We start from the raw sequence: 113732 nt of genomic DNA, 5'->3' as shown, positions 1-113732 counted from the left end.
CACTTCGAAAAGAGCCTGGCGATCCAGCAGCTTGAGGATTTCCGAAAAGAGTTTTCAGCACACTTCACGCAGCACGGCACGCTTCGAAAACACTATGACCATCCGCCATCACTGGCAGCCCTCTGGTTCTTTACCGCAGAGTTCATCGAGTGGATTCGCTCTGGTGTCGACCAAGAACTAAGTTACGCCGAAGCGCTCATCATGGCCGTTCTGCAAGATCTAAAGCTGGTCAGTATTTCACTGGAGGCCGAGGACGACGCCCAGGTAATCTTTGAGACCCTCAACGGCCGCGGGGCTGAGCTACACGCCACTGATTTGATCCGCAACTATATCTTCATGCGTGCAGACCACGACGGTGTGGATGCGGCAGCCCTTTACAATAGTCAATGGTTGCCATTCGAATCAGACTACTGGTCGACGAAGCAACGACGTGGCCGCATCAATAAGCCACGGCTTGAATGGCTGATCCATTCGACACTTCAAGCGGAGATGGGTAGCGAGATTGACCTGTCGCGCCTGTACAACGAGTACAGACGCTACGCTGCCGCTAGCCCCCTACCCAAAACAGCTGGCCGGCAACTGTTAACGTTAAACCAATACGCTGGGCACTATCGCGATTTGATCAGCATGTCTGGCTCATCACCTGTCGCCCGTCTTGGTCGTCGAATCGCGGCCTATGATGTCACCACGCTGCACCCACTGACGTTGCTGATTTCAGTGGCGGAGGTGGGTGATGCGGAAAAAACACAAATGTTCAATGACCTCGTGTCCTACATCGTGCGACGAGCGATATGTGGGCTTACTCCAAAGAACTACAACAACGTGTTTTTGAGCGCTCTACGCCACTTGACGAAGTCCGGCATATCGAGCGAGGAATTGAGAAGCTACCTTGGTACGCTCAAAGGAGATGCCTCCCGCTGGCCCGAAAACTCAGAGTTTCGCAATGCGTGTATCTGCGCCCCGCTTTATCCTGGCCGACTTGATGCAGCCAAAATGCGCTCTTTATTGACCGAGTTGGAAGGGGCGTTACGACTATCCGTCAAGAGTGAGGAGTGTGGGCTTCCAGATCTGACAAACCTCGATATTGATCACATAATGCCACGTAGCTGGCACACCAACTGGCCTCTAAATGACGGCAGTTCCGCAGCGAACATTGATGAGGCGGATATCGAAATTATCCTGCGTTCTGGAGGCTCACTGACCCCCAAGCAGCAATTGATTCGCGAACGGCACGATACCGTTCCAACCTTGGGCAACCTGACGCTACTGAATTTGAGCGTGAACCGGTCAGCGCAACACTGCGACTTTCTGTTGAAGCGGGACAAGCTGATTGCCAACACGAGTCTTCGTCTCAACATCCCATTGATAGCGAAACTGAAGTGGAACGAGCTAGAAATTGCAGCGCGAGGCGAATTGTTTGCAGGTGTGGCTCTGAGAGTTTGGCCAAAGGGAGAATGACACCTACATACCTAGCGCCTTTTCGCTCGTCAACAGCACGGAGTGAATGATGGACCAAAGCAAGGCTCTGCTGTCGGCATTGCTAACTAAACACGTGATCGAGTTCATTGATTTCCGGAAACTGGCGTTCTCGTCCGTGATGCGCGACTTAACGACACAAGCTGCTTTACATGCGATTCAGCACGGTGATATCAGCTATATCGATAAAATTCTGGATATCTTCAAAAACACTCGGTATGCCCTGCAAATGGCGAGTTGGTTCAGCTTCCGGACCGGATTGGACATTCAGGAGACACTGGGACAACGCTCCTATCGCCGTTCAGGTATGCCGCCCAAACCCCAGGTGCAACTCCATGACTTTCTTAACGCCAAGCCTGCTCGGCAGACCAACGTAGCGAAGCCCGCAAATAAAGCCTCCCAAACCACGATCACCACTAAGAAGGCAAAAAAATCCGCCAAGCGCGTCGACATGCTAGACAGCTGGGCCCGACTGCCGGGCAGTTTTGGATCGGGTAAAAGAGGTTAATCAGGTCTGACAGAAGCCACTAAACCCTCAAGTGCCTTACTTAAGCGGCGTGGTGCTCACCCACTGATTTACGGTATGAACCACACCTCGCCACGCGGAGGGAATCGAACCGCTTTGCGCATAACAGACATGTGGTCATAGTGTTAACAAAGTCGGAATTTTCCCAATGGGAGAATTTTCAGAAATAGAAGCGTTTCAGCACGTTCTCGTGAGTTTACCAGCAGCATATGTCATACCACAGTTCAGTTCACGGGGGCCGGCAGCTATTAAAGCGGGCCTGTATGTTTAAAATGCTCAGCCATAACGAATGTTGAAACCGCAAGATCAAACGGCACCACCCACAACCTCAACCCCTCCGAAAACTCAAAAACCGGCAACGCCTTCTGAAACGCCCCTCGCTTCGGATAGATCAGCACCAGATCCCCCTGCCCGTCTAAATACTTCTGCCCATACGCAAATAGCTGATAAAAATCAGCCTGGCTCAGACCATAGTTTTTGCTGCCAAGCTCGCTGTCCAGCCGCTTCCATTTGGTGTCCAGAACCCAGCTCTTCTCTCCCTGCGTAATCATCAGATCAGGCCGCAGCTGAAAAACCTTTTTGCCCTCATGAGTACACAGATACTCGCTGCTGCGCTGGGTATGCAGCGTAGCGTCTGGCGGCAGTGAATCCCTCAGGCATGCAGCCACGTAGCGTTCAAACAGTTTCTCCATCGGGAACAGCAGGCTCATGCCATGCCACTCGCCAGCAATCGCAAGTGGCGTTTGCTGTTGGATGATGAGTTCACACCACGGTTTTACCGGTTGGTAGTGAGCCATCAGCCGATCGCGACGCCACTGTTTAAAATCTTGAGTCGTGTCCCGGCTGCTTGGGATCTCCAGCAGCATTGAGCGCAGCTCATGAGACAAGCGCCAGTTACTAGGGTCTTGAGCGGTTTTGCAGACGATGTCTAACGCTGTTTTGAGCAGGCGATTCTCTGCCCGATCGGGTTGGAATATGTCGTGGCGCATTTGGAATTGGTGCTGTCGGCCAGGTGGTTGGCGCATCTGGCGGGCGGTGTTGAGTTGGCCGCGTAGATACCGCTGTTCTTCTTCCACGCGCTGGTAGTCGAAGCGAAGGCCGCGCTTTATGAGGTGGTCGAGCGCTTCCAAAAAACTGTTTATCACCCATTCAGTTAAAGGCGCGTCGAAGCGCTGCAACGCGGTTGCACCGACCTTGCGGGTCGGCAGGTCTAGTGACTTCTGAATCATGCGCCTGAGCAAAGCACGGCTCTGCTGGATGCAATCACCTTGTTCGAAATGCTTGGGCAGGATTTCGATTCGCGTGCCGCAGGGTGTTTCGAGCGCACCAACGTAATTGTCGAGTTTCAGCCAGCGGCGGCCTTCAACTTGCACCAGCGCTGCGCCGGCTTTGCTAAAGCGTGAGCTGGTTTCGCAGAGCCAGTCGAAGGCCGAGGGCGACACTTGGGCTACATCGAGCGTCGAGTTGGCAATGTTGACGGTTGTCAGTCGAGCATATTCTCGGACCGTAACAGTGGTTTTCACCCCTGCTGCTCGCTGAGAAACTTAATGATCTTGCGTCCGAGGCTTCGCGTATTCAGCTCGCTACCCGACGCGGACGTACTGGAGATGCCGTGCTTGCTCGCAAGTTCGCGCAACAGCGGCTTTGTGGGCTTAATGTGCTGACCTCCGCGATACACATCGATACAACCATCGGCAGACTGCCTTATATCTATCCCGTCTGTTCTAACGTTTTTTGCTTCCAGCGGCGCACCGACTTTCAGGTTGTGATCAATCACACCCAGGTACGATTCAATCTTCTGGAACGCTGGCAGATTCAACTCCCAACGCTCATTGCTCTGGCCAACCGTGACCGTATCCCCAAACAACGCAATGAGGTCTTGGCTCAGTTGAATCAGAAAACTATTTTCCGGAGCCTTGCGTTGATCGTTGAGAACCCACTGAATGCGCTGCCAATCTTCGAAGAAATACTCTTGAAGCAGCGGCAGGATTTGCTCGCGGAAGATGCCTTCCAACCGCTCCAACGTAGGCTCATCCTTGAGCGGCATGAAGTACGCGTGGCCAAGGCAGTGGTCTCGATCAAGCAGGGCCGCTATGCGTTGATTCATCAAGCTGAGCAATTCGTCGATGGCGATGCCATCAACTTCTACTTCATCAAGCAACTCTGGATTAGGCGGGACTTCGATGAAGGTGAAGCGACGACGCAGGGCGATATCCAGCGCGGCCAAGGATCGGTCAGCGGTGTTCATAGTGCCAATCAGGTGAATGTTGCCGGGGATGCTGAAACGTTCTTTTGAGTAAGGCAGCGTGACTTCTAAAGCCTCGTCTGCGCCTGCTCGCTTGGAAGGTTCAATGAGCGTAATCAGCTCGCCAAAGATGCGCGAGACATTGCCACGATTGATCTCATCAATGATCAGCACCTTGGCGTCGCTATGTTGAACGGGGGCAGGCTCAAATAAGCCCTCCTCGTTTTTGCCCAGCATGTGCTCGACCATTGATGGCAAGAAGTTCTTGTAGCCGTTCACCAAAAACGGATCAAGGACGGAGCCCGGCACTTTCTTGTCCCAGCGACCATTGCCCAGTTCTTCGATAGTGAACGTGCCGGCGTCTACATAAGAAGCGAGCGTATTCAGCAGGCTCATGCCGATGGGGAGATGTTTACCTTGAGGCTTCTCTATCTCAACGACGTCAGGCGTGGCGCGGGTCACTTTGTAGCCTGTGCCGTAGCGATCACCGACCTTGAATGCACGGTACTTTCCACTCAGTTCAGTCGCGACTGACTCGCACAGGCTCCTGAAGACGCCAGATACCACTTCGTAACGGATCTGACCTTGCTCGTCAGTTGTAGCGCGTAGCCCTTCCACGAAGTCTTCATAGCTGAAGCTCTGATGAAAAGTCACAAAGCGCACGTCGCCTGCTGCGAGCAGTTCGTCGAAACGAGCCTTCAGAGCTGATCGGCTACCAGCATTTTTAGCAAGAAAAGGCTGATCAAGGATCTGCAACGTCGCTTCGACTGTGGCGTAGGTTTTCCCCGTACCGGGCGGACCGAAGAAAATCTGATTGAGCGAAGGCATTGCCGAACGTCCTTGTAGGAAAAGTCCGACAACAGTATCTAGATTGCCAGCATGGGTAAAGCGAAGCGTCGGTGGCGTCGTGTTTATGTAGCAGCCTTGAGACTGAGACGCAGAGCGTCGCGAACTGCATTCCCACGCAGAGCGTTGGAACGATAGGGGTTGCTGAGATCCGATGTACGCCTGAAAAATCAGAAAACCCTGACAGCCTCACCCTCCCCGGTCCGATATCTACACGTTGCGACCCCCGGTATCGTATGCGCCGGTGCCTAAGAAACGCCCAACGTAGACACAGTGAGTTAAGCATTAGCTCCAGATTCTAGTCGTTCTGATTGAACGGGAATCTCGGCTTTGCTGAGCCACTCAGTTGGGATTTCTTACGCCCGCTCTGCGTTGGTCTTTAACGTTATTTCAGCTCATACGCAGAGGTCAGCATGTTAAGCAATCTATTCCGGGGCAGTGCTCGTCAGGCACACGAGGTTTTTGCCGGTTTTACCCCAACCCCCTTCCAACGCCACAACCGCCAGCTCCTCGCCCTCCTCCTCGAAAACCAACCTTGGTTCAGCGCCCGCGATCTGGGTCGCATGATCGGCTGGCCGTTGAACGAGCGGACGCTGCGCAAGCTGGACACAGACCAGCACCGAATGATCACGCTCGACCTGCACGGCGAAGCCGAGCCAGAGCTGATGGTCAGTGAGTCGGGCGCGTACGCGATGATGGTGCATCACTACCACGCGGAGAATCGCGGGTTGCGGCAGTGGATTACCAACGAGGTGGTGCCTGCCTTGCGAGATGGGCAAGTGCCGTTTGATGACTGTACGCCGAACCTGAGCATGCTGCAGTGGCCGGGGTTGTCGGTGAGTATGTTGCACTGGCACAGCGAGCCGTGGATACGGTTGCGGGATATGCCGATGCTGTTGGCGCACCCGCAGATGCAGGTTGATGCGCGGCCGCATCGCTTGGCGAAGTCGTGGTGGCGGGCGGTGTTGCCTGTTTCTCGGTTGGGTTGAATGCGGAGTTATGGCCGTGACGTTTGGATGACGGCCATTGTGTCTCGTCGGATCAGTTCTTCAGGCGGCGGCGGTAGTCGCTGATCATTTCTTTGGTGACGTCTTCCTTGAAGCAGGTGGGTGCCTCCCCTCCTTCACGGCTATACGCACTGCGCTTGCCGCATCGGCTGCCGTTGCGGGCAGCGTTGTAGGGGCAAGGGCAGTTGCCGGAGTAGCTGTCGATGGATTCCTGGATGATGGCGTTGACGATTGAGGCGTCTGTGACTTGGGTTTCTCTGGCGTGTGCGGAGAAGGCGCAGAGCAATGCGAGTATGGCGACGAAGCCTGTCCCTGTCTTTTTCATGGCTATTCCTTAGCGAGTACAGACGGGTGTCTGTTGCAAGGTTTTACCATGATGCTACTGGGCCATCAAACTTTGTTTATTGAGGTGATTTTGGGGGAAGCATGACTGGACAGAGTCTGAGGTTTGGTTGGCAAATGATGTACCGCATGCACCGGTTTTGCTGCCGGTTCCCGGCAGATCGCGAACAAGTTCGCTCCTACGCCCTCCGGGCAGAAGCTTGGATTCGTGGGTAATCTGATATTTGCCTGATGGCTTGGATGTGACGCGGAGCGTCACGAAATGCGTGCCAACGCGGAGCATTGGCCCGATAGGTATTACCTAGTGCCTGCGAGGCTACTACGCCCCGCAGGCATCCTCCATCAGAATTGCCAATCCAGCGACAAGCCCACGCCGTGGGTTTTATCCCGTGCACCCAGCACGCCGTTGTAGTCCAGGTTGATGCGCGCATCTTTGCCCAGTGCGAGGCTGGCGCGGGCGCCGACTGCGGCGGCGTCGCGGTCCATTGAGACGCTTTGGGTGTTGAAGCTGTTGCCTGCGCTGGCGAAAGCCAGGTGTTGTTCGGCCGAGGTGTCGCTCAGGTTGTGCTGCCAGCCGAGGGTGGCGGAGACGTCGAGTTTTTGGGTGTCGTTGAGGTTGAAGCGGTTGCCGGCGCGCATGCCCAGGGTCGAGAGCACGGTGTCGCGGGTGTCGTCACTGCCGTTGAGGGCCGTGGCGCCGCCTTTTTCGGTGAAGCTGTCGCTGTCGAAGTGCACGTAGGCCAGGTTGGCGAACGGTTCCAGTGTCAGCGGTTGCAGGTTGAGGCGGTAGGCGGCTTCGGTGAAGACCTGGCTCGACTGGGCATCACGTTTGACTTTCTGGCGGTCGGAAAACGCGCCGAACTGCAGGTCGCGTTTCACGTCGATGCGGTGCCAGCTGTGCGACGCGCCAGCGGTCAGGCGCAAAGGGCCCTGTTCGTGGCCGATATACGCGCCCAAGTGGTAGCTGTCTGCCGAGGCACGCGAGTGGGTGTCGTCGCCCAGGCTGAGCGAGGTGTCGCTGTAACCTGCCATTGCGCCCAGGCGGGTGTGATCGCTGATCAGGCCATCGACACCGGCGAGCAGGCCGCCCAGCGATGAGGTCGAGCTGGCAGCGTCGCTGCTGCCGGCGTTTTTGCCCCATGCGCCAAGTGCCTTGACCCACACCGAGTTGTCTTCGCTGCCCGGCGCTGGTTGGTCGTACAGCCCTGCGACGCGCAGGCGATCACCCACAGCGTCGCGCAGTTGGCGGCTGTCGTTGATCAGCTGCGTGGCGATGGCTGGATGCACTTCGCCCGACAGTTGGGTGAAGGCGCGGCGGGCGGTGGCGGTGTCCGGGCTGAGGATGACGCTCTCGTACACCGAATTGCCAACACTCAGTTGTTCGATGGCTTGGGCCACGCTGCGCTGGTTGTAGGTTTGCGCAGCGCTGGCGAAGCTGTCGCCGTTACGCTCAAGGGCCAGGGTTACGCCGCTGCCGGTGTAAGCCAGGTTGCCAGCGAGGAACGCGTAATCGTCGGTGACCGAACCGAACTGGCCCTGAATACCGCCAGCCGCTTGCAACACGTTGTATTGGCGGCCGATGACGCTGCTGGTCTGGTTGCTGCTGAGCAGAGCGGCGTTGTCGTTTTCCAGCGTCAGGGCCATGTTGGCGCCGCTTACGGTGGCGGTGCCGCCGACCACGATGCGGTCGCTGGCGGTGGGCGAAAGCTCTACGGCGTAGGTCGAACCTGGCTCAAGGAGGACGTTGCTGTTGACCTGCAAGGTGCCGATGGAGTTGCCCGGCGCGACGGTGCCGCCCTGGTTGGCGGTCAAGGACGCAACGCTGCCGGTGCCGCCCAATACGCCGCCGTTGTTGACGGTGACGGCCGAGGCCAGCGAGCCGTTGATGGCCAGGCGTCCTTGATTGACCAACGTCGGGCCGCTGTAGCTGTTGGCCCCGCTCAACACCAGCGTGCCGATGCCTTGTTTGGTCAGGCCACCGTGGCCCGCGATGGCGTTGCTCCACACGTCCAGCCCGCATTGCAACCCGGTGCAGGTGCGCTGGGTCGGTTTGCCGGCATCGACAATCGCGCCGACGCCGGGTAAATCCGCAACGAACTGACTGTCGCCATACGCGCCGTTGATGCGGAACTCAGCCGGAATGTCTGCCTCGGTGACGAACATGCTCGGGCCGTTGACGGCTTTGCCGAGGTTGATCATGCCCCAGCCGTACAGCGCATCGACACCCGGTGCGCCGAGGTCGGTGGCGGTGGTTTTCAGCACGTCGGCGACCTGCGCGCCGGTCATGTACGGGAAGCGCTCCATCAATACGGCCATGCTGCCTGCCACATGGGGCGCGGCCATCGAGGTGCCGTTTTTGTTGGCCCAGCCGACGGTCAGGTCTTCGAGGCTGGTGCCGTTGAGGACCGAGCTGTAGATGCGCGTGCCCGGTGCCGAAACGCAGAAGCTGGCGGTGTAGCCGCAGCGCGACGAGAAGGTGCTCAGCGTGTAAGGCGTGGTCGCGGCGGCAGCGTCGGGGTTCTGTTGCAGGGCTGCAACGGTCAGCCAGTTGGGGGCGATGCCCGGTACGAAGTAACCGAGCCCGGCCATTGCGTCGGGGTTGTTGAGGTTGTAGTCGTTGCCCGCGGCGAAAATGGTCACGACACCGCTGCGCGCTGCGTCAATCGCACCTTGATACGCGCCGCCCGGGCGGGTGCCGAGGATCTGGCGGATCTGGTCGAACTGCACTTGCGCGTCCTGCACGGTGAAGTGCGGGAACGCCGGGTCGCGACCGCCTTTATCGAAGCGATCAGTGATGCCGATGCCCCAGCTGTTGTTGATGACTCTTGCGCCGCTGTTGACCAATGCGTTCCAGCCCGCTTGATACACCGCGCCGTCGTTGCCCAGCACGATACCGTCTTCCGGGCCTGGGTCGCCGTTGTCGGCGCTGAGGATTTGCGCGTTGTAAGCCACGCCGTGCATCGGCCCGCCATCACGGTCGCCGCCGGCGATGCCGCCCACGTGGGTGCCGTGGTTGCCAAGTTTGCCACCGGAGTCCAGGGTCGGTGCGCCGTCGTAGCGGAAGGCGTCGCCCGCCTTCACCGGGATGTACGGGTCGGTGTATTCGCGAATGCCGCTGGTGACCAGATTGACCACTTTGTTGGCGCTGGAGAATTCCGGGTGCGGGGCGTAGACCGGCTGGTCGAAGATGCCCAGTTTGATGCCTTTGCCACTGTAGCCAGCGGCGTAAGCCTGATCGGCGTTGATCGCGCCCAGACCCCAGTCGGCATTGAATTCGGCGCTGCGCCAACTGGCGGCGTTGCCCGCCTGCCCTGCTTCCACGTAGGGCGCAGCATGTGCCACGCCCAAGGTCGCGAGGTAACAGGCCAGTGCGCCGCAAGAGGCGCGGTTGATGGCCCGAATGGCTTGGCGCAGGGGTGTGACAGAAGTGTGTCGGGTGGTGGATGCATCTTTCATGAAACTACCGTCCTTAGTTAACGCGCACGAATCCGCGCGCGCATGCATCTGCATGCGCGTCGTTCTTTTTGGTTGAGGGGTTGGGTTGGAGTTGGGTACTGCCTGGGTCAGAACTGCCAGTTAAGGCTCAGGCCAACACCATGACTTTTTTCACGGCTGGCCAGTTGGCCGCTGTAATCGAGGCTGATCCTCGCGTCCTTGCTCAGCGCAACGCTGGCGTGGGCGCCGACCAGTGCCGCATCGCGGACCAGCGGCGAGCTTTCGATGCCGAAACTGCCACCACCCGAGGCGAATGCCAGGTGCTGTTCGGAATCGGTGCTGCTCAGGTTGTGCTGCCAGCCGAGGCTGCCGGACAGGTCGACCTTTTGCCGTTCGGTGATTGCGATTGTTTTCAATGCGCGCAGGCCGAGGGTACTGAGCACGGCATCACGGTTATCGCTACCGGCAGACAGCGCCGCCGCATCGCCCTTCTCGGTGAAGCTGTCGGTGTTGAGGTGGACGTAGGCCAGATTGGCGAACGGCTCGAGGGTCGCGGGTTGCAAGCGGATGCGATACGCCGCTTCGGTGAACACTTGCGTGCTCTGGGCATCGTGTTTGGTTTTTTCCTTGCCTGCTGCACCGCCGACCTGCACGTCACGTTGTGCATCGATGCGGTGCCAGCTGTGTGCGCCGCCGAGGGTCAGGCTCAGTGCGCCGATTTCATGACCGACGTAAGCGCCCAGATGGTAGCTGTCCACCGAGGCCCGGGAATGTGTGCCCGAGCCCATGTTCAACGAGCTGTCGCTGTAACCCGCGACGGCGCCCAGACGCGTGTCGTCGGCAACGTTGCCATCGACGCCCGCCAGCAGGCCGCCGATCGAGGTGGTGTAACCGGTGGTGTCGTCGCGCGAATCAGTCTTGCCCCAGGCACCCAAGGCTTTAATCCAGACATTGTCTTGCGCGGCAGTGTTGCCCTCGCCGCCCAACACGCTGGCCCCGAGACGCTCGCCCACCGCATCACGAACCTGCCGGCTGTCGTTGATCAGCACGCTGCCAATGGCCGGGTAAATCTCGCCGGACAATTGCTGAAAGCTGTCGCGGGCAGAGGCCGGGTTTTGCGTGAGTAACAGGTTTTCGTACACCGCATTGCCTGCACCGAGTTGTTCGGCGGCTGTCGCCACGGCAGCTTGGTTAGGGGTTCGTGCAACGCTGTTGAAGGCGGCTGTTTGCTCGATGTTCAACGCAACGCCGGTGGCTGCGTAGTCGAGTCGGCCGCCCAGAAAAGCGTAGTTTGAAGTGACTGAGCCGAACTGGCCGTTGATGCCGTTGGCGGCCTGCAGCACGTTGTACTGAGGGCCTGCAACGCTTTGGGTGGGTACAGAATTCAAGGCAACCGGCGTGTTGTCCAGAAGCGCCAGGGTCATGTTGGCACCTGACACGGTGGCACTGCCGGTGGCGACGATGCGGTCGCTGGCGGCGGGCGAAAGCTCTACGGCGTAGGTCGAACCTGGCTCAAGGAGGACGTTGCCGTTGACCTGCAAGGTGCCGATGGAATTGCCCGGCGCGACCACGCCGCCGTTACGCGCAGTCAGCCCGCCGATCTGGCCATTGCCGCCCAGCGTGCCGCCCGCGTTGACCTGCACGGCGGACACCAGCGAGCCGTTGACCGACAGCACGCCGCCGTTGACCAGCGTTTCGCCACGATAAGTGTTGGCACCTTGCAGAATCAGCCGGCCCGCACCGGATTTGATCAGGCTGCCTTGGTACTGGCGCTGTGCAGCGGCGGCAGCACGGGCGCTGCCTGTTGCGTAGTCGGCCTGGTCCTGCTGGCTGGCAGTGCTGGCGACGCCGTTTTGCCAGCCTTTGCTGATCAGTGTTTGCTGCCATGTGGCGTGTTCGGCAGTGTCTTCGGCCTGACGCTGAATCAACGCCTGATCGGAGATATTGTTGCTCCATGTATCGGTCAAGCCTGTGCCGAGGTTGGCGTCGAAGGTGCCGAGCAATTGACCGGGACCGCGCATCGCCCGCTCCAGATTGGCCACGCCCCAACCGACGCTGGTGGTCGGCGCCTGAGTGACCGAGCCATCGAGCTGGGTGGCGGTGGTCAGCAGCACTTGCAGCGCCTGCTCGTTGTTCAGGTACGGGAAGCGTTCCATCACCAGCGCCAGTGCGCCGGTGGCATGCGGTGCAGACATTGAGGTGCCGGACTTGATGCCGTAACCGCCGCCGGGCACGGTGCTGTTGATCAGCCGGCCGGGCATGGTGATGCACCAGTATTTGGACAGGCCGCACTGGTTGTAGCGTTGACCGGTGGAGGCGTCGAGGCCCGACACGGCAAGCCAGTGGCCTTCGAGGTCTGGCTCGAAATACGGCAAAGAGGCGCGCACGCTGGCGTTGGCGTAGCCGGAGTTGCCAGCGCTGAACACGTTGATCACGCCCTTGCGCGAGACGTTGGCCGCTTCATCCAGCCAGGTGCCACGGTTGTAATGCTGGGCATAGGCGGCGCGCACGCCAGACTCGGTGGCGTAGGTCACGTCGGCCGGCTGGCTGCCCCAGCTGTTGTTGATGGCGCGCACGCCAGCATCAGCCAGTGCGCCGTACACCGCCTTGAAATACTGCGGGTCCGGGTTGGGGCCGAACAGGAAGCTGTCGTTCTGATTGGTGTTACCAACGTAGATTTGCGCGTTGTACGCCACGCCATGCATCTCCACGCCATCGCGCGCCGCGCCCATGGTGCCGGTGACGTGCGTTCCGTGGGTGTCGTTGTTGGGGTTGATCGCGCCGGTGACGCTGAACGGTGTGCCGTTGACGTAAGTGCCCGTGGCGGTTACTGCCTGAAAGCGGGACGGGCTGGCTTCTGGGTGAGACGGATCGAAACCCGAGTCCAGCGCACCGATCTTGACCCCTGCGCCCGTCATGCCAGCAGCGTAGGCCTGATCAGCCTGAATGCGGCCCAGGCCCCAGTCACTTTGGAACTCTGCTGAACGCCAACTGGCCGCATCACCCAACTTTCCCTGCTCGACATAATCAGCGTAGGCCGAACAGCCGAAAGTAAAAGACAGCGCGCACAGTGCGCCAGTTGCTACGGTTTTTGAAGAATAACGGGCAGCACTCACACACTTCGACTTTTGCATCCCTGCACACCTGCTAATGGTCGGCTCCTGATTGAGCGCAGCCAAAACATAGTCCGCAGTTACATACTTGGCAACCGTTTTATTTCAGTTTTGATACAGAGTGACGGGTATTCACGAGCGCCATCTTTGGGTATTTAATCCAGTGATATCTGCATGAATTTATTGAACTTATTTGGTCTATTAACGCAATCCACTCAAATCGATAGTGGCTATTTAATTGTACGCAAATGTATTCGGGCGCTGATTAAAACTTTCAAGGTCAACACTAACTTGATGGGCGACGATGGAATTGTCGGACAATATAAATTATTTATTAAAACTGTTATGCCTTGTCGCACAGCAAGGAATAGGCATTAAGGTAATTAGTGACACAAGTTAACTAAAGTAATAAGAGGACGCAGAGCGTCCGGAACGGCATGCGACGCGGAGCGGCGCACGATAGTTAACATCAATCATCGCTCCCTACGCTCCAGCGTGGCAATGCAGTTCGCGACGTTCTGCGTCGCAAAAGAGGACGCAGAGCGTCCGGAACGGCATGCGACGCGGAGCGGCGCAAGATAGTTGAGATCAATCATCGTTCCCTATGCTCCAGCGTGGGAATGCAGTTCGCGACGCTCTGCGTCGCAAAAGAGGACGCAGAGCGTCCGGAACGGCGTGCGACGCGGAGCGGCGCACGATAGTTGACATCAATCATCGTTCCCTACGCTCCAGCGTGGGATTGCAGTTCGCGACGCTCTGCGTCGCAATAAGAGGACGCAGAGCGTCCGGAAAGGGCATGCGACGCAGAGCATCGCACGATAGTTGACATCAATCATCGTTCCCTACGCTCCAGCGTGGGAATGCAGTTCGCGACGTTCTGCGTCGCAATAAGAGGACGCTGAGCGTCCGGAAAGGCATGCGACGCAGAGCATCGCACGATAGTTGACATCAATCATCGTTCCCTACGCTCCAGCGTGGGAATGCAGTTCGCGACGCTCTGCGTCGCACGATAGTGGTTGTTGAAATTACCGGCTGAAGCGCTCTGCCAGGCTGTGCAGGTATTGCGCCATTTCTTCCAGTTCGGTGCTGATCTGCGAGCCTTGCTGTGCCTGGCCGGCGCTTTGGTCGCAGAGTTGGGCGATGCGGGTGATTTGCTGGCTGATGTTTTCCGCGACGTGGCTTTGCTCTTCCGACGCCGAGGCCATTTGCTGGCTCATGCCCGTGATGCGCGTTACCGATTGGCTGATACCGTCCAGGGCTTTCTGCACGGCTTCGACACTGGCGACGCTTTCCTTGGAGATCTGCTCGCCTTTGTTGGCAGTCAGGACCGCACGGGCGGCGCCGTCGCGCAGGGAGGTGATGATTTGCTGGATCTGTTCGGTCGAGGTCTGGGTGCGTGAAGCCAGCGAACGAACTTCGTCGGCGACCACCGCAAAACCACGCCCTTGCTCACCGGCACGCGCCGCTTCGATGGCGGCGTTGAGCGCCAACAGGTTGGTTTGCTGGGCAATCGAGGTAATCACATCGACCACGCTGCCAATCGACTGCGTGGCATCGGCCAGTTCGCCCACGGCCTGACCGATGTCAGTAACCGAGTTGGCCATGTGCCGAATCGCCAACAGGCTGTCATCAGCCAGACCACGCCCCTGCTGCGCCAGCTTGTCGGCTTCTTCGGCAGCATGGGCAGTGCTCTGTACGTTGTGCGTCACTTCCTGAATGGTCGCCGCCATCTGGTTGATCGCCGTGGCCGACTGATCGGCCTCGCTGCGTTGCTGATCAAGCGACTCGGCCTGGCGCAGCGACAATTGCGCCGACCGACCGGCATGCTGGCGCACGCTCTCGCCAGTATCGGCCAGGCGCGTCAGGGCCGTTTGCAGGCGGGCTTCTTCGCTGAGCATGGCCAGATCGAGCTGCGCCTGCGGGCCACGGTTGTCGCTGTAGGTCAGCGCAACCAGTGAACTGGTGAACGCTTTGGGGTGTTCTTCAAGGGTGCTGCGAATGCTGCGGCGCTGGCGCATTTCCAGAAAGCCGCCCAGCACAACCATCACGATCGGAATCATGATGATCGAAGGCAGATCGTCCAGCAGGTAGACGCCGGCAGCCAGTGCCAGGGCGCAGAGGATCATCGGCAGTTGGCGAACCAGGTGATAGGCAGCGGTGCTGGTCGCCGAGACCGACGATTTACCGGCACGCAGCCGTGCATACAAGGCATCGGCGCGGCGCACTTGATCGCGGGTCGGCAGCGAGCGCATCGATTCGTAGCCGACGATCCGACCGTTTTCGTAGACAGCAGTGACGTAGGCGCTGACCCAATAATAATCGCCCTGTTTGGAGCGGTTCTTGACCACGCCCATCCAGGGTTTGCCCTGTTTTATGGTTTCCCACATATGAGCAAAGACCGCGGCGGGCATGTCCGGGTGGCGCACCAGGTTGTGCGGCTGGCCGATCAGCTCTTCGCGGGTGAAGCCACTCAACGTGACGAAGGCGTCGTTGCAATAGGTGATCTGGCTGTTGAGGTCGGTGGTGGAGATGAGGCGTTCAGATGCCGGAAAAGTCCGTTCAGTCTGGGTGATAGGCATGTTGACGCGCATTGAAAATCCACTCCCTGATAATACTCGATAGTCCGGGTAATCCCTGAAGGTTTAGCACAGTCGTTCAAAGTGGCAACCAACAGCCCGAGTGCAGAGTTTATCGCCCGCGCAGGGTCGGTCTTTAGCGGTGTCCGGGAATTAGCGTCATCGGCAGGTAACATTGAGGTACGCGTCACAGTGCAGGTGCGCGTCGACGGTTTGCTTCATGCCGCAGATGCCTGCACCATGCCGACCTTTAGCGAACACGGCTTCGAGCATTCCAATGGCAGGTCATACACCCTCAGCGCTGAAAGCCCTGATCAGCCAATTGCGCAGGCTGTTGAGCCGGGTTGCCGGTTCGACATCGAATCAGGAAAGGCCTTCGGCAGCGCCCGAGACACTATCATCCGAACCCACGCAACCTGCCAAAAGCAGCCCCGCCAAGCGCACGAAAAAGCCGCGCAAGCCCGCAGCTACAAAGCCACAGCCCAAGCCCGTCGTACCCGCCTGCCCGCACTGCAAGAAGCCGATGGTGATCAAGGTCGCCCGCACCGGCCAGAATGCCGGAGAGTTCTGGGGGTGCGCGGGGTATCCGAAATGCCGGGGGATTCGGCCGATCTTTCGTTAGGCGTCAGACCGGGCCAGGCCCCCCTCAATACTCGAAAACGCTGAATCAGCTGATGCCCGCCAACAGCTCGCGCGCCATGCGCCGATGCTCTTCGTCGGACTCGTCAATCACCTGTTGCAGGATTTCACGAGCCGACTCCAAGTCGCCCTCCTCGATCAGTACCTGAGCCTGATTGATCTGGCTGAGCGGCGGCTCTTCAAGATCCAGCAGGTCGAAATCCCCGTCATCGTTCATGAAGCTGTCGAGAAACTCGTCGCTCAGATCGTCGGCAGCGGCGGGTGCAACCACTTCGATTGGCTCGATCGGCTCAATGCCATCCGGCTCGGAGAAATCACTGAGAAATTGCTCATCCGACAGCTCGAAGACTTCCGGCAATCGAGTCAGGTCCGAAGAAAAGCCGGGGTCGACTTCAGCGGGCGCAGGCGCTGTCACGGTCTCTGGCTTGCTGCGCGGCGGCGGCGTGTCAAACGGATCGACCAGATCCCAGTCGGCGTCCATCGACAGGTCATCCAGGTTCAGCTGGAATTCATCGGTTTGCTGCGGGTTGAGGGACGCGGCGGCTGTTTCGTCCAGTTGCGCCGGGGGCTCAGGCTCCAGGTCCGGTTGCAGGTAGGCAGCTGGCTCTGGTTCGGCTTTGTCGAAAGACAGCGTGGACGCTGCTACGACCGCAGCAGCGGGGAGGAACGCAGCAGGGGCCGCCTCCGCCGCTTTGAGTTGTGGAAAGCGATCGCGAATGTCCTGAATGGTCTGCGGATCGACGCCGTGCTCAAGCGCTGAGCGCTCTTCGCGAACAAAGCCGCTGCCATCGCCCTGCTCGGCCAGTAACTCCAGCAACCTGATGCGAATGTCGCCGCGCTCCGGCTGGGTTTCCAGGGCGCTGCGCAGAATGCCCATTGCCTCGCTGAATCGCCCGTAGGCAATGTAAATGCTGACACCGTCCAGCGCATCGGGCACAGCGCCAGCCGGACGTTGCGGCGTCGCAGCCTTGACCAGCGTCGATGGCGATGCCTGGGCGGCAGGCTGCGGCGCAACGGCGGGCACCTCGAACACAGGGAGCATGGCGGCCTGGGCAGGCTTGATCAGCGGGTCATCCTGCGCAACGACAGGGGCCGTGGCATGACGACGCTGACGGCGTTTCGAGTAGGCATACACCAGCAACAGAAGCACCAGCGCCAGTATCGCGAGCAGTATTGGCAAGCTCACGAGAGGCTCGCTGCTCGATGCAACGGTCACCGCCGGCTGAGCCGGGGCCGCGGGCGGCGTGGCGGGTGCGGCAGGTCGGGCCGCGGACTGCGCCAGGGCAAGGTCGCTGCGCAACGCAGTGATCTGCTTGTCCTTGCCAATCATCTGCTCTTGCAGTTCCTGGGTCTGGGTCTTGAGCGCTTCCAGAGACTGCGCCAACTGCTGGTTTTCGATAGCAGCCGCCGACAGCTGCTCGGCGGTGCGCTGCAACTCGGCAGGCGGCGCTACAACTGCGCTTGCAGCGGGGGCTGTGGCAGCGGCGGGCATTACGGCGGAATCAGGCAGTAACAGGTCCTGACCGACTTTAAGCGCGGAACCTGCCCCTGCAGCAAATACCTGCGGGTTGAGCGCGCGAATGGCTTCGGCCATCTGGCTGGCCGATACTTTCCCGCCCGGCCCTTGCAGGCGGCTGGCGATGCCATTCAGCGTGTCGCCACTGGCGACCGTGTAATGTTTGCCTTGCAGCGCTGCCGGTGGCGCGACCGGCATGCGCGATTCCTGCGCAGCATTCAGCGAACGCTGCTGATTGCGGCTGCGCGTGGCAGCGAGCCCTTGCGGTGACGTGGCAGGGTCGAGCAGCACGGTGTATTCATGCAGCAGATCGCCGTTCGGGCGCGCCAACTGGACGAGGAAACTCAGGTAAGGTTCGGTGACCGGCTTGTTGGAAACCACCCTGATCACGCCACTGTTACCGCGCAGCACGGGGGTGAAACGAAGGTCATTGAGGAAGAACACCCGTTCGATGCCTGCCTTGGCGAAGGCTTCGGGCGATGCGAGCCTGGCAATAACGTCCTCATTGCTGAGACCGCCGGTCTCCAGCAACTCGATTTCAGCATTCAGCGGCTGGTTGAGCGCCGAGTGCAGCTTCATTTCGCCCAGCCCCAGCGCGGACGCCATCGTTGAACAGCTCAGCAACGCTGCCGCAATGGCGCCCTTGCAAAACAACTCGCGCGCCATACGGCCTGCACCTTCGACAGCAGCCAGAGAACTCTTGAGCATGCAAACCCTTATTGAAACCACAGCAGGCTTCTCACGTTAATCAGATGGACTTGAGTATCCGTTGCACGATTATGGTTGAGAACCCGCCGCTTCGTCTCAGGATCTTTCGAGATTGGCCAGAATCTGCGAGTGCACGCGCATGCTGACTCGCAAATCGTCCTCGCTGACCCCCTCCAACAGCTCGATGCGCAGGACATTGGCGATGGTTTCGATCTTTTCGATGAGGGGCAAGGCGGTGTCGCTGAGCAGAATCTTTTTCGCCCGGCGATCCTCGACCACTGCCTGGCGCTGAACCAGGCCCTGTTTTTCAAGGCTGTCGAGCAGACGCGCCAGGGTGGGGCCTTCTACTCCCACACTCTGCGCCAGCTCGCGCTGGGTGGGCGACTCGGTGAAACGGGCGAGGTGCAACAGTACCAGCCAGCGCGCCTGAGAAAGGCCGAGATCAGCCAGCCGACGATCCAGCTCGGCGCGCCAGCCCCGGGTGAGGTGTCCGAGTTGCATCCCGAAACGATGTTCGTCAGTCAATGGCATAAGGTAACTCGTGATTCAAACTAATTATTAGCGAGCTAAGCATGGTCCTTATGATCAGGCAAGCATGGGGCGGTGACGTTTCGTCGCACGCCGTTATACCTCAAATTCAGATTGCAGCGCCGCACGTACGCAATACAGCACGCCCTCCGGCACGCGACCGGCAAATTGCTCGGCAATCGCCGAGACCGGCGGCAGCTCACCTTCGCCGTCGAGAAAGGCATCCTGCACCTCGCCCAACAGGTCTTCCGGCAAATCGAGCGCCTGCTCGATGGACAACTGCTGCTTGCCGATGGCCTCGGCCAACAGGGTGTAGACATTCTTTTCCGAGCACTGCAACTGGCCGGCGATCTGTGTCGGGGTCATGCCCGCACGCGCCAGGCTGATCAGCTCATGGCGAATGTCGGCAACCACTTGCGGCGCCTCGGTCTTGCCGCTGAGCACTTCAAGGAAAGCCTCGCCGTAACGCTCCAGTTTGCGCGCACCCACGCCACTCACTTTGGCCATCTCGGCCATCGAACCCGGTTTGCTGCGCAGCATTTCCAGCAGGGTCGAGTCCGGGAAAATGACATAAGGCGGCACGCCGTGCTCTTCGGCCAGCTTGCGGCGCAGGGCACGCAGGGCTTCCCACTGCTCGCGCTCTTCGCCACGCACCAGTTGGCTGGCCGGGCTGCCGGAGCTGCTTCTTGAAGTTGTTTGTGGTTTGAGGTCGCGGCGCAGTTCCAGCGAAACCTCGCCACGCAGCAACGGGCGGCAGGTGTCGCTCAGGCGCAGGCCGCCGTAGCCTTCAAGGTCGATGTCGGCGAGGCCGCGCGCGACCAGTTGGCGGAACAGCGAACGCCACTCGGCTTCGGTGCGCGCCTTGCCGACACCGAACACCGACAGGTGCTGATGACCGAAGCTTTGGACCTTGTCGTTGGATTTGCCGAGCAGTACATCGACCAGATGACCGACGCCATAGCGCTGACCGGTGCGGTAGATGGCCGACAACGCCTGACGCGCGGGCTCGGTGGCGTCCCAGGTTTGCACGCCATCGACACAGTTGTCGCAATGCCCGCAGGGGTTGGGCATGTCTTCGTCGAAATAGGCCAGCAGGGTCTGACGGCGGCAGCGGGTTTCTTCGCAAAGGGCCAGCATGGCATCGAGCTTGTGCTGCTCCAGGCGCTTGTGGCGCTCGTCGCCTTCGGAGTTCTGCAACATCTGCTTGAGCATCAGCACGTCTTGCAGGCCGTAGGCCATCCATGCATCGGCGGGCAAGCCGTCGCGCCCTGCCCGGCCGGTTTCCTGATAGTAGGCTTCCAGCGATTTGGGCAGGTCCATGTGCGCAACGAAGCGCACGTTGGGTTTGTCGATGCCCATGCCGAACGCGATGGTCGCGACCATGATCAGGCCTTCCTCGTTAAGGAAGCGTTTCTGGTTGGCGGCGCGGGTTTCCGATGGCAAGCCGGCGTGATACGGCAACGCGGGATAACCGTTTTCACTGAGGAACACAGCCACTTCATCGACTTTCTTGCGCGACAGGCAGTAGACGATACCGGCATCGCTGCGCCGCTCGGACAGGAACGCCAGGAGCTGTTTGCGCGGCTGTTCCTTGGGCACGATGCGGTAAAAGATGTTTGGCCGGTCGAAGCTGGACAAGAAGCGTTCGGCGTTCTGCAGGTGCAGGCGCGTGACGATTTCTTCACGGGTACGCTTGTCTGCCGTGGCGGTCAGGGCGATGCGCGGCACATCCGGAAACAGTTCGGCCAATTGCCCCAATTGCAGGTATTCAGGGCGGAAGTCATGCCCCCATTGCGACACGCAATGCGCTTCGTCGATGGCAAACAGGGCGATTTTCAGGTTTTGCAGGAATGACAGCATGCGCGGCTGAACCAGGCGCTCCGGGGCGAGGTAAAGCATTTTCACTTCGCCCAGACGGATACGGTTGGCCAGTTCGCGCTGTTGCTCGGCATTGAGAGTGGAATTGAGCGCTGCGGCAGAAACGCCCAGCTCATCGAGGGTGGCAACCTGATCGTCCATCAGCGCGATAAGCGGCGAAACGACCACGCAGAGACCGTCCCGCAACAGCCCGGGCACCTGAAAACACAGGGACTTGCCGCCACCGGTCGGCATCAGCACAAGTGCATCGCCGCCGTTGGCTACACGCTCAATAATGGCACCCTGGCGACCACGAAAGCTGTCGTAACCAAAGATGTCTTTAAGTACGCGTTGTGCCTGCTCAAGCATAAAAACCCCGGAATATCCTGCTGCACTGCAAAACGCAGGAGTATACCCGAGCGCTCGGGAGCATTGGATGGCTCGGACATCAGCGGTCGAAATTAACTGCAATTGGCCTGCGCGCTGGCGCCACGGACGCTCAAGGCCTAGAATCCAGCATCGTTTATTTTCAAGGTAGCGCTTCCATGTCCTTCGCTGAGCAATTAACCCGCCTGCAAGTCTTCCTCGATGCAGATGAACTGCACGAAGAAGCACTGGACTACGTGGCCGCGCACGGCTACCTGACCGCCTTGTCCATCTGTGCCGAAGACGTGCCGGAGCGCGAGTGGATCGACGCGCTGTTCTCCGAGCCGCCACAGTATTCCGACATAGCACAACAAACCGAGGTCGAAGCGACACTGGTTGCACTCAAGGCGCACATTGCCCGCCAACTGGCATCGGACGAAGAGTTCGAACTGCCCTGCGACCTGGACCTGGGCGACGACCCGGATGATTCGGACTTGCGCGGCTGGTGCATCGGCTTCATGGAAGGCGTGTTCCTGCGTGAGAACGCCTGGTTCGAAAGCGCCGAAGAAGAAGTCAGCGAAATGCTCCTGCCGATCATGGTCGGTTCGGGGCTGTTCGACGAGCAACCTGAATTCGCCGACATCGCTCAGGACGCCAACCTGATGGACGACATGATCGTGCAGATCCCTGAAGCACTGACGGCCCTGTACCTGCTGTGCCAGGCGCCGGACGAAAAACCGGCGATCCTCAAACCCCGCCACCACTGAGTCAGCGCCTATGGCGCAAGACCCACCGCGCACCAGCCGTCACGGGTGGGTGCGCTACCTGCTCATGGCCGTTGGCTGGTTGAGCGTGGCATTGGGCGTCATCGGGATATTCCTGCCGGTGCTGCCCACCACGCCCTTTCTGCTGCTGGCCGCCGCCTGCTTCGCCCGCAGCTCTGCGCGCTTCTACCACTGGCTGATCAACCATCGGCAACTTGGCCCGTGGATTGGTGACTACCTCGAAGGCAACGGCATCCCGCTCAAGGGCAAGGTGTACGCAGTCGGCATGATGTGGCTGAGCATCGGCCTGTCGTGCTATCTGGTGCCCTCCAACTGGGCTCGCGGGTTCATGCTGACCAGCGCCGTGCTGGTGACGATTTACATCATCCGGCAAAAAACGCTGCAAAAGCGTTGAACGCAACAGCCGTGTATCCCCCCTGAAAGACCGTTTTTTCTGGCATAGCGCCTATGCGAAAACCGTCTGAGGTCGCGCAGAAACTCGCTTAGGCTTCAGTGAAACGCCTCGAACGGATTGAGGCGGATGATTGGCCATCCATCGGCTGCCGAAGCTGTTTTCAGGGAGAACAACATGCGAGATCTGAACCCTCTTTACAGCGCTGTCCTGCAAGCCGTGGAGCAGATGGCCCCTGCCGGACAGGCGCCAACACTGAAGGACATCGCGCCTGACGGGCATGCGACGCAGACGCGACACTACACCGAATCGCAATCACGCCTGCATCGACTGCTGAACGGCGACTTCAAGCCAACGACTGAAACAGCAGATGAAGACTCGATTGCAGAGCCTGCGCATGAACGGCATTGACCGTTCACGCTGCGCGCAATCAGACAGCGAGCCGAAGGCCCCTGAAAGCGATCACTTCTTCTTGTCTCTGGCAAAGGCTTTTTCCAGCGCCTCGTTGATGGTGCGCAACACCTTGACCCTGGCCCAGCGCTTATCATTGGCTTCGATCAGTGTCCACGGTGCAATCTCGGTGCTGGTGCGGTCCACCATGTCGCCGACAGCCTGACGATAATCGGGCCATTTCTTGCGGTTGCGCCAGTCGTCTTCGGTGATCTTGTAGCGCTTGAACGGGATCTTTTCGCGCTCCTGAAAACGCTCCAGCTGGGTTTGCTCGTCAATCGCCAGCCAGAACTTGACCACCACCACGCCGGCTTCGGTGAGCTGCTCTTCGAAATCGTTGATTTCGGCGTAGGCGCGTTTCCAGTCGGACTCGCTGCAAAAGCCTTCGACCCGCTCGACCAGCACCCGGCCGTACCACGAGCGGTCGAAGATGGTGAATTTGCCGCGTGCCGGTATCTGCCGCCAGAAACGCCACAGATAAGGCTGCGCACGCTCATCCTGAGTCGGCGCAGCAATCGGCACGATGGCGTACTGACGCGGGTCCAGCGCCGCCGCGACCCGGCGAATTGCCCCGCCTTTGCCAGCAGCGTCATTGCCTTCGAACACCGCCACCAGTGCGTGGCTTTTCATGCGTTTGTCACGCAGGTTGCCGGACAGGCGCGCCTGCTCGGCGATCAGTTCGTGCTGGTAGTCTTCTTTGCTCAGGTGCAGGCTCAGGTCGAGGCTGTCGAGCAACGTACGTTCATTGTTATGGATCGCCAGCGGCCCTATCGTCAGCGCGCTGGACTCGGGTTCGACCTTGTTGAGCGCGGCCTGCATGCCTTCCAGCAGCAGGCGGCCGACGGTCAGGCTGCGGTAATTGGCGTCCACACCCTCGATCACATGCCAGGGCGCGTAGTCACGGCTGGTACGGCGCAGGACTCGCTCGCCGAAGCGCACGAACTTGTCGTAGGTCTTGGATTGCTGCCAGTCCAGCGGGCTGATGCGCCAGCTGTGCAGCGGGTCATCCTTGAGGGTCTTGAGGCGCAGCTTCATCTGTTTTTTGGACAGGTGAAACCAGAATTTGAAGATCAGCGCGCCTTCATCGCAGAGCATCTTTTCTAGGCGTTCGGCGCCGCTGATGGCCTGATCGAGCACCGCATCCTTGTACTGCCCATGCACGCGACCCTGAAGCATCTGGCTGTACCAGTTGCCGAAGAAAATCCCCATGCGCCCTTTGGCAGGCAGTTGTCGCCAGTAGCGCCAGACAGGCGGATGGGCCAGCTCCTCATCGGTCTGCTGATCGAAGGTGCGTACTTCTATCAAGCGCGGGTCCATCCACTCGCTGAGCAATTTGACCGTCTCGCCCTTGCCCGCGCCTTCTATGCCGTTGATCAGCACGATGATCTGCCGTTTGGCCTGCTCGTGCAGGTCTATCTGCGCCTCCAGCAAAGCTTCGCGCAGCGAAGGCAAAGCGGCCTCGTAGGTGTCATCGTCAATGGCATGACCGATTTCAGCGGATTCAAACATGCACAGCTCCTGATGAGTGATGGCTCAATGACGCCCGATGAAGAGTGTGACCACCGATTACCGGCATCGGTCAATCCACGCAGTCTTGATAGCACTTTTATCTGCGCAGACGGCTAAAATGCTGCCACTGCCTAAGCCGAGCCCGACATGACTATTACCCGCCACGCCCGGATCGACTGGGACGAACAAGGCAACCCGCGTTCTCACGACTTTTCCGACGTGTACTTTTCCACTGAGTCCGGTCTGGATGAAACCCGCCATGTGTTTCTGGTGCAGAACGACCTGCGTCGGCGGTTTACCGAATTGCCGGTCGGCGGACGGCTGATCGTTGGCGAAACGGGCTTTGGCACCGGGCTGAATTTTCTCTGTGCCTGGCAGTTGTTCGATGAGTGCGCGCCGGTTGATGCGCGCCTGCATTTTGTCAGTGTCGAGAAGTACCCGCTGAGCCAGGGCGACCTGCAACGTGCTCTGGTGTTGTGGCCGGAGCTGTCGCGTTTTGCCGATCAACTGCTCGGGCAATACGTGGCGATACATGAAGGCTTTCAGCGCCTGGTATTCGATAACGGCCGGGTCACCCTGACCTTGCTGATCGGCGACGCCCTGCAGATGCTGCCGCAGTTGGACGGGCAGATTGACGCATGGTTTCTCGACGGCTTTGCGCCGGCGAAAAATCCGGACATGTGGACCCCGGAACTGTTCGCCGAACTGGCGCGACTGTCCACACCGAGCACCACGATTGGCACCTTCACCAGCACCGGCTGGGTGCGGCGCTCGCTGAATGCAGCAGGTTTCAAGATGAAGCGGGTGCCGGGTATCGGGCATAAATGGGAAGTGCTGCGCGGTGCTTTTATCGCCTGGCCGGAGGGCGTCACATCGGTGCCTGCCGCCAAGCCCTGGTTCGCCCGTCCCACTCCGCTTGCAGGCGAGCGCAAGGCGTTGGCGATCGGCGCTGGGCTGGCCGGTTGTGCCACGGCGCAGAGCCTTGCGCAACGGGGCTGGCAGGTCAGCCTGCTGGAGCGTCACGCGGCACCCGCGCAGGAGGCCTCGGGTAACCCGCAGGGCGTGCTGTACCTGAAACTTTCAGCGCACGGTACGGCGTTGTCACAGTTGATTCTCAGTGGGTTTGGCCACACGCGCAGGCAACTTGAACGCTTGCAACGGGGTGTCGAGTGGGACGCATGCGGCGTGCTGCAACTGACCTTCGACGACAAGGAGGCACAACGCCAGAAGCAACTCGCCGAGGCCTTCCCTGAATCGCTGCTGCACCTGCTGGATCGGCGCGCCGCCGAGGTGCAGAGCGGCATCGCGCTAAACAGCGGCGGGCTGTTTTACCCTGAGGGCGGCTGGGTGCATCCGCCAGCGTTGTGTCACGCGCAGATCCAGCACGCGAATATTCGCCTGATCGCCCATCATCAGGCGCTGGAGCTGCGACGCGTCGATGATCAGTGGCAGGTGTGGAGTGACGCGCAGCTGATCGACAGCGCGCCTGTCGTCGTACTGGCCGGGGCGGCGGACATCAAGCAGTTCTCGCAGAGTGCCGAGCTGCCGCTCAAACGCATTCGCGGGCAGATCACCAGCCTGCCGCAGACCGGGGCGAGTGCTGCGTTGCGCACGGTGGTGTGTGCGGAGGGTTATGTGGCTCCGGCGCGTCTGGGTGAACACACGTTGGGCGCCAGCTTTGATTTCAACAGTGTCGATTTGACCCCCAACGTGGCGGATCACCTTGGCAATCTGACGTTGTTGCAGGAAATCTCGGCAGACCTGGCGTCTCGCCTTGAGGCCGCTGACAGGCCGCCCGAGCAGTTACGGGGGCGCGCGGCGTTTCGTTGCACCAGTCCGGATTATTTGCCGATCGTCGGTCCGCTGGCAGACCGCGAGGCGTTCGTTCAGGCCTATGCTGCGCTGGGCAAGGATGCGCGTCAGGTGCCGGATATCGCCTGCCCGTGGCTGGACGGCCTGTACGTCAACAGCGGCCACGGCTCACGTGGGCTGATCACCGCGCCGCTGTGCGCCGAACTGATCGCCGCCTGGCTCGATAACGAACCCCTGCCCTTGCCGCGCAGCGTTGCCGAAGCCTGTCACCCTAACCGGTTTGCCCTGCGCGGGTTGATTCGCGGCGGCGGGAAGTAGCCTGAAAAGCAGGACCAACGTGGAGCATCGCACGATAGTTGAGATTATCGTTCCCTACGCTCCAGCGTGGGAATGCAGCTCTCGACGCTCTGCGTTGAAAAGAGGACGCAAAGCGTCCTGAGCGGCATACGGCGCGGAGAGTCGCACGATAGTGGGCATCTACCCGCGACGCGCTCGCGCTCAGGCGCTACTCTTTGAACTCAGTCAGGAATATTGAGCCGCTCATGCTGCAAGTGCGAAACGTATTCAAGCGCTACACCACGGCACAGGGGCCGCTGAATGTATTAAGGGGCGTGGACCTGCACCTGACACAGGGTGAAAGCCTGGCGTTGATGGGCGAATCCGGCAGTGGCAAGAGCACATTGCTGCATCTGGTCGCGGGCCTTGATCAGGTCGATGACGGCAGCATCGAGATTGCCGGCCAACGCCTGGACCTGATGAACGAAAGCCAACTGGCTAACTGGCGGCGCACCGAAATCGGTCTGGTGTTTCAGCAGTTCAACCTGATCGGCAGCCTTAAAATCGCCGACAATCTGGCGTTTCAGGCTCGGCTGGCCGGGCGTTTCGATGCGCTCTGGCAGACGCACTTGATCGAACGTCTGGGGCTGGGCACGCTGCTGGATCGTTATCCCGAGCAACTGTCCGGCGGACAACAGCAGCGGGTAGCGATAGGTCGCGCCCTCGCTTCACGGCCCAGCCTGCTGCTGGCTGACGAGCCCACCGGCAATCTCGACGAGACCACCAGTGACGAAGTGCTGCAATTGTTGCTGGATGTGCTCGCCGACAGCCCCACCAGCCTGTTGATGGTCACCCACAGCCCGCGGGTCGCTGACCGACTGGCGCGCAGAGTGGTGCTGCATCTCGGTCGTCTGGCAGTCGAAGGCGAGCGCTGATGCGAGTTTTCTACTGGACCCTGCGCGCATTACTGAGCCACTGGCGACGTCATCCCGTGCAATTTTTCAGCGTGCTGACCGGTTTGTGGTTGGCCACCGCACTGCTGACCGGCGTGCAGGCGCTCAATAGTCAGGCACGGGAAAGCTACCAGCGTGCCAGCCAGTTGATTGGCGGCGAGCCGCAGACCAGCATCGCAGCGCCCGACGGCGGGCTGTTTGCTCAGGAACTGTACATACAGCTGCGCCGTGAAGGCTGGCCGGTGTCGCCAGTCATACGCGGACGAATCACGCTCAAGGGGCTGGAAGGCCAGCGCTTGCAATTGCTCGGCATCGAGCCGCTGACGTTGCCGAACAGCACACTGGCCGGACAGACACTGGACTCTGATCAGGTCGTTGATTTTCTCACCCCGCCGGGAGCGACCTGGGTATCACCGCAGACCCTTGAGTCGCTCGGGCTTGAAGAAGGCCGGCAGCCACTGGGCGAAAATGGCGTTGCCTTGCCGCCGCTGCGCGCCAAACCCGATATGGCCCCCGGCGTGCTACTCACTGACATCGGCTTCGCTCAAGCATTGCTCGGCCAGCCCGATGAATTGTCCAGCCTGCTGCTGCACAAGGACTTCGCGGCGCGCAACCCGCAGTTGCCGCCAGCACTGAACGGTCAGTTGGTCATCAGCAAGACGGGCGAAGAAAACAATCTGCAGCGGCTGACAGAAAGCTTTCACCTGAACCTGAGCGCCTTGGGCGTTCTGTCGTTCGGAGTGGGCCTGTTTATCGTCCACGCGGCCATTGGCCTGGCACTGGAACAACGCCGCGGCCTGCTGCGTAACCTGCGTGCCTGTGGTGTCAGTGCGCGAATGCTGATCACGGCCCTGAGCGTCGAACTGGGCGCGATGGCCCTGCTCGGTGGTCTGCTGGGTGTGGTCAGCGGCTATTTTCTGGCCAGCTTGCTGCTGCCGGATGTAGTGGCCAGTTTGCGCGGTCTTTACGGTGCCGAAGTCGCTGGCCAACTGAACCTCAGCCTGTGGTGGTGGCTCAGCGGCATCGGGCTGAGCCTGCTTGGCGCTTTGCTGGCCGGTATCAACAGCCTGTTGCGTGCGGCACGTCTGCCTTTGCTTGCCTTGGCAGATGCCCAGGCATGGCAGCAGGCCCACGCACGCTGGCTGCGGCGACAAGCCTGGGTTGCAGCGGCCGGTGCGCTCGTCGCACTACTGGCTTTGCTGTTCGGCAACAGCCTGTTACTGGGTTTTGTGTTGATGTCCGCCGTGTTATTCAGTGCAGGGCTCGGGCTACCGGTGCTGCTGGATGCCATGCTCGGCGGCCTGCTGACACGCAGTCGTTCGGTGCTGGGGCAATGGTTTCTGGCTGATTGCAGGCAGCAGTTGCCCTCGTTGAGCCTGGCATTGATGGCCTTGCTGCTGGCGATGGCGGCCAATATCGGCGTGGGCAGCATGACCTCGGGCTTTCGCCAGACGTTCAATAGCTGGCTGAACCAGCGTCTGACTGCCGAGCTCTACGTCAGCCCGCAAGACCCGACGCAGGCTCAACCTTTACAAACCTGGCTGAGCCAGCAAGCGCACATCAGCGCAGTGATACCCAACTGGCAAGTAGCGGTACAGGTTCAGGGATGGCCCGCCGATCTGTTCGGCGTGGTCGATCACACCATCTACCGCCAGCACTGGGAGCTGCTTGAATCAGTAAAGGGTGATCCGTGGAACCTTTTGCGTGACGGCGATACGGTGATGCTCAGCGAACAACTGGCGCGCCGTCTCAAGCTCACGCTGAACGATACCTTGAACATCCCCGTGCCCAACGGCCAATGGACACCGCGCATCGTCGGGATCTACGCCGACTATGGAAACCCCAAGGGCCATCTGCTGGTCAACGAAAAACATCTGCTTGCCCACTGGCCGCAACTGAGCCCGTTCCGTTTCAACCTGAGGGTCGATCAGGCCGCGATTCCGCCTCTGGTCAAGCAACTGCAAGACCGCTTTGCGCTCGACGACAATCACATCATCGATCAGAGCCAGATCAAGCGTTGGTCAACCCAGATCTTCGAACGTACATTCTCAGCCACCGCCGCCCTCAATAGCCTGACGCTGGGCGTGGCTGGCGTGGCGCTATTCATCAGCCTGCTGACCCAGAGCCAGAGCCGCCTCGGGCAACTCGCCCCGTTGTGGGCGCTGGGTGTGACGCGACGGCAACTGATGTTGCTCAACCTGGGGCAAACCTGGCTGCTGGCCCTGTTGACGCTGGCATTCTCCATACCGCTGGGCCTGATGATCGCGTGGTGTCTGGATGCGGTGATCAATGTTCAGGCGTTTGGCTGGCGCCTGCCACTGCAAGTATTCCCACTGCAATTGCTGCAACTCATGTCACTGGCAATACTAGCCACCCTGCTGGCCTCGGCCTGGCCGCTGCTGAAGCTGTACCGCAGCCGCCCAGCGGATTTACTGAGGACCTTTGCCAGTGAACATTAAGTGGCTGATGCCGTTGGCTATCGCATTGCTGCTCGCGGCCTGCGATGACAAACCGCAGCCCGAAAGCGGCTTCGCCGGGCTGGGCAATGCCGCCGACGCCTACACTCAGGTGACGCCGGGCAAGGTCTTCTCATTTCCCGAGGACCACGGCCAGCACCCTGGCTTTCGCATCGAATGGTGGTACATCACCGCGACATTGAAAGATGACACCGGCCAACCCTTCGGCGTGCAATGGACGCTGTTCCGCAGCGCCCTGCGACCCGGCAAACAGCCGGGCAGCGGCTGGAACGAAGGCACAATCTGGCTGGGCCATGCGGCGGCCACATCCAGCAGCGGGCACTACGTGGCAGAGCGTTATGCCCGGGGTGGAATCGGCCAGGCGAACGTCACACTGGCGCCCTTCTCAGCCTGGATCGACGACTGGGTATTCACCAGTGATACGCAAAACAACGACCCGCTCGCCATGATGCAACTGAAAGCCAGCGGCAAGGATTTCCGTTACAACCTGCAACTTACCTCCAGCAAACCGCTGGTGTTACAGGGCGAACAAGGCTACAGCCAGAAATCGGAAGCGGGCCAGGCTTCCTATTATTACAGCCAGCCGTTTTTCGACGCCAAAGGCAGTGTCGTCATCGAGGGCAAAACCCATCAGGTCACCGGCAAAGCGTGGCTGGACCGGGAATGGAGCAGCCAGCCACTGACCGCCAACCAGAGCGGCTGGGACTGGTTCTCCCTGCAACTGGCCGACGGCGAGCGCCTGATGCTCTACCGCATCCGCTACAAGAACGGCACGCCCTACCTGACCGGCAACTGGATCAGCGCCGATGGTACGACCAAAATGCTTCACGCCAACGAACTCAGCCTCGAACCTGTCAATGAAACGTCAATCGGTGAGCACAAGGTGCCCACCCGCTGGGCAATCAAAATTCCCGGCAGAAACCTCGACATCACCACCCAGGCACTGAACCCCAAAGCCTGGATGGGCACCAGCATCCCCTACTGGGAAGGCCCGGTGAGTTTCACCGGGAGTCAGGAGGGGGTCGGGTATCTGGAGATGACGGGGTATTGAGCACCTCGACTGCCGTCACGCTCGACCGAGCTTTTCCAGCGCAGCATCAGCCAGGAAGGTCGAGCGACTTTTGATGCTGTGATCCCTTACGTAGCGGTCGATCTGTCTGATCACAAAGCCAGGCAAGGTGACGTTGACCTTTTCCGTCTTGCCTAGATAAGGCGTTACATCGATTTCCAGCATGCCCCAGCCCATTCCAGAAAAATCAGGGTTTTTGGCATGCTCGGCAACGGTCCCGACTTTCGGAATAGACCCGCCACTGGCTGCAATCTCCTGCAGCATGATATGAGCGATCTCAACGGCTGCCGCATGAGCCTCCTCAAAGGTATCGCCTGCGGTGATAGCACCAGGTATGTCCGGTATCTGAATGCCGAACGCTGTGGTCTCATCGCCCCACTCTATGCATATTGGATATTTCATTTTTTCTCCGAAAAGGTTGCAAGATAAAGGCTGAACTACGCCAATCCGGCAAGCTTTCTGATGGCCTTTACTGTTCCAAGCGGCAAGTCTTTCTTGGGATGCGGCACCGGAACTGTTTGAGACTTTTCTGGGTGTTTGAACATATGGTGACTGCCGGTGACACGATCAAGAACCCAACCATCTGCTTCAAGCTCCTTTACCAATTGCCTGCTTTGCACCTCCACCTCCTTGCCAATCGATACAAAAATATAACCCTGGACGCATATTAAAACAATGTAGAAAAGTGTTCCCAGGGTTATGTTTTTTATTTCGTTACACCACGCTTCACGAAAACCCATGGTTGTTCCTTACTGCTGGCTGTCGGGCCAGCTGATGCGAACTCGACAACTGTACTTGCCTGCTTATAACTTTTTGATCTAAAACTACCCTGTCCTCACTGGGTCAGTTTCTGGGTGACTGCACTTTCTCAGTCACCTCCCCAACGGAAACCCGGTAAGGACTTATGTGCGGATTAGCAGGTGAACTTCGTTTCGACCATCAACCAGCGGACCTCGCCGCAGTTGAGCGTATTACCCATGAGCTGGCGCCTCGCGGCCCGGATGCGTGGGGGTTTCATAGCCAGGGGCCGATTGCCCTTGGTCACCGCCGTCTGAAAATCATGGACCTGTCGGATGGCTCGGCGCAGCCGATGATCGACAGCAACCTTGGCCTGTCGATGGCCTTCAACGGTGCGATCTACAACTTCCCCGAATTGCGTGCCGAGTTGGAAAGCCTTGGCTATCAGTTCCATTCCGGTGGCGACACCGAGGTATTGCTCAAGGGCTACCACGCGTGGGGCGCAGAGATGCTGCCCAAGCTCAATGGCATGTTTGCCTTTGCCATCTGGGAGCGCGACAGCAAGCAGCTGTTCATTGCCCGTGACCGCCTCGGTGTAAAGCCGTTGTACCTGTCGAAAACCGATAAGCGCCTGCGCTTCGCGTCCTCGCTGCCTGCCCTGCTCAAGGGCGGTGATATCAGCGGGATGCTTGATCCGGTGGCGCTCAATCATTACCTCAACTTCCATGCTGTGGTGCCTGCACCGCGTACGCTGCTGGCCGGCGTCGAGAAGTTGCCGCCTGCCAGCTGGATGCGCATTGACGCCAGCGGCAAGGTCGAGCAGAAAGTCTGGTGGACCCTGCCTTATGGTCCCCACGAGGACGAGAAAAATCTCACTCTGGAAGACTGGCGCGACCGTGTACTGGACAGCACCCGCGAAGCGGTGGCCATTCGTCAGCGTGCTGCGGTAGACGTAGGCGTGCTGCTTTCGGGCGGTGTCGATTCGAGCATGCTGGTCGGCCTGCTACGCGAAGTGGGTGTCGAGGACCTGTCAACCTTCTCCATCGGCTTCCAGGATGCTGGCGGCGAACGTGGCGATGAATTTCAATATTCGGACCTGATCGCCAAGCATTACGGTACGCGTCACCATCAGTTGCGCATTCAGGAAAGCGAGATCATCGAGCAGTTGCCTGCGGCGTTCCGCGCCATGAGCGAACCAATGGTCAGCCACGACTGCATCGCCTTTTATCTGCTGTCGCGCGAAGTGGCCAAGCACTGCAAGGTCGTGCAGAGCGGCCAGGGCGCTGACGAGCTGTTTGCCGGTTATCACTGGTACCCGCAAGTCGATGGCGCAAGCGACCCGGTCGCGGCCTACCGTTACGCCTTTGTGGACCGCAGCTACGCCGAATACGCGGACACTGTTCAGCCAAAATGGCGCACCGCCAACGATGCAGCCGGTGACTTCGTTCGCGATCACTTCGCCCAGCCGGGTGCCAGCGCTGCGGTTGACAAGGCGCTGCGTCTGGACAGCACAGTGATGCTGGTCGATGACCCGGTCAAACGTGTCGACAACATGACCATGGCCTGGGGCCTGGAAGCGCGCACGCCGTTTCTCGACTATCGTCTGGTCGAGCTGTCGGCGCGTATTCCGGGCAAGTTCAAGCTGCCCGATGGCGGCAAGCAAGTGCTGAAAGAAGCGGCGCGGCTGGTCATTCCATCAGAAGTGATCGACCGCAAGAAGGGCTATTTCCCTGTGCCCGGCCTCAAGCATTTGCAGGGCGATACACTCAATTGGGTACGTGAACTGCTGACCGATCCGAGCCAGGACCGCGGCCTGTTCAACCCGACCATGGTCGACAAGCTGCTGACCAATCCCGAAGGCCAGCTCACGCCGCTGCGCGGCTCCAAGTTGTGGCAGTTGGCCGCGCTGAACCTGTGGCTCAGCGAACAAGGACTGTGATTGATGAAACAGAACGCGACGACTTATAGCCAACGCCTGTTGCGCGGACAGTCGCCCTCGTATGAACGCCTGCAAGCGCGCCTAGCCGAAGATGGCAGCCAGATCGATGCAGAGCCGTTGGCCCTGCATTGTGGCTGGGGTCGCCTGCTGATCGGTCATACGTATCCTGACCCGGCAGCGCTGGCGCAGGACCTGCTTAACGAGAAAGCCGGCGAACGCGACATTGCCTTGTATGTGGCCGCGCCACAGCAGGTGCTGGCGCAAGCGCCGCAACAGTTGTTTCTCGACCCGTCGGACACGTTGCGTCTGTGGTTCAGCGACTACCGTCCGGCGCAGCGCGTGTTCCGCGGTTATCGTATCCGCCGGGCGCACAACGAAACCGACTGGCAGGCCATCAATAACCTGTACCTGGCACGCGGCATGTTGCCCATCGACCCTGCCCTGCTCACCCCGCGTCATCAGGGCGGCCCGGTGTACTGGGTGGCCGAGGACGAAGGCAGCAACACGATCATCGGCAGTGTCATGGGCCTGAATCATCAAAAGGCGTTCAACGACCCGGAAAAAGGCAGCAGCCTGTGGTGCCTGGCGGTTGACCCGCAGTGCACACGCCCAGGTGTGGGTGAGGTGTTGGTTCGCCATCTGATCGAGCATTTCATGAGCCGTGGCCTGAGCTACCTTGATCTGTCGGTGCTGCATGACAACGAGCAGGCCAAGGCGCTGTACGCCAAGCTGAATTTTCGCAATCTGCCGACCTTCGCCATCAAACGCAAAAACGGCATCAACGAATCGCTGTTTCTAGGCCCTGGCCCGCAGGCGGACTTCAATCCGTATGCGCGGATCATCGTCGAAGAGGCGCATCGTCGCGGCATTGACGTGCAGGTAGACGATGCCGATGCCGGGCTGTTCACACTCTGCTATGGCGGCCGTCGTATTCGCTGCCGGGAATCGTTGAGCGACCTGACCAGCGCGGTCAGCATGACCCTGTGCCAGGACAAGAGCCTGACCCATCGCGCCCTGAAAGCGGCCGGGCTGCGCTTGCCAGCGCAGCAGCGGGCGGGCGATGAGGCCGACAATCGTGCGTTTCTCGAAGAGCACAAGCAAGTCGTGGTCAAGCCGCTCGATGGCGAGCAAGGCCAGGGCGTCGCGGTTGACCTGCGCACGCTTGAAGACGTGCAGAGCGCCATCGAACAGGCCCGTCAGTTCGACAGCCGGGTGATCCTGGAAAGCTTTCACGAGGGCCTGGACCTGCGCATCGTGGTGATCGGCTTTCAGGTGGTGGCCGCGGCGATACGCCGCCCTGCAGAAATCATTGGCGATGGCCGTCACACCATCAAGCAGTTGATCGAAGCGCAAAGCCGTCGCCGTGCTGCCGCGACCGATGGTGAAAGCCGTATCCCGATGGACCAGGAAACCGAGCGCACAGTGCGTGAGGCCGGTTTTGACTATGCCGATATCTTGCCGATGGATCAGCGTTTGGCCGTACGCCGCGCTGCCAACCTGCACACCGGAGGCTGTCTGGAAGATGTCACGGCCATCTTGCACCCGGTACTCAGTGACGCAGCGGTACGTGCTGCCCGAGCGCTGGATATTCCGGTGGTCGGCCTGGACCTGATGGTGCCCGCTGCCGATCAGCCCGACTATGTGTTCATTGAAGCCAACGAACGCGTCGGGCTGGCCAACCATGAACCGCAACCTACTGCCGAACGTTTCGTCGATCTGCTGTTTCCGCACAGCCTGCCTGTGCATATCTGATCGCAGCTGCGAGTAACAGGCTGCACACAGGGGTTTTGACCCTGGCAGCCTGTGGCTTGCAACTGCTCCATAAGGAGCATTCATGACCCCTGCAACCATTCCCGATCCGGATCTGAAATACCTGCAGAAAGTTCTGTTGGAAATGCTCGCGATCCCAAGCCCCACGGGCTTCACCGACACCATCGTGCGCTACGTGGCCGAGCGTCTGGAAGAACTGGGTATCCCGTTTGAATTGACCCGTCGCGGCACGATTCGCGCAACCCTCAAGGGTAAACAGAACAGCCCCGACCGCGCAGTATCCGCGCACCTGGACACCATTGGTGCCAGCGTTCGGGAGGTCAAAGACAATGGCCGTCTGGCGCTTGCCGCCGTCGGCTGCTGGTCCAGCCGGTTTGCCGAAGGCAGCCGGGTCAGCGTGTTCACGGACACCGGCGTGATCCGTGGCAGCGTGCTGCCGTTGATGGCGTCCGGGCATGCCTTCAATACCGCTGTGGATGAAATGCCGATCAGCTGGGACCACATCGAGCTGCGCCTGGATGCCTACTGCACCACCCGCGCTGATTGTGAATCACTGGGCATCGGCATTGGCGACTTCGTGGCATTCGACCCGCTGCCAGAGTTCACCGAGAGCGGCCACATCAGTGCCCGCCATCTGGACGACAAGGCCGGTGTTGCCGCGCTGCTGGCGGCGCTCAAGTCGATCGTCGAAAGCGGTGCCGAGCCGCTGATCGACTGCCATCCGCTGTTCACCATCACCGAAGAAACCGGCACCGGTGCAGCGGGCGTGCTGCCCTGGGACGTGAGCGAGTTCGTCGGTATCGACATCGCACCGGTCGCACCCGGCCAGCACTCCAGCGAGCACGCGGTGAGCGTGGCGATGCAGGACTCGGGCGGTCCTTATGATTACCACCTGTCTCGTCATTTGCTGCGTCTGGGCGTGGAAAACGAGCTGCCGGTCCGCCGCGACCTGTTCCGCTACTACTACAGCGATGCGCATTCTGCGGTGACGTCGGGGCACGATATTCGTACCGCCCTGCTGGCTTTTGGCTGCGACGCCACCCACGGCTACGAGCGCACCCATATCGACAGCCTGGCCGCGCTCAGCAAGCTGCTTGGCGCGTACATCCTCAGCCCGCCAGTGTTCGCCAGCGATGCCAAACCGGCGCAGAGTTCGCTGGAGCGGTTCAGTCATCAGATTGAACATGACGCGCAGATGGAGTCCGACACCCGCGTGCCGCCGGTAGACAGCCTGATCGGGCTGAATCGCGAGGAGAGTTGAGGCCCGGTGAATTGAATTGCGGTGCCTGGCACCGCAGTTCTATCATCGCCGCTCATCGACAAGAGAACCGCCATGCTTATCCCCTACGATCAACTGGAACCTGACACCCTCACCCGCCTGATCGAGGACTTTGTCACCCGCGAGGGCACTGACAACGGCGACGAAACGCCCCTGCAAACCCGTGTATTGCGCGTCAGACATGCGCTGACCAAAGGTCAGGCGGTGATCTTTTTCGACCTTGAGAGCCAACAATGTCAGTTGATGCTCAAACACGATGTGCCCAAAGAGTTTTTTGACTGAGGCTATGGCTGCGTCTGCGCGGCCTGCTGCGAAAGCTTGTTGGCGATTCGCTTGTACACCTCGGCCCGGTGAACCTTGATGTCCTTGGGCGCACTGATGCCCAGTCGGACCTGATTGCCGTTCACGCCCAGAATCTGCACGGTGATGTCATCACCAATGGAAAACGTTTCGCCAATGTCCCGCGTCAATACCAGCATGTGTCCTGCCTCTTCGTTACGCAAAAGAGGCAGGGTGCATCGCAAGCGAAGGGGCTTCAATGCACTGATGGCAAATCAGTAACGTCCTGCAACCGCATCGGAAAAGACTGAAGGAAACGTCTTACTTTCTAGTCAAAATTGTAGGAAATGCCGCTGTTGGCTGACCGTTTCAGGGCGCTGACCAGCGCGGCCCCAGCAGAATGATCGTCGCGCCGATCACGCAAAACGCCAGCCCCAGCCAGTCGGTGCCCAGCGGCCTGACCCGCTCCACCAGCCCCAGCCAGGCAATCGACGCCACAATGTAAATCCCGCCATACGCCGCATAGGCTCGCCCGGCATAAGCCGCTTCCACACGCGTCAACAGCAAGGCGAACAGCGTCAGGCTGATCAGCGCCGGAATCACCCACAGCGCACTTTTACCCTGACGCAGCCAGAGCCAGAAAGCGTAGCAGCCAGCTATCTCGAACAGGGCGGCGAGGAAAAACCACAGGTAATTGAGCATGAAAGGTTCTCGGGACAGGGCTGAACGGGGCTGAACGATGCGCGCAACCCTATCAGAAAACTGTGCGTTCATGACCGAGATGGCTTCTGACCGGTGGGCGCGCGTAGGGAGCGATAATCTTAACGACCACTATCGTGCGGCGCTCCGCGTCGCAGGCCGTTCTGGACGCTCCGCGTCCTCTTTGGCGACGCAGAGCGTCGCGAACTGCTTGAGCGTGCGCAACGATGTCTCAGTCAGGCGTGCCCTTTCTGGGCCTTTGCGCGCATTTTGGCGCACATCACGGTCATCTCGTCGTACATCGCCTGTGGCTGTTGGCGCTTCATGTCCCAGGCCAGGCGGCCTTCTTCGTGGGGCAGGATCATGAATTCGCCTTCGGCTACCTGCGTGAAGATGTAATCGGCAATGTCTGTAGCGGTGATCGGGGATTTTTCCAGCAGCCTGCCGATCTGCGCTTTCATCGCCGGGGTGGGGCCGCGAAAGGAATCAAGCAGGTTGGTCTGAAAGAACGACGGGCAGACCACGTGCACGCCGACATCCTGATCGCGCAGTTCAACCAGCAGGCTCTCGGAAAGCGCCACCACGCCCGCCTTGGCAACGTTGTAATTGCTCATGGCCGGGGCCTGCATCAGCGCGGCCATTGAGGCGATGTTGATGATCTTGCCCTTGCTCGCCTGCAACATCGGCAAGAACGCTTTGCAGCCTTTGACCACGCCCATCAGGTTGATTGCAATCTGCCAGTCCCAGTCTTCCAGCGACAGCTCGTTGAAGAAACCACCCGACGCCACGCCTGCATTGTTGACGATGATGTCCATGCCGCCGAAGCGCTCTTCGCAGGTCTGAGCGAATGCGGTGAGCTGGCTGTAGTCACGAACGTCGCAGCGCTGAACAAAACCGTCACCGCCCGCCTCGCGTACCAGGGCCAGGGTTTCCTGCAAACCGGCATCATTGATATCCGACAATGCCAGCCGCCATCCTTCGCGCGCCCAGCGCAGTGCCATTTCACGGCCCAGACCAGAGCCGGCGCCAGTAATCATGATGCGGTTTTGCATAACCGGGTGCCTTGTGAGATGCCGAAGTTGCCTGAGTGTAATCACAGCCAAGGCCCGACAAACCCACCATCAAGGTGCTGAATGCCTGGAGCAAACCCGCAGCCTCATGAGCGCCGCGCGCGGGACACGTAATGCACCAGCAGCCTGCCGTACACCATCACATTGACCAGCACAACAATGCCGCCCAGCCAGAGTTGCACGCCAGGCGTCAGCCCTGCCGGGTAAATCAGCGGGATCAGGTAATGCTCGACAAAGCCCCCGTCATAACCCTGCTCGCCAGCGCTACTGCGCAGGGCATTTTCCAGCGGTGTCAGCGGGCAATAGAGGTGCAGAAACTCGACTGCCGCCCCCCAGATGATGGCCGGAACGTGCAGCAAGGCCAGCCAGGGCCTTTTCCATACCAGCAGCCCGCCAAGCAGAACGAACACAATGAACAGGAGGTGAAACGCCACTACCGCATCTGCCGCTATTCGATAAAACATCGGCGTGCCCTCAGCCGTGACAGAATGTGGGAGGTCTAGCCACCGACACCAATAAGCGAGAGCTTACACGCCATTAAGTTCAATGATTTTTAAGACTATTTCACGTTATTACTTGCTGATAAGACTGAATTATTGTCGGACAAAAACGCATCAAACCCATGATTTTAATGATTTTTTGAAGATGTAAGAAAATGTTGAAAATAAGCCGAACCTTTACCGAACACGCGCAGTCGGATGTTTCAAGCAGGCAAATAAAGCGCCCTTCGTGGCAAACGATTTAACTGCAATAGCTATTTAACTGGAATTCAAAGAGGGAACTCGTCATGGGCATCGGCACTATTCTTATCATCGTTCTGATTCTGCTGCTGGTCGGCGGTCTTCCGGTATTCCCGCACTCGCGCAGCTGGGGCTACGGTCCGTCGGGCATCATCGGTACGATCCTGGTGATCCTGCTGATTCTGGTGTTGCTCGGCAAGATATGACCCGCTGCTTCAAGCAGTGAGTAGTAACGAAAACCCCGCTTTCTCAAGCGGGGTTTTTTATGGCCCTAAAAAAACCATCGCCCATGAAAAAGCAGCCCATGGGGGCTGCTTCGTTCGTTGCACGTGCTACTTAGTGAGAAACCGCACCGCTGGCACCCAGCCCCGTCTGCGACCGGACGAACTGCGGGTAGAACAAGGCGCGTTCGCCCTCTGCCGCTTTCGACTTGTCGGTGATGGAGAAGAACCAGATACCCACGAATGCGATGGCGATAGAGAACAGCGCCGGGTATTCGTAAGGGAAGATGGCTTTAGGGTTGTGCAGGATCTGCACCCAGATGGTCGGGCCGAGCACCATCAGCACCACAGCGCTGATCAGGCCCATCCAGCCACCAATCATGGCGCCACGGGTGGTCAGGTTTTTCCAGTACATGGAAAGCAGCAGTATCGGGAAGTTGCAACTTGCCGCGACGGAGAACGCCAGGCCCACCATGAACGCGATGTTCTGACTTTCGAAAGCAATACCCAACAGGATCGCCACGACAGCCAGTGCAATGGTGGTCATTTTCGAGATGCGGATTTCGTCTTTCTCGTTGGCTTTGCCCGCCTTGATCACACTGGCGTACAGGTCATGGGAGACCGCCGACGCACCGGCCAGCGTCAGACCGGCAACCACCGCCAGGATGGTCGCAAAGGCGACGGCAGAAATGAAGCCCAGGAACAGACTGCCCCCGACCGCATCGGCCAGGTGAATCGCCGCCATGTTGTTGCCGCCCAGCAAGGCACCCGCTGCATCCTTGAATGCCGGGTTGGTGCTGACCAGCAGGATCGCGCCAAAACCGATGATGAAGGTCAGGATGTAGAAGTAGCCGATAAAGCCAGTGGCGTAGAGCACCGACTTACGGGCTTCCTTGGCATCACTCACGGTGAAGAAGCGCATCAGAATGTGCGGCAGACCCGCCGTACCGAACATCAACGCCAGACCCAGCGAGAACGCCGAGATCGGGTCTTTTACCAGCCCGCCCGGGCTCATGATCGCTTCACCTTTAGGGTGAACCTTGATCGCCTCGGAGAACAGCATGTTGAAGTCGAAGTTGACGTGTTTCATGACCATCAGCGCCATGAACGAGGCACCGGAAAGCAGCATCACCGCTTTGATGATCTGTACCCAGGTGGTCGCCAGCATGCCGCCGAACAGCACGTAAAGGCACATCAGAATACCGACCAGCACCACTGCAACGGTGTAGTCCAGACCAAATAGCAACTGGATCAGCTTGCCCGCACCGACCATTTGCGCAATCAGATAAAACGCCACCACCACCAGCGAACCACAGGCAGACAGTGTGCGAATCTCTTTTTGCTTGAGGCGATAAGAGGCTACGTCGGCAAAGGTGTATTTACCCAGGTTACGCAGGCGCTCGGCGATCAGGAACAGAATGATCGGCCAGCCCACCAGGAAGCCGATCGAGTAGATCAGGCCGTCGTAGCCGGAGGTGTAGACCAGTGCGGAAATACCCAGAAAAGAGGCTGCCGACATGTAGTCACCAGCAATCGCCAGACCATTCTGAAAGCCGGTGATCTTGCCACCCGCCGAGTAATAGTCCGATGCGGTCTTGTTCTTCTTTGAGGCCCAGTAGGTGATGTACAGCGTGAACGCGACGAAGATCACGAACATGACGATCGCAGCGACGTTCAGGGGTTGTTTCTGTACTGCGCCAGTCAATGCATCTGCCGCCCAGAGGGTCGGCGCGAATGCGGCCAGGCCAAGTGCTGCTGATAGGCGCCGGATCATTGCTGAGCCTCCTTCAGGATGGCGTTGTTCAAGTCATCGAATTCGCCATTGGCACGGCGAACATAGATGGCGGTCAACACAAACGCAGAAAGGATCAGCCCTACGCCTATCGGCATTCCCCAGGTAATGGTTGAAGTCGGGCTCAACTTGGCACCCAGAATATGGGGCCCGTAAGCAATCAAAAGAATAAAGGCCGCATACAGGCCAAGCATGATCGCCGAAAGAATCCAGGCGAAACGCTCTCTTTTGGATACCAGCTCCTTGAAACGGGGGCTGTTTTGAATCGAGAGGTAAATGCTGTCGTTCATTGTTTTTGTCCTCGCAGCACAGATGAGATGTCACGTAACGCACTTTAGTCGGGTCCGGCGCGCACTCCAGACGACCTTAGTATTAGAACGACATTAGCCGTAGATGGATGGCTCTGCACAGCGCAAACGCACCGCCAGTCCGTAGCTTGAGAAAACACCCTGATCGCGCAACGTAAAAAGCCGTCTGGCGATAACACCAGACGGCCTTGACAGGGTCTTGAGAGCCTCTTTGCAGAGCGTTTCGAGACTATTTAGCGGTCCATGCAGCGACCCGGTCCGGGTGCTTGGCCACCCAGTCCTTTGCGGCAGCTTCGGGCTTGGCACCGTCCTGAATAGCCAGCATCACTTCACCGATTTCATCCTTGGAGGCCCACTGAAATTTTTTCAGGAAGGCGACGACTTCCGGCGCTTTTTTCTCAAGCGTCAGGCTGGCGACGTTATCGACAGTTTCAGCAGCGCCATAGACGCCTTTAGGGTCGTCGAGGAAACGCAGTTTCCACTTGGCGAACATCCAGTGCGGTACCCAGCCCGTCACCACGATGGCCTTTTGCGCCTTCTCGGCGCGGGTCAGCTCGGCAATCATGCCTGCGCCGGAACTGGCCTGCAGTTTGTAGCCATCCAGGCCGTAATCCTTGATGGCCTGATCGGTCTTGAGCATCACGCCCGAGCCCGCATCGATCCCGGTGATCTTCTTGTTGAAGGAGGCGTCGGTCTTCAGGTCTTCGATGCTTTTGGCTTTTACATACTCGGGCACGATCAGGCCGATCTTCGCGTCCTTGAAGTTGGGGCCATAGTTGACGACCTGGTCCTTGTACTTGGTGTAGTACTCACCGTGAGTGCCCGGAAGCCAGGCAGACAGCATCAGGTCCAGCTTGTCGGTCGCCACTGCCTGCCACATGATCCCGGCCGCGACTGACTGCAGTTTGACGTCGTAGCCCAGCTTCTGCTTGATCACCTCGGAGGCCACGAAGGTCGTTGCCACGCTGTCGGACCAGCCTTCTACATAGCCGATGGTCAGGGTTTTGGTTTCAGCAATCGCTAGCGTGGAGCTGACCGCAAGTACCAGAGCGGCACCCGCCCCCAGTATTTTTCGCATCATCATTATCGCTTCCCCGGAAGTCTGCACCGACGGTTGTCGGGCTTCGTCAACGTTGTTTTCAAGACCGCTCCCACACCCCGCACGCTTTGATCGCCGCCACGCGCAGTGACACGCAGCAAATGCGACCGTAATCATCAACCTGCCGGGCAAGCAGACATGCTCTGGCTACGACACTGGGGCAATGGGAAACGACAACATGAAGTCATCAGCGACAAGCGCTGCAGAAAAACGTCTGAACCTGCTCGTTTTATAAAAGGAAACAGGATGTGTTACCGCGACTCACATCCACCGGCCCGAACGGGTAACACGGGAACAGTTTTTCCAGCGCAGCCCACTCATCTCGCCCCATAGCACAGCTAAGTCATTGTTTTAAAAGGCTTTGAAAAAGTTGGCACAGCTTCTGCTATCTCTCTTGCACAACAAAAACAAAAAACGACGCAGCAAACCAATAAAAACAAGACGTAACGGCTCTGACATAACAAGAACAAAACGGACAGAGGCGCAGCTAACAGATTTTTTTGGAGTGGATCAGCTTTACAGGGACCTTTCGGTGAAAGGCCTCGCGACCGGACAGAGAACAATAAAACTACCGTCAGGTAGCTCCAGAACCGGTGGGATCAGGCTGTTGTGCAGACAGATGATTAAAGCGAATCAGCGCTCAAAAAAATACGTTTGCTCTTGACCCTGATTGGGGGTCGCACAAGAACGCTGTGAAGGGACTGGTCGCCAACAACAAGAACAGGCCGCCCTATAACAATAAAAAGAGCAGGTAAAACACATTGGAGGAGAGCCACGGCTCTCCTTTGTGCTTTGTGCCTTCTGAAAAACCGCCGCACAAACCCGGCATTGTTGCTGGATATAGCGGCGTCGAGCCCCGACCGCTTGGGCATAGCGCCCAATCTGCGCCGCATGCGAAAAAATAAACCGCATATCTGCGTTGAAAAATCCCCGAAACGTGTATTGTTCCGTCATATTTACACGGTTAACCGGTGGATGCGGCACTTTGGCACTACACCTTGGTCATAGCCTGCGTATCTCATCAGCACTTCTTTCCCAAGGGATTTAGTCATGCTCCGTTTTCTGCGCTTCGCTACCGTTATAGGTGGCTTGTGTTTAAGTGCGTCCGCTCTGGCGACCAACGTCGACCCCGCCACCTATGGCTACCCGCTGACTAATCCGTTTGAAGCGACCATTGCCAGTACACCGCCCGATCTGCGCCCCGACCTGCCCGACGATGAAGACATCGACCAGGACGTCTACACGCTGAATCTGCACCCTGAACGCGAGTTCACGCTGCCCGACAACTTCTGGGCCGTAAAAAAACTGCACTACCGCCTGGCCAGACAGGATCATGCCGCACCGCTGATCTTTTTGATCGCTGGCACCGGCGCGCCTTATAACAGCACCATCAACGAATTCCTGAAGAAGCTGTATTACGGCGCGGGCTACCACGTTGTGCAGCTGTCTTCGCCGACCAGCTATGACTTCATGAGCTCGGCGTCGCGCTTTGCGACCCCTGGTGTTTCCACCGAAGACGCAGAAGACCTATATCGCGTGATGCAGGCCATCCGTGCCCAGCAAGCGCAGTTGCCAGTCACCGACTATTACCTCACCGGGTATAGCCTCGGGGCGCTGAACGCCGCGTTCGTCAGCAAGCTGGATGAAACGCGACGCAGTTTCAACTTCAAGAAAGTGTTGCTGCTCAACCCGCCGGTCAACCTCTACACCTCGATCAGTAACCTCGACAAACTGGTTCAGACCAACGTCAAGGGCATCAACAACACCACCACGTTCTATGAGCTGGTGCTGGCCAAGCTGACGCGCTACTTCCGGCAAAAAGGGTACATCGACCTCAATGACGCACTGCTGTTCGACTTCCAGCAGTCCAAGCAGCACCTGACCAACGAACAGATGGCCATGCTGATCGGCACATCGTTCCGCTTCTCGTCGGCCGACATCGCGTTCACCTCGGACCTGATCAACCGTCGTGGCCTTATCATTCCGCCGAAATTCCCGATTTCCGAAGGCACCAGCCTGACGCCGTTCCTCAAGCGCGCCCTGCAATGCGACTTCGATTGCTACCTGACCGAACAGGTCATTCCGATGTGGCGTGCCCGCACTGATGGTGGCAGCCTGCTGCAACTGGTGGATCAGGTCAGCCTGTACGCGCTCAAGGATTATCTGCACAGCAACACCAAGATCGCCGTCATGCACAACGCGGACGACGTGATCCTGGGCGCAGGTGATCTGGGCTTTCTGCGCAAGACATTTGGTGATCGTCTGACCGTTTATCCTTACGGCGGGCATTGCGGCAACCTTAATTACCGCGTCAACACCGACGCCATGCTGGAGTTTTTCCGTGGCTAAACGTCTTTTACTCCTTGCCGCACTGCTGTGTGCTGGCACGGTCCAGGCCGCTGACGCGGATACCGGCAACAAAGCTCAGCACCCGGCCACGGTAGCGCGCCAGACCGATGCGGACGGCTTTACTCAGCCGCTGAAGTCGCTGCAGTTCAACCCCGGGCTGGATCAGCGTGAGTTCGAGCGCGCCTCGATCAACGCACTGGAAGTCTACGATCCGCTGGAATCGTGGAATCGCCGGGTCTATCACTTCAACTATCGCTTTGACGAGTGGGTGTTCCTGCCTGTCGTGGATGGCTACCGCTACGTCACGCCCGGCTTCGTGCGCAGCGGCGTGAGCAACTTTTTCAGCAATCTGGGCGACGTCTCCAACCTGCTGAACAGCCTGCTGCAGTTCAAGGGCGAGCGTTCGCTGGACACCACTGGCCGTCTACTGCTGAACACCACGATCGGTATCGCCGGCCTCTGGGACCCTGCGACCATGATGGGTCTGCCACGCCAGAGCGAAGACTTCGGTCAGACACTGGGCTTCTATGGCGTGCCTGCCGGCCCTTATCTGGTGTTGCCGCTGTTCGGCCCGTCGAACCTGCGTGACACCGGCGGTATGCTGTTCGACTACACCGCAGAAACGCAGATCAACTTCCTCAACGTCGCTGAAGTCAGCAGCGATCACCCGGAAATCACCCTGCTGCGTGCAATCGATCGTCGTTACGTCACCAGCTTCCGTTATGGCCAGCTGAACTCGCCGTTCGAATATGAGAAGGTGCGCTACGTTTACACCGAGTCGCGCAAGTTGCAGATCGCCGAATAAGCGCAGACGCAATAAAAAACGGCCAACCGAGCAATCGGGCTGGCCGTTTTTCATGGGCACTTTTAACTGCCCGGCTACTCACATGCCTCAGGCGAAAGTGCCTCGCTCCATTAACAGTCAAAAAGGAATTTCCATGCGGTCTTTCGGTTTCAAGGCAATAGCGGTGTGTGTCGCGCTGGCTGCCAGCCAGGTTGCAATCAACGTACAAGCGGCCACCAAGGTCGAGGCTGCTGCACCTGTTACGGCGCCAGTGCCTGCTGCGCAGAAGGTTTCGTTGTTGGGCGGCAAACTGGCGTTTACCGTGCCTGCGGGCTATGTGCAGGGTGAAATGCCAGAAGTAGACGCGAAGGCAAAAGCTCAGGGCGTATACGGAAAGATGTACACCAATGCTACGGAAAAACGCGTGCTCATTGTCACGGAAACAACGCTGCCCATGAGCGTTGAGGCTAGCGATAACGATTCGGCCATGCTCGACGGCATAGCGGCTGGCATCGTTGACCATCAGAGCGCTGGCTACAAGGACTTCAAAAAACTGAGCGAACGCAAGATCGTCAAGAAAAACGGCCTAGGTGTGCGCCAAGTAGACAGTTCAGCCACGATGAGTGACGCGAAGGTGCTGACCACGTCGATCATTGCCGCATCGGGTACTCGCGCAGCTGTTTTGAACGTGGTGTCCAACGCGAAAAATCCGAAAGAGCAGGCAGCACTGGTGAAAACAGTCATCGGTGAGTGATGCGAGACGCAGCCTGCTAACCCGATTCAATCCACCCGTAACACGCCGGACAACCGCTCAACCAGAGCCTGCACCTTGGACAATGACTCGCGGTTGCGCGGCCAGGCCAGGTGCAGGGCCAGGCCTTCGGTGGCGAGCTGTGGAAGAATCTCCACCAGCTCGCCACGCTGCAACTGATCCTTGATCAACCAGGTCGCCAGTTGGGCAATGCCCCATGCCGATGTCACCGCAGCGACCTGGGCTTCACCATTGCCGATCACCAGCCGTGCCTCGATCGCGCGCGCCTCTTGCTGCCCCTGTTCATCGACAAATAGCCACGGGCTGGTGCTGCCATCGCCTCGGCCAAACAGAATACAGGCGTGACGGGCAAGGTCCTCGAACGTCGTCGGTGTGCCATGCCGTTGCAGATAAGCCGGCGCCGCGCAGAAGATCACCCGTTCAGTGCCCAGGTAACGGTGCGCCACGCCTGCTGGCCAGATGAGCGGGCCGCCGATGCGCACGGCGAGATCGATGCCCTCCTCGAGAATATCGACGAATCGGTCGGTGAACGTCACCCGCGGACGCAATTTGTGATGCTGCCCGGCAAAGTCGAGAATCAATGGCAACACATGCAGGCGGCCAAACGTGGCAGGCAGGTCGATGCGTAACTGCCCGGCTGGCTCGGAACGCTGAGCGGCAAGTGCGGTTTCAGCCGCCTCAAGTTCGGCCAGCATGCGCGTGCACACCGCGTGATAAGCCACACCCTCCTCGGTCAGCGCCAGGCTTCGCGTGGTGCGCTCGAACAGGCGCATGCCCAAGCGGCTCTCCAGGCGCGAAACACTTTTGCTAACCGCCGAATTGGTCAGGCTCAGACGTTCGGCGGCTGCGGTAAAACTGCCTGCGCTGGCAACGGCGACGAAGGTTTCGATGCCTTTCAAACGATCGGTAGACAGCACCTTGAGTTCCCATTGATGAATCTGATTCCATAATGTACGGAATATTTGCCAAAGATAGGAATCGATTTCTGCAATAAGCTTGCGGACATATTTTTTAACAGGTTTGTATCATGCCGTCTCTGGAAACTGCCGCCTCTGGCACCACGAGCGAAAGCTCGACCGGTGCTGGTTTGTCCATCGCGATTCTGGCGCTGGCCGGCTTCGTGATTGTCACCACTGAATTTCTCATCATCGGGCTGTTGCCATCACTGGCCCGCGATCTGGGAATCTCCATCTCAACGGCCGGCTTGCTGGTCACACTGTTCGCCTTCACGGTGATGCTCTTCGGCCCGCCGCTGACCGCCATGCTTTCGCACCTGGACCGTAAACGCACCTTTATCGTCATCCTGCTGATCTTCGCGGCATCCAATGCGCTGGCAGCGGTGTCGAGCAATGTCTGGATACTCGCACTGGCACGATTCATCCCGGCACTGGCATTGCCAGTGTTCTGGGGCACCGCCAGCGAAACCGCAAGCTTGCTGGCCGGGCCCAAGCGCGCGGGCAAAGCCGTTGCGCAGGTGTACCTCGGCATCTCTGCCGCAATGCTGTTCGGTATTCCGCTGGGCACTCTGTTTGCTGACGCAGTGGGCTGGCGCGGCGCGTTCTGGGCGCTGACTGTCCTGTCTGCCTTGATGGCCCTGCTACTGGCGCTGTCGATGCCACGTCTGGAACCTACCGCCAAGGTCGGCCTCGCCGAGCAAGCGAAAATCCTGCGTGACCCGCTTTTTCTGGCCAACCTGCTGCTGTCCATTCTGCTGTTCACGGCGATGTTTGGTGCTTACACCTACCTGGCAGATACGCTGGAGCGCATCGCCGGTATCGAGTCGGCTCAGACAGGCTGGTGGCTAATGGGCTTCGGTGCGGTCGGCCTGATCGGCAACGCACTGGGTGGTCGTTACGTAGATAGCAGCCCACTGGGCTCGACCATGGTCTTCGCGCTGCTGCTGGCGCTGGGCATGACGGCGAGCGTACCGGCAGCAGGCTCGCTGCCACTGCTGGCGGTGGTGCTCGTGGTATGGGGGATTGCCCATACGGCGTTGTTCCCGATCTGTCAGATCCGGGTGATGAAAGCCGCACCTCAGGCTCAGGCCCTGGCCGGCACCTTGAACGTGTCGGCGGCCAATGCCGGAATCGGGCTGGGCTCGATTATCGGCGGCCTTACCATCGAGCATCTGGGCCTGAACGCAGTGGGGTATGTCGCCGCCATCGTGGCATTGCTGGCTATCGCCGTCGCATGGATGACCAGCGTTCAGCAAGGCCGGATTGAGAAACACAACGTCTGCGCGTAATGTTGCCCCGCCCTTCTGAATGTTCCGAACAGTATGTCTGTCAACACGCAGACACACTGTTCGGTTATTCCGCTTGAATCGCCCTGTAAGTATCGTCATATTTTTGAACAGCGTTCCAGGCTGGTTCTGTCAGTTAATTGACTTTGAAACAGCCATGCCTCTGCAATATGTAGCTATTTGACATCCCCCAGCAAAATATTCTTCCCATGGCACTGGTGAACGCTCAAACTCCTGCCTTTCGGTCAAGTGACGATGTTTTCTGACCGATTCAGAATAGTCATGTCTGGTGAGAAACCATGAGCACACATCACCGTAGGGGGCTGGCGTTCGCAAAGCGAATTTACGCCCCGAGAGCACTCGGTGTCAGTGTTGGTTTTATTACTGTCGCTGTGTCCTTGTATTACATGAATGCCGCGCACTGGCTTTGGTCACTGGCGCTGCTCAATTCATTGACATGGCCTCATATTGCTTACCAGATCGCGAAAAAGTCACGCCAACCCTACCTGGCTGAATGGCGCAACATACTGTTCGATTCGCTGATGGGCGGGTTCTGGATTGGCGCAATGGGGTTCAGTGCTGTTCCAAGCGTCACGGTAATAGCCATGATGGCCATGCACAACATGGCGGCTGCAGGCCCGCGCCTTATGCTGCAAGGCTTTGGCGCCCAGGCACTGGGGGTGTTGATCTCGCTGGCGGTGCTCAACCCCGTCGTCAACCTGGACGGCAACATGATGCAGATCTATGCCTGCCTGCCCGTGCTGGTGATCTACCCCATTTTCATCGGCTGGATGAACCATCAGGTCACGCTCAAGCTCTGGGAGCATCGCAACATCCTGCGCACGCTCAGCCGCACCGACAGCCTGACCGGCCTGCTCAATCATGGCGCCTGGAAGGACCTGCTTGATCTTGAGTTCGCCAAGAGCCAGAACCAGCATCAGGAATGCGTGATTGCGCTGATCGATATTGATCACTTCAAGATCATCAACGACACCTACGGCCACCTCATGGGCGATACGGTGCTGCAGAACATCAGTGAAGCACTGATCGAAAACCTGCGCGATTCCGACCTGATCGGACGCTGTGGCGGCGATGAGTTCTGTGTGATTCTGCCCAACACCAGCCTGCTCCAGGCACGGGAAATCCTTGAACGCATGCGCCTGGCGATCGACGAACTGACCTATTCACTGCATTGCGACCTCAAGGCCAGCCTCAGCGTCGGCATCGCTGCCTACTCACCTGAACTGCCCGATGCCTCATCATGGCTGCATGAAGCTGACAAGGCCCTGTACCTCGCCAAAAGCACCGGCCGCAACCGCGTGGTCAGCGCCGAAGATGCCGCCCCGGAAAGCCAGATCGCCAGCGCCGGCATCTGAGCGGTCAACGTTTGTTCTTGAACAGCACATCGAACAGGGACGAGAAATTCTCCACGCCCATCGCTTTCATGAACGACTTGCGCATGTCATCGCGCAGGCTTTCCAGGGTGATTTCTTTTGGCTTTGTGGTTTTGGGGGGCGCAGGGGTGGTTTCGCGAATATCGCCTTCGCCAAGGGTGTACTTTTCCTTCGACAGGGTTCTTATGTAGTCACCTTTCTGACTTTTATACACAGCGAAATCAGGACCCAGTTGTTGGCTCTTGTCTCCCGTCGTTGAAAACTGACTGATGACCTTCTCCATGAATTCAAAGTGGTTGTGACCGAGAGCGCCGAAATCTTTGTCCGTGATGAAACGAACAAAGCCCTGATCCAATCGTGTGCTTTTCAAAGCGTCTCCATTAATAATACGCTTAGCCGTCTCCGCATTTTTATCTGTAAAACTGTAAGAAACTTTATGCCCTTCCAGGTCATACGTTTTGCCTTGGTTATGACGAGCCCAGATCCTTCCGTCGTCTTTCTCCCTGTACGATGCCAGCCCGAACGCCAGGTCATCGACATAGGAAAGATCAGCACCCTGATCTCTCGCAAACTCATAAATATCACCAAGAAGCCTCCGATCATCCCGCGTCAAAAAGGATGCTTCAGGCATGGATGTTCCACACTCGGCCTTTCCAAGCAACGGGGCAGAACGATTGGGGTCTGTGAGCCCGAAAACTCTTTGTTTGAGAAGAGCCTCACCACTGATCGTTACTGAAGAGTCCTGAGGGTTTGTTCGGATGGACGAATCAGCAAAAGTGGAGGTTGTTTTCAACGCTATTTTTTCATCAAGTTGCCGTGCCGCTATCAGCGCCTCTATGCCAGAGCTTATCACTCGCATGATGGTGACTCCTGATATATGGAATCCCTGACGGTTATCGTCAGGGATTGACAATCAATACGTTAAATGAAAGGTGACCGTTTCTGGCCCCAGCGGTTTACTCTGCCAAGGTCCACTTTCAGCGTTGTGTCGGATGATTACATCAGAGGCGTAGCTGAAACCAAGATTATTAAAGGATTCAGAGCTTCCTGGAGTACCTGGAATAATAGTTATACATTCAGCATCGTGAACACCGCGTAGTCGAAAGCAAATATTGGCGCGCTCACCAACACTTTGCGGGAATGATGTCGCTGTCCATGAGATTTTTCGTAATCGGGAGTTATTAGCGGCTCCGCGGGGATAATCAGACAACCTCAGTTGATGCCTAGAGAAAGCATTATGGCCCAGCCCATTGGTAGTCGTGGGGGTTCTAGTGGTTGTCACCGAATATCCACAGCCTGACTGGCCGGCCGATGCAAACAATAAAATTACAGGGAGTAGTCTCTTCATGTATTTTAGTCCAAACATTGCTAATTCAAGTTGAGTTTTCAAAAATCGCATCATTGACGATTTTAAAATTCTATACTGCTCGTAATTCACCGGGATCAAATAAACACCTCCAAAAACCTTAATCACTCATTAAAAATTTTTTCTTAGAAAAAACAGCTAGTCACTCCCATCCAAACTCCAGCCAGAAAGCCACCCAGGAAACGTACTGAAATACCAAAACTAAAAAAATCCGCCAAAACCTTTATAAAACTAAAACAAACGTAAAACACGTGAATACTTTTCTGGGATTTATTAAACCTTACGGACTTCATACCATGCAAAACACTTCGGCAGAACACACCCTCAATCAATCGAAAACTCAAACGAAGACAGATTCTCAAGAAGCCACTCAGGCGTGTGCACTTCCAGCAGTGCACTAATGGGTTGTTCCATTATCAGTTTGCCGTACAGGGCTTCTTCCTGCTCCAGGTGCGCGTATTGAACGCTGCGGTAGTTGAGTTGGTAGATGCTCTTTTCGATAGGCAACAGCCTGTCGAAGTGTTCCAGCAGCCCGTGAAAGACGATGCGCCGTTCCACGGTATTTCGTGTCGTGGCGATCAGTTTGCTGAAGTACTCGCTGTCGTGTCGTCGCAGGGCTTCACTGGCCGCGTAACGCTCGACCAGGGTGTGCAGCGACAGGTCATCGAACATGATGCAGCACAGGTCTTCACGCAGTTTGCCTTTGAAGGGGTTATCGACCTCTGGCCGGCGGCCGTGCAAGCCCAGTGCGAACTGCACGGCGCGCTCGGCCAGCCATTGACGCTTGCGCCCCTCGAGCTGGGCAAGGTCCTCGAACAAGGGCGACTGACGACCCTGCGAGCGGATCTGTCGTATCAGTTTCATGAACAGCCCGGAGGGGCCGGATAACTTCGCCTGTTGCTCGGCAAGTTGCGCCATCGAAAACGCGGACTGGCGGGTTGCCAGGTGATGAAAATCTGTTGTCAGATTCATGCCCGGCCGACGCGGATCGAGCCGCAATGACTGATCGGATCCTGACGCCCCCCGAAGAAAACAAACCGTCATGAATATTGCTCCTTTTTATTGTTTGCAGTGTGGTGTACGGACAGGTGTTTAGACTGTCTTTTTTGGCGACCAGGTAATTGGGTGCCTGAAGAGCAGCCACAGCCCAACCTGTTCGATTGCTTGCTCAACTGCACCAGCCCAGCAACGCTGATGGCACTTTTATAAAATATGTTTTGTGACAAGACACATTATGTAGGCGCTGGCTCGCCGCACAATCCGACAGATGTAGGGGGTCGGGTATTTTTTTCTGGCAGTAACAAAGAAACGCATCGCGCCATCAGCTCGGCACGAGTCTTTACCTGATTTTTTCTGAGCAATGAAGACACGTGATCACGCACGGTATAGTCGCTGATACTGAGCTGCCTGGCGATTTCCTTGTTCGTGCAGCCCTGCAACAACAGGCCAAGAACGTCCTGCTCTCTAATGGTCACCCACATGATATTCCCTCTTGCTATTATCTTGCACACAGACAAATTTGTAGGATGATTCTTACATTCGTCTTCCATGACTTCATGACCTAAAGAGTAAATCGGCACCGAGATCATTTTATTTAGCCTTGTTTTTTTCATTAACCCCGACACACAACCCAAAGCCCTGAAAGAACTGTTACACCTGTAAGAAAATTCGTACCACCGACTTAATATTAAAGAAAACTCCTACAGAAAATAAGGAACGATTACAGTTTTATAGTTATCTAGATCGTGACTGACCCACCAGCTCAAACGCTCCGCGCAGGAACGTTTAGAAAAGCAAACTAATACAAGATGCAATTGATATAGACAGGCGCAAGATAGACTCGGGCAAACAGAATTACAATCAGTTGTTACAATTGAAATGGCGTTACTACAGGAACTTTCCCGATAACGCCCGACTGACGCCGCCCACTGAGGTGAGCGGCGAGTGCGTAAAATTAAATGATTGGATGCGTACCACGGAAACCCGGCGGGTGGTTTATCCAGCCCGGCGTGTGGCGACGTCATCCACCACCACGCCCCGGCGCAGACCGAATACCGCAGCGGTCGTCAGGCCCACGGTGCCCATGATCAGGCTGTAAAGCACACAGACCCAGATATTCCAGGGCATCAGCGCGATCAGCAGCAGCGGAGTGGTACTGGCCCAGAAAGCGTAGGCGATATTGTAGGTCAATGAGATGCCTGACACGCGGATGCTCGCCGGGAACAGTCCGACCATCACCGAAGGCACCACGCCGACAATCCCGCAGGCCAGCCCGGCAATGGCGTAGGCGATGCCAAGCGGCAGCGACTGCTGGATGAGGCTGGTGTAAAGCACGCCGATGCCCAAGGGCAACAGCAGGCTGTAGAACATAACCCCGCGCCAGGCACCGATACGGTCAACCAGCAGCCCCGCCAGCACGCAGCCGATATTGAGAAAAACGATCCCCAAAGCGCTGAGGGCGAAGGTATGGCTGGCGCTGATGCCAAATCGCTGCTGCATGACGGTCGGCGTGATCACCACCAGCACAACCACTGCTGAGGTCAGCACAAAGGTCAGCAACACCGCAGGCAACAGAGACTGGCGGTGTTCGCGCAGCACCTTGCCCAGCGGCAGTGCCGGCAGGTTTTCACGCTGGGCGTGCATGGCGATGAACACGGGTGTTTCGTTCAGCCAGCGGCGCAGCCAGACACCCACCACGCCGAACACGCCGCCGAGCAGGAACGGTATGCGCCACGCCCAGTCGAGAATTTCCGCCGGGCTGAACGCCCTCGCCAGCCATGTTGCGGTCAGCGCGCCGAGCAGATAGCCGAACGTCAGGCCCGCCTGCAGCACCCCCAGTGCGTAACCACGATGCCCCTTGGGTGCGTGTTCTGCCACGAACACCCAGGCGCTGGGCACTTCGCCACCGACCGCAGCGCCTTGCAGAATGCGTAATACCAACAGCACCAATGGCGCCCAGTAGCCTATCTGGGCATAGGTGGGCATGATCCCGATCAGCAGACAGGGCAGCGCCATCATCAGGATGCTGAGGCTGAATACTTTTTTGCGGCCCAGCCGGTCGGCGAAGTGCGCCATCAGAATCCCGCCCAGCGGACGGGCGAGATAGCCCGTCACGAAGATCCCGAAGCTTTGCAGCAGGCGCAACCACTCAGGCATGTCCGGAGGAAAAAACAGCTGGCTGAGGGTCAACGCAAAGAAGACGAAGATGATGAAGTCGTAGATTTCCAGCGCCCCACCCAGCGCCGCAAGGCTCAGGGTCTTGTAATCGGCTTTGCTGAAAGGTTGAGGAGCAGGGTGTACGTTGGCCGTCATGATGCCCCCGAAACATGGCAGAAAAGAGCGCCCGGCACTCGCAGGGCGCGAAGAATAGCAAAGCGTGCCAGCGCATGCGCTGCAATGTCTGGTGCAGCCCGCCTGGCTTGACACTGATACGACGTGCAACGCGCTGAAGCGGGCCTCACGCGTTGCAACCGTCGGCCCGCTGACTTAGAAGTTGACCGATGCAGACAAGCTTGCCGTTCGCGGGGCGCCCATGAACAGGTAATCATCGCCCAGGTATTCCCCGGCGTCGCGCCAGTAGCGTTTGTCGAACAGGTTATCAACGGTCAGGCGCAGTACGGTGTCATACCCGCCCACTTTGGTGCTGTAGCGGCTGCCGAGGTTGAACAGCGCGTAGTCGTTGACCTGTACCGAGCCTGTGCGGTCGGCATATTTGCTGGCGCTGTACTGCATACCGCCAAGCAGGGCCAGGCCGCGAATCGGCAGGCTGTAATCGGCTTGCAGCGTAGCGCGGTATTTGGGCACGTTGAGCGCCTGATGGTCTTCATAGGCCTCGGTGCCGCTGCCTTCGACCCGTGCACGAATAGCGGCCGCACTTGCCGATATCTGCAGGCGGTCGGTCAGCCAGCCCCTCGCGCCCAGTTCAAGCCCGGTGTTCTTCTGTTCGCCCTGCTGAACGTAGGTAAAGGTGCCGTCATCGTTGGGCCTGGAATACTGGTAGGCCTGACGGGCCTGAAACAGCGCCGCGGTCAGACTCATGCGTTGCCAGTCGTACTTGATGCCCGCCTCAAGTTGCCGCGATACGGTCGGTGCGAGAATTTCGCTGGCGTTGGTGGTGAACCAGGCGGCTGTCCCGCCCAGCGAGAGGCCCTTGCTGTAGCTGGTGTACAACGAAATGTTGTCCAGCGGCTTGTAAATCAGCGCCGCCTGCGGCAGAAACACGTAACGTTCGGTGTGCCGCGCATCGCTGCCGTCCTCGTTGAAGGCCCGTTCATCAAGCCGGACCTCACGCCCGCCCAGCACCGCCTGCCAACGGTCGTTGAAGCTGATACGGTCGCTGACAAACAGCCCGTACTGGCGGCTGTCCAGACGGCGCTCAGTGTGCGTCAGTGGCAGGCTGGACGGCGCGACCGGCTCAGGCGATTCATTGATGTTGCCCGAGCCCACAAACTCGTTGAAGGTGCCGCGCGTGTCTACGGTGCGCCGGTAGGCGCTGGTGCCGAAGGTCAGTTGATGCTCGAGAGCCCCGGTCGCGAAGGTGCCAGACATCGCCGCCTCGACCTCATCGTTGCGACGCGTGTCGTCGGGGCTGCGGAAGTCATAGATGTCATACCCCCCCTCGGCGCTGAAATGGTTGGGCACAGCTTCTGTTGCGCAACTGGCCGAACCATAGCAGCCCCACGCAAAGGCGCTGTAGTCATCGATGACCACCCGGCTGCGCGATGCACTGAGGCTGCCCTTCCAGCTGTCAGTGAACCGGTATTCGAAGCGCCCGCTCATGTTCAGCGATTCGATACCCACCGGATTGGACCAGTTCTGATAGCCCAGCAGTTTGCGCGGCGAGGCATCGTGGGGCAGCGTTGTACCGCCCAGCAGTTGATAACCGGGCACCGAGCGCTGCTCTTTGTTCTGGTACTCGACGTCCAGTTGCAGCAAGGCCCGCTCGCTGATGTTCCAGTCGAACGCCAGCGATGCAAAATCGCGCTGACCGTCGGCATGCTCGACATAGGAACGAATGTCTTCGTGAGCCAGGTTGGCGCGCAGACCGAATTGCTGCTCGCTGCCGAACCAGCCGCCGACGTCGGTGGCAATGTAGCGCTCACCGTGCTCGTTGCTGGACACCGTGACCGACCGGACGTCCTGCGCGCGTTTGGTCTGATAGTTGATGACGCCACCCGGCTCGGAAACGCCGCTCTGCAGGCCAGACAAGCCTTTAAGCAGCTCGACCTGTTGCTTGTTTTCCAGCGCCACGTTCTGCTCGCCGGCGATGCTGCGGCCATTGATGCGATAGCTGTTGGCCGCGTTCAACGAGAAGCCGCGCACCACAAAGTTTTCGTAATAGCCCACCGGCGCATAGCCCTCGCCCACCGAGGCATCGTTGCGCAGCACGTCACTCAGCAGCTTTGCCTGACGGTCCTTGATCAGCGCTTCGCTGAACACCGACACCGAAGCGGGCGTGTCGAGCAACAAAGCCTGATCGAGCCCATAAATCGATGCACGGCCAGCTCTATAGTCGCTGGCGCTTTCCTGCTCGCTGAACCCGGTTACGTTGACCGCATCCAGATTGAGCGGCTCTGCGGCCAGCAGCGGCGAGGCGACCGCCATCCCCAGGGGCAGCAATCGCCAAGCGTGATGCATGGCAGGTCGGTATGGCGTACTCATCGATCAGACTCCGCAGGGACAGGCGCCTGGACAGACGCGATGCACCTTCCGGCAGGGGGCAACCTTGTACGTTCACTGCCGGTTTTTTTCAACCTCTACGTGACGCTTCGGTATAAACGAAGGGTTCTGGAAAACTTTACTTACGAAGCAGACGGCAGGCAGCGAAGCAAAACTGTTGCAGGCTGGAATAATTAAGCGTGAATTAAGTAAGCGCAGCTAATCTGACGCCAACAAAACGGCTGAACCAATCAGCGTTTGACGACTCCATTAAAACAGATCAATCAGAAGGAACACCTTATGAAACTTATGCCTGCCCTCTTCGCTGCTGTTGCCCTCACTGCTGCTGCCGGTGCTGCCCAAGCCGATATTGGTCCCGATGAAGTAGTTCGCCTGCACAAGGCGGGCACAGTAGGTGACTTCGAACAGTTCAACAAACAGGCTCTGGCTGCACACCCCGGCTTCACGATCCACGATACCGAGCTGGACAAGACCGTTACTGGCCAACTCGTTTATCAGATCGAGCTGAAAGGTCCTAATCGCGTTGAATGGAACTACGACGTTGACGCCAAGACCGGCAAAGTGGTGCGTGACGCGCAAGATCATTAATCCGGCAGCCTGACCTACCTGTAACACTTATAAGAAAATTCCCACGTACTTGTGGGAATTTTCGTTTCAAGCATTTGACACTTATTAATTAGCCAGCCCGACTTTCAATACACTTCCCTTGTCGTCATCGGTCAACAGGTACACATAACCATCCGGTCCCTGACGCACATCGCGTATCCGCTGTTTCATGTCTTTCAACAGTCGTTCTTCATGAACGATCTTGTCACCCTCGAACTTCAGCCTGATCAGTTCTTCAGTCGCCAGTGCACCGATGAACAGACTGTGATCCCATGCCTTGAACAGGCTGTGGTCATAGAACGCCATCCCGCTGATGCCCGGTGACACTTCCCAGACGTGGAACGGTATTTTGAAGCCTTCGACAAACGTGCCCTTGGCTTCAGGAATCGGTTCGCCCGAATAATTGATGCCGTGGGTCGCGATTGGCCAGCCGTAGTTCTGACCGCGCTCGATAATGTTCAACTCATCGCCGCCTTTGGGCCCGTGCTCGTTGGTCCACAATGTGCCGGTCCATGGGTTGAGCGCTGCGCCCTGCTGGTTGCGATGGCCGTAAGACCAGATCTCTGGCCGGACGTTTTTCTGACCGACAAAAGGGTTGTCTTTCGGCACGCTGCCGTCCGGGTAGATACGCACAACTTTGCCTTGCAGCTTGTCCAGGTCCTGCGCGGTCGGGCGATCATTGTTCTCGCCCAGTGCGATAAACAGGTAACCGTCGCGATCAAAGACCATTCGCGAGCCGAAGTGATTGCCGATCGACAGTTTTGGCTGCTGGCGGAAGATCACCTCAAAGTCTTCCAGACGAGTCATGTCTCTGGATAGACGGCCACGCCCCGCTGCCGTACCGGCAGTATCACCCTCGGCGGCGGTCTTGCCGCTGCCTTCGGAGTAGGTCAGATACACCATTCGGTCCTTGGCGAAGTCTGGCGACAGCACGACGTCAAGCAGGCCACCTTGCTTGCGCGCCCAGACTTCAGGCACGCCGGAAAGCGGCTTGGACAGCTTGCCATCCGCCGACACGATGCGCAGGTTGCCGGAACGCTCGGTCACCAGCATGCCCTGTTTGTCAGGCAAAAACGCCAGCCCCCAAGGATGGTCCAGCCCTTCAGCCACCGAACTGACAGTCAATGTGCCCAGCTCGCTTTTGTACTGCTCGGTAGCGGCGCTCGCCGTCATCGGCAGGCTCAGAATGGCCGCTGTACACCATGTCGCGATCAGGTTTTTTTTAAGCATGGGCGTTTCCTTATGCATTGGGTCGACGTCCCGTCAGTCAACGGGCTCGTTGGGTTGAAAATGTTGAACATTCAGTTGGCGCGTTTGGGGTCTGTGGTCGGTGTAGACGGTCGCGGCGAGGTCTGACGCGTCGGGTAACCGTTACCGATACCGCCGTTCTCCAGCGTAGGCTTGCGCACGGGTGGCGCAATGTTGGGGCCAGGAGCGCGCGGCACGCTCGATTCGGTGCCCTGACGGCTGTTGGGGTTGGAACGCTTGATCGAGCTGTTGTAGGGGTTGCTGCTGGCACCGTTATTGAGGGTGCTGTTCGGCAGGGTCTGTGCCTGAATGGCACTGACGCCCGACAACGCAACGAGCGCGCCTGCAATAAGATTGCGCATAAAACTGTTCATCACATACCTCTTGGTACAGGTGAAGGCTCCGGGTAACGATGGAGACCCAGGCCTTTGATGGCAATCGAGGCTTCAGGTTCGACCCGACACTGACGATGAGCAAGTAAAGCGATGCGCAAGTTTGTAACAAGGATGGTCAAAGCCCGATACGCTGGAGAACGAGATGCGGGCCGTGGTCTTGTTTCTGCAGGGGCCTGAAGTGCCCGCTATGCGGTCACAGGTCTTCGGCGTGCGGGCAGGTGCTGCTCGGCTTCAGCGGCATGCTGAAGGTGAATACGGTGCCACCTTCCTGCGTCGAGCACACGTCAAGCGTGCCGCCGTGAGCCTGCGCTATCTCGCTGGCGATATACAAACCCAGCCCCAGCCCGGCCTGCGGCTCGTTAGTGATCGGCCGTGAGTACGGCAGAAACAGCTGCGAACGCATTGACTCGGGGATCGGCTCACCCTGATTGGCAACGCTGAGCACAAACCTGTCGCCGAGCACCCCGGCGGCCACCTCGACCGAGCTGTCAGAGGCGCCGTGGGTGATCGCGTTGGAGACCAGATTGGACAGCAGTTGCGCGATCCGCTCATGGTCACAGCGAATGAGCTCCAGCGCCCCGATATTCGAACGAATCAGTCGGGAGGGGTGCACACGCTGTATCTCAGACACCACATGCTCAAGCGTTTTGTCCAGGCCATGGGCGTCGTGAATGCTCAACGGAATGCCATGCCCCATACGACCACGGGCGAAATCAAGCACGTCATCGACCAGTTGCGAGGCACGCTGGCCCGACGTCAGGATGTGCTGAGCGACCTGCAACGTCTTGTCATCCAGCGGGCGGCGCAGTAACAGCTCGGCACTCGCATTGATGGCAAACAGCGGATTGCGCAGGTCATGCCCCAGAACGGCGATGAATTGATCACGCAGCTCAGCCACTTCGCGCTCGGCCAGAAGATCGGCCTGCACACGCTGCATGTTCTCTTCGGCCTCGATCTGCAGCGCCAGAAGGCGCGCGAACGACACCATCATCGCCTCGATAGGCGTGCCGGTCAGCTTGGCGGGCTTGGGATCGAGCGCACAGATGGTGCCGAAAAAACTGCCATCGGTGAGAAAAATGGGTATCGATATGTAGCTCTGGAAGTTGTAGCGACGCGGTGTGTGATGCGCGCAGAACAGCTCGTCCTCAGCGACATGATCGATCACCACCGGCTTATGAGAGGCGCGTATCTCGTGGCAGATCGTACTGATCAGCTCCAGCTCACCACCAGGCTTCAAACCAAAACCGAGGTTGTCCAGGACCGCGCAGGCCGTCCAGGAGTCTTCGGTGACGCGCGCCACTGCCGCGAAACCCAGGCCGGTGGATTCGGTAATGACTTGCAGAATCGCCGGCACCGCGCTGATCCGGCTGATTGTGGCTACATCATTTGAAATGGATTGCCGCATGTAGGACCTGTTTTAGCCTGGAGGTGATGGCGCAGGACGACATTCTACGTGCTTGATGCTATTTGTGCGCTCGGGATCGGCCTCTTTGAAGATTACCTCACCGGGCACAACTGCCGTTGCAGAAGGCGTCCAGTCATACAACCGGACGCGGAAAGGCGACTGTGAAGGTTGTGCCCGCGTCGGTCGAAGAACTAACCGTTATCTCGCCCAGGTGTGCCCGAATAATCTCGCGGACGATGAACAAACCCAGACCGACGGTTCTGGTTTCATCGCTGTCGCTGACCACATGCATCACGGGCTCGTAGAGATCGTCGACTTTTTCCAGCGGTATCGGCTCGCCGAAATTGTGCACCGACAACTTGATGAGGTAAGTCTCGAACGATGAGGTAATCAGAATATCGCTGCCATCTTCGCCATAATTGACAGCGTTGCTGACCAGATTACCGAGCACCTGCAACAGACGATCAGGGTCAGCCGAGCACGCGCCCTGCCCCTCGCTGCGATGAACCAACACACGGTGGGGGAACACCTGACGCAGCTCCTCCACACCTCGGGCGACAACCGCGTGCAGGTCGATAAGCTGAGGGACCACGGTGATGCCGCTGCCGACACGGGCATGGGTGAAGTCCAGCAGATCGACAATCATGCGCTCGGCACGGTCGGTGGAATGATGGATATGCCCCAGAATGCGCTCCTGCCGCGACTCGAGCTTGGTACGCTCCAGCAGCCCGGCAGCCATCTTGATCGCCGCCAGCGGATTGCGCAGGTCGTGACTGACAATACCGATCATCTGTTCGGCAAAAATCGCTCGTATTTCTGCCTCGGCGTGGGCCAGACGCAGGCGGTTGCGTGCCGAGGTCAGCTCGCTCTGAACCGTCATCTGATGCTGCAGCAGCTCTTCGGCCAGCTTGCGTGCGGCCAGCAATTCACGTTCGTACTTGTTGCGTTCCTCGGCCAGAAACACTGCCACCTCGTGCAGAAACCCTGACGGGTACTCACGGCGTATGGCGTTGAGCATCATGGGCACCGAGCGGCCATCGGCGTGGATCAGCTCGACTTTGACTTCGGCAATCGATCCTTGGGTCTGCAACAGCGGTGCCCAATGTGTTTGCAGAAAGACTTTGCCTGCCAGATTCAACAGGTCCTGGAAGCGTCGGCCGATCACCGCCTCGCGCTCCAGCCCCAGCCAGCGGCAGAAGGTCAGATTGGCACGTTCTATCGTGCCATTGGGCAACGTCACCAGCAGGCCGCAGGCTGCATGTTCGTACAGCTCGCCTGTTGCCGGCAGACTCTCCTGCTCAAGCAGCATGATCAGGGCTCTCGTAAGGTGCCAGAAACAGATTCATGGCCGTAATACACTCTTGCGGCGCACTCATGTGCGGGTAATGCCCGACGTTGTCGATCATGTGCAAGGCGCTGTCGGCGATCACATGGTGCAGATACTCGCCGACCTGCACTGGCACGACCAGATCGTCGCTGCTTTGCAAAATGAGCGTCCTGCTGTTGAATCGCGCAACATCGGCACGATGGTCGGAGAGGAACGTCACGCGAGCAAACTGCTTGGCGATTTCGGCATTGGTGCGACAAAAACTGCTGGCGAGTTCTTCGCTCAGTTCCGGCCGGTCGCCAGCCCCCATCAACGTCGGCGCCATGGTGCTGGCCCAGCCCAGGTAATTGCTTTCCAGGGTTTCCAGCAGCGAGTCCACGTCAGCGCGGGTAAAACCGCCCAGGTAATCGCCGTCGTTGAGGTAGTGAGGCGAAGGACCGACCATGATGTGGCTGTCGAACCGGCTTGGCGACTGAAGCTCGGCGAGCACGGCGATCATGCAACTGACCGAGTGACCGATATGCACCACCGGCCCGGTTCCGGCGAACTCGTCGGCCAGTTCCAGCAAGTCAGTGGCGTAGCCCTTGAGCGAGGCGTATTTGTGCGGGTACCAGGCCGACACATCGGAGTTGCCGCTGCCCACCAGGTCAAAGAGCACAACCTTGAAGCGCTCGGCAAAGTGAGGCGCCATAAAACGCCACATGTGCTGATCGCAGCCAAATCCATGAGCAAAAATCAGAGTGGCCGGTCCATCGCCCATGATGTTGACGTTATTGCGCTGTTGGACCGACATATCGGGCTCCGAAAATAGCCACGCCACCGGCTTGGTGTGCATGCAGTCATGATGATGAGAGGAGATTATCACCGTTAAAGGCACACTAGTGGCACAAACAGAATTTTAGGGCCGGAGTTTGAAGAAGATTAATGACCGTTGCGGTTGTCACGGTCAAGAATACTTCCGGGTGCCGCAACAGAGGTGTGACGCAGAATGTCACCAAAGGCGTGCCAACGCAGGTTGAACCGCCCCGCACAAGTTGGCACAAGAGCTGGCCTGATCCATGCCTAGCGACCAGCGCCTTACTCGCCGATGTCTTCGTTCCACAGTTCGGGCTTGTCGGCGATGAAACCTTGCATCATGTGCTTGCAGCGTTCGTTATCAAGCACCTCGATCTGCACACCGCGCGAACGCAGCAGTTCTTCCTCACCCATGAATGAATGGTTTTCGCCAACGATTACTTTGCGAATGCCGTAAAGCAAAATTGCGCCACTGCACATCGCGCAAGGGGACAGCGTGGTGTAGAGCACCGCTTCACGGTACACGCTGGCGGGTTGACGACCGGCGTTCTCCAGTGCGTCCATCTCGCCATGTCGTGTGGCACTGCCCTCTTGCACCCGGCGGTTATGGCCCCGGCCGATGATCTTGCCTGCGTGAACGATGACCGAGCCGATGGGGATTCCGCCTTCATCCAGCCCCAGTTGCGCCTCATCGATTGCAGCCTGCATGAATGCGTCCATGTTTGTGCCTCATCTCTTCAGAAAATAAATCGATCAACGCTGCAACGCCGCCTGGGCATTGCCGAGCGCTCGGCTTACGAATTGTCCCAGCAGTTCCGAGGAACGGGCTTTCATGTCGGCACTGACCTGAGTGTTTCTGACCCGGAATCTGTTCGCCAGCGACGGCGAGTCATTACCTTCATTGAGCAAGCGCAACTCTTCGGCAGTGAAGGAGCGTGCATACGCTGCAGCCAGATTACGATCCCACTGGGTCTGATAATCAGGCTGCAAACGCTGTAACTCCCTTTGCACCAGTTCCTGCGCTTCGGTCTTGCCGACTGCCTGCACAATACTGGCAAATGTCACCGTGCGCGAGGCACCCTGATAGCCCAGCCAGGCCAAACCTTCACCGAGCTTTCGCTGCTCCACCAGCGCCAGCGCCGTGTCATCGACCTCCTCGGCGCCTGCCGGGTGCATGGAGTCCACACACAGGCAGACGATCAACGCCAGACCGGCCTGCCACGCTTTGCGCGAGCCATGAATGTGATCAGTCATGGCTCCTCCTGAGCATGAATCGACTGAACCTTGAGCCTAACAGTTTGGCAAGCCATGACCACCTGACAGGTCGCATACCGGTCATTGATGACGCTATCAGCTATGCCAGATCTGTCATCATCCAACAGCCTCGGTCAAAGGGCTGCACTGACCCGACTGGCAACATCGGCAGGCAACCAGGTTTTCCAGACGTCAGGGTTCTGCTTGAGGAACCTGGTGGCAGCGACCTTGGGATCTTCATGCTTCTTGCTCATGTCACTGAGCGTCTGGTTGAGCAGGCCGATCGGGAAATCGACCTGTTTGAAGACACTCACCAGTTCCGGGTACTGCTTGCTGAATTCTGCGGACACACCAATGGACAAGGTCGCGGCCAGCGAGGACGTGCCCCGCGGATTGGGGTTACTGGCGTCGGTCAGGGTTTTCCAGGCTTCAGCGTCGAAGGCTGGCTCTTGCAGCTTGATGAACTTATAAGTGCCCAACAGCGGTGTTGGCGACCAGTAGTAAAACAGCACCGGCTTGCCAAGGCGGATGGCCGCTGCCACCTCGGCATCCAGCGCTGCCCCCGAACCTGTGCGAAAGTTGACGAAGCTGTCGTTGAGGCCATAAGCCTTGAGCTTTTGCGTATTGACGATCTCTGAGGTCCAGCCGCTCGGGCTGTTGAGGAAGCGGCCTTTTTCAGGCGACTCCGGGTCTTTGAAGACATCCTTGTAGCGTGCCAGATCCTCAACCGTCTTCAACTCGGGCGCCATCGGCTTGATGCCTTTGGCGGCATCGCCCTTGATCACATACTCAGGCACCCACCAGCCTTCGTCTGCGTGCTTGACGATATCGCCCAGCCCCAACACCTTGCCTTCAGCCTCGGCCTTGACCCACACCGGGCTGCGTCCGGTCCACTCTTCGGCAATCACCTGGATGTCGTTCTTTGCCAGAGCGGTTTCCAGGCTGACGGTGCTGCCGGGCAAGGTGTCGGTCGGGTAGCCATAGCCCTTCTCGACGATGGTGCGCAGCACTTCGGTGATCAGGCTGCCGCTTTCCCAGGTCAGTGCGCCAAACTGGATCGGCCTGGCTTTTTCAGCAGACATCGCAGGCGCACTGGCCAGTCCCAGCGCCAGCAGTGAACAACTCAGCAGTCGTATCAGTATTCTCATGCTCACCTCGAATGGCGCGGGAAAAATCGTCTCTGAAACTATCGACATCAGCGCGCTACGATTAGTTGTAACGACGTGGGCCTCTGTATGATGCGAACCCTTCAATCCGCGCCGTCGAGCCCGCTTGCGATGCCCGAAATCCAGTTTTGCCTGTTACCCGATGCCTGCCGCCCGCTGCTGGGCAAGTTCTATCGCGAACACCAGTCGTCAATGCGCGCAGCCAGCAAAGGGCAGGCCTGGGTTGCGAAGCAGGAAGAAATCATCGGTGCCTTGTGCCTTACGCCCGTGGCGGACGGTCACTGGCTGACCGGGCTGTTCGTGGCGCCACCGTTACGTGGCAATGCAGTCGCGCAACGTTTGATCGACGCCGCACTGCTGCCCCTGTCAGGCCCGGTCTGGTTGTTTTGCCATCCCGACCTGCAAGGTTTTTATCGACTGGCAGGGTTTGAAACGGCGCAGCGTCTACCGCAGGCGCTGGGCGAACGATTGATGCGTTACAGCCGCAGCAAACCTTTGGTGGCGCTGCATCGGGAAGCCTAGCGGGTTTGCGCAGCGCACGAGCGATCATTCATCCGCATTGGGGTCCATGTCCGGAAACATCACGTCCATGAAGCCGAATTTGCTGAAATCAGTAATGCGCGACGGGTACAGCCGACCGATCAGATGATCGCATTCATGCTGGACAACCCGCGCGTGAAAACCGTGAGCGATGCGTTCGATCGGCTGACCGTCCGGGTCAAAACCTTCATAACGGATGCTCTGATAACGGTCCACCATGCCACGTAACCCTGGCACCGACAAACAGCCTTCCCAGCCCTCTTCAACGCCAGGATGCAATGGGGTAATCAACGGGTTGAGGAGGATGGTCTGGGGGACGGCTTCGGCCTGGGGATAACGCTCGCTGCGTTCAAAACCGAAAATCACCAACTGCAGATCAATGCCGATCTGCGGTGCCGCCAGGCCCACTCCGCCCACGCTGTGCATGGTCTCGAACATGTCGGCAATCAGCGTCTCAAGCTCACTGCTGCCGAACATTTCTGCGGGAACCGGCGGGGCGATGCGCAACAAGCGCTCATCGCCCATCTTCAGGATGTTACGGATCATGGCTGCCTGCCCTTCGGGTAAAACGCGATCTTGCCACAGATAGTGATCAGGTTTCGTCAGCCTTCGGCAATGGCACTGAATGATCGCGGCCCAGGCCGGAAACGTGCTGCTTGCCGCCCGCTTCGTTCTGCTCGTCACCCAGGCCGTCGCCCGGTTCTTTCTCGCCTGCTTCCTTGCCTTCTGCGGACATGTGCTCGATCACCGCATTCATTTCCGCCCCCAGCAACAGCACGGCAGCGGAAATATAAAAGTACAGCAACAGCACAATGATCGCACCAATGCTGCCGTACATGGCGTTGTAGTCGGCAAACGTCTTGACGTAGAAGCCGAATGCCAGCGAGGCGACAATCCACACCACCACGGCCAGCACCGAGCCGGGCGTGATGAAACGAAACTCTTGTTTCACGTCAGGCATCACGTAGTAGATCAACGCCACAGCGACCATCAATAGCAGGATGATTGCCGGCCAGCGCAGGATGGTCCACAACGTGACAATAAAGTCTTCCATGCCGATCTGCGCCGCGATCCAGTTCATCACCTGCGGGCCGAGCACCATGAATGCCGCTGCTGCGAGCAACATGCCGGCAATACCGACGGTGTAGAGAATCGACAGCGGAAAGCGTTTCCAGATAGGGCGTCCTTCAACCACATCATAGGCAGCGTTCATGGCGCTCATCATCAGGCGCACACCCGCCGAAGCGGTCCACAAAGCGATCACGATACCGATCGACAGCAAGCCGCCCTTGGATTGCTGCAACTGGTCAATGACCGGGTTGACCTGCTCCAAGGCCTGCGGGGGCAGGACCAACTCGGATTGCAGGCGCAGCCACGAGAAAAAGTCAGGCAGATGCAGAAAACCGATCAAGGCGATCAGAAACAGCAGAAACGGGAACAACGAAAACAGCATCTGGTAAGCCAGTGCCGAAGCGTAGGTGGACATCTCGTCGTCAAGAAACTCATTGACGGTGCGCAACAGCACTTTGCTGACTCGCAGTTGACGCAAATGGGGGAAAATCATGGCGCTTCCTCTCGCTCCCTAACTGGAACACCTTACATCCTGAAGACCGGTATTTCCTGCATCACACGCCAAGCTGTTCAAAGCGACATGCAAACACCGATGGCACATTGACTGGGCAGGTCGTGAAAGGTTTCAGTCTCGCAGAGCAGAAAGCATAACGGCCATCCTGGGATGACCGTTATCGGCGTGGCGTATTCCCGGCCTGAATGTGCCGGGAACCGTCGATTCACACCTTGTCGACGCCTTTCTTGACGGCGTCTTTCACTTCGCCTTTAGCCTGCTGGCCTTCGCCTTTGAGCTCTTGCGCCTTGCCTTCAGCCTGCAACTTAGTGTTATCGGTAGCCTTGCCAACAGCTTGCTTGACGTTGCCCACTGCTTCGTTGGCCATGCCTTTGACTTTATCGCTGGTGCTGCTCATCGAAAATCTCCTGGGTCTGAAGACCGCGCTGGAATCGGATGTCGTACTCGACAAAATGATTGACCTGCCTCGATTGCGAAGAGTTTCAAGTATTTTTGAGCCTCGTGATGCCGCCCGTCCGCTGGCCGCCGAAGCGGCATTTCAATCGCTCGCGGCGAGTTTGTGACGGACTTTGTGCGAGAATGCGCCGCACAGGTGTCCGGCACTGCCGACAGGCTGAACAATCCGATTCTCAGGAACGCTATGAAACTCGATAAAAAGCTGGCCATTGCACGCAGAAACCAGGAGCTGGGCGGCGCAGTGCTCGGCGTCAACAACACACACTTCGCAGTGCTCGACCCCAAACGCAACATCTGGTGGTTCGACCTGCCGGTTCCGCGCCTGCAAGTAGGCCAGTACGAGTGGTTGCACCTGCTGCTGCACACGCCCCAGACTGACCAGTTGCTGCACCTGAAAGTGACCACTGTGTTCATGCGTGACCACATGGAAGGCCTTGAGGTACGCAACGCAGACAAGCGCAAACCGACGGTCAGCCTGGAGTTGAGCGCCGACAAGGACTCGTTCCTCAAGGACATGCGCCCCAAGGGCAGCACGCTGGGTTTTGCCGGCTTCTTGCAGAACTGACCTGATGTTGTGACGGTTGCCCGTGGAAGTCGCCGGTCAGCGACTTTCATTGTGCAGGCAGTTTTCCTCTAACCGCCGAAGCGTCGAACGGCCAGATACCCTGCCGTGCCGGCCAGTGCCGACACCACCGTGCCCCACGCGAGATCTACCAGCGCCAGTTGCGCAGGCCAGCCCTGCAACGTCGCCCAGTTGGTCAGGTCGTAGGTGCCGTAGGCAACCAGCCCCAGCAGACCACTGAACAGGGTCGCGCGGCTCAAGCGCTGCTCCCTGACGGCTGGCATCACGCCGAACACCACCACACCCGCGCCGTAGAGCAGATAAAACGCAATCGCAGGGCCCAATACGGGTGTGGCCAGCATCAGCGGCCCGAGCCATTCTCGGTAGGTCGGCCCCATGAGTACGCCCAGCCATAAGCCGTCGAGGATCAGAAACGCCAGCAGCGTGCCGATGTAAGCCGTCAGTATTTTTTTCATAGGGCGCCCTTGGTCAGATTCCGGGCTCGGAAAGGCCCGCATGAGGGTATGACCCGCAGTGTTCGCCAGAATGCGGGCGGCTTGGGGTACATTTTTGCAGAAAGCGCTAATGAGACTTTCAAGAGGGGTATGAAAGGGTGGGTGATGGCAGGCTTCTGCCTGGAGGGCGTGGGAGCTTTCGGAGGTTACGGCGGCTGCGAAGCGGCCCTGAAACCGATGCATACGGTGTACCGTATTTTCTCGTTCCCACGCTCCGCGTGGTAATGCATTTCGTGACGCTCTGCGTCACACAGCTCTGCGATTCAGTGAGATTTCGGCTCTACTTGAGTCACCTTTTCGCCCCTCGGCGAGTTACTTTGATGGGGCCGAAGTAACCAACCCCCACGCTCCGTTTCCGGCCCGACTTCGTCGGGTTCCTTCGCCCTGCCACTTACGTCGCACTCTGCGTCGCCAGTGATACCGCGATAAAAAAGCGCTTTCGTTTATGTGCAGTGAGTACGGGCAAGGCATGCCGTTGTGTTGCTGCACAGATGTGACGCAGAGCATCGGCACAAGAGTCAGTCAGGTTTCTGTATAACCATAACCCTGAGCGCGCAGCCGCGGCGCTCAGCTATCCAGGACTGGGCGATGTATCAGACCAGGTCGATGCGGTCAGCGTGAATCACGATCTGACCCTGTTTGTACAACGCCCCGATGGCTTTCTTGAAGTTGCCTTTGCTGACGCCGAACAAGCCGCTGATGACTTGCGGGTCGCTCTTGTCGCTGACGGGCAAGGTGCCGTTGTTCTCGCGCAGTTTGGAGAGGATTTTTGTGTTAAGGCTGCTGGCCGCTTCTGCGCCCACCGGCTGTAGGCTCAGGCTGATATTGCCGTCGCTACGGATTTCCTTGATGTAGCCTTTTTCCTGCTTGCCGGCGCGCATGAACTTGAACACTTCGTTCTTGTGAATCAGGCCCCAGTGCTTGTTGTTGATGATCGCCTTGAAGCCCATGTCGGTCGCTTCAGCCACCAGCAGGTCGACTTCCTGGCCCACGCTGTAGTTGGCAGGCGTCTTGTCCAGATAGCGATCCAGACGTGCAGTGGCGGTGATGCGGCGCGTGTGTTTGTCGAGATAGACGTGAACCACGCAATACTCGCCAGCCTGCAGGGTGCGCTTCTCTTCGGAGTAAGGCAGCAGCAGGTCCTTGGGCAGGCCCCAGTCCAGGAACACGCCGATGCTGTTGACTTCAACCACCTTGAGGCTGGCAAACTCGCCGACCTGCACCTTGGGTTTCTCAGTGGTGGCGATCAGCTTGTCTTCGCTGTCCAGGTAGATGAACACATTGAGCCAGTCTTCATCTTCGGTCGGCACATCCTTGGGGATGTACCGATTGGGCAGCAGGATTTCGCCATCCTGCGCTCCGTCCAGGTACAGACCGAAGTTAGTGTGCTTGACGATTTGCAAGCTGTTGTAGCGCCCGATTAAAGCCATTTCCAGATACCCTCATTACGTGGGCGGCATTCTACCCGAGTTTCTGTCCGGGTTCGCGTTGCGTGGTAACCGGCATCAACACGGCTTCCATTCGTCAGGTTCCTCGCCCCTGACAAATCACCCGGCGCTGTGAGCTCGGATACTCGATAACTTAAAATCCCCTTTAAAACAAAGAGTTGAATTTTTTCAGCGTCACGAGCAGAACTGTCAGCCGCGCACGCCTGCCTCGAGCGGATGCCATATTTGCCAAGCAACAATCAAGCATTTCCTGTATTCTGGCTGGCCGTATTACGTTTATGAAGGTAAATGGCAGCCATGCGTATCAAAGCATCCCACTCGAAAGCCAAACCCGCCCCAGCCGTTGAAACGAGCGACTCGATCAACGCGCAAATCGCGGCTTTCCTGAAATCCGGCGGCGAAATCCAGCAAATTGCCAAAGGCGTGAGTGGCCAGACCTTCGCACCGTCCAAGCAGATCAATCTCGGTAAAAAGTAAAACCGCGTTTTACCTGTCGATCTCTATGCGCCTTGACGCTCAAGGCGCTAGATTGACCATCCTTCGCTGGATATTCTTCCGGCCACGCTGCTACTCTCTCCTCTGATATCACTATGACCACGAGCTGGATCACGCTCTGGACGCTATCTCCTTTGTGGAATGCTCGAATGAAGAACTGGATGCTTTTCGGCGCACTTGTCTACCTTGGCGGCTGCGCATCGCATCATTGCGAAAACGGTCCCAATGGCAGCCAGCTCGCTGACAGTTCCTGCCGGGCCGAGCATTTGCTGTACCAGAACGACATGCTCCAGGCCAAGTTGCTGATCAGCGAAGACAACCGCGAGAACTACGAGCTGGCCGAAGCCATACTGCGCCGTGCCGGCCTTGACGATGCCTCGGGTGAGGCCGAGTTCTACGAGGCCGTGCTGCTGATTCGTCAGCAGGCGGATCAGGACCGGGTCATAGACTTGCTGCAGACCGCCGCAAAGAACAAGCACCCCTTGGCCATCGCCCTGCTCTCTCAGCAACTGAGCATCAGCGACCCGAAACTGTCTCAGCATTATCAGGCCGAGTACGCCGAACTGGACGTCGCCAAGAGCGGTTATCCGTCGTTCACCCAGGCGCTGGTGGTGATTCGAGGGTTGGTCATTCCGCCCGCGCAGACCACCGCTGCCACTCAATAATCGGCAAATCGATGAACGGTCTGTTTAAAGACGATTTCGCCGGTATCCTTGCAGGGCTCTAGCACGCGGCTTGTGTCTGGCTCCTGAGCCATTTTCGATACGCCATTCCTGACCACACTCCTCGCAAATCAAGGAGTGAGCCATGCTCAGCCATCGCTTACACGCGTTGTTTATCGGCGCCCTGTTTGTCTGTCAGTCCGTCTCTGCCCAGGTTCTGGAGCGGGACCTGGGTGCTTTCGACCTGAAGCTCGCCACCACCCCCACGCGCAGCATGGCACAAGGCCTGGTAACACCCAGCGGCGGCTCGGGTTCTTTTCATGGCGGGCTGGACCTGACCCACGAGAGCGGCTTCTACTTCGGCCAATGGGCGCCGAACATGGGCTTCGCTTCCGACACGGGAATGGAACTGGATTCCTACATGGGCTTCAAGAAGCCGTTCGACAGCACCCTCGGTTACGAGCTGGGGATGATTCGCTACAGCTACCCGGACACCAGCCAGATCGACAGTCACGAATTCTATGCCGGGCTGCGAATGCAAAGCAGCCGCATTGGTGCTGCGTTCAGCAACGATGTGGGCACGCGTGACAGCACGGTGTTTGTCGATCTGGGGGCCATCGAACAATTGGGCGTCGGAGTGCGCATGCAGTACGCCAACCACCAGTTCGACACCCCGCAATCTTCCGCTGACGGCGGTTTGATCAACGGCTTCAACGACTGGTCACTGAACCTGTCACGCCCCTGGCTGGGCATCGACATGAACCTCATCTACAGCGGTTCAAGCCTGAGCGGCGGCGATTGCAGCGTCTACAGCGGCCACAACGCACGCTGTGAAGGGACGTTCACGCTCAAGGCCGTGCGTTCGTTTTTTTAACCCTCTAACTGGGTAGAACTGCTAGCCATTACACTCCTCTACTGCACGTCAGTACGCCAAGGAGTTGTCATGCCGTCTCTGTTGAAAGCCTTCATCACCCTGTTGATGACCGTATCGCTGCTTGCCGGATGCAATCAGGTCGGGCTGGCGTATCGCAATCTGGATGTGATCATTCCGTGGACGCTCAGCGACTACCTGGACATGAACTCGGAGCAGAAAAGCTGGCTGGATGTGCGCCTCAAGCAACACCTGAGCTGGCATTGCAGCACGCAACTCCCGGAATACCTGGCCTGGCTGGACAAGCTGGAGGACATGGTCAAGAACGACCGTGTGACCTATGAAGGGCTTGAGGCCCGCACCAGCGAGGCCAAAGACGCGATAGCAAAGATCTCCCGGGAAATCACCCCGTCAGCTGTGGAACTGCTGTCGCGCTTTGACGACAAGCAAGTACAGGAAATGCAGGAGTCGTTCGCCAAGGATCAGCGCAAGCGCGAGAACAAATACCTCGACCAGCCGCTGGAACGCCAGATTGCCGAGCGCGCCGACCGCATGCAAAAACGCCTGACCCCATGGATCGGCAAATTGAATCAGGTGCAGAAGGATCGAATTCAGGCCTGGTCCGCCTCGCTCGGCGAGCAGAACAAGGCCTGGATCGACAACCGCACACGCTGGCAGAACCTGTTTCTGGCGACCGTGCAACAGCGTCAGGCGAGCGACTTCCCACAGCGCATCGCTGCCCTGCTACAGGACCGCGAGACGTTCTGGACGCCTGAGTACCGCAAGGCCTATGACCAGACCGAGAAGGCTGCCATCTCATTGCTGGTAGACATCACTGCCCAGAGCACGCCGGAGCAACGAACCCGCCTGCTGAGCCGCATCGCTGACATGCGCAAGGACTTCACCGACCTGGATTGTCTGAAGTCGCAGCAGTGATCGGGCGTGGGGAACGACAACGCTCGAGATAACTATCGTACCTGCGCTCCGCGTTGGCGCGCAGTTATGGTCGCTCTGCGTCCGGTCTTGAATCGGCACGCAGAGCATCCTTGGTATCAGGCAATCTGTGGCTTTTTAGCAATCTCTTCAAAGATCGATCGATCAAGAGGATCACCTGCCTGCTCGTTCAGCACCTGACGCGGATGATCGTTACCCGGAATGCTGCTGTCGATCAAAGCCAGCAGTCTTGCACCGAGAGCGGTAAGAATATAGGTAGAACCATCCCCGCCTTCCACATGAGGAAGCGGTTCGATAAAGCCGCGATTGAGCAGCGTCTCAAATTCAGTGGCTGTGGATTTGACGCCGTCGTTCTGCACGTCGTGCAACAAACGCTCAATAAGGTCCCAGTTGTAAGTCATTTTTCTAAACCTCCGTCCAGCATGGATTGATCGCCCATGACCTCCAGCCACAGGCATACGACTCAGAAAATGTGACCTGCGGGAGTGTATGACGGTTCAGAGAAGCTGCTGGAAGGTATACAGGCGGTTGTCTGCGCAGAGGGCAAACGAGGGGAAGAACTGATCGTTCCCGCCTGCGCGGGAACGATCATGGCAATCACTCGGCAGCAGGGGCCGGGGTGCTGCGTTTTTTCAGGGGTGCCATGCCGTCCTGGCTGACCAGATCAGACTTGGGACGGTTGACCGTCTTGCGCTTGGTAGGGCCTTTGGCCGCTACTTTCTTCTTGTCGCCCTTCACGTCGGTCTTTTTCTTCTTGACGCCTACCGCCTTGCCCGACGCCTTGACCTTCTTCGGCCCGCCGTAGGTGCCTTTGACTTCCTTGATGACGCGACGCTCGAAGCTCTGCTTGAGGTAGCGCTCGACGCTCGACATCAGGTTCCAGTCGCCATGACAGATCAGCGAGATCGCCAGACCGTCGCTGCCCGCACGGCCGGTACGACCGACGCGGTGGACGTAATCGTCGCCGCTGCGTGGCATGTCGAAGTTGATCACCATGTCCAGGCCTTCGACATCAAGACCGCGAGCCGCTACATCGGTCGCGACCATGATCTTCGCGCCGCCCTGCTTCAGGCGGTCGATGGCGGCCTTGCGGTCCTTCTGGTCCTTGTCGCCGTGCAGCACGAACGCTTTGTATTCCAGCGCAACCAGACGGCCGTACAGGCGGTCGGCCATGGCCTTGGTGTTGGTGAAGATAATGGCTTTCTGGTAGGTCTCGTTGGCCAGCAGCCAGTTCAACACCTGCTCTTTATGCACGTTGTGGTCGGCAGTGATGATCTGGTGGCGTGTGCCGGAAGCCAGTTCGCTGACGCTGTTGACTTGCAGATGCTGTGGATCCTTGAGCACCTTGCCGATCATTTCCCGCAGGCCGGCACCGCCGGTGGTTGCAGAGAACAGCATGGTCTGCTCGCGGCCGGCGCATTCGCCTGCCAGACGTTCGACGTCTTCGGAGAAGCCCATGTCAAGCATGCGGTCGGCTTCGTCCAGCACCAGCACTTCAACGTGCTTGAGGTCGAGGTTGCCAGCGTTGAGCTGCTCGAGCAGACGACCCGGCGTGCCGATGAGGATGTCCGGAACCTTGCGCAGCATGGCTGCCTGGACCTTGAAATCCTCACCACCGGTGATCAAACCGGCCTTGACGAAGGTGAACTGGGAAAACCGCTCGACTTCCTTGAGGGTCTGCTGAGCCAGCTCACGGGTCGGCAGCAGGATCACAGCGCGAATATCAACGCGAACCTTGGCCGGGCCGATCAGGCGGTTGAGGATCGGCAACACAAAGGCGGCTGTCTTGCCACTACCGGTTTGCGCAGTCACCCGCAGGTCGCGCCCTTGCAGTGCGAGCGGGATGGCGGCCGCCTGCACGGGCGTAGGCTCGACAAATTTAAGCTCGGCCACAGCTTTAAGCAGGCGTTCGTGCAGGGCGAATTCGGAAAACACGGGTGTTACCTCGACGAAAAACAAAAATACAGCTGCATAGCGTAACGGTTTCGAGCGCCGGGGCCGAGTTTCTTTACCACCAAAGGTCGATTTTGTTTATCTGTTGGTCGATGACCTGCCGCCGAAAGCTACTCGTTCAAACGTCAAGACTCGGTGATCAAGCACGCCAGATCACGCTGGCAGCAAGATATCCACCACCAACCCACCGCCCAGGACAAAAGGTGGAGCGGGTGCACAGCCAGCTAGAAATTCGCAGCGTCCACCGGCTTGCCGGCCAGCAATCGGCCTTGATCATCGTAAAGCCCGGAGCGAAACCACCCGCGCAGCCGTCGCTGCTTGAGTCTATGCTTGCGCTGACTGTTCATCCGCCCTGAGTGATCGGACAGTCCATCAGGCAGACAATGTGAATTATTCGACGCTGACTTCGGTGCTGTTGTGTCTGTTGCTCGGCGCCCCTGCCTGGGCCGATCATTATCAGGTCGTCACTGAAGAGTGGGCGCCTTACAACTATGAAGAAAACGGCCAACTCACCGGTATGACCACCGAGATTGTCCGGGCGATCATGGCGGTCAGCGGGAACGACTTCAACATCGTGCTGGCACCCAGCATGAGGGCGAGTCATACCTTGCAGATGCGGCCAAAGACCATCATGTATTCCATGTTCCGCACGCCGGAACGCGAGGTGTTGTACAAGTGGGTCGGCCCCATCGTCGAAGAGTCGGTGCACCCTTATCAGTTGGCAACGGCGGCACCGGTCACCTCCCTCGAACAACTGCTGCACGCACCGCAAATCACCACGCGGCACGCAGGCCTGCTGCCCGACATGCTGCAATCGCTGGGCTTTAAAAACCTCGACAAAAGCGCTGCGCAAAGCGTCCAGCTTTACCGCATGCTGCTGAACGGCCGCACCGCCATCATCATCGGCGACACCGATGCGGGCGTGGCGTACCAGAGCCGACAGCTGAACATTGCCCCCGGCACGCTGCGACAGATACCCATCGAACTGTACCGCTCCTCGCTGTACATCGCCTTCAGCCGCGACTGTGAAGACGAACTGGTCGCCTCATGGGCCAGAGCGCTGGAGACACTGCGCCAATCGGGGGAACTGGAGCGTATTCAGCGAAGGTATGAGCAGCTTGTCGGGCAGTGATTGATGCCAGAAATGACACAGCGCTGTCTTTGATCAAACACTGTGCATCCTGCCAACCATGGTGACAAAAACTGTCCCCGTTACTGTGTACTGTCATCTCCACACTCAACGTGGAAGATGACTGATGCAACGTATTCAATACAGCAAATACGGTAGCCCGGAGTTGATGCGGCTTGAGGATTTCGAGTTGTCTGCTCCAGGAACAGGCGAGGTGGCGGTGCAGGTCAGGTTTGCGGCTATCAACCCGATCGACTGGAAACTGCGCAACGGGGTGATGAAGATCGTCACGGGCAAAGCGTTTCCCCGAGCGATGGGCATGGATTTTTCGGGCACGATCATCTCGGTTGGCGCGGGTGTCACTCGGTTAAAGGTGGGCGACGCGGTGCTGGGGCTTGCACGCTTCAAGGAAAGCGGCGCATTTGCTCAGGCTGTCGTGACCAAAGAAGCGTTTCTGGCCAAAAAACCCGAGTCACTTTCATTCGAGCTTGCAGCCTGCATCGGCACGCCGGGTATCACCGCCTGGAACGGGCTGATCGATAAAGCGAAGCTGCAGGCAGGCCAGCATGTGTTCATCAACGGCTGTTCAGGAGCAGTCGGCGAAGCGGCGGTGCAGATCGCGCGTGACTTCGGTGCCACGGTCTGGGGCAGTTGCAGCGCCGGGGATTTCGACCGGGCAAAAGCGCTGGGTGTACAAAATGTCTACGACTACAGAACCACCCATGTATCGGCTGTTCCTGCACGCTTCGATGTGGTCTACGACACTGCGGCAACGCTGACGGTATCGGAAGGCGTTGAGATGCTGAAACCGGGCGGCGTATTTCTGGATCTGAATCCTGGTCCTGGCAAGTTCATGCGTGCCCTCTTTGATCGCAGGCTCAAGCCCATCATCGGTTCGCCACGCGTCGAAATTCTGGATAAGCTGGCCGATGCTGCCAGCAAGGGCACCTTCAAGACCCCGGTGGGTGAAGTCGTTCCCTTGAGCGGCGCAATCAAATTGATCACCGAACTCGAGAAAGGTCGCAAGCTCGGTGGCAAAGGTGTTATCGCGATGGAGTAGGCATGGCCAGAAGTCATCGTTTGTTTGAGCTGATGCAAGCGCTTCGCCGACATCGCAGGACGGTATCAGGCGCATCTCTTGCGCAGGAACTGGGCGTTTCGCTGCGCACCATCCGTCGTGATGTGGCGACCCTGCAAGGCATGGGTGCTGATATCGATGGCGAGCCGGGCCTGGGTTACATTCTCAAGCCCGGTTTTCTGCTGCCTCCCTTGTCGTTCACGGAAGAAGAGCTACAGGCGCTGATGATCGGCGCACAGTGGGTCAGTCGCCAGACCGACGACAAGTTCGCCTTCGCTGTAAGAAACGCCCTGGCCAAGATCAGCGCCGTTTTGCCTGTGGAGATGCGCCCGACACTGGAGGACGAAACGTTCTACATCAGCAAGCCGCTCAGCGTTTCAACGACCATCGACCTGAGCGAGATCCGCCGCGCGCTGCGCGACCAGTGCAAGTTGAGCATCACGCTTGCGATAGAGCATGCGCCCAAGGATGCGCAGATCATCTGGCCGATCATGCTCGGCTTCATCGAAGCCAGGCGTCACCTGGCGGCTTGGTGTGAGGGCGACAGTCAATACCGGGTAATCGACATGGATGACATTGCAGACGCGCACGTGCTGACTGAACGCTACACACGCAACCGCCGCCAGCTCATCAAGGAGTGGCGTGCACTGGAAGTTCTGCCCTGCAACGTCCGGGGCGAGACCTGCTGACAGGACCGACCGCGCCCTTGACCCTCGCCCTGCCCTTCATGCCATGTACCGAACAGCTGGACCGTTTAATCGGCCAGCTTTTCGTACTGCCTGGAGCAGGGCGCTCAGTATCCCGACGCCTTGGCCAGTTGCCGCAATCCGAACTGCGGCGAGATGCGGCTCAGCAAATACAGCATCTGGCTCAAGCCTGGGCGAATCTCAGTCTTTCCTGCTGCAATACCGGCCATCGCCTGATCGACAAGTTTAGCGAGCGGCATAGGCGCCGGGCCTTTTGCCGCGTGCTCGCTGACCAGGTTGTTAAACAGCGCAGTGTCGGTACTCGGCGGAGCAATCTCGATCACGTTGAGTGAGGTATTTTTGAATTGCACGCGCAATGCACGCATGTAGGCATGTAACCCGGCCTTCGCGGCGCTGTAGATCGGAGACGCCGTAAAGGGAACGAACGCCAGCCCGGAGGTAATATTGACGATCATTGCCTGAGGCCGACTGAGCAGGTGCGGGAGAAACTGCTGCACCATTCTGATCGGGCCATTCAGATCAACGTCGATTTCAACCGCTACATCATCAAGCGAGCGGAGCGCAGAAAGTTCGATGTTGCGCATGATGCCTGCGTTGTTCACCAGAATATCGAGCGTCGGAAATTCGCGCATCAGTTGCTCATGCAACTTCACAATGTCTTCTGGTCGGCCGACGTCGCTGCGTATTGCCTTGACACCCGGCAACTCGCGCTGGGCTGCTTGTAATCTTGCCTCGTCCCGCCCGGTAATGATGACAACGTTTCCCATGGCCAGAAAGCGGCGGGCGAGTTCAAGGCCTATTCCGCTCGTCCCCCCTGTGATCAGTACTGTCTTTGCGCTCAAATTCATTGCTGCCATTCCCATACTGACTTTGCTCTCATCAGGAAAAACGATCAGGACCACTTTAAATAGTGCGAATGTGAGCGACGCAGCCTGGCGCTACACAATTGAAGTTTCAAACCTGTCGCGGCCTGCAGATTCAATTGCCCAGGCAAAAACAGTCTGCGCTGCGTTAACAGCTCATCAAGGGCGTTGCCTTGTCCGTACCATGCTAAGTGGCGAGGCGGACAGTTTCTGTCACCAGGGTCCTGTGGCTGTTCATAACGGATAAACACCCTCCCCCCACCGGTCGTTTTCCAGCGCATCAACATGCCACGATGCAAGAAACCGCATGCCTTGAGGCATAGGTGAAAAAATTGCACAGACGAAGCGCGAACATTCATGAGCAATGTTCATCTCAGCATGTACTCCCACGCAGACAAGAAACCGCTGCGCACCCGGTATGCTTCTTTCACAGCATTTCTCGGGGGAACAACGCCATGGCAGACGCACGAGTGAGACCTTCAAAAACAGAGCAATTCGCAGGCCTGACGTTATCGGCCTGTCTGGGATTGAGCCTTTTGATACCGTTTATTCCAGGCACGGCTTTCGCACAACAACCCTATTCCTCATCGCCGAGTCATAACGTTCAGGAGCGCAGTATGAACATCAGCATGATTGCCGACGACAAGGTCGTCACGTTTCATCTGGAAGACAGCGCAACAACCAGAGACTTTGTCGCGATGCTGCCGCTTGAACTCACGCTGGAAGACTACGCTGCCACCGAGAAGATCGGCACGCTCGCGCGCAAGCTGGACGTGAGCGGTGCGGCGGCTGGCAGCACGCCAGTCGAGGGCGATATTGCCTATTACGCGCCGTGGGGCAATCTGGCGATTTACCACAAAGGCTTTGAATACTCGCCAGGGCTGGTGAGGCTGGGCAGAATCGAATCAGGCATGGAAACCATCCGAAAGCCAGGCGCTGTGGCGGTCAGATTTGAAGTCGCAAAAGACTGAAAACGAAAAAGGCCCTGCGCTTGCAGGGCCTTTTGAAGTGCTCGGATTACCGGCTGATTACTTCAGGTTCTTCTTGAAGAACTCACCCAGTGTGTCGAACGGGATGAGATCGACCCGATCATACAGATCCACATGCCCAGCACCCGGCACGATAATCAGTTGCTTGGGCTGGCCGGCCAGTTTGTAGGCTTCTTCGCTGAACTCCAGCGAGTGTGCAGCCGAACCCGCGATGAACAGCATGGGCCGTGGCGAGATCGTCGCGATGTCGTTAAACGGGTAGAAGTTCATGAACTTGACGTTGCTGGTCAGCGTCGGGTGGGTGGTCAGTTCAGGCGACTGGCCTTCAGGCGTGAACTCGCCCCGCGGCGTGCGATAGAAGTCATAGAACTCACGTTCGATAGGGCCGGACTTTTCAGTCAGCTTGTGCACGGTGCCGCTGGTGTATGCAGTGTCGCCGCCGCTGAATTCCACATCGCGCTGCAGTGCCGCCTGCTCGATGGTTTTCTTGCGCTGCGCCAGGGTCTGCGCATGTTTCAGGCCATTGCGATTGGCGGCGCCCATGTCGTACATGCTGACGGTGGCGATGGCTTTCATGCGCGGGTCGATCTTCGCAGCACTGATGACAAAACTGCCGCTGCCGCAGATGCCCAATACACCGATGCGGTTCTTGTCCACAAACGTCTGGGTGCCAAGAAAGTCCACAGCGGCACTGAAGTCTTCGGCATAGATGTCCGGTGAAACAGCGTTGCGCGGCAGGCCTTCACTTTCGCCCCAGAACGACAGGTCCAGCGACAGCGTCACGAAGCCCTGCTCGGCCAGTTTCTGCGCATAGAGGTTGGCGCTTTGCTCTTTCACGGCACCCATCGGATGGCCGACGATGATTGCCGGTGCTTTTGTATTCGGGTCAGAGCCTTTGGGGATGAACAGGCTGCCGCCGACTTTCATCTTGTACTGATTAGTGAACAACACTTTTTGCGCAGTGACTGTGTCGCTTGTGTAGAAATTATCGGCACCGTGAGACATGTCTGCTCCTATCGCAGAATATGAGCTTATTAACAGCCCAAGCATCAAAAGAAACTTTTTCATGGAGCGTTCCCCTCATTGAATGATTGACCAGCGTTTTTTATTGAGCGCTTACGTGTGGCGTTGTTGATCAGTGCGAGCGTTAAGTCGTGCCGCCCCGGCAAGCGCGGCCGAAGCCGCCAGCAGCACGCCACCGAATGCGAACGGGCTCCACCAGCCGAGGTTGTCGAACAGCGCACCGCCGATGCCCGCACCCGCCGTGATTGCCATCTGAATGGTTGCGACCATTAGCCCGCCGCCTGCCTCGGCATCGTCGGGCAGTGCTCTGCTCAACCACAGGCCCCAGGCAACAGGTGCTGGCGTGGCGATCAGCCCCCAGGCGGCAAGCACGGCGGCGACGGCCAGCGGCGAGTGGCCCAGGCCGGTGAGTGCCAAGGCAAGAACGGCCATCACCAGCGGAATCGCGATCAGGCAGGCATAAATGCGTTTTTGCAGCAGCCCGCCAATCAGATAAGTCCCAAGCAACCCGCTGGCACCCAGCAACAGCAGCATCAGCGACAGGGTGGTGACGCTAACGCCAGTGACGTCTTCCAGAAACGGGCGCAAGTAGGTGAAGACGGCGAACTGGCCCATGAACAGCAGCATGATGGCGGTCATGCCAATGGCGATCTGTGGAGTGCGCAGCAGCTGAAACGGGTTACGCGCCCGACTGTTCGGCGCGTTGTTCATCGCCGGAAGGCTCAACCACTGCCAGGCGAAAGCCAGTGCGGCGAGCGGGACAACCAGAAAAAACGCGCCACGCCAGCCAATGTACTGGCCCATGAAACTGCCCAGCGGCGCAGCCACGGTGGCCGCCAGGGCGTTACCGCCGTTGATCAGCGCCAGGCCCTTGGCGACGGATTCTTTGGGCACCAGTTTCATCACGGTCGCTGTCGACATCGACCAGAAGCCGCCGATGGCGACCCCGAGCAATGCACGGCCGGTCATGAATACCCAGCCGCTGGACGCCAGCGTGACGATCACCCCGGACACCAGCAACAACAGGCTGAAGCCCAGCAGGACATGCTTGCGGTCAAGATGCCCGGTCAACGAGGTGTTCAGCAGACTGGTCAATACGGCAAAAAAGCCGGAAATCGAAATCGCCTGCCCGGCCTGGCCCTGGCTGATGCCGAGATCCTGCGCGATCGGTGTCAGCAGGCTGACCGGCATGAACTCCGACGCAATCAGCACCACCACACACAGGGCCATGGAAAACACGGCGCCCCAGGCAGGCGGGTGAGCCGTCGTCGTCTGCTGCGGGGTAGATTCAAATGCGTTCATGCGTCACTGACCTGGCGAATTGCAAAATAGTCGGCACAGGTTAGGGCAAAGGGATTAGGATGATTAGATACCGCAATTCCCACGCGATTGTGAGAGATATTCAGCAATGAGCACACCCAAACTCAACGATCTGCAAGCCTTCCTGCTGGTTGCGCGGGAGCAGAGCTTTACCAAGGCCGCCATCAAACTGGGTATCACGCCCTCGGCCCTGAGCCACACAATGCGAGCGCTTGAAGAGCGCATGGGCTTGCGCCTGCTGGCCAGAACCACACGCAACGTGGCCCCCACCGAAGCGGGCGAACAGTTGATGCGCTCGATAGGGCCGCTGCTGGATCAGATCGCCGCAGAAGTCGAAGTATTGGGCGAGCTGCGCGACAAACCCGCTGGCACCATCCGCATCACCTGTTCCGATGACGCCGCAGAAGGCATCCTTCGGCCCATGCTGGCGGGGTTTCTTGCGCAGTACCCGGATATCCAGATCGAAGTCTGCATCGACTACGGCTTCACCAACATTGTCAGCGAACGTTTCGACGCGGGCATCCGCCTGGGTGAATCCATCAGCAAGGACATGATCGCCGTGCGTCTGGGGCCGGACTGGCGCTTGTCAGTGGTCGGGGCGCCTGGCTACTTCGAGAACCATCCCGTGCCGCTGCAACCCCAGGACCTGACTCAGCACACCTGCATCAACATCCGCCATTCCCCGAACGGAAGTTGCTATGCCTGGGAGTTCGAAAAAGACAGCCGCAAACTGAACATCCGGGTCAATGGCCAGTTCACGTCCAACAGCATGATCCACGTCCTCAACGCCGCACTCGACGGCGTGGGCCTGGCCTACGTGCCAATTTCACTGGCCCGACCGCACCTCGAAAGCGGCCGTCTGAAAGAAGTACTGGTGGACTGGAGCCCGTACTTTGAAGGCTTTCATTTGTATTACCCGAACCGGCGTCAGGCGTCGCCAGCGTTTACAGCGTTTGTCGAGGCGGTGAGGTATCGTGGCTAGCAGGTCGTTTTACTGCGCAGCCTTTATAGCCTCTGCGACCTTGTTCAACGAACCTTCGGCAGGCTCGGCGAGCAGTTTAAGTTCGGTGGTTTTGCCGCGAACAATCACTTGCATGCCGGTTGGCGCGCCCTGCGCATCGCCCACAATCCGGTAAGTGGTGTCGCCGCGCACGAAGCTCAATGCGTGAGTGGCGTCGTCGTACTTCAGTTGCTCACCTTCGGCCTGGGGATACACCAGCCCGACCAGATTCTTGCTGTCCACTGCAGCGTAATAAACCGGCTCCGCAAACTCGGAGCGAAACAGGACAATCCGTTTGCCGGACGGCGCAAGCCTGAACGACAAGAGCGTTTCACGCTGTTCGTCTTCTTCCCAGACAATGCGGGTGGTGTAGGTCATTTTTCCATTCTGATTGCGACCCACCGTTTCAGTCGGCAGCCCCGACCCGCCGTTGTGTTCAATGACTGTTTGCGTCTCCAGAACCGGCTCACCGTTATGGATGCCGTAAGTAGACATCTGGTGCCAGCAGCAACCGCTTTTGGTCATGGTCTCGACCGTACGGGTTTTCTCATCCACGCTGAACAGGCCGCAGTTACTTTGCGCCAGCTCGGTAAACGAATCGCTGTGCCGCAAACCGTCAGCCGTGCCGAGAAAGACCTGATACGAGGGGCCGTGATAGCAGCTGTTCTGACCGTCCATCAAGGCCAGGTCCTTGATGCCATCGAAATTGAAATCCTGATAGATCAATACGCTCTGCTCGCCGTAAGGCAACTCGTGCACATTGGTCTTGACCTCACCGGTTTTAGGGTCGGTGTCGAGCACCAGCTCATCGGACTGTACGCGGATCAAGGCTTTGCCGCTGGCCTTGTCGTAAACGTTGATGACGCCAGGACGAAACACGTCGTCCTTGGTGGAAATTTCCAGCGTGGCCCGGTATCGATCAGAAAAGTCCTGCAAGGTGTAGCTGTCCCTGGTCACGCCCGCAAAGCCTGCAGCGTCTATCTCACCATAGGTCGCCGGCGCAACGGCTGCACTGGCTAGGGTAGACGAGGCCAACCCGACAAGTACCCACAAGGCCTGCAACCCGAGACGTGACGCGCAGCGTTGAACGATGGATAAATGCAAGACGCAACTCCCTTGATAATGAGTGATGAGTGTACTTCAGCCCGACCAGCCTGTTAGTGAATGGTGTTCACAGGGCCAGGCAAGTATCTCTGGCTAATCAATGCTTCGCCAGTGCCCTAGAGTGGTGCCCTACCCCTCTTGAGAAGAAGTAAATGACCGAGGTAACAGTAGTCATCGGCGCGGGATCGATTGGCCAGGCCATCGCTCGGCGTGTCAGTGCCGGCAAGCATGTTGTGCGGCACATCGCCAAACAGCCGGACACCCGCATCAAACCCGTCTGCGACGATATCGACCAGGCGAGTGTCCGCCACACACTCGATATGGATCTGTGGGTTGTCCTTCAAAAAGCGGGGCATGACGTGGCGTATCAACAGCATGAAGGACGACTCGGACGCACTCAGACGTATCAGGCCCGAAGGCGTGTTGCGCTCGGGTTTCGCCCACGGCCCCACGATGGAAAACAAGGCAGCCATCACGCTGATCCGTGATGCTGCGTCAGTTGCCGTGAGCTGCAGTAACCCGAGAAACGAAACGCCCAAAACTTAGGCTCGCGCCTGTGCCGATCAGGTAATCGAGCAACTGCATCATTGGCGCGTCATCGAAAGACCGGTTCATCAGGGATTCACTTTCCCAATAGCCGGTAAGCCGCCAGAGCCCCGCCTCTTGAGGGCTGCGCGTCAATGTGTAATCGAGGCATCCACAAGCGGCCTGAAGGCCGTCGATGTAAGTCCGGGCGGTCTGTGCGAACGTCGAGTCCAACGGCTCGACCAGGCGTATTTCAATGGTATTGATGCATTCGGTAGCCATCGGCTGATCCTGCTTGATTGGCTCGGCGCGAATCTAACTGCCGTCAGACCCAACGACTACCTCACTGATCCTGCATATGCATGTGAGCAGGGCTCATCAATACGATCAAGCCCGCGTAACTCGCGACGTTGAAGTTCAACAATGGGCTTGCCGATACACTTTGAAATCATTGGCCAACGTTTACTTCGTGTTTATAGACCGCCCTGTCCGACCCGGTAAATGTTTTAATCACGCCCCCTCTTCACTCTCGGGCTTCGGGTTTCATGGATATTCAATCGCTTTGGCTTCGTACTCAGGAACTATGGGGCATGCTCGACCAGCATCCGTGGGTGCGCACCGGGCTGGCGCTGATCCTGTTGCTGACCACCGCGCTGGTGCTCGGCCGCGTGGCGCGCTTTGTGGTGCTGTACACCGTCAGGATGCTCGGTCGTCAGCCGTCGTTGCACTGGATCAACGATTTTCGCCATAACAAGGTTTTCCACCGACTGGCGCAAATGGTGCCTTCGCTGGTTGTCCAGTTCGGGCTCAACCTGGTGCCCGGCCTGACCGCCACGGGCAAGAACGTCATCGGCAACCTGGCCATGGCGTTCACCATTCTGTTCATGACCCTGGCCATCGGCGCACTGCTCAACGCCCTGCTGGACATCTACGCCCGCACCGAGCACGCCCGCACCCGCTCGATCAAAGGCTACGTGCAACTGTCGAAGATGATTCTGTATGTGTTCGCCGCGATCATCATCGTCGCCACACTGATCGACCGTTCGCCGCTGTTGCTGCTGTCCGGCCTCGGCGCCATGTCGGCGGTCATTCTGTTGGTCTACAAAGACACCCTGCTGTCGTTCGTCGCCAGCGTACAGCTGACCAGCAACGACATGCTGCGCGTCGGCGACTGGATCGAAATGCCGCAAGTGGGCGCCGATGGCGACGTGGTGGACATCACCCTGCATACCGTGAAGGTGCAGAACTTCGACAAAACCATCGTCTCCATCCCGACCTGGCGCTTGATGTCCGAGTCGTTCCGCAACTGGCGCGGCATGCAGCAATCCGGCGGACGGCGCATCAAACGCAGCCTATTCATCGACGCCAGCGGCGTGCGCTTCGTACGCGACGATGAAGAACAACAACTCATGCAAATCCACCTGCTCACCGACTACATCGGCCGCAAACAAGCCGAACTGCTGGCCTGGAACGAAGCGCAAGGCAACGTCGCCCAAATGTCCGCCAACCGCCGACGCATGACCAACATCGGCACCTTCCGCGCCTACGCCCTGGCGTACCTGAAAAGCCATGTGGACATCAACTCCGGCATGACCTGCATGGTCCGCCAGCTGGAGCCGACTTCGCAGGGCATCCCGCTGGAAATCTACTGCTTCACGCGTACTACGGTGTGGGTGGATTACGAGCGGATACAGGGGGATATTTTCGACTATCTGACTACGGTGATGCCGGAGTTCGGGTTGAGTTTGTATCAGCAGCCGAGTGGGGCGGATATGCGGGTTGGGTTGCGGGGGCAGTCCGACCGGGGCGGGAATGCGCAGACGGCAGAGACGTTTCCTACAGAACGTCAAGGCTGAAAGGCACAGACAATGCACAACTGAACGCCTAAGGTGGATTCGCAGCCATCAGGAGCTTGATCATGAGCGCTCGAACTTCTCCAATCGTGTCGGAGTTTGAACAGGCCGCCAGCTACGACAAATGGTTTCGTGCCCAGGTGCAGGCTTCAATCAGTGATCCAGCGCCAAATATTCCACACGATCAGGTCATGGCCGAGATGCGTGAATTTCTAGAGTCGAAGCAGACTCCGTCAGATGCTGGTTGAGTGGCGGCCAGCGGCACGAATTAACCTGCAGCAAATACTTCTCTACATTGCAGACAGAAACGCACAAGCAGCCAGCGAGCTGGGAATAGTGGATTGTCTGATTTAGCGTTTTTGTACATTTCGGCTAGATCCACGCCCAGATTGTCTTCGGCCAACCCCAGCACTTCAAGTCAGCGACGCATGCCTTAAGCAGCATCGGATCTACATCGGGAATTGAGGTAGTCAGCGCGAAACAGTTTTTGTAGGCGGTCTGCCCAACGGTGAAGGTGAAGTCTTTGTCAGACTTTCCCTGCCCCCTCGTTTTGGCCGCCTTGAGAATGTGAACATGGCAGTCATCTAAGGCCGCCGTGATTTTCAATGTCTGAGCGACCTCGTCTCAACTTGCATCGTCATTCCAAGTAGACGCAAGAATGGCAAAAAATCGCTTCGCCTTGTCGACGCTCTCTGACTCCAGTATCGAGCGCATGGCCATATTGACCCCAGGAATAAACGCGTCAGACGCAGGCTCAAGGAGCTTCTGATCAATCCGCCGACTTAGATCATTCAGTAATGTGTAAATCTGCTTAAGGGCGTGATCATCGGCTCTTTTGGACAGCATTCTGTCTATGCTGCCCAGCCCTGCCGTATTCATCGCAATCACGACGAATGGAAACAGAACATTGTTTTCGTAAACGCCACAAATTTTTTCCATCATGGTTGGCGATGCGATCTGTTTGCTCACTGCCAGCTCCTCTACCCTATCTGGTATGACCTTCATGAATGCATCCTAAGCCTAGATCTTGGCCAAAGGATGTCAGGCGCATGTTTCGCCTGAAATACGCCGCTGCTCTCGGATGCCAGGTTTGTCGGGTTGGTAAGCGCCTGAGCCGGCCACGGTGGCAGTGTCACGACGCGCCTGCCTACTTGCTAAGCCAGAGAGAGGGAACAGATGTGCGTGCATCAGTGGCTACCAACCAGATCTGGGCGAGGCGGATGATCGGCGCAACTAACCTCGCTACATCTGGTGATCGTACCGGGCCATTTTCAGCATGGAATAGACGAAGTCCAGCTTCTCTTCGGTCGGCTCATCATCACGCAGCCAGCGTATCTTGATGCCCAGGTACTGCGCCCATTCGATACCCTTCTTGAAGCTTCGCCGGTCATCATTTTTTGCCGCGAGCTCGACGTATTGGTTGACCAGTTTGTATTGGTTTTTGCCTGCCCGGTATTTGGCATTTTCGAACGCTGCCTGGAAATGAGGCATCGCCGCATCGAACTGATCCTTACGGTAGTGGTAGACCCCACGTAACCAAGGCACCATCCAGCACAGTTGCTCATCCAGTCCGTAGGCCGCTACCTGAGCCGCATAATCATCAACCTGCACAAGCTGAGTGGCCACATCGCCCTTGAGCTCAAACCCCTTATTCAGAAGATCTGCAAAACCTTGGGGTGGGAGAAAGGCTGACTGCCGCCGAAGCAGATCCAGGTGGGTGCATACGGCGAAAATACCGTACTTACTCTTGAGTGCTTCCAGCACGTCCTCACGTAATGGCGCTCTTGGACGAGCATTTTTGAGCTGCCACACCTCGTCGGCGACAGCGGTCAACTTGCTGTCAAAGAACGCCCAGTAATCTCTACAGGCACTGAGCCACACGAACGAGGCAGACTCAGGGGATTCTTGCTGCCGCATCACGGGTGCAAGCTCAGCTCTGAACTCGTCGACGTCATCGGCAATCCATACGGCGTATTCTCGAAATTGTTGGCAAGCATCGACGAGGTACTCGGGGTCGTAGGCTTTTGTGATTTCCCTCGCAAGGTAGCTAGATACCCGAGCAATCAACAGCGCGACAAAGATGCTGACCTGAAGCTCTTTGGATACCTCTCGCCCGTTTTGAGCCAGTGCGGCGAATGATTCTTCGAAATTTTTGAACAGTGCTGGAAGCGCCGGAAGTCGTACACCCCGCGTCCACTTGATGGCGTTGTCGAGGTTCTGTTGAAGCGTGTTGCTGTCGCTTTGAGGGTTCTTACCAGGATAGTGAAACTGCGTCTGTGAGAGACAACAACGCCCGTATACCCAGCGCATAACCTTTTCCAGAGGCAGTACCAGACTGCCATCCGCAGCCACCGTCGGCAAGTACCAGAATGTGGCATCTGGCATTTCCAGCTTAAGGTCTGCAAGACTGTGCCTGAGAAGGCTTTTATTCAGCGACACGACCAACACTGGAATTGCTGTCGTCGAAATGAAGTATTGAACGGTTTGCGCTTTGCTAAGGTAAGTTCCTTCTTCGCTAACCAGATGGCTGTATGCATCCAGCAGATCGTTGAGTGGATCGCCTATGGCGCTCATAATCTGGATGCTGGGTATGTATGCTGTCAGGATTTTGCTGAGCCCCTGAATTGCCTGGCCAAGGTTTGAAATCAGCCCACCTTCTTCTTTAGCTAGCCTTATCAATTGCTTCTGAATGCTCTTCTTCTGCGTCTCGTCAACGTCATCACGACTGGCTTCCTTTCGCGGAAGCACGCCAAAGGCATCGTAGGCCAGCTTCACCAACTCGCCTTGGGTGGCGAAGCAAGTATCTCGATTCATCTGAAATCCTTAATACCCCGGCCAATGATGACCGGGGCGCGCATTCCTAGCGCTGGTTAGGGTTGAGCTGCTTGCCGCGATTGCCATGAACGTGAGCGTTCGCCTGATTAGTACCTGACGTGCCACGATTACTGTTCAATGCATCTGATCTGTCGTTCTGCTGCTGACGCTGCTGGCTGGTGGGACTGGTTGGCTTGGCCATGACTGCTTCCTATTGGGTGGGTAAAGAAGGTCGCATGCTAGCCGCCCGGCATAATGCAGTATGTAGGCTTTTTGGAGACGACATCTCAGCAGCGCTACCGCAAAGCTTCTGCGTTGACGATTTCGCACTTGATCCAAACGTTCAGAAGGCTTGCTCATCCACGACCTTGAATTCGCTGTAGCCGCCAAGCCGCACGATAGAGCCGGCGTAAAATACTTCGCTTCCTACTTTGAGCGTAAGCATCCAGCTATCGTGATTTGGGGATATGGAACCACTGAAGAGTTTTAAGCCACTCAGTAGCTTTCTTTTTTGAGCTGCACGCATGCGAGTATCAAACTGTTCAGCACCTGTGATCAAACATACCATTCGCACCTGTGCCGCCCACTCGACCTTGAGTAGTGTCGCCATCGAAATCCAAGTATCACATCACAAACGAAAAGCAAATTAGCGAACCCTATACATTAGCCATATGAGGCGTGGTAACGACCACACCAAGTTTTCGGCTATGCCGCTACGATCCTAAAATTTAATCCTACATTAAAGAGAGAACCGTCATGGGGCTATGTATTTCAAAACACTCTGGTAGCAGTTACAGCTACAGTGATAGCGACCGCTGGCAAGTGCCTGCATGCCCTCCAAACGCCAGGTCTGTATCCAGTCATCAAACAGCATCTGCGAGTGACATCGCATCAGGCGATGTGGATGAACGTCCTGCAACGTTTTCTCATTTTCAACTTGCGCGGTGCGGTGGAGAGTACACGCTTAGCATGGTTTCTGCAGCGGCTTATCAAGCAGAAAGACGGCATCGCGGTAATTTAATAAAAGATCGTAGTCAATCCATACTCCCATGGGTCCAGGTATATCATTCTAAAAAAGGTTTGGATTACAGCTTCCAGATCGACAGAACTACGACTGTTAAAGTGGCTGGATTCAACTGCTCTATCCCCAATAACAGAGGGACTCGGCATTTATACAGCGCTGGTACGAGTCAGACAAACATGCCTGTCATCGCAGACAACATGAGCGCATGCATTGCTGTCGCGTGTGCGGCGGAAAACGTGGATGCTGGCACGGGTGAACGTAGGCCGGGGGCGAAAGTTCGCGTATTCCATCTACTCCCTTTTCGACGCGAAGACCTTGTGCCAGAAGAAGTTTTAGCTTCTGTGCGCGATTATCTGCGAACGACCAAAGAACAGGGGCTAACAATGCGCGTAGCTATGCATGGAGGGAATACAGAGGGTGATTTCTCAGTCAGCACTGCGCAGGCATTGAAAGGCCTGTTTGCTAATGAAGGGATCCCGCTTGAATTTGACGAGACCTGTGCAAACCGAACGTCTGAAACACTGCTTGGTGCCGTTATCTTAGATGACAACTCGACTCATTTCATAAAACATCTGGTCGCACAATAATTCAATAAAGCGCTACCTGTAATAACCTCAAACAAGAACTACCAACCGGCAATCTAAGGGGGTCATGTTTAGGTATTTCAGATGCAATAAAAAGGCCCTTATCAGACTGTGTGAAAACACACTGATGAAGGCCCAAGCAAACGCCCCGACTTGTTCGGGGCGTTTTGTTTTGTATTGGCAGCAGACGAAAAAATGACCGCTCAGCCCATCAAAGCCATCAGATGGCGCACACCGAGCACTTTAATCGCTCGTTTCAGGTTATAAGCATTCACCGCCAAGGCCATTTCAGCTTTTGTCCCCTCCAGTTGTCGCAGCAAGAAACGGCCATTACCAAATAGCCATTGCTTGAGGTTGCCGAAGGGGTGCTCAACGATGGATCTTCGGTTGGCCATCATCTCAGGATGCGCCTGCATTCTTTGCTCCATCCGCTCGAAAGCCTCTTCATGGGCATGTCGTGAGACATAACGGCGCTGGGCTCGAGTGCATTGCGTTTTCAGCGCGCAGTTGGCGCAGTCATCGACCTCAGCCTGATAGATCCGATCACCTTTGTTGTGCTGTTTTAGCGTTAACCATTTGCCTGCCGGACACTGGAAACGATCGTGTCCGGCCTCATAGATAAAGTCTTTTCGCTCAAAGAGCTGCTCTTCATGACTGCCAGGGTTTTTCGAACGATTGGGCGGTACATAGGCCGTAATCGAAGCATCCTCGCAGGCCTGAAACTGCTTGCCATTGGAGTAGCCGGCATCGGCAGTGACCGTCAGCTCATCTTGCTGTAACTCTGCTTTGGCGGCCTTGGCCATCGGCTCCAGTTGCTTTCGGTCATCGCCATCCTGGGTGACCTCATGATGCAAAATCAGGCAATGCTCGGCGTCCACGACGGTTTGCACGTTGTAGGCCACACGTGGCCCTTTGGCCGTGCGCATCATTCGGGCATCGCTTTCATGAGTGTTGAACTGCTCGATGCCCATCGAACGCATCAGTGCCTGGCAACTCTGATTATCCTGTTGTCGAGCCTCAAGCTGTGCCAGTGCTGCTTTGATTGCGCTGCGATCAATTGAATCTGTGGTTTCAGCCTTGTCGGCCTCATCCAGCTCGGCCAGATACTGAGCGATGCGCTTATCCAGTTTTTCTTCCTGGCGCTTGAGCTGCTTCAAATTCACATGACGCCGTGAGGAGGCGACCGCCTGAAACTTGCTGCCGTCGATGGCCACCAATTCACCGGCGATCAAGCCTGCTGTGCGACAAAATCGAACGAAAGCACGGCAGGTCGCGATGAAGGCGGGTTTATTGTTCTTGCGAAAGTCGGCGATGGTCTTGAAGTCGGGCTTGAGCCGGTTGATCAGCCACATCACTTCGATGTTGCGCTGACACTCGGCTTCAAGACGTCGCGATGAGCGAATCCGCTGAAAATAGCCGTAGAGGTAGAGTTTTAGCTGATCGGCGGGATCATAAGCAGGGCGCCCCGTGCTTTTTGGAATCGCTTTATCGAAGCCCAGTTGCACCAGATCGAGCTTGGCAACGTACAGGTCAATGACACGAACGAGGTGATCCTCGGGGATCAACTCTTCCAGCGAGACCGGGAATAGGCTGGTCTGGCTGCGGGACTCACCTTGGATGTAGGCCATAACGAAAAATGCTCTGTATCTTTCGATACGGAGCATTTTCTTTGAGCGCTGCGCAGATTGCTAGGTTTTCACACAGTCTGTTCAAGGGCCTTTTTTTGAAATTCACTTTTGCATAGACGAAAAAAAGGGGCGGTATGACCCGCCCACATTTTGTCCTTAATCCCTGTATTCCCTTGTCATCGTCCTGATGAATCGCTTCCCGCGATGTCCTGACCGTCATCCTTGATGGCCTGTGCCTGTCCGTTGGCACAGCTTCGATAGTAGAGATTTAACCTCACAGAGCAACACCCGAAACGCTCCAGAATATTTCTGCAGTAGCACGCCTGAAAAATAAAAATGCTTTTAAATCATGAGCTTGCCAATAAAAAAACGACTGCATGACGACAAGTCTCACCCTCGATACCTAGATAACTTACAACACGCGTGCGCGATGACTTACAAGGTTTGCACACCGCCCACCCGATCACGCCCCGTGCTGCCGGCAACAACGGCATCACCGGGCAAATGGCCTCGAACGATTGAAATGACGAAAGACATACAAAAAAGCCGATATACACATCATGTGTTATATCGGCTTCGGGTTTACGCGGTGGGAGGTTTACTGGAAGAGTGACTCGCTGGACAGGCCGTTCTTTTCAAGGATCTCACGCAGGCGTTTCAGCCCTTCAACCTGTATCTGCCTTACACGCTCGCGCGTCAGACCGATCTCAAGCCCTACATCTTCAAGCGTGCTGCTTTCGTGCCCGCGCAAACCGAAGCGGCGGATGACGACCTCACGCTGCTTTTCGGTGAGCTCGGATAGCCACTGGTCAATGCTCTGCGACAGATCATCATCCTGCAGCAACTCGCAGGGGTCGGTCGGACGGTCATCAGTCAGGGTGTCGAGCAGGGTCTTGTCCGAGTCAGGTCCCAGAGATACGTCCACCGACGATACGCGCTCGTTAAGGCCCAGCATGCGCTTGACCTCCCCTACCGGTTTTTCCAGCAGGTTGGCGATCTCTTCAGGGGATGGCTCGTGATCGAGCTTCTGGGTCAGCTCTCTGGCTGCACGCAAGTAGACGTTCAGCTCTTTGACCACGTGAATCGGCAACCGGATGGTCCGGGTCTGATTCATGATCGCACGCTCGATGGTCTGACGAATCCACCAGGTGGCGTAAGTAGAGAAGCGGAAGCCGCGTTCGGGATCGAACTTTTCAACGGCGCGGATCAAGCCAAGGTTGCCCTCTTCGATCAGATCCAGCAATGAAAGACCACGATTGACGTAACGCCTGGCGATTTTAACCACCAGCCGCAGATTGCTCTCAATCATGCGTTTGCGCCCGGCCGGATCTCCACTTTGCGACAACCGCGCAAAATGCACTTCTTCTTCCGGAGACAGCAGAGGGGAAAACCCGATTTCATTGAGGTACAGCTGGGTAGCGTCGAGCGCCCGCGTGTAATCAATGTATTTGTGTTGTTTGAGCGACGTTGATTGCTTGGCCTTGGTGCGTCCCGAGGCAGCAGCAGGCTGCTTCTCGTTTGACGCTTCCTTCAGGACAATGCCGGCTTCCATAAGGAGCACTTCATCATCGATGTCAAACTCCGGCGCTTCGTTGCCAAGAGCCATTGTTTTAGTCCTTTGGTGAGTTCGACCTCAAGCTCCAGTGCCGCCTGGTTCCATGGCAACACGTGAGCCTGTTCCTATTTACGTCAGGAACAGGCTGGCAACTATCAACGGCGTGGCAAGAATCCCAATGGATCTACAGGTTTCCCTTGGCGGCGAATCTCAAAATGCAGTTTCACCCGGTCAGTTCCTGTTGACCCCATCTCGGCAATCGTCTGCCCTGCCTTGACCTGTTGCCCCTCCCGTACTAACAACCTGCGATTATGACCGTAGGCACTGACGTAGGTGTCGCTGTGTTTGATGATGATCAATTCGCCGTAGCCCCGTAATCCACTTCCGGCGTAAACAACTGAACCATCAGACGCTGCCAAAACAGGCTGTCCCAAATCACCAGCGATATCAATTCCTTTATTCAAACTGCCGTTTGAGGAAAATTTACCTATCAAAATGCCACTGGAAGGCCAGGTCCAACCCGTAGGAGACTTGCCCGCCGGGCCTGTGCCGGTGGTCGCGGAGGGAGGTATCACCACAGGTACAACCGTGATCGGCTTGGAAATAACCGTGGTTTTGACCGAGCCCGAGCTGCTCGTGCTGGTCGATGTGGTCGTCACCGGACGTGTACCGGAAGGCCCTGAAGCGACCTCGGATGTTGAAGAGGAGCGTCCGTCAAAGCGAATTGTCTGACCTGGTTTGATGGTAAACGGCTCCGGGATCTGATTACGCGCCGCCAGCGCTTTCCAGTCCCAGCCGTAACGGAATGCAATCGAAAAGAGCGTGTCACCGCGCCTGACGACATACTGACCGGTGGTCACTGTCGGACGTTGCGCTACGGTGTTGCCGTTGCGATCGACCACGCGAACGCCGCCCGAGGGCGAGCTGGAGCAGCCGACCAAAAGGACACTGAGAGCAATGCCAATCACCAGACGCTGAAAATTTCTTGAAGACCTGAGCTGCTGAATGACTGTGAGACTCACCCGCCACTCCCTTTTACCGGTGACTGAATTCAAAAAGATGCCTATTGTGCCGTAATAGCGACGGGCAGCCAGTGATTAAGCGCTGAAACGTTGTTATGTATCAATCAGCTACATGAAATGATGCCATCAGGCCATTTAACATTTCGGGCCGCGCGCTGTAGACCGAGGACTGACGCCAGAATTCACTCGCGGGTGCAGACAATCTTTACGCAATCGGCCCATTGAGCAGCGGGACGAAGCGCACAGCGCCGAGTACATGCCGGGAAAAACCGTTTTCTTCACGAATGATCAGCATCAGTTGCTGAACCTCGCCAGCCCCCACCGGTATGACCAGCCGGCCTCCGGGGGCCAGTTGATCGAGCAGCGCCTGCGGCACATCGGTCGCGACTGCCGTCACGATGATACCGTTGTAGGGCGCCAACGCCGGCCAGCCCTCCCAGCCGTCGCCCCAGCGGAAAACCACGTTGCGCAGGTTGAGTTCGACCAGCCGTTCCTTGGCGCGGTCCTGAAGGCCCTTGATGCGCTCGACCGAAAACACCCGCTCCACCAGTTGCGACAGCACGGCGGTCTGATAGCCGGAACCGGTGCCGATCTCCATGACCTTGTCGAGCGGCCCGGCTGCCAGCAGCAGCTCGCTCATCCGCGCAACCATGTAAGGCTGGGAAATGGTCTGGTTGTGACCGATTGGCAGTGCAGTGTCTTCATAGGCGCGATGCGCCAGCGCTTCATCGACAAACAGGTGCCGGGGCGTCTTGCGGATAACGTCCAGCACACGCTGGTTGGCGATGCCTTCTTCGCACAGACGCTGAATCAGGCGCTCGCGGGTTCGCTGCGAGGTCATCCCGATCCCGCGTCGTAGTAGATCATCCTGCTCGCGAGACATCAGCGCCGCCCCTCCAGCCAGTTGTTAAGGCTGCTGAAACCGTCCTGATAGGTGCGATCCAGCTGCAACGGGGTGATCGACACATAACCCTGCACGACCGCATGAAAGTCGGTCCCGGCACCGCCGTCCTCGACGTCGCCGGCAGCCGCGATCCAGTAACCGGCGCGACCCCGCGGATCGACCACCTTGACCGGCGCCGCAGCGCGGGCACGGTGGCCCAATCGAGTCAGTTGAATGCCGCGGATATGCTCCAGCGGCAGGTTCGGAATATTCACGTTCAGTACCGTGCGGGGTGGCAGGTCGAATTGCTCATGGGCCTCGACCAGCAAACGCGCATAATGCGCCGCCGTCGCCAGATTATCCGGCTGACGGGACAAAAACGAAAAAGCAAACGAGGGACGCTGCAGAAAACGCCCTTCAAGCGCTGCGGCGACCGTTCCGGAATACAGTACATCGTCGCCCAGATTGGCACCCAGATTGATGCCTGAAACCACCATCTCGGGCTCTCGCTCCAGCAGCCCGTGAATTCCCAGGTGCACACAGTCAGTCGGCGTACCGTTGAGACTGATGAAGCCATTAGCCAGGGTTTGCGGGTGCAGCGGCCGATCAAGTGTCAGCGAACTGCTGGCACCACTCTTGTCCTGATCAGGCGCGATCACCACGCACTCGGTATAGTCCGCGAGCGCCGCATAGAGCGCTGCAAGACCGGGCGAATTCACCCCGTCATCATTTGATATCAGAATACGCATGGGCTGTCCGTCTGCCCAACCGGCACCAGATCAACGAGTTCGCGCACCAAAACAGTGGCAAAGCATCCGGGCGGAAGGACGAATTCCAGTTGCAGAATGTCAGGCTCGGGATAATGCCACGTCAGCCGCCCAATGGGCAGTCGCAGGATGCGACGTTCGTGCTCCATACCGGCCCTGACCAGCCAGTCGCGCAGCACGGACTCGTCGTTGGCGATGGCGTTTTCCAGCGCTGCGGTGGCACCGCCAGCTGGCGATGGGCCTTCACCCCACTGCGGGCCGGTGGGATGGAGGTCGAGAATTGCCAGTCGGGGGTCGCTGCATTCATCAACATCAGCCGGGAAAAAGCTGCGGCTGTCAGTGAACGCCAGCAAATCGCCTACCTGAGCCTTCTGCCAGCTGCCATCGGCAACACGCGCTGCCAAGACACGATTGAAAAGGTAGCTGCGCGCGGTGGACAACAGCCGCGAACGCACTGCACGTTGTTCAGGCAGCGCCTTACGGCCTGCGTAATCGCGCGCCTCGCCCAGATTGCCGCCCTGATAGCCGAAACGCTGCACACCGAAATAGTTGGGTATGCCCTGCAGGGCGATGGTTTCAAGGCGTTGATTCAACGCCTCCTTGTCACCCTCCAGTTGGGTCAGCCTGAGCGTGAAACCATTGGCGGCGTGGGCACCGCGCTGCAATTTGCGCTTGTGTCGCCCGCTCTTGAGAATCTGCAGCGTAGCGTCCTGCGCGGCCGAAAGGTCCGGATCGGCCTTGCCCGGCAGCTGAATGCTGAACCATTGGCGGGTCAGCGCCTGGCGGTCTTTCAATCCGGCGTAACTGACCGTGCGCAACTGAACACCTGCGGCACGTGCCAGCCTGCGAGCCGCTTCCACGGTGTTCAGGCCGCGCTTTTCGACCCACAGCCACAAGTGCTCGCCATCGCCGGACAGCGGGATGTCGAGTACTTCGTCAACCTGAAAGTCTTCGGCTGTAGCCTTCAGGGCTGCACGCCCCAGTGCATCGCCGTAAGCCCGCGGCCCCAGCAGTTCGAGTTCGTTCATGCGCGCAGCAACAACGCGACAGCATGCACCGCAATGCCTTCTTCACGGCCGGTAAAGCCGAGTTTTTCCGTGGTCGTCGCTTTCACGTTCACCTGATCCAGCTCCACGAGCAGATCCTCGGCGATCAACGCACGCATGGCATCAATATGCGGTGCCATTTTCGGTGCCTGGGCGACAATGGTGGCGTCGACATTGCCGACCTTCCAGCCTTTGCCGTGGATCTGCTTGAGCACATGACGCAGCAATACGCGGCTGTCAGCGCCTTTGAATTGCGGGTCTGTGTCGGGAAAGTGCTTGCCGATGTCGCCCAGCGCTGCCGCGCCCAATAGCGCATCGCTCAGCGCATGCAGCAGGACATCGCCATCGGAGTGGGCCAGCAGGCCGAACCCGTGTGCAATCCGCACGCCGCCCAAGGTAATGAAATCGCCTTCAGCGAAACGGTGCACATCATAGCCATGGCCAATACGCATAAAAAAACGCCCTGAAAAAAGTCAGGGCGTGATTCTACCTGCTTTGGCGCGCGTTAGCTGTTCAAGGCTGCAGCGTGATGCCTCAGATGGTCTTCGATGAAACTGGCGATGAAGAAATAGCTGTGGTCATAGCCAGGCTGCATCCGCAGTGTGAGCGGATAATGCGCAGCTTTCGCGGCCTGAACCAACACCTCTGGCTTGAGCTGATTGAGCAGAAAATCGTCACGATCACCCTGATCAACCAGCGTCGGAAGTTTTTCCGCAGCCTCGGCAATCAACACGCTGGCATCCCATTCACGCCAGCGCGAGCGGTCTTCGCCCAAGTAACGCGAGAATGCCTTCTGACCCCACGGGCAATCGATCGGATTGCTGATTGGCGAAAATGCCGACACCGATTTGTAACGACCCGGATTGCGCAAGGCACACACCAGCGCGCCGTGACCACCCATCGAGTGGCCACTGATACTGCGGGCCTGTGAGGCCGGAAAGTGCGCTTCGACCAGTGCGGGCAACTCCTTGACCACGTAATCGTGCATTTGATAATGCCGCGCATACGGCTGCTCGGTGGCATTGAGGTAGAAACCTGCGCCGTGACCGAAGTCCCAGGCACCCTCAGGGTCGTCCGGCACATCGGCCCCGCGCGGGCTGGTATCAGGCGCGACGATGATAATACCCAGCTCCGCCGCGAACCGCAGGGCCGCTGCTTTCTGCATGAAGTTTTCGTCCGTGCAGGTCAGACCCGACAGCCAATACAGCACGGGCAGCTTGCCGCCCTGCTCTGCCTGAGGCGGCAGGTAGACGGCAAATACCATGTCGCAGCCCAGCACCTGAGAGTGATGTTTGTAACGCTTGTGCCAGCCACCGAAGCTTTTCTGGCACGAAATATTTTCCAAAGGCATAGAAGGGTCTCCAGCAATTAGCGGCAAGCTTCAAGCAGCAAGCTAAAAGCGGGCGCAAAGCTCGCTTGCCGCTTGAAGCTTAAAGCTTGCCGCTGCTCCTCAAAAATGAATGACGGTGCGGATGCTTTTGCCTTCATGCATCAGATCGAATGCCTTGTTGATGTCTTCCAGGCCCATTGTGTGGGTGATGAACGTGTCCAGCGGAATTTCGCCGGTCTGCGCCATGTCGACGTAGCTTGGCAATTCGGTACGGCCACGCACGCCCCCGAACGCCGAACCGCGCCAGACGCGCCCGGTCACCAACTGGAATGGACGGGTCGAGATTTCCTGACCGGCACCGGCCACGCCAATGATCACCGACTCACCCCAGCCCTTGTGGCAGGATTCCAGCGCTGAACGCATGAGCTGCACATTGCCGATGCACTCGAACGAAAAGTCGACGCCGCCATCGGTCATGTCAACGATGACTTCCTGGATCGGACGGTCGAAATCCTTCGGATTGACGCAATCGGTCGCGCCGAGCTGTTTGGCAATCTCGAACTTGGCCGGGTTGATGTCGATGGCGATGATTCGCGCCGCCTTGGCTTTGACCGCGCCAATCACCGCCGAGAGGCCGATACCGCCCAGACCGAAGACCGCTACGGTATCGCCCGGCTTGACCTTGGCGGTGTTGAGCACTGCGCCAATACCGGTGGTGACGCCGCAACCCAGCAGGCAGACTTTTTCCAGGGGGGCTTTCTTGTCGATTTTGGCCACCGAGATTTCTGGCAGCACGGTGTATTCGGAGAAGGTCGAGGTGCCCATGTAGTGGAAAATCGGCTCGCCCTTATAAGAGAAGCGCGTGGTGCCATCCGGCATCAGGCCTTTGCCTTGGGTCGAACGGATCGCCTGACACAGGTTGGTTTTCCCCGACCGGCAGAATTTGCACTGACGGCATTCCGGGGTGTACAGCGGAATGACGTGATCACCGACCGCCACAGAGGTCACGCCCTCGCCGATGGCTTCGACAATCGCGCCGCCTTCATGGCCGAGAATCGACGGAAAGATCCCCTCAGGGTCGGCGCCGGAAAGCGTGTACGCATCGGTATGGCAGACGCCGGATGCCACTACTTTGAGCAGCACTTCTCCCGCTTTGGGCATGGCGACATCGACTTCAACGATCTCCAGTGGCTTTTTGGCTTCAAAGGCGACAGCGGCGCGTGACTTGATCATCAATCTTCTCCGACGAGTAAAAACAAGGTTTGCAGTGTAGTACAGTGCCAATTGACGAGTAATACGACCAAAAGCAAAACATTAATGCTGTACAGGGATAATCGATGTACACCAATCGTTGGGAAGGTCTGGACGAGTTTGTCGCGGTCGCTGAATGCGGGCAGTTCACGGCCGCAGCGCTACGGCTGGGCGTTTCTTCGTCGCACGTCAGCCGCCAGATCGTGCGTCTTGAAGAACGCTTGCAGACTCGCCTGCTGTATCGCAGCACACGCAAGGTGGCACTGACCGAGGCGGGCCAGACGTTTCTGCATCACTGTCAGCGCCTGCAGGACGGTCGCGAAGAAGCCCTGCGCGCGGTCGGTGATCTGGCCAGCGAGCCGAAAGGCCTGTTACGCATGACCTGCGCAGTTGCATATGGCGAGCGCTTTATCACGCCCTTGGTGACCCGCTTCATGGAGCTGTATCCGCAGCTGCGCGTGGATATCGAACTGAGCAATGACACGCTGGATCTGGTTCATGAGGGCATGGACCTGGCGATTCGTCTGGGCCGACTGCAGGATTCGCGTATGGTCGCGACGCGCCTTGCGCCCCGGCAAATGTACCTGTGCGCATCGCCTTCCTATCTCGAACGCTATGGACGACCGCACAGCCTGTCGGAACTGAGCCGCCATAATTGCCTGATCGGGGGCAGCGATACCTGGCAGTTGCAACAGAACGGCCGCGAGTTTTCCCAACGAGTACAAGGCAACTGGCGCTGCAACAGCGGGCAGGCCGTGCTGGATGCCGCATTGCAAGGGGTCGGGCTGTGTCAACTGCCCGATTATTACGTGCAAAAGCACCTCAAAGAAGGAGCGTTGGTGTCATTGCTGGAAGCGCATCAACCACCCAACACGGCCGTGTGGGCGCTTTACCCGCAACAACGTCACCTGTCGCCCAAAGTGCGCAAGCTGGTGGATTATCTGAAAGAAGGGCTGGCGATGCAGGATGAATATCGCCAGTAGCGGCCGCTAACGGCCAAATTCGCTGCGACGCTGGCGCAGCCATTCCAGGTCTTCGGGGCGAGTGACCTTGATGTTGTCCGAACGCCCTTCGATCAAACGCGGCGACTGCCCTGCCCACTCGATGGCCGATGCCTCGTCGGTGATGCTGACATTCGACACCAGGCTGTCGGCCAAGGCTCGGTGCAAGGTACCCAGACGAAACATCTGCGGCGTGAACGCTTGCCATATCAGGCTTCGGTCAACGGTCTCAACCACCCGGCCATCGCTGTCGGCACGCTTGAGGGTGTCGCGCGCCGGCACGGCCAACAGCCCTCCGACCGGGTCGTCTGCCAACTGACCGAGCAGGTTGTCCAGGTCACTGCGCGCCAGATTCGGGCGCGCAGCGTCATGCACCAGCACCCAGTCGTCATCACTTGCCCCCTGCGCATGCAGGTGCAGCAGCGCGTTGAGCACCGAGCCGGAACGCTCGCGTCCGCCGTCCACTCGCTGGATACGCGAGTCATGCGCGCAGGGCAATGCAGCCCAGTAAGGATCGTCCACAGCCAGGCTGATCACCAGGCCCTTGAGCCTTGGATGATCGAGAAAGCAAAGCAGGCTGTGTTCAAGAATTGTCAGGCCGCCCAGTTGCAGGTATTGCTTGGGACGGTCAGCTGCCATGCGAGCACCGATGCCCGCCGCAGGTATCACTGCCCAGAAGGCAGGAAGAAAGTCAGTCATCGCACCCACTTGATCATTGCGCGAGCTGGTAAAGGGTTTCGCCCTCTTTGACCATGCCCAGTTCGTGCCGGGCGCGCTCTTCGACGGTTTCCAGGCCTTTTTTCAATTCCATGACCTCGGCATCGAGCACACGGTTGCGCTCCAGCAGCACCTGATTTTCAGCATGCTGGTCGGCAATCTGCTGAGTCAGGCTGGCCACTTGCGCAAGGCTTCCGTTACCGACCCAAAGGCGGTACTGCAAGCCAGCCAGCAACAAGAGCAGGATAAGGAACAACCAGTTAGGACTGCGCATTGAAATATCAGGTACCCAGTAAAAAAGACAGCAGAGCCAACGTGAAGAACAAATGACCGAGGGCATTGAGCCTGACATAAGCCAGGCTCAATCACTCCAGATTACCGCGGAGCGTCAGCATCGCAGCTGCAAGGGCGGGCCATGAAACACGACCTGATGCAGCACTCTGCGTCTTTTACCATCTATGGCTCAGCCGCGAAACTCGGCACGACCACGATACACAGCTTTGGAGCCCAATTGCTCCTCGATGCGCAGCAGTTGGTTGTACTTGGAAACACGGTCGGAACGGCACAGCGAACCGGTCTTGATCTGACCGGCAGAGGTGCCCACGGCCAGGTCGGCGATGGTCGAATCTTCGGTCTCACCGGAGCGGTGGGAGATGATGGCGGTGTAACCGGCAGCCTTGGCCATTTGAATGGCTTCCAGCGTTTCGGTCAAGGTGCCGATCTGGTTGAACTTGATCAGGATCGAGTTGGCAATGTTCTTGTCGATGCCCTCTTTCAGGATCTTGGTGTTGGTCACGAACAGGTCGTCACCGACCAGCTGGACCTTCTCGCCGATCTTCTCGGTGAGGACTTTCCAGCCGTCCCAATCGGACTCGTCCAGACCGTCTTCGATGGAAATGATCGGGTGCTTGCGGGTCAGTTCGGCAAGGTATTCGGCAAACTCGGCAGAGCTGTACTCGCCTTCTTCGCTGAGCGTGTACTTGCCGTTTTTATAGAACTCGCTCGCCGCGCAGTCCAGCGCCAGGGTCACGTCGGTGCCCAGCGTGTAACCCGCATTGGCGACGGCTTCGGCAATAGCCTCGAGTGCTTCTTTGTTGGATGCCAGGTTCGGGGCGAAACCGCCTTCATCACCGACCGCGGTGTTCAGGCCACGCGCCTTGAGCACGGCCTTGAGGTGATGGAAAATCTCGGTACCCCAGCGCAGCGCTTCAGCGAAGCTCTTGGCGCCGACCGGCTGGATCATGAATTCCTGGATGTCGATGTTGTTATCGGCATGCTCGCCACCGTTGATGATGTTCATCATCGGAACCGGCATGGAATAAACGCCCGGGGTGCCATTGAGGTTGGCGATGTGCGCATACAGTGGCAGGTCCTGATCCTGTGCAGCCGCCTTGGCCGCCGCCAGGGAGACGGCGAGGATCGCGTTGGCGCCCAGACTTGCCTTGTTCTCGGTAGCGTCCAGCGCGATCATCGCGTGATCCAGCGCTTTCTGGTCAACCGGGTCTTTGCCCAGCAGCAGATCACGGATCGGACCGTTGATATTCGCAACAGCCTTCAGAACACCCTTGCCCATGTAACGGCTCTTGTCGCCATCACGCAGCTCCAGCGCTTCGCGCGAGCCGGTTGAAGCACCGGACGGCGCGCAGGCGCTGCCGATGATGCCGTTATCGAGGAGCACATCTGCTTCCACGGTGGGATTGCCACGGGAGTCGAGAACTTCACGACCTTTGATGTCGACGATTTTTGCCATTGTTGTAAACACTCCAAGATTGACGAAAACGACGCAGCTGGGGAAACAATGCTCGCAGTCAGGCGCAGAAAAAGGCAGGCCCGAATGCGACAACCCCGTCACGAATGACGGGGAACGCACTTTACCGGAGAACCCTGATCAAGCGGTCTCTACGATCGGAAAACTTTTCACAAGTTCATCCAGTGACTTGAGTTGGGCCAGGAACGGCTCCAGCTTGTCCAGACGCAAGGCACATGGGCCATCGCACTTGGCGTTGTCAGGATCGGGATGCGCTTCAAGGAACAAACCGGCCAGGTTCTGGCTGATGCCGGCCTTGGCCAGATCCAGCACCTGGGCGCGACGACCACCGGCAGAATCGGAGCGACCACCCGGCATCTGCAGCGCGTGGGTCACGTCGAACAGCACCGGGTACTCGAACTGCTTCATGATGCCGAAGCCGAGCATGTCCACCACCAGGTTGTTGTAACCAAAGCTGGAACCACGCTCGCAGAGAATCAACTGATCGTTACCCGCCTCTTCACACTTGGTCAGGATGTGTTTCATTTCCTGCGGTGCGAGAAACTGGGCTTTCTTGATATTGATGATTGCGCCGGTCTTGGCCATCGCAACGACCAGGTCGGTCTGACGCGACAGAAACGCCGGCAGCTGGATGATGTCGCACACTTCGGCCACCACGGCGGCCTGATGAGGCTCGTGCACATCGGTGATCAGCGGCACGTTGAAGGTGCGCTTGATCTCTTCGAAAATACGCATGCCTTCTTCAAGGCCCGGCCCGCGGTAGGAATTAACCGAAGAGCGGTTGGCCTTGTCGAAGCTGGCCTTGAACACGTAAGGGATACCGAGCTTTTCGGTCACCCTTACGTACTCTTCACAGACCTGCATGGCCATATCCCGGGATTCGAGTACGTTCATGCCGCCGAACACCACCATCGGCTTGTCGTTGGCGATCTCGATCGAACCTGTGCGGATGATTTTCTGAGCCATGTGTGAAGTCCCTGTCAGGAATTTTTCTGATGTTGAGCCAGCGCCGCCTTGACGAAGCCGCTGAACAGCGGATGTCCGTCACGTGGCGTGGAGGTGAATTCCGGGTGGAACTGGCACGCCACGAACCACGGATGATCCGGCGCTTCGACCACTTCAACCAGCGCGCCGTCGCCGGAGCGACCGGAAATCTTCAGGCCAGCCTCGATCAGTTGCGGCAACAGGTTGTTGTTCACTTCGTAGCGATGACGATGACGCTCGACAATCACGTCCTTGCGGTAGCAATCGTGCACCAGCGAACCGGCTTCAAGCTGGCAATCCTGTGCACCCAGACGCATGGTGCCGCCCAGATCAGAGCTTTCGGTACGGGTTTCGACTGCGCCGGTGGCATCTTCCCACTCGGTGATCAGGCCAACCACGGCGTGCGCGCTGGTGCGGTCGAATTCAGTGGAGTTGGCGTCTTTCCAGCCCAGCACGTTACGGGCGAACTCGATGACCGCCACCTGCATGCCCAGGCAGATGCCCAGGTACGGAACCTTGTTTTCACGTGCAAACTGTACAGCGGTGATCTTGCCTTCGACGCCGCGCAGACCGAAGCCGCCTGGAACCAGAATCGCATCCACGCCTTCAAGCAGGCCGGTGCCCTGGTTTTCGATGTCTTCGGAGTCGATGTAACGCAGGTTCACCTTGGTGCGATTGGTGATACCGGCGTGACTCATGGCTTCGATCAACGACTTGTAGGCGTCGAGCAGTTCCATGTACTTGCCGACCATCGCGATGGTGACTTCGTGTTCCGGGTTGAGCTTGGCGTCGACCACCTTGTCCCACTCGGACAGGTCGGCACCGCCGCACTGCAGGCCGAAGCGCTCGACGACAAAATCGTCCAGCCCCTGCGAATGCAGGATGCCCGGGATCTTGTAGATGGTGTCGGCGTCTTCGAGGGCAATGACTGCGCGCTCTTCGACGTTAGTGAACTGAGCGATCTTGCGGCGCGAGGAAATGTCGATCGGGTGATCGGAGCGGCAGACCAGTACATCCGGCTGCAGACCGATGGAACGCAATTCCTTGACCGAATGCTGAGTCGGCTTGGTTTTGGTCTCGCCGGCCGTGGCGATGTACGGCACCAGTGTCAGGTGCATGAGCATCGCGCGGCGGGCGCCGACTTCAAAACGCAACTGGCGGATGGCTTCAAGAAACGGCTGCGACTCGATGTCACCGACCGTACCGCCGATTTCGACCAGGGCCACATCGGCATCGCCAGCACCCTTGATGATGCGGCGCTTGATTTCGTCGGTGATGTGCGGAATGACCTGAATGGTCGCGCCCAGATAATCACCGCGGCGCTCTTTGCGCAGGACGTGTTCGTACACACGGCCAGTGGTGAAATTGTTGTTCTGGGTCATGGTGGTGCGGATAAACCGCTCGTAGTGACCAAGGTCGAGGTCGGTTTCAGCGCCGTCGTGGGTGACAAACACCTCACCGTGCTGGAACGGACTCATGGTGCCTGGGTCCACGTTGATATAGGGGTCCAGTTTCAGCATGGTGACCTTGAGTCCCCGCGCCTCCAGGATGGCCGCCAGTGAAGCCGAGGCAATGCCTTTCCCCAATGAAGAAACAACACCGCCCGTGACGAAGATGTAGCGCGTCATGAAAAACCCTAGAAGTCTGCGTTAAAGCGGTCAGAGCCGCCGGGGAAAGCGAAGGAAGGCCGAAGCCCCCGATTACCGACAAAATTCACGGTGCACTCCCGAAACTGCTGCGTTGAAACCGACCGGCCGAAGCCAGCGAGGTGTGCGCTACATTTTAAGAATTACTCAGTAAACACTGGTTGGTAACCGGCAACTTGCGTTGTTTCAAAAGAACCAACAGAAGTTGTATCAAGAAGGGAGCGTAGTCTACCGGAAAGGGGCTTTCAGCTCAAACTTTGGTCGCCGGTCGGTGCAACCCAGCGCAAACGCCAGCGTTCATTGGGCGAACCGTCCAGTCCGGGCAGGTTGGCGACGGCCAGCAGCTCGTCATCACGGTACAGCAGCGGCCATCTGCCGCGCAGAAATGCCGGCACCGCCTGCTCGTTGAGCAGCCGCTTGAGATCACGACGGCCACGCCCGCTGAGATGCATCACCTCAGCGCCCTGACGATAGCGAACACTCAGGTCGCCCAACGGCGCTTCACCTTCCAGGCTCACCTGACCGTTTTCGGGAAGGTCCAGCGGCGCGCGCGGGTCGGCCCAGTTCACTGCCTCGCTGCACGCCTGCTCCCAGCCAGCGGGCAGCCACCAGATACACCCCTGCGCCCGGTGCAGCGCACCATCGGCCAGCCGCCACAATGGACGAGCATCCTGAGCAGCGTCGCGCAATGCCTCCCAGCCGGCCCAGTGATCGCTGTCCGGCAGGCGGGTCAGCGGCGCGAGCCAGTGACGCATGACGTTACGTTGCCGCGCGCCAGACAACCGGGCAATCGGCCCCAGGTTCAGCACTGGCAAACCAAGCCAGGAAAACGGCGTCGTCGCCTGAGCATTGGCAACGTCCTGCGCCGCGAGTTCGTCCAGCAGTTGCTGTGCCTCTCCGAGATGGCCAGCGGTGCGCGCCAGACTGGCAGTCGCATGCGGCCATATGGACGTCAGCAGTGGCAGCACCTGGCTGCGCAGAAAATTGCGCGAGAACTGCTGATCGTCATTGCTGGGGTCTTCAACCCATCTCAGGCCCTGCCGGCGGGCGTAGCTTTCCAGCTCGACTCGCGACACCCCCAGCAGCGGCCTTGCCAGATGCCCACGACCAAGCCTGCGCTGCTCGGGCATGGCCGCCAGACCGCGCACCCCGGCACCGCGCAGCAGGCGGAACAACAGGGTTTCAGCCTGATCGTCACGGTGCTGGCCGGTCAGCAATACATCGCCCTCGCCCAGCCTCTCGGTAAACGCGGCGTAACGCGCCTGTCGGGCGGCCTGCTCGACGCTTGCACCGGGCTCGACCTTCACCCGAACCGATTCAAACGCCACACCCAGCGCCTGACAAACCTGGCGACAATGCTCCGGCCACGCGTCGGCAATGGCCTGCAGGCCGTGATGAACGTGGATGGCGTGTAAGGCAGGGAGGTTTGCGCGCTTGGCGAGTTCAGCCAGAAGATGCAGCAGCACGGTGGAATCCAGGCCGCCAGAGAAACCGACGTACCAGGTTGACGCAGTGCGCCAAGGCGCCAAGGCTTGCAGAAGCCTGGCGGGAAGGTCATGACCGTTGGGTGTGGAGGTGGTCATTGGTGTTTTCACCGGGCTTCGCTGATTCACACACTGAATGCTCCAGTGCTCAAGCCGGCCCTTTCGCGAAAAAACGAAGCGTCGCGCGGTTCGCTCCCACGCCCTGCGGGCAGAAGCCCGCAACGCGTGGGAACAATCGGAGCGATGCGGCTTAGAGCCCGTAGCTCATCAGGCGATCATAACGGCGGGCCAGCAGCGCGTCGTTATCAAATGCCTTGAGCATCGCCAGTTGACTGCTCAGTTCTTCACGAATCAACGCAGCGGCGGCAACCGGGTCGCGATGCGCACCGCCCAGTGGCTCGGCGATGACCTTGTCGACAATGCCCAGGCCTTTCAGGCGGTCCGCCGTGATGCCCATGGCTTCAGCAGCATCGGGTGCCTTTTCGGCGGTTTTCCACAGAATCGACGCGCAGCCTTCAGGGGAGATCACGGCGTAAGTCGAGTACTGCAGCATGTTCAACTGGTCGCAGACGCCAATGGCCAACGCACCACCGGAACCGCCCTCACCGATAACGGTGGCGATGATCGGGGTTTTCAGTCGCGCCATGACGCGCAGGTTCCAGGCGATCGCCTCGCTCTGGTTGCGCTCTTCCGCGTCGATACCCGGATAAGCGCCCGGGGTGTCGATGAACGTCAGGATCGGCATCTTGAAGCGCTCTGCCATCTCCATCAGACGGCAGGCCTTGCGGTAGCCTTCAGGGCGCGGCATGCCGAAATTGCGGCGAACCTTTTCGCGTACTTCACGGCCTTTCTGGTGGCCGATGATCATCACCGGCTGGTTATCCAGACGGGCAATGCCGCCGACGATGGCAGCGTCATCGGAGAAGTGACGGTCGCCGTGCAACTCATCGAACTCGGTAAAGATGTTTTCGATGTAGTCCAGCGTGTACGGACGACGCGGATGACGCGCCATGCGCGCGATCTGCCAACTGGTCAGGTTGCCGAAAATGCTTTCGGTAAGCGTCTTGCTCTTGTCTTGCAGCCGGGAGATCTCGTCGCCGATGTTCAGCGAGTTGTCATTGCCCACCAAGCGCAGTTCTTCGATTTTGGCCTGCAAGTCAGCGATAGGCTGTTCGAAATCAAGAAAATTCGGGTTCATAGGCATCCGTCTTGGGTCGACGGCCAAGAGGCCGGCCGGTTGATCCGTCTGCGCCTTTCCTGTTCGGAACAGGCGCGGTCAGGTCGAAATTAAAATTCAGGGTTGAGCGCAGATCAAGCCTGCGGCGTTCAACGATACTGGAGAAAGACGTTCTCACGTCCGAACTGGTCACGCAGAGCTTGAATCAAGCTGTCTGCGGGATCAATACGCCAGGCTTCTCCCAATTGCAGCAATGCCCGGGCGTCCTGCCCGGTGTAATCCACGGTGATCGGACAAGCACCGCGATGGCGCTTGCACAAATCGCCGAGCCAGCGCAGTCGCTCGCCCTTGAGCGCGTCGGCATGCACCGTCACGCGCAGGCTCTCGGCCAGGTTGGTGCGCGCATCTTCGATGCTCATCACCCGTTTGGCGCGCAACCGCAGGCCACCGGAAAAGTCATCGTTACTGACTTCGCCCTCGACCACTACCATAGCATCGGTCTGCAACAGTGACTGGGCGGAGTGAAACGCTTCGGCGAACAAAGACGCTTCAATACGCGCCGAGCGATCGTCCAGGGTGATGAACCCCATCTTGTCGCCCTTCTTGTTTTTCATCACGCGCAGGGCAATGATCAGACCCGCAACCGTCTGGGTGTCCCTGGCGGGCTTGAGGTCGATGATTCGCTGCCGGGCAAAGCGGCGGATCTCGCCTTCGTATTCATCGATCGGGTGCCCGGTCAGGTACAGCCCCAGGGTTTCCTTCTCGCCGCGCAGACGATCCTTGAGGCTCAGCTCGCGGGTCTTGCGATGATTGGCGTAAACGTCGGCATCCGCTTCGACGAACAGGCCGCCAAACAGGTCCGAATGGCCGCTGTCGTGGCTTCGGGCAGTCTGCTCGGCCGCTTGAATGGCCTCTTCCAGCGCGGCCAGCAATACCGAACGGTTACGGTCGATACTGGCCTGATAGGCCTTGGGCTCCAGTTCGAAGTACGGGCCGAGACGGTCCAGCGCGCCACTGCGAATCAGGCCGTCCAGCGTTCGCTTGTTGATTCTTTTGAGGTCGACACGCGCACAGAAATCGAAGAGGTCCTTGAACGGCCCCTTTTGACGCGCATCGGTAATGGCTTCGACCGGCCCCTCACCCACCCCCTTGATTGCACCCAGCCCGTAGAGAATACGGCCGTCGTCGCTTACGGTGAACTTGAACTCCGAGGTGTTCACGTCCGGTGCGTCGAGGCGCAGCTTCATCGTGCGCACTTCTTCGATCAAGGTTACGACCTTGTCGGTGTTGTGCATGTCCGCCGACAACACGGCGGCCATGAACGGCGCCGGGTAGTGGGTTTTCAGCCAGGCCGTCTGGTACGACACCAGCCCGTAGGCTGCCGAGTGAGACTTGTTGAAACCGTAACCGGCGAATTTTTCCACCAGGTCGAAAATGTTACCGGCCAGATCAGGCTCGATGTTGTTCGACTTGCAGCCGTCAATGAAACCGCCACGCTGCTTGGCCATTTCCTCGGGCTTTTTCTTGCCCATCGCACGGCGCAGCATGTCCGCACCACCGAGGGTGTAACCGGCCATGACCTGAGCGATCTGCATCACCTGTTCCTGATACAGAATGATGCCGTAGGTCGGCGCCAGTACTGGCTTGAGGCCTTCGTACTGGTAGTCGACGTGCGGGTAGGACAACTCGGCGCGACCGTGTTTGCGGTTGATGAAGTCGTCTACCATGCCCGATTGCAGCGGGCCGGGGCGAAACAGCGCCACCAGTGCGATAAGGTCTTCCAGGCAGTCGGGCTTGAGCTTTTTGATCAGCTCTTTCATGCCGCGCGACTCAAGCTGGAACACCGCCGTGGTTTCGGCGCGCTGCAACAACTGGTAGGTCGGCAGGTCGTCGAGCGGGATAAACGCGATGTCCAGCGGCGCTTCGTCGACCTTGGCGCGATCGCGATTGATAGTCTTGAGTGCCCAGTCGATGATGGTCAGGGTGCGCAGACCGAGGAAGTCGAACTTCACCAGCCCCGCTGCCTCGACATCGTCCTTGTCGAACTGGGTTACCAGACCGTCACCGGCCTCGTCGCAATAGATCGGCGAGAAGTCGGTCAGCTTGGTCGGGGCGATTACCACGCCCCCGGCGTGCTTGCCCACGTTACGCACAATGCCTTCAAGCTTGCGCGCCATTTCCCAGATTTCGGCGGCCTCTTCATCGACCTTGAGAAAGTCGCGAAGAATCTCTTCCTGCTCGTACGCTTTTTCGAGGGTCATACCGACCTCGAACGGGATCATCTTCGACAGACGATCCGCCAGCCCATAGGACTTGCCCTGCACCCGCGCCACGTCGCGCACCACCGCCTTGGCCGCCATGGAACCGAACGTGATGATCTGGCTGACCGCATTGCGCCCGTACTTTTCGGCCACGTATTCGATGACCCGATCACGACCGTCCATGCAGAAGTCGACGTCGAAGTCGGGCATGGAAACCCGTTCCGGGTTAAGGAAACGTTCGAACAGCAGGTCGTATTCCAGTGGATCAAGGTCGGTGATCTTCTGCACATAAGCCACCAGCGACCCGGCACCCGATCCACGGCCTGGCCCCACCGGGACGCCGTTGCTCTTGGCCCACTGAATGAAGTCCATCACGATCAGGAAGTAACCGGGAAACCCCATCTGGATGATGATATCCAGCTCGAAATTCAGCCGATCGACATACACCTGACGTTTGGTTTCGTAATCTTCAGTGGTGTCCCTGGGCATCAGGACGGCAAGCCGCTCCTCCAGACCGTCGAAAGACACCTTGCGGAAATACTCATCGATGGTCATGCCATCGGGGATCGGGAAGTTGGGCAGGAAGTGAGTGCCCAGCTTGACGTCGATGTTGCAACGCTTGGCAATCTCGACGGAGTTTTCCAGCGCCTCGGGCAGATCGCTGAACAGTTCGGCCATTTCTTCCGGGCTTTTCAGGTACTGCTGGTCGCTGTAGTTGTGCGAGCGCCGAGGATCGTCCAGCGCCCGGCCTTCGCCGATGCACACGCGGGTCTCGTGCGCCTCGAAATCAGCCTGGTTGATAAAGCGCACATCGTTGGTCGCGACCAGCGGTGCACCGTGGCGCTCGGCCAGGGCAACCGCGGCGTGCAGATGCTCTTCATCATTGGCGCGATTGGTACGCTGCACTTCTATGTAGAAGCGGTCAGGAAACACGGTCAGCCATTCGCGCAGCAACTCGTCCGCTTCTCCTGGATTGCCACCGAGCAGCGCCATGCCGATCTCGCCTTCCTTGGCTGCGGACAGCGCAATCACGCCCTCGCTGGCTTGCGCGACCCACTGGCGCTGAATGACGATCTGGCCATTACGCTGACCCTCGATGAAACCACGGGAAATCAGCTCGGTGAGGTTGCGATAGCCTTGGGCGTTCATGGCCAGCAGGCTGATGCGACTGAGCGCGGCGTCTTCATCGCGGCCAGCCAGCCACAGATCGACGCCACAGATCGGCTTGATCCCGGAGCCCTGAGCGGCTTTGTAGAACTTGACCAGCGAACACATGTTGTTCTGATCGGTCACCGCCACGGCAGGCATGTTCATGCTGGTCAGCGACTTGATCAACGGTTTGACCCGGACCAGACCGTCAACCAGCGAGTACTCGGTGTGCAGGCGTAGATGAACGAAAGAAGCCGGCATGGTGATCCTATAAAACGCGAAAATACAAAAACGAAGGGCAGGATTGTAGCTGGCCCGGGATGAAACGTCAGTCTTGCAACAGACCGACCGGTAACGGGATCGAACCGCCGAGCATGATGGCCGCACGCGC

The 113732-nt window shown here is 58.1% G+C and carries 105 protein-coding genes and 2 pseudogenes (2 of these 107 cut by a window edge); 39 read left to right on the top strand and 68 right to left on the bottom strand.

Annotated elements, in window-relative coordinates; genetic code table 11:
- Both PSPTO_RS08660 and PSPTO_RS08655 read left to right on the top strand, forming a co-directional pair.
- On the top strand, positions 1-1458 hold the 3' portion of the coding sequence (locus PSPTO_RS08660; protein ID WP_011103655.1) for a DUF262 domain-containing protein. It extends 432 nt beyond the left edge of the window; the window shows 1458 of its 1890 coding nt (coding positions 433-1890); the start codon falls outside the window, past its left edge; it ends in the stop codon at positions 1456-1458.
- Between the two features lie 49 nt (positions 1459-1507).
- On the top strand, positions 1508-1984 hold the full coding sequence (locus tag PSPTO_RS08655; protein ID WP_011103654.1) for a hypothetical protein: 477 nt from the start codon (positions 1508-1510) through the stop codon (positions 1982-1984).
- 266 nt (positions 1985-2250) lie between these two features.
- On the opposite strand, the gene PSPTO_RS08650 is transcribed toward PSPTO_RS08655, so the two are convergent.
- Together PSPTO_RS08650 and PSPTO_RS08645 are read right to left on the bottom strand one after the other, a co-directional pair.
- On the bottom strand, positions 2251-3525 hold the full coding sequence (locus PSPTO_RS08650) for an McrC family protein (protein WP_011103653.1): 1275 nt from the start codon (positions 3523-3525) through the stop codon (positions 2251-2253).
- A complete protein-coding gene (locus PSPTO_RS08645; RefSeq protein ID WP_011103652.1) occupies positions 3522-5075 on the bottom strand; it encodes an McrB family protein in 1554 nt (517 codons plus the stop codon). The genes PSPTO_RS08650 and PSPTO_RS08645 overlap by 4 nt, the downstream gene beginning before the upstream one ends.
- A gap of 431 nt (positions 5076-5506) precedes the next feature.
- Between PSPTO_RS08645 and PSPTO_RS08640 the strand changes: the two genes are divergently transcribed.
- Positions 5507-6082 (top strand): BRO-N domain-containing protein, encoded by a 576-nt coding sequence (locus tag PSPTO_RS08640; protein WP_011103651.1) that lies wholly within the window; start codon positions 5507-5509, stop codon positions 6080-6082.
- A 52-nt stretch (positions 6083-6134) separates the two neighbouring features.
- Here PSPTO_RS08640 and PSPTO_RS08635 read toward each other — a convergent pair whose 3' ends face one another.
- From PSPTO_RS08635 to PSPTO_RS08600, 4 genes are all read right to left on the bottom strand, one after another.
- Positions 6135-6425 carry a hypothetical protein gene (locus tag PSPTO_RS08635; RefSeq protein WP_011103650.1) on the bottom strand — a complete coding sequence of 97 codons (291 nt, stop codon included), beginning with the start codon at positions 6423-6425 and terminating at the stop codon, positions 6135-6137.
- A 359-nt stretch (positions 6426-6784) separates the two neighbouring features.
- Positions 6785-9898, bottom strand: coding sequence for an autotransporter domain-containing protein (locus PSPTO_RS08630; protein ID WP_046463927.1), 3114 nt, complete (start codon positions 9896-9898; stop codon positions 6785-6787).
- Positions 9899-10005: 107 nt separating this feature from the next.
- Positions 10006-13011 (bottom strand): autotransporter serine protease, encoded by a 3006-nt coding sequence (locus PSPTO_RS08625; protein ID WP_011103648.1) that lies wholly within the window; start codon positions 13009-13011, stop codon positions 10006-10008.
- A 1004-nt stretch (positions 13012-14015) separates the two neighbouring features.
- Positions 14016-15581, bottom strand: coding sequence for a methyl-accepting chemotaxis protein (locus PSPTO_RS08600; RefSeq protein ID WP_011103647.1), 1566 nt, complete (start codon positions 15579-15581; stop codon positions 14016-14018).
- Positions 15582-15843: 262 nt separating this feature from the next.
- Here PSPTO_RS08600 and PSPTO_RS08595 point away from each other — a divergent pair, with 262 nt between their 5' ends.
- A complete protein-coding gene (locus PSPTO_RS08595; RefSeq protein ID WP_005767643.1) occupies positions 15844-16188 on the top strand; it encodes a topoisomerase DNA-binding C4 zinc finger domain-containing protein in 345 nt (114 codons plus the stop codon).
- 45 nt (positions 16189-16233) lie between these two features.
- On the opposite strand, the gene PSPTO_RS08590 is transcribed toward PSPTO_RS08595, so the two are convergent.
- From PSPTO_RS08590 to recQ, 3 genes are all read right to left on the bottom strand, one after another.
- Complete coding sequence (locus PSPTO_RS08590) at positions 16234-18429, bottom strand: FimV/HubP family polar landmark protein (protein ID WP_046463928.1); 2196 nt, start codon at positions 18427-18429, stop codon at positions 16234-16236.
- Positions 18430-18525: 96 nt separating this feature from the next.
- Positions 18526-18960: a MarR family transcriptional regulator gene (locus PSPTO_RS08585; protein WP_003381003.1), complete on the bottom strand. Its 435-nt coding sequence runs from the start codon at positions 18958-18960 to the stop codon at positions 18526-18528.
- A 93-nt stretch (positions 18961-19053) separates the two neighbouring features.
- Positions 19054-21183: a DNA helicase RecQ gene (gene recQ / locus PSPTO_RS08580; protein ID WP_007245677.1), complete on the bottom strand. Its 2130-nt coding sequence runs from the start codon at positions 21181-21183 to the stop codon at positions 19054-19056.
- A gap of 176 nt (positions 21184-21359) precedes the next feature.
- Between recQ and PSPTO_RS08575 the strand changes: the two genes are divergently transcribed.
- The 3 genes from PSPTO_RS08575 (at position 21360) to PSPTO_RS08565 (ending at position 22767) form a co-directional block, all read left to right on the top strand.
- A complete protein-coding gene (locus PSPTO_RS08575; RefSeq protein WP_005767637.1) occupies positions 21360-21947 on the top strand; it encodes a UPF0149 family protein in 588 nt (195 codons plus the stop codon).
- Positions 21948-21957: 10 nt separating this feature from the next.
- The gene (locus PSPTO_RS08570; RefSeq protein ID WP_011103644.1) at positions 21958-22359 is read left to right on the top strand and encodes a YbaN family protein; all 402 of its coding nucleotides are present in this window, start codon (positions 21958-21960) and stop codon (positions 22357-22359) included.
- 174 nt (positions 22360-22533) lie between these two features.
- Positions 22534-22767 (top strand): hypothetical protein, encoded by a 234-nt coding sequence (locus PSPTO_RS08565; protein WP_225982977.1) that lies wholly within the window; start codon positions 22534-22536, stop codon positions 22765-22767.
- A 51-nt stretch (positions 22768-22818) separates the two neighbouring features.
- Here PSPTO_RS08565 and pap read toward each other — a convergent pair whose 3' ends face one another.
- Positions 22819-24315, bottom strand: coding sequence for a polyphosphate:AMP phosphotransferase (pap, locus tag PSPTO_RS08560; RefSeq protein ID WP_011103643.1), 1497 nt, complete (start codon positions 24313-24315; stop codon positions 22819-22821).
- Between the two features lie 147 nt (positions 24316-24462).
- Here pap and mnmC point away from each other — a divergent pair, with 147 nt between their 5' ends.
- The 4 genes from mnmC to PSPTO_RS08535 all read left to right on the top strand — a co-directional run bounded on the left by mnmC (position 24463) and on the right by PSPTO_RS08535 (position 30884).
- Positions 24463-26445, top strand: a complete 1983-nt coding sequence (gene mnmC / locus PSPTO_RS08555; protein ID WP_011103642.1) for a bifunctional tRNA (5-methylaminomethyl-2-thiouridine)(34)-methyltransferase MnmD/FAD-dependent 5-carboxymethylaminomethyl-2-thiouridine(34) oxidoreductase MnmC — start codon at positions 24463-24465, stop codon at positions 26443-26445.
- 224 nt (positions 26446-26669) lie between these two features.
- Entirely contained in the window at positions 26670-27338 is a 669-nt protein-coding gene (locus tag PSPTO_RS08545) for an ABC transporter ATP-binding protein (protein ID WP_011103641.1), read from the top strand.
- On the top strand, positions 27338-29815 hold the full coding sequence (locus PSPTO_RS08540) for an ABC transporter permease (RefSeq protein ID WP_011103640.1): 2478 nt from the start codon (positions 27338-27340) through the stop codon (positions 29813-29815). Before PSPTO_RS08545 ends, PSPTO_RS08540 begins: the two co-directional genes overlap by 1 nt.
- Complete coding sequence (locus PSPTO_RS08535) at positions 29805-30884, top strand: lipocalin-like domain-containing protein (protein ID WP_046463929.1); 1080 nt, start codon at positions 29805-29807, stop codon at positions 30882-30884. Before PSPTO_RS08540 ends, PSPTO_RS08535 begins: the two co-directional genes overlap by 11 nt.
- 15 nt (positions 30885-30899) lie before the next feature.
- Here the strand turns inward: PSPTO_RS08535 and PSPTO_RS08530 are convergent, their stop codons facing one another.
- Together PSPTO_RS08530 and PSPTO_RS08525 are read right to left on the bottom strand one after the other, a co-directional pair.
- Complete coding sequence (locus PSPTO_RS08530; protein WP_005767619.1) at positions 30900-31304, bottom strand: type II toxin-antitoxin system HicB family antitoxin; 405 nt, start codon at positions 31302-31304, stop codon at positions 30900-30902.
- A 35-nt stretch (positions 31305-31339) separates the two neighbouring features.
- Positions 31340-31522 (bottom strand): type II toxin-antitoxin system HicA family toxin, encoded by a 183-nt coding sequence (locus PSPTO_RS08525; protein ID WP_011103638.1) that lies wholly within the window; start codon positions 31520-31522, stop codon positions 31340-31342.
- A 284-nt stretch (positions 31523-31806) separates the two neighbouring features.
- On the opposite strand from PSPTO_RS08525, the gene PSPTO_RS08520 reads away from it, so the two are divergent.
- The 4 genes from PSPTO_RS08520 (at position 31807) to PSPTO_RS08505 (ending at position 36910) form a co-directional block, all read left to right on the top strand.
- Positions 31807-33579: an N-acetylglutaminylglutamine amidotransferase gene (locus PSPTO_RS08520; RefSeq protein WP_011103637.1), complete on the top strand. Its 1773-nt coding sequence runs from the start codon at positions 31807-31809 to the stop codon at positions 33577-33579.
- A gap of 3 nt (positions 33580-33582) precedes the next feature.
- On the top strand, positions 33583-35331 hold the full coding sequence (ngg, locus tag PSPTO_RS08515; RefSeq protein WP_005767614.1) for an N-acetylglutaminylglutamine synthetase: 1749 nt from the start codon (positions 33583-33585) through the stop codon (positions 35329-35331).
- A gap of 82 nt (positions 35332-35413) precedes the next feature.
- Positions 35414-36610, top strand: coding sequence for an osmoprotectant NAGGN system M42 family peptidase (locus tag PSPTO_RS08510; RefSeq protein WP_005767612.1), 1197 nt, complete (start codon positions 35414-35416; stop codon positions 36608-36610).
- 72 nt (positions 36611-36682) lie between these two features.
- Complete coding sequence (locus PSPTO_RS08505) at positions 36683-36910, top strand: YheU family protein (RefSeq protein WP_004879420.1); 228 nt, start codon at positions 36683-36685, stop codon at positions 36908-36910.
- Positions 36911-36912: 2 nt separating this feature from the next.
- On the opposite strand, the gene csrA is transcribed toward PSPTO_RS08505, so the two are convergent.
- From csrA to PSPTO_RS08485, 4 genes are all read right to left on the bottom strand, one after another.
- Positions 36913-37107 carry a carbon storage regulator CsrA gene (gene csrA, locus PSPTO_RS08500; protein ID WP_003381023.1) on the bottom strand — a complete coding sequence of 65 codons (195 nt, stop codon included), beginning with the start codon at positions 37105-37107 and terminating at the stop codon, positions 36913-36915.
- A gap of 169 nt (positions 37108-37276) precedes the next feature.
- On the bottom strand, positions 37277-37609 hold the full coding sequence (locus PSPTO_RS08495) for a YnfA family protein (RefSeq protein WP_011103636.1): 333 nt from the start codon (positions 37607-37609) through the stop codon (positions 37277-37279).
- A gap of 233 nt (positions 37610-37842) precedes the next feature.
- A complete protein-coding gene (locus PSPTO_RS08490) occupies positions 37843-38658 on the bottom strand; it encodes an SDR family oxidoreductase (RefSeq protein WP_005767607.1) in 816 nt (271 codons plus the stop codon).
- Positions 38659-38762: 104 nt separating this feature from the next.
- Positions 38763-39140 carry a DUF2784 domain-containing protein gene (locus tag PSPTO_RS08485; RefSeq protein WP_005767605.1) on the bottom strand — a complete coding sequence of 126 codons (378 nt, stop codon included), beginning with the start codon at positions 39138-39140 and terminating at the stop codon, positions 38763-38765.
- A 323-nt stretch (positions 39141-39463) separates the two neighbouring features.
- Here PSPTO_RS08485 and PSPTO_RS08480 point away from each other — a divergent pair, with 323 nt between their 5' ends.
- The gene (locus PSPTO_RS08480) at positions 39464-39622 is read left to right on the top strand and encodes a DUF3309 family protein (protein ID WP_002552554.1); all 159 of its coding nucleotides are present in this window, start codon (positions 39464-39466) and stop codon (positions 39620-39622) included.
- Between the two features lie 130 nt (positions 39623-39752).
- Here PSPTO_RS08480 and PSPTO_RS08475 read toward each other — a convergent pair whose 3' ends face one another.
- The 3 genes from PSPTO_RS08475 to PSPTO_RS08465 form a co-directional block, all read right to left on the bottom strand.
- Positions 39753-41411, bottom strand: a complete 1659-nt coding sequence (locus PSPTO_RS08475; protein ID WP_010202721.1) for a cation acetate symporter — start codon at positions 41409-41411, stop codon at positions 39753-39755.
- Positions 41408-41719, bottom strand: a complete 312-nt coding sequence (locus tag PSPTO_RS08470) for a DUF485 domain-containing protein (protein WP_002552552.1) — start codon at positions 41717-41719, stop codon at positions 41408-41410. The genes PSPTO_RS08475 and PSPTO_RS08470 overlap by 4 nt, the downstream gene beginning before the upstream one ends.
- Before the next feature lie 247 nt (positions 41720-41966).
- On the bottom strand, positions 41967-42821 hold the full coding sequence (locus PSPTO_RS08465; RefSeq protein WP_005767600.1) for a glycine betaine ABC transporter substrate-binding protein: 855 nt from the start codon (positions 42819-42821) through the stop codon (positions 41967-41969).
- Positions 42822-43886: 1065 nt separating this feature from the next.
- Between PSPTO_RS08465 and PSPTO_RS08460 the strand changes: the two genes are divergently transcribed.
- From PSPTO_RS08460 to PSPTO_RS08450, 3 genes are all read left to right on the top strand, one after another.
- Positions 43887-45185 (top strand): serine protein kinase PrkA, encoded by a 1299-nt coding sequence (locus PSPTO_RS08460; protein ID WP_007245694.1) that lies wholly within the window; start codon positions 43887-43889, stop codon positions 45183-45185.
- Entirely contained in the window at positions 45178-45990 is an 813-nt protein-coding gene (locus PSPTO_RS08455) for an MlaA family lipoprotein (RefSeq protein WP_005767596.1), read from the top strand. The genes PSPTO_RS08460 and PSPTO_RS08455 overlap by 8 nt, the downstream gene beginning before the upstream one ends.
- Before the next feature lie 133 nt (positions 45991-46123).
- Positions 46124-46723: a hypothetical protein gene (locus PSPTO_RS08450; protein ID WP_005767592.1), complete on the top strand. Its 600-nt coding sequence runs from the start codon at positions 46124-46126 to the stop codon at positions 46721-46723.
- Between the two features lie 26 nt (positions 46724-46749).
- On the opposite strand, the gene PSPTO_RS08445 is transcribed toward PSPTO_RS08450, so the two are convergent.
- A complete protein-coding gene (locus PSPTO_RS08445; protein WP_011103634.1) occupies positions 46750-47658 on the bottom strand; it encodes a LysR family transcriptional regulator in 909 nt (302 codons plus the stop codon).
- A gap of 110 nt (positions 47659-47768) precedes the next feature.
- Between PSPTO_RS08445 and PSPTO_RS08440 the strand changes: the two genes are divergently transcribed.
- On the top strand, positions 47769-48986 hold the full coding sequence (locus tag PSPTO_RS08440) for an MFS transporter (protein ID WP_011103633.1): 1218 nt from the start codon (positions 47769-47771) through the stop codon (positions 48984-48986).
- A 296-nt stretch (positions 48987-49282) separates the two neighbouring features.
- A complete protein-coding gene (locus PSPTO_RS08435; protein ID WP_011103632.1) occupies positions 49283-50359 on the top strand; it encodes a diguanylate cyclase in 1077 nt (358 codons plus the stop codon).
- Between the two features lie 4 nt (positions 50360-50363).
- Here the strand turns inward: PSPTO_RS08435 and PSPTO_RS08430 are convergent, their stop codons facing one another.
- The 5 genes from PSPTO_RS08430 to PSPTO_RS08410 form a co-directional block, all read right to left on the bottom strand.
- Positions 50364-51236, bottom strand: a complete 873-nt coding sequence (locus tag PSPTO_RS08430; RefSeq protein WP_011103631.1) for a hypothetical protein — start codon at positions 51234-51236, stop codon at positions 50364-50366.
- Positions 51237-52067: 831 nt separating this feature from the next.
- Entirely contained in the window at positions 52068-52787 is a 720-nt protein-coding gene (locus PSPTO_RS08425; protein ID WP_046463930.1) for a hypothetical protein, read from the bottom strand.
- 188 nt (positions 52788-52975) lie between these two features.
- On the bottom strand, positions 52976-53254 hold the full coding sequence (locus tag PSPTO_RS08420) for a helix-turn-helix domain-containing protein (RefSeq protein WP_161797814.1): 279 nt from the start codon (positions 53252-53254) through the stop codon (positions 52976-52978).
- A gap of 484 nt (positions 53255-53738) precedes the next feature.
- Positions 53739-55055 (bottom strand): MFS transporter, encoded by a 1317-nt coding sequence (locus PSPTO_RS08415; protein WP_005767577.1) that lies wholly within the window; start codon positions 55053-55055, stop codon positions 53739-53741.
- Positions 55056-55229: 174 nt separating this feature from the next.
- On the bottom strand, positions 55230-57404 hold the full coding sequence (locus PSPTO_RS08410) for a TonB-dependent siderophore receptor (protein ID WP_011103628.1): 2175 nt from the start codon (positions 57402-57404) through the stop codon (positions 55230-55232).
- 297 nt (positions 57405-57701) lie between these two features.
- Here PSPTO_RS08410 and PSPTO_RS08405 point away from each other — a divergent pair, with 297 nt between their 5' ends.
- On the top strand, positions 57702-58010 hold the full coding sequence (locus PSPTO_RS08405; protein WP_005767572.1) for a PepSY domain-containing protein: 309 nt from the start codon (positions 57702-57704) through the stop codon (positions 58008-58010).
- An 84-nt stretch (positions 58011-58094) separates the two neighbouring features.
- Here PSPTO_RS08405 and PSPTO_RS08400 read toward each other — a convergent pair whose 3' ends face one another.
- The 8 genes from PSPTO_RS08400 to PSPTO_RS08365 all read right to left on the bottom strand — a co-directional run bounded on the left by PSPTO_RS08400 (position 58095) and on the right by PSPTO_RS08365 (position 65600).
- The gene (locus PSPTO_RS08400) at positions 58095-59258 is read right to left on the bottom strand and encodes a PQQ-dependent sugar dehydrogenase (protein WP_011103627.1); all 1164 of its coding nucleotides are present in this window, start codon (positions 59256-59258) and stop codon (positions 58095-58097) included.
- A gap of 71 nt (positions 59259-59329) precedes the next feature.
- A complete protein-coding gene (locus PSPTO_RS08395; protein WP_011103626.1) occupies positions 59330-59650 on the bottom strand; it encodes a hypothetical protein in 321 nt (106 codons plus the stop codon).
- Between the two features lie 214 nt (positions 59651-59864).
- Positions 59865-61076, bottom strand: coding sequence for a GAF domain-containing sensor histidine kinase (locus tag PSPTO_RS08390; RefSeq protein ID WP_005767567.1), 1212 nt, complete (start codon positions 61074-61076; stop codon positions 59865-59867).
- A 133-nt stretch (positions 61077-61209) separates the two neighbouring features.
- Complete coding sequence (locus tag PSPTO_RS08385; protein WP_005767564.1) at positions 61210-62385, bottom strand: PAS domain-containing sensor histidine kinase; 1176 nt, start codon at positions 62383-62385, stop codon at positions 61210-61212.
- A complete protein-coding gene (locus tag PSPTO_RS08380; protein WP_011103625.1) occupies positions 62375-63196 on the bottom strand; it encodes an alpha/beta fold hydrolase in 822 nt (273 codons plus the stop codon). The genes PSPTO_RS08385 and PSPTO_RS08380 overlap by 11 nt, the downstream gene beginning before the upstream one ends.
- A gap of 284 nt (positions 63197-63480) precedes the next feature.
- Positions 63481-63918 carry a nucleoside deaminase gene (locus PSPTO_RS08375; RefSeq protein ID WP_005616222.1) on the bottom strand — a complete coding sequence of 146 codons (438 nt, stop codon included), beginning with the start codon at positions 63916-63918 and terminating at the stop codon, positions 63481-63483.
- 33 nt (positions 63919-63951) lie between these two features.
- Complete coding sequence (locus PSPTO_RS08370) at positions 63952-64452, bottom strand: hypothetical protein (protein WP_011103623.1); 501 nt, start codon at positions 64450-64452, stop codon at positions 63952-63954.
- A 134-nt stretch (positions 64453-64586) separates the two neighbouring features.
- Entirely contained in the window at positions 64587-65600 is a 1014-nt protein-coding gene (locus PSPTO_RS08365) for an ABC transporter substrate-binding protein (protein WP_011103622.1), read from the bottom strand.
- A 129-nt stretch (positions 65601-65729) separates the two neighbouring features.
- Here PSPTO_RS08365 and PSPTO_RS08360 point away from each other — a divergent pair, with 129 nt between their 5' ends.
- Complete coding sequence (locus PSPTO_RS08360) at positions 65730-66140, top strand: GNAT family N-acetyltransferase (protein ID WP_024667376.1); 411 nt, start codon at positions 65730-65732, stop codon at positions 66138-66140.
- A 24-nt stretch (positions 66141-66164) separates the two neighbouring features.
- Here PSPTO_RS08360 and def read toward each other — a convergent pair whose 3' ends face one another.
- From def to PSPTO_RS08345, 3 genes are all read right to left on the bottom strand, one after another.
- A complete protein-coding gene (gene def, locus PSPTO_RS08355; RefSeq protein WP_007245711.1) occupies positions 66165-66704 on the bottom strand; it encodes a peptide deformylase in 540 nt (179 codons plus the stop codon).
- A 46-nt stretch (positions 66705-66750) separates the two neighbouring features.
- Positions 66751-67722: a YihY/virulence factor BrkB family protein gene (locus PSPTO_RS08350; protein ID WP_005767549.1), complete on the bottom strand. Its 972-nt coding sequence runs from the start codon at positions 67720-67722 to the stop codon at positions 66751-66753.
- Between the two features lie 226 nt (positions 67723-67948).
- Entirely contained in the window at positions 67949-68140 is a 192-nt protein-coding gene (locus tag PSPTO_RS08345; RefSeq protein ID WP_005767547.1) for a CsbD family protein, read from the bottom strand.
- Here PSPTO_RS08345 and PSPTO_RS08340 point away from each other — a divergent pair.
- Both PSPTO_RS08340 and PSPTO_RS08335 read left to right on the top strand, forming a co-directional pair.
- Entirely contained in the window at positions 68130-68306 is a 177-nt protein-coding gene (locus PSPTO_RS08340) for a hypothetical protein (protein ID WP_226992687.1), read from the top strand. The genes PSPTO_RS08345 and PSPTO_RS08340 overlap by 11 nt on opposite strands.
- Before the next feature lie 77 nt (positions 68307-68383).
- The gene (locus PSPTO_RS08335; RefSeq protein ID WP_003382533.1) at positions 68384-68764 is read left to right on the top strand and encodes a hypothetical protein; all 381 of its coding nucleotides are present in this window, start codon (positions 68384-68386) and stop codon (positions 68762-68764) included.
- Between the two features lie 68 nt (positions 68765-68832).
- Here the strand turns inward: PSPTO_RS08335 and PSPTO_RS08330 are convergent, their stop codons facing one another.
- Together PSPTO_RS08330 and PSPTO_RS08325 are read right to left on the bottom strand one after the other, a co-directional pair.
- Positions 68833-69237, bottom strand: coding sequence for a DUF2177 family protein (locus PSPTO_RS08330; RefSeq protein WP_005767545.1), 405 nt, complete (start codon positions 69235-69237; stop codon positions 68833-68835).
- 632 nt (positions 69238-69869) lie between these two features.
- Entirely contained in the window at positions 69870-70706 is an 837-nt protein-coding gene (locus PSPTO_RS08325; protein ID WP_005740539.1) for a CvfB family protein, read from the bottom strand.
- A gap of 306 nt (positions 70707-71012) precedes the next feature.
- Here PSPTO_RS08325 and PSPTO_RS08320 point away from each other — a divergent pair, with 306 nt between their 5' ends.
- From PSPTO_RS08320 to PSPTO_RS08305, 4 genes are all read left to right on the top strand, one after another.
- Positions 71013-71201 (top strand): hypothetical protein, encoded by a 189-nt coding sequence (locus tag PSPTO_RS08320; protein ID WP_002554403.1) that lies wholly within the window; start codon positions 71013-71015, stop codon positions 71199-71201.
- Between the two features lie 167 nt (positions 71202-71368).
- The gene (locus PSPTO_RS08315; RefSeq protein WP_005767540.1) at positions 71369-71884 is read left to right on the top strand and encodes a hypothetical protein; all 516 of its coding nucleotides are present in this window, start codon (positions 71369-71371) and stop codon (positions 71882-71884) included.
- A gap of 142 nt (positions 71885-72026) precedes the next feature.
- Entirely contained in the window at positions 72027-72755 is a 729-nt protein-coding gene (locus PSPTO_RS08310; protein WP_003382526.1) for a TorF family putative porin, read from the top strand.
- Between the two features lie 69 nt (positions 72756-72824).
- Positions 72825-73688: a DUF6279 family lipoprotein gene (locus tag PSPTO_RS08305; protein WP_011103617.1), complete on the top strand. Its 864-nt coding sequence runs from the start codon at positions 72825-72827 to the stop codon at positions 73686-73688.
- 116 nt (positions 73689-73804) lie between these two features.
- Here the strand turns inward: PSPTO_RS08305 and PSPTO_RS08300 are convergent, their stop codons facing one another.
- Together PSPTO_RS08300 and PSPTO_RS08295 are read right to left on the bottom strand one after the other, a co-directional pair.
- A complete protein-coding gene (locus PSPTO_RS08300; protein WP_005767535.1) occupies positions 73805-74107 on the bottom strand; it encodes a hypothetical protein in 303 nt (100 codons plus the stop codon).
- 196 nt (positions 74108-74303) lie between these two features.
- Positions 74304-75641, bottom strand: coding sequence for a DEAD/DEAH box helicase (locus PSPTO_RS08295; protein WP_005616197.1), 1338 nt, complete (start codon positions 75639-75641; stop codon positions 74304-74306).
- A 403-nt stretch (positions 75642-76044) separates the two neighbouring features.
- On the opposite strand from PSPTO_RS08295, the gene PSPTO_RS08290 reads away from it, so the two are divergent.
- The 3 genes from PSPTO_RS08290 to PSPTO_RS08280 all read left to right on the top strand — a co-directional run bounded on the left by PSPTO_RS08290 (position 76045) and on the right by PSPTO_RS08280 (position 78555).
- Positions 76045-76791: a substrate-binding periplasmic protein gene (locus PSPTO_RS08290; RefSeq protein WP_011103614.1), complete on the top strand. Its 747-nt coding sequence runs from the start codon at positions 76045-76047 to the stop codon at positions 76789-76791.
- Between the two features lie 124 nt (positions 76792-76915).
- Complete coding sequence (locus PSPTO_RS08285; RefSeq protein ID WP_005767531.1) at positions 76916-77848, top strand: NAD(P)-dependent alcohol dehydrogenase; 933 nt, start codon at positions 76916-76918, stop codon at positions 77846-77848.
- A 2-nt stretch (positions 77849-77850) separates the two neighbouring features.
- Positions 77851-78555, top strand: a complete 705-nt coding sequence (locus PSPTO_RS08280) for a helix-turn-helix transcriptional regulator (protein WP_005767529.1) — start codon at positions 77851-77853, stop codon at positions 78553-78555.
- Between the two features lie 104 nt (positions 78556-78659).
- Here the strand turns inward: PSPTO_RS08280 and PSPTO_RS08275 are convergent, their stop codons facing one another.
- The gene (locus PSPTO_RS08275) at positions 78660-79421 is read right to left on the bottom strand and encodes an SDR family NAD(P)-dependent oxidoreductase (RefSeq protein ID WP_011103613.1); all 762 of its coding nucleotides are present in this window, start codon (positions 79419-79421) and stop codon (positions 78660-78662) included.
- A 632-nt stretch (positions 79422-80053) separates the two neighbouring features.
- On the opposite strand from PSPTO_RS08275, the gene PSPTO_RS08270 reads away from it, so the two are divergent.
- The gene (locus tag PSPTO_RS08270; RefSeq protein ID WP_046463932.1) at positions 80054-80407 is read left to right on the top strand and encodes a cyclophilin-like fold protein; all 354 of its coding nucleotides are present in this window, start codon (positions 80054-80056) and stop codon (positions 80405-80407) included.
- A 57-nt stretch (positions 80408-80464) separates the two neighbouring features.
- Here the strand turns inward: PSPTO_RS08270 and PSPTO_RS08265 are convergent, their stop codons facing one another.
- Both PSPTO_RS08265 and PSPTO_RS08260 read right to left on the bottom strand, forming a co-directional pair.
- Positions 80465-81493 carry an alpha/beta hydrolase gene (locus tag PSPTO_RS08265; RefSeq protein ID WP_011103611.1) on the bottom strand — a complete coding sequence of 343 codons (1029 nt, stop codon included), beginning with the start codon at positions 81491-81493 and terminating at the stop codon, positions 80465-80467.
- A 48-nt stretch (positions 81494-81541) separates the two neighbouring features.
- Complete coding sequence (locus PSPTO_RS08260; protein WP_011103610.1) at positions 81542-82750, bottom strand: MFS transporter; 1209 nt, start codon at positions 82748-82750, stop codon at positions 81542-81544.
- Positions 82751-82856: 106 nt separating this feature from the next.
- Between PSPTO_RS08260 and PSPTO_RS08255 the strand changes: the two genes are divergently transcribed.
- On the top strand, positions 82857-83750 hold the full coding sequence (locus PSPTO_RS08255) for a LysR family transcriptional regulator (protein ID WP_011103609.1): 894 nt from the start codon (positions 82857-82859) through the stop codon (positions 83748-83750).
- A 9-nt stretch (positions 83751-83759) separates the two neighbouring features.
- Here PSPTO_RS08255 and PSPTO_RS08250 read toward each other — a convergent pair whose 3' ends face one another.
- A complete protein-coding gene (locus tag PSPTO_RS08250; RefSeq protein ID WP_011103608.1) occupies positions 83760-84872 on the bottom strand; it encodes an XAC2610-related protein in 1113 nt (370 codons plus the stop codon).
- A 152-nt stretch (positions 84873-85024) separates the two neighbouring features.
- Here PSPTO_RS08250 and PSPTO_RS30210 point away from each other — a divergent pair.
- A pseudogene (locus PSPTO_RS30210) lies at positions 85025-85108 on the top strand (short-chain dehydrogenase); the annotation flags it as partial.
- Here the strand turns inward: PSPTO_RS30210 and PSPTO_RS30645 are convergent.
- Both PSPTO_RS30645 and PSPTO_RS08240 read right to left on the bottom strand, forming a co-directional pair.
- Positions 85094-85303 (bottom strand): annotated as a pseudogene (locus PSPTO_RS30645) (LysR substrate-binding domain-containing protein); the annotation flags it as partial. The pseudogenes PSPTO_RS30210 and PSPTO_RS30645 overlap by 15 nt on opposite strands.
- Positions 85304-85367: 64 nt before the next feature.
- Complete coding sequence (locus tag PSPTO_RS08240) at positions 85368-85679, bottom strand: antibiotic biosynthesis monooxygenase (RefSeq protein ID WP_011103606.1); 312 nt, start codon at positions 85677-85679, stop codon at positions 85368-85370.
- Positions 85680-85942: 263 nt separating this feature from the next.
- On the opposite strand from PSPTO_RS08240, the gene PSPTO_RS08235 reads away from it, so the two are divergent.
- Together PSPTO_RS08235 and PSPTO_RS08230 are read left to right on the top strand one after the other, a co-directional pair.
- Positions 85943-87253: a mechanosensitive ion channel family protein gene (locus tag PSPTO_RS08235; protein WP_011103605.1), complete on the top strand. Its 1311-nt coding sequence runs from the start codon at positions 85943-85945 to the stop codon at positions 87251-87253.
- 62 nt (positions 87254-87315) lie between these two features.
- Entirely contained in the window at positions 87316-87498 is a 183-nt protein-coding gene (locus PSPTO_RS08230; RefSeq protein ID WP_011103604.1) for a type II toxin-antitoxin system RelB family antitoxin, read from the top strand.
- 376 nt (positions 87499-87874) lie between these two features.
- On the opposite strand, the gene PSPTO_RS08225 is transcribed toward PSPTO_RS08230, so the two are convergent.
- From PSPTO_RS08225 to PSPTO_RS08215, 4 genes are all read right to left on the bottom strand, one after another.
- Positions 87875-88255: a hypothetical protein gene (locus tag PSPTO_RS08225; protein WP_226992686.1), complete on the bottom strand. Its 381-nt coding sequence runs from the start codon at positions 88253-88255 to the stop codon at positions 87875-87877.
- Between the two features lie 237 nt (positions 88256-88492).
- Positions 88493-90064, bottom strand: a complete 1572-nt coding sequence (locus tag PSPTO_RS08220; RefSeq protein ID WP_011103602.1) for a hypothetical protein — start codon at positions 90062-90064, stop codon at positions 88493-88495.
- A gap of 46 nt (positions 90065-90110) precedes the next feature.
- Entirely contained in the window at positions 90111-90266 is a 156-nt protein-coding gene (locus PSPTO_RS29865) for a hypothetical protein (RefSeq protein ID WP_010202284.1), read from the bottom strand.
- A 141-nt stretch (positions 90267-90407) separates the two neighbouring features.
- Positions 90408-90674, bottom strand: coding sequence for a hypothetical protein (locus tag PSPTO_RS08215; protein WP_226992685.1), 267 nt, complete (start codon positions 90672-90674; stop codon positions 90408-90410).
- Between the two features lie 146 nt (positions 90675-90820).
- On the opposite strand from PSPTO_RS08215, the gene xopAF reads away from it, so the two are divergent.
- Positions 90821-91675 (top strand): XopAF/AvrXv3 family type III secretion system effector, encoded by an 855-nt coding sequence (xopAF, locus tag PSPTO_RS30205; RefSeq protein ID WP_011103600.1) that lies wholly within the window; start codon positions 90821-90823, stop codon positions 91673-91675.
- A 200-nt stretch (positions 91676-91875) separates the two neighbouring features.
- Here the strand turns inward: xopAF and PSPTO_RS08205 are convergent, their stop codons facing one another.
- The 9 genes from PSPTO_RS08205 to PSPTO_RS08165 form a co-directional block, all read right to left on the bottom strand.
- Complete coding sequence (locus PSPTO_RS08205) at positions 91876-93300, bottom strand: IS1182-like element ISPsy6 family transposase (protein ID WP_054082654.1); 1425 nt, start codon at positions 93298-93300, stop codon at positions 91876-91878.
- Between the two features lie 598 nt (positions 93301-93898).
- Positions 93899-94906, bottom strand: coding sequence for an RNA polymerase sigma factor RpoS (gene rpoS / locus PSPTO_RS08200; RefSeq protein WP_005616022.1), 1008 nt, complete (start codon positions 94904-94906; stop codon positions 93899-93901).
- 104 nt (positions 94907-95010) lie between these two features.
- The gene (locus tag PSPTO_RS08195; protein ID WP_005766016.1) at positions 95011-95877 is read right to left on the bottom strand and encodes a peptidoglycan DD-metalloendopeptidase family protein; all 867 of its coding nucleotides are present in this window, start codon (positions 95875-95877) and stop codon (positions 95011-95013) included.
- Between the two features lie 205 nt (positions 95878-96082).
- Positions 96083-96718: a protein-L-isoaspartate(D-aspartate) O-methyltransferase gene (locus tag PSPTO_RS08190; protein ID WP_005766015.1), complete on the bottom strand. Its 636-nt coding sequence runs from the start codon at positions 96716-96718 to the stop codon at positions 96083-96085.
- Positions 96719-96759: 41 nt separating this feature from the next.
- The gene (gene surE / locus PSPTO_RS08185) at positions 96760-97509 is read right to left on the bottom strand and encodes a 5'/3'-nucleotidase SurE (protein WP_005766014.1); all 750 of its coding nucleotides are present in this window, start codon (positions 97507-97509) and stop codon (positions 96760-96762) included.
- Positions 97497-98555, bottom strand: coding sequence for a tRNA pseudouridine(13) synthase TruD (gene truD / locus PSPTO_RS08180; protein ID WP_011103598.1), 1059 nt, complete (start codon positions 98553-98555; stop codon positions 97497-97499). The genes surE and truD overlap by 13 nt, the downstream gene beginning before the upstream one ends.
- Positions 98552-99025 carry a 2-C-methyl-D-erythritol 2,4-cyclodiphosphate synthase gene (gene ispF, locus PSPTO_RS08175; RefSeq protein WP_005766012.1) on the bottom strand — a complete coding sequence of 158 codons (474 nt, stop codon included), beginning with the start codon at positions 99023-99025 and terminating at the stop codon, positions 98552-98554. Before ispF ends, truD begins: the two co-directional genes overlap by 4 nt.
- 53 nt (positions 99026-99078) lie before the next feature.
- A complete protein-coding gene (gene fghA, locus PSPTO_RS08170) occupies positions 99079-99924 on the bottom strand; it encodes an S-formylglutathione hydrolase (protein WP_005766011.1) in 846 nt (281 codons plus the stop codon).
- Positions 99925-100023: 99 nt separating this feature from the next.
- Positions 100024-101136 carry an S-(hydroxymethyl)glutathione dehydrogenase/class III alcohol dehydrogenase gene (locus PSPTO_RS08165; protein WP_005766009.1) on the bottom strand — a complete coding sequence of 371 codons (1113 nt, stop codon included), beginning with the start codon at positions 101134-101136 and terminating at the stop codon, positions 100024-100026.
- Between the two features lie 104 nt (positions 101137-101240).
- On the opposite strand from PSPTO_RS08165, the gene PSPTO_RS08160 reads away from it, so the two are divergent.
- On the top strand, positions 101241-102137 hold the full coding sequence (locus PSPTO_RS08160) for a LysR substrate-binding domain-containing protein (RefSeq protein WP_003377838.1): 897 nt from the start codon (positions 101241-101243) through the stop codon (positions 102135-102137).
- A 6-nt stretch (positions 102138-102143) separates the two neighbouring features.
- On the opposite strand, the gene ispD is transcribed toward PSPTO_RS08160, so the two are convergent.
- The 9 genes from ispD to rnhB form a co-directional block, all read right to left on the bottom strand.
- The gene (ispD, locus tag PSPTO_RS08155; protein ID WP_005766007.1) at positions 102144-102854 is read right to left on the bottom strand and encodes a 2-C-methyl-D-erythritol 4-phosphate cytidylyltransferase; all 711 of its coding nucleotides are present in this window, start codon (positions 102852-102854) and stop codon (positions 102144-102146) included.
- Between the two features lie 13 nt (positions 102855-102867).
- Positions 102868-103146, bottom strand: a complete 279-nt coding sequence (gene ftsB / locus PSPTO_RS08150) for a cell division protein FtsB (RefSeq protein WP_003377835.1) — start codon at positions 103144-103146, stop codon at positions 102868-102870.
- Positions 103147-103335: 189 nt separating this feature from the next.
- On the bottom strand, positions 103336-104622 hold the full coding sequence (gene eno / locus PSPTO_RS08145) for a phosphopyruvate hydratase (protein WP_005766003.1): 1287 nt from the start codon (positions 104620-104622) through the stop codon (positions 103336-103338).
- A 138-nt stretch (positions 104623-104760) separates the two neighbouring features.
- Positions 104761-105606, bottom strand: coding sequence for a 3-deoxy-8-phosphooctulonate synthase (kdsA, locus tag PSPTO_RS08140; protein WP_003377831.1), 846 nt, complete (start codon positions 105604-105606; stop codon positions 104761-104763).
- Between the two features lie 14 nt (positions 105607-105620).
- A complete protein-coding gene (locus tag PSPTO_RS08135; protein ID WP_003377829.1) occupies positions 105621-107252 on the bottom strand; it encodes a CTP synthase in 1632 nt (543 codons plus the stop codon).
- 263 nt (positions 107253-107515) lie between these two features.
- Entirely contained in the window at positions 107516-108853 is a 1338-nt protein-coding gene (gene tilS / locus PSPTO_RS08130) for a tRNA lysidine(34) synthetase TilS (protein WP_044390753.1), read from the bottom strand.
- Between the two features lie 151 nt (positions 108854-109004).
- Positions 109005-109952 carry an acetyl-CoA carboxylase carboxyl transferase subunit alpha gene (gene accA / locus PSPTO_RS08125; protein ID WP_003377825.1) on the bottom strand — a complete coding sequence of 316 codons (948 nt, stop codon included), beginning with the start codon at positions 109950-109952 and terminating at the stop codon, positions 109005-109007.
- 128 nt (positions 109953-110080) lie between these two features.
- A complete protein-coding gene (gene dnaE / locus PSPTO_RS08120) occupies positions 110081-113602 on the bottom strand; it encodes a DNA polymerase III subunit alpha (protein WP_011103596.1) in 3522 nt (1173 codons plus the stop codon).
- Between the two features lie 67 nt (positions 113603-113669).
- Positions 113670-113732, bottom strand: partial view of a ribonuclease HII gene (rnhB, locus tag PSPTO_RS08115; protein ID WP_005765997.1) — the 3' portion only. It continues 591 nt past the right edge of the window; the window shows 63 of its 654 coding nt (coding positions 592-654); its start codon lies off the right edge, out of view — the gene reads right to left on this strand; it ends in the stop codon at positions 113670-113672.

It is taken from the genome of Pseudomonas syringae pv. tomato str. DC3000, assembly GCF_000007805.1.
Taxonomy (GTDB): domain Bacteria; phylum Pseudomonadota; class Gammaproteobacteria; order Pseudomonadales; family Pseudomonadaceae; genus Aquipseudomonas; species Aquipseudomonas avellanae.
The sequence above is the reverse complement of the archived record's forward strand: the minus strand, read 5'-3'. Positions and strand labels throughout refer to the sequence as shown.

Excerpts from the sequence above, each read along its gene's own strand:
- PSPTO_RS08655 (WP_011103654.1), top strand. The coding sequence starts at position 1,508 with ATGGACCAAAGCAAGGCTCTGCTGTCGGCATTGCTAACTAAACACGTG.
- PSPTO_RS08645 (WP_011103652.1), bottom strand. The coding sequence starts at position 5,075 with ATGCCTTCGCTCAATCAGATTTTCTTCGGTCCGCCCGGTACGGGGAAA.
- PSPTO_RS08640 (WP_011103651.1), top strand. The coding sequence starts at position 5,507 with ATGTTAAGCAATCTATTCCGGGGCAGTGCTCGTCAGGCACACGAGGTT.
- PSPTO_RS08635 (WP_011103650.1), bottom strand. The coding sequence starts at position 6,425 with ATGAAAAAGACAGGGACAGGCTTCGTCGCCATACTCGCATTGCTCTGC.
- PSPTO_RS08630 (WP_046463927.1), bottom strand. The coding sequence starts at position 9,898 with ATGAAAGATGCATCCACCACCCGACACACTTCTGTCACACCCCTGCGC.
- PSPTO_RS08625 (WP_011103648.1), bottom strand. The coding sequence starts at position 13,011 with ATGCAAAAGTCGAAGTGTGTGAGTGCTGCCCGTTATTCTTCAAAAACC.
- PSPTO_RS08600 (WP_011103647.1), bottom strand. The coding sequence starts at position 15,581 with ATGCGCGTCAACATGCCTATCACCCAGACTGAACGGACTTTTCCGGCA.
- PSPTO_RS08595 (WP_005767643.1), top strand. The coding sequence starts at position 15,844 with ATGGCAGGTCATACACCCTCAGCGCTGAAAGCCCTGATCAGCCAATTG.
- PSPTO_RS08590 (WP_046463928.1), bottom strand. The coding sequence starts at position 18,429 with ATGCTCAAGAGTTCTCTGGCTGCTGTCGAAGGTGCAGGCCGTATGGCG.
- PSPTO_RS08585 (WP_003381003.1), bottom strand. The coding sequence starts at position 18,960 with ATGCCATTGACTGACGAACATCGTTTCGGGATGCAACTCGGACACCTC.
- recQ (WP_007245677.1), bottom strand. The coding sequence starts at position 21,183 with ATGCTTGAGCAGGCACAACGCGTACTTAAAGACATCTTTGGTTACGAC.
- PSPTO_RS08575 (WP_005767637.1), top strand. The coding sequence starts at position 21,360 with ATGTCCTTCGCTGAGCAATTAACCCGCCTGCAAGTCTTCCTCGATGCA.
- PSPTO_RS08570 (WP_011103644.1), top strand. The coding sequence starts at position 21,958 with ATGGCGCAAGACCCACCGCGCACCAGCCGTCACGGGTGGGTGCGCTAC.
- PSPTO_RS08565 (WP_225982977.1), top strand. The coding sequence starts at position 22,534 with ATGCGAGATCTGAACCCTCTTTACAGCGCTGTCCTGCAAGCCGTGGAG.
- pap (WP_011103643.1), bottom strand. The coding sequence starts at position 24,315 with ATGTTTGAATCCGCTGAAATCGGTCATGCCATTGACGATGACACCTAC.
- mnmC (WP_011103642.1), top strand. The coding sequence starts at position 24,463 with ATGACTATTACCCGCCACGCCCGGATCGACTGGGACGAACAAGGCAAC.
- PSPTO_RS08545 (WP_011103641.1), top strand. The coding sequence starts at position 26,670 with ATGCTGCAAGTGCGAAACGTATTCAAGCGCTACACCACGGCACAGGGG.
- PSPTO_RS08540 (WP_011103640.1), top strand. The coding sequence starts at position 27,338 with ATGCGAGTTTTCTACTGGACCCTGCGCGCATTACTGAGCCACTGGCGA.
- PSPTO_RS08530 (WP_005767619.1), bottom strand. The coding sequence starts at position 31,304 with ATGAAATATCCAATATGCATAGAGTGGGGCGATGAGACCACAGCGTTC.
- PSPTO_RS08520 (WP_011103637.1), top strand. The coding sequence starts at position 31,807 with ATGTGCGGATTAGCAGGTGAACTTCGTTTCGACCATCAACCAGCGGAC.
- ngg (WP_005767614.1), top strand. The coding sequence starts at position 33,583 with ATGAAACAGAACGCGACGACTTATAGCCAACGCCTGTTGCGCGGACAG.
- PSPTO_RS08510 (WP_005767612.1), top strand. The coding sequence starts at position 35,414 with ATGACCCCTGCAACCATTCCCGATCCGGATCTGAAATACCTGCAGAAA.
- PSPTO_RS08505 (WP_004879420.1), top strand. The coding sequence starts at position 36,683 with ATGCTTATCCCCTACGATCAACTGGAACCTGACACCCTCACCCGCCTG.
- csrA (WP_003381023.1), bottom strand. The coding sequence starts at position 37,107 with ATGCTGGTATTGACGCGGGACATTGGCGAAACGTTTTCCATTGGTGAT.
- PSPTO_RS08495 (WP_011103636.1), bottom strand. The coding sequence starts at position 37,609 with ATGCTCAATTACCTGTGGTTTTTCCTCGCCGCCCTGTTCGAGATAGCT.
- PSPTO_RS08490 (WP_005767607.1), bottom strand. The coding sequence starts at position 38,658 with ATGCAAAACCGCATCATGATTACTGGCGCCGGCTCTGGTCTGGGCCGT.
- PSPTO_RS08485 (WP_005767605.1), bottom strand. The coding sequence starts at position 39,140 with ATGTTTTATCGAATAGCGGCAGATGCGGTAGTGGCGTTTCACCTCCTG.
- PSPTO_RS08480 (WP_002552554.1), top strand. The coding sequence starts at position 39,464 with ATGGGCATCGGCACTATTCTTATCATCGTTCTGATTCTGCTGCTGGTC.
- PSPTO_RS08475 (WP_010202721.1), bottom strand. The coding sequence starts at position 41,411 with ATGATCCGGCGCCTATCAGCAGCACTTGGCCTGGCCGCATTCGCGCCG.
- PSPTO_RS08470 (WP_002552552.1), bottom strand. The coding sequence starts at position 41,719 with ATGAACGACAGCATTTACCTCTCGATTCAAAACAGCCCCCGTTTCAAG.
- PSPTO_RS08465 (WP_005767600.1), bottom strand. The coding sequence starts at position 42,821 with ATGATGATGCGAAAAATACTGGGGGCGGGTGCCGCTCTGGTACTTGCG.
- PSPTO_RS08460 (WP_007245694.1), top strand. The coding sequence starts at position 43,887 with ATGCTCCGTTTTCTGCGCTTCGCTACCGTTATAGGTGGCTTGTGTTTA.
- PSPTO_RS08450 (WP_005767592.1), top strand. The coding sequence starts at position 46,124 with ATGCGGTCTTTCGGTTTCAAGGCAATAGCGGTGTGTGTCGCGCTGGCT.
- PSPTO_RS08440 (WP_011103633.1), top strand. The coding sequence starts at position 47,769 with ATGCCGTCTCTGGAAACTGCCGCCTCTGGCACCACGAGCGAAAGCTCG.
- PSPTO_RS08435 (WP_011103632.1), top strand. The coding sequence starts at position 49,283 with ATGAGCACACATCACCGTAGGGGGCTGGCGTTCGCAAAGCGAATTTAC.
- PSPTO_RS08430 (WP_011103631.1), bottom strand. The coding sequence starts at position 51,236 with ATGCGAGTGATAAGCTCTGGCATAGAGGCGCTGATAGCGGCACGGCAA.
- PSPTO_RS08425 (WP_046463930.1), bottom strand. The coding sequence starts at position 52,787 with ATGACGGTTTGTTTTCTTCGGGGGGCGTCAGGATCCGATCAGTCATTG.
- PSPTO_RS08415 (WP_005767577.1), bottom strand. The coding sequence starts at position 55,055 with ATGACGGCCAACGTACACCCTGCTCCTCAACCTTTCAGCAAAGCCGAT.
- PSPTO_RS08410 (WP_011103628.1), bottom strand. The coding sequence starts at position 57,404 with ATGAGTACGCCATACCGACCTGCCATGCATCACGCTTGGCGATTGCTG.
- PSPTO_RS08405 (WP_005767572.1), top strand. The coding sequence starts at position 57,702 with ATGAAACTTATGCCTGCCCTCTTCGCTGCTGTTGCCCTCACTGCTGCT.
- PSPTO_RS08400 (WP_011103627.1), bottom strand. The coding sequence starts at position 59,258 with ATGCTTAAAAAAAACCTGATCGCGACATGGTGTACAGCGGCCATTCTG.
- PSPTO_RS08395 (WP_011103626.1), bottom strand. The coding sequence starts at position 59,650 with ATGAACAGTTTTATGCGCAATCTTATTGCAGGCGCGCTCGTTGCGTTG.
- PSPTO_RS08390 (WP_005767567.1), bottom strand. The coding sequence starts at position 61,076 with ATGCGGCAATCCATTTCAAATGATGTAGCCACAATCAGCCGGATCAGC.
- PSPTO_RS08385 (WP_005767564.1), bottom strand. The coding sequence starts at position 62,385 with ATGCTGCTTGAGCAGGAGAGTCTGCCGGCAACAGGCGAGCTGTACGAA.
- PSPTO_RS08380 (WP_011103625.1), bottom strand. The coding sequence starts at position 63,196 with ATGTCGGTCCAACAGCGCAATAACGTCAACATCATGGGCGATGGACCG.
- PSPTO_RS08375 (WP_005616222.1), bottom strand. The coding sequence starts at position 63,918 with ATGGACGCATTCATGCAGGCTGCAATCGATGAGGCGCAACTGGGGCTG.
- PSPTO_RS08370 (WP_011103623.1), bottom strand. The coding sequence starts at position 64,452 with ATGACTGATCACATTCATGGCTCGCGCAAAGCGTGGCAGGCCGGTCTG.
- PSPTO_RS08365 (WP_011103622.1), bottom strand. The coding sequence starts at position 65,600 with ATGAGAATACTGATACGACTGCTGAGTTGTTCACTGCTGGCGCTGGGA.
- PSPTO_RS08360 (WP_024667376.1), top strand. The coding sequence starts at position 65,730 with ATGCCCGAAATCCAGTTTTGCCTGTTACCCGATGCCTGCCGCCCGCTG.
- def (WP_007245711.1), bottom strand. The coding sequence starts at position 66,704 with ATGATCCGTAACATCCTGAAGATGGGCGATGAGCGCTTGTTGCGCATC.
- PSPTO_RS08350 (WP_005767549.1), bottom strand. The coding sequence starts at position 67,722 with ATGATTTTCCCCCATTTGCGTCAACTGCGAGTCAGCAAAGTGCTGTTG.
- PSPTO_RS08345 (WP_005767547.1), bottom strand. The coding sequence starts at position 68,140 with ATGAGCAGCACCAGCGATAAAGTCAAAGGCATGGCCAACGAAGCAGTG.
- PSPTO_RS08335 (WP_003382533.1), top strand. The coding sequence starts at position 68,384 with ATGAAACTCGATAAAAAGCTGGCCATTGCACGCAGAAACCAGGAGCTG.
- PSPTO_RS08330 (WP_005767545.1), bottom strand. The coding sequence starts at position 69,237 with ATGAAAAAAATACTGACGGCTTACATCGGCACGCTGCTGGCGTTTCTG.
- PSPTO_RS08325 (WP_005740539.1), bottom strand. The coding sequence starts at position 70,706 with ATGGCTTTAATCGGGCGCTACAACAGCTTGCAAATCGTCAAGCACACT.
- PSPTO_RS08320 (WP_002554403.1), top strand. The coding sequence starts at position 71,013 with ATGGCAGCCATGCGTATCAAAGCATCCCACTCGAAAGCCAAACCCGCC.
- PSPTO_RS08315 (WP_005767540.1), top strand. The coding sequence starts at position 71,369 with ATGAAGAACTGGATGCTTTTCGGCGCACTTGTCTACCTTGGCGGCTGC.
- PSPTO_RS08310 (WP_003382526.1), top strand. The coding sequence starts at position 72,027 with ATGCTCAGCCATCGCTTACACGCGTTGTTTATCGGCGCCCTGTTTGTC.
- PSPTO_RS08305 (WP_011103617.1), top strand. The coding sequence starts at position 72,825 with ATGCCGTCTCTGTTGAAAGCCTTCATCACCCTGTTGATGACCGTATCG.
- PSPTO_RS08300 (WP_005767535.1), bottom strand. The coding sequence starts at position 74,107 with ATGACTTACAACTGGGACCTTATTGAGCGTTTGTTGCACGACGTGCAG.
- PSPTO_RS08285 (WP_005767531.1), top strand. The coding sequence starts at position 76,916 with ATGCAACGTATTCAATACAGCAAATACGGTAGCCCGGAGTTGATGCGG.
- PSPTO_RS08280 (WP_005767529.1), top strand. The coding sequence starts at position 77,851 with ATGGCCAGAAGTCATCGTTTGTTTGAGCTGATGCAAGCGCTTCGCCGA.
- PSPTO_RS08275 (WP_011103613.1), bottom strand. The coding sequence starts at position 79,421 with ATGAATTTGAGCGCAAAGACAGTACTGATCACAGGGGGGACGAGCGGA.
- PSPTO_RS08270 (WP_046463932.1), top strand. The coding sequence starts at position 80,054 with ATGAACATCAGCATGATTGCCGACGACAAGGTCGTCACGTTTCATCTG.
- PSPTO_RS08265 (WP_011103611.1), bottom strand. The coding sequence starts at position 81,493 with ATGAAAAAGTTTCTTTTGATGCTTGGGCTGTTAATAAGCTCATATTCT.
- PSPTO_RS08260 (WP_011103610.1), bottom strand. The coding sequence starts at position 82,750 with ATGAACGCATTTGAATCTACCCCGCAGCAGACGACGACGGCTCACCCG.
- PSPTO_RS08255 (WP_011103609.1), top strand. The coding sequence starts at position 82,857 with ATGAGCACACCCAAACTCAACGATCTGCAAGCCTTCCTGCTGGTTGCG.
- PSPTO_RS08240 (WP_011103606.1), bottom strand. The coding sequence starts at position 85,679 with ATGGCTACCGAATGCATCAATACCATTGAAATACGCCTGGTCGAGCCG.
- PSPTO_RS08235 (WP_011103605.1), top strand. The coding sequence starts at position 85,943 with ATGGATATTCAATCGCTTTGGCTTCGTACTCAGGAACTATGGGGCATG.
- PSPTO_RS08230 (WP_011103604.1), top strand. The coding sequence starts at position 87,316 with ATGAGCGCTCGAACTTCTCCAATCGTGTCGGAGTTTGAACAGGCCGCC.
- PSPTO_RS08225 (WP_226992686.1), bottom strand. The coding sequence starts at position 88,255 with ATGAAGGTCATACCAGATAGGGTAGAGGAGCTGGCAGTGAGCAAACAG.
- PSPTO_RS08220 (WP_011103602.1), bottom strand. The coding sequence starts at position 90,064 with ATGAATCGAGATACTTGCTTCGCCACCCAAGGCGAGTTGGTGAAGCTG.
- PSPTO_RS29865 (WP_010202284.1), bottom strand. The coding sequence starts at position 90,266 with ATGGCCAAGCCAACCAGTCCCACCAGCCAGCAGCGTCAGCAGCAGAAC.
- PSPTO_RS08215 (WP_226992685.1), bottom strand. The coding sequence starts at position 90,674 with ATGGCGACACTACTCAAGGTCGAGTGGGCGGCACAGGTGCGAATGGTA.
- xopAF (WP_011103600.1), top strand. The coding sequence starts at position 90,821 with ATGGGGCTATGTATTTCAAAACACTCTGGTAGCAGTTACAGCTACAGT.
- PSPTO_RS08205 (WP_054082654.1), bottom strand. The coding sequence starts at position 93,300 with ATGGCCTACATCCAAGGTGAGTCCCGCAGCCAGACCAGCCTATTCCCG.
- rpoS (WP_005616022.1), bottom strand. The coding sequence starts at position 94,906 with ATGGCTCTTGGCAACGAAGCGCCGGAGTTTGACATCGATGATGAAGTG.
- PSPTO_RS08190 (WP_005766015.1), bottom strand. The coding sequence starts at position 96,718 with ATGACCTCGCAGCGAACCCGCGAGCGCCTGATTCAGCGTCTGTGCGAA.
- surE (WP_005766014.1), bottom strand. The coding sequence starts at position 97,509 with ATGCGTATTCTGATATCAAATGATGACGGGGTGAATTCGCCCGGTCTT.
- truD (WP_011103598.1), bottom strand. The coding sequence starts at position 98,555 with ATGAACGAACTCGAACTGCTGGGGCCGCGGGCTTACGGCGATGCACTG.
- ispF (WP_005766012.1), bottom strand. The coding sequence starts at position 99,025 with ATGCGTATTGGCCATGGCTATGATGTGCACCGTTTCGCTGAAGGCGAT.
- fghA (WP_005766011.1), bottom strand. The coding sequence starts at position 99,924 with ATGCCTTTGGAAAATATTTCGTGCCAGAAAAGCTTCGGTGGCTGGCAC.
- PSPTO_RS08165 (WP_005766009.1), bottom strand. The coding sequence starts at position 101,136 with ATGATCAAGTCACGCGCCGCTGTCGCCTTTGAAGCCAAAAAGCCACTG.
- PSPTO_RS08160 (WP_003377838.1), top strand. The coding sequence starts at position 101,241 with ATGTACACCAATCGTTGGGAAGGTCTGGACGAGTTTGTCGCGGTCGCT.
- ispD (WP_005766007.1), bottom strand. The coding sequence starts at position 102,854 with ATGACTGACTTTCTTCCTGCCTTCTGGGCAGTGATACCTGCGGCGGGC.
- ftsB (WP_003377835.1), bottom strand. The coding sequence starts at position 103,146 with ATGCGCAGTCCTAACTGGTTGTTCCTTATCCTGCTCTTGTTGCTGGCT.
- eno (WP_005766003.1), bottom strand. The coding sequence starts at position 104,622 with ATGGCAAAAATCGTCGACATCAAAGGTCGTGAAGTTCTCGACTCCCGT.
- kdsA (WP_003377831.1), bottom strand. The coding sequence starts at position 105,606 with ATGGCTCAGAAAATCATCCGCACAGGTTCGATCGAGATCGCCAACGAC.
- PSPTO_RS08135 (WP_003377829.1), bottom strand. The coding sequence starts at position 107,252 with ATGACGCGCTACATCTTCGTCACGGGCGGTGTTGTTTCTTCATTGGGG.
- tilS (WP_044390753.1), bottom strand. The coding sequence starts at position 108,853 with ATGACCACCTCCACACCCAACGGTCATGACCTTCCCGCCAGGCTTCTG.
- accA (WP_003377825.1), bottom strand. The coding sequence starts at position 109,952 with ATGAACCCGAATTTTCTTGATTTCGAACAGCCTATCGCTGACTTGCAG.
- dnaE (WP_011103596.1), bottom strand. The coding sequence starts at position 113,602 with ATGCCGGCTTCTTTCGTTCATCTACGCCTGCACACCGAGTACTCGCTG.